This is a genomic window from Gymnodinialimonas mytili, assembly GCF_037544085.1.
GTDB classification, from domain to species: domain Bacteria; phylum Pseudomonadota; class Alphaproteobacteria; order Rhodobacterales; family Rhodobacteraceae; genus Gymnodinialimonas; species Gymnodinialimonas mytili.
In genome coordinates this window covers 1,386,515-1,498,529 of record NZ_JBBIFW010000001.1, presented here as the reverse complement: position 1 = coordinate 1,498,529, position 112,015 = coordinate 1,386,515, and the positions used below count along the sequence as shown (strand labels likewise).

At 60.3% G+C, this 112,015-nt stretch carries 117 protein-coding genes (2 of these 117 cut by a window edge); 63 read left to right on the top strand and 54 right to left on the bottom strand.

All coding sequences use genetic code 11. The features are described 5' to 3' along the window. From dapA to V8J82_RS07390, 9 genes are all read left to right on the top strand, one after another. A protein-coding gene (dapA, locus tag V8J82_RS07425; RefSeq protein WP_339973748.1) for a 4-hydroxy-tetrahydrodipicolinate synthase crosses the window boundary here: on the top strand, window positions 1-74 show its final stretch. It extends 799 nt beyond the left edge of the window; only the last 74 of its 873 coding nucleotides appear in the window; its start codon lies off the left edge, out of view; it ends in the stop codon at window positions 72-74. Window positions 75-116: 42 nt separating this feature from the next. Beyond that, window positions 117-593 (top strand): SsrA-binding protein SmpB, encoded by a 477-nt coding sequence (smpB, locus tag V8J82_RS07420; protein WP_339973746.1) that lies wholly within the window; start codon window positions 117-119, stop codon window positions 591-593. A 192-nt stretch (window positions 594-785) separates the two neighbouring features. Then, complete coding sequence (sseA, locus tag V8J82_RS07415) at window positions 786-1,649, top strand: 3-mercaptopyruvate sulfurtransferase (RefSeq protein ID WP_339973744.1); 864 nt, start codon at window positions 786-788, stop codon at window positions 1,647-1,649. Then, on the top strand, window positions 1,646-2,212 hold the full coding sequence (locus V8J82_RS07410; protein ID WP_339973742.1) for a GNAT family N-acetyltransferase: 567 nt from the start codon (window positions 1,646-1,648) through the stop codon (window positions 2,210-2,212). The genes sseA and V8J82_RS07410 overlap by 4 nt, the downstream gene beginning before the upstream one ends. A gap of 91 nt (window positions 2,213-2,303) precedes the next feature. After that, window positions 2,304-2,921 carry a queuosine precursor transporter gene (locus tag V8J82_RS07405; RefSeq protein WP_339973739.1) on the top strand — a complete coding sequence of 206 codons (618 nt, stop codon included), beginning with the start codon at window positions 2,304-2,306 and terminating at the stop codon, window positions 2,919-2,921. 298 nt (window positions 2,922-3,219) lie between these two features. After that, window positions 3,220-3,639, top strand: a complete 420-nt coding sequence (gene arfB, locus V8J82_RS07400) for an alternative ribosome rescue aminoacyl-tRNA hydrolase ArfB (RefSeq protein ID WP_339973737.1) — start codon at window positions 3,220-3,222, stop codon at window positions 3,637-3,639. Window positions 3,640-3,689: 50 nt separating this feature from the next. Then, the gene (locus V8J82_RS07395) at window positions 3,690-3,953 is read left to right on the top strand and encodes a type II toxin-antitoxin system ParD family antitoxin (protein ID WP_339973735.1); all 264 of its coding nucleotides are present in this window, start codon (window positions 3,690-3,692) and stop codon (window positions 3,951-3,953) included. Beyond that, window positions 3,923-4,210 (top strand): type II toxin-antitoxin system RelE/ParE family toxin, encoded by a 288-nt coding sequence (locus V8J82_RS23680; RefSeq protein ID WP_439650038.1) that lies wholly within the window; start codon window positions 3,923-3,925, stop codon window positions 4,208-4,210. Before V8J82_RS07395 ends, V8J82_RS23680 begins: the two co-directional genes overlap by 31 nt. 202 nt (window positions 4,211-4,412) lie before the next feature. After that, window positions 4,413-5,567, top strand: coding sequence for a Fic family protein (locus tag V8J82_RS07390; RefSeq protein ID WP_339973733.1), 1,155 nt, complete (start codon window positions 4,413-4,415; stop codon window positions 5,565-5,567). Window positions 5,568-5,569: 2 nt separating this feature from the next. Here the strand turns inward: V8J82_RS07390 and pncB are convergent, their stop codons facing one another. Next, window positions 5,570-6,862 carry a nicotinate phosphoribosyltransferase gene (gene pncB / locus V8J82_RS07385; RefSeq protein WP_339973731.1) on the bottom strand — a complete coding sequence of 431 codons (1,293 nt, stop codon included), beginning with the start codon at window positions 6,860-6,862 and terminating at the stop codon, window positions 5,570-5,572. Between the two features lie 254 nt (window positions 6,863-7,116). On the opposite strand from pncB, the gene V8J82_RS07380 reads away from it, so the two are divergent. Both V8J82_RS07380 and V8J82_RS07375 read left to right on the top strand, forming a co-directional pair. Next, on the top strand, window positions 7,117-7,305 hold the full coding sequence (locus V8J82_RS07380) for a hypothetical protein (protein ID WP_339973729.1): 189 nt from the start codon (window positions 7,117-7,119) through the stop codon (window positions 7,303-7,305). Window positions 7,306-7,461: 156 nt separating this feature from the next. Beyond that, window positions 7,462-9,072: an FAD-dependent oxidoreductase gene (locus V8J82_RS07375; RefSeq protein WP_339973727.1), complete on the top strand. Its 1,611-nt coding sequence runs from the start codon at window positions 7,462-7,464 to the stop codon at window positions 9,070-9,072. 8 nt (window positions 9,073-9,080) lie between these two features. Here V8J82_RS07375 and arsH read toward each other — a convergent pair whose 3' ends face one another. After that, complete coding sequence (gene arsH, locus V8J82_RS07370) at window positions 9,081-9,806, bottom strand: arsenical resistance protein ArsH (RefSeq protein WP_339974555.1); 726 nt, start codon at window positions 9,804-9,806, stop codon at window positions 9,081-9,083. Window positions 9,807-9,884: 78 nt separating this feature from the next. On the opposite strand from arsH, the gene V8J82_RS07365 reads away from it, so the two are divergent. Further along, a complete protein-coding gene (locus V8J82_RS07365; protein ID WP_339973725.1) occupies window positions 9,885-10,985 on the top strand; it encodes a THUMP domain-containing class I SAM-dependent RNA methyltransferase in 1,101 nt (366 codons plus the stop codon). Here the strand turns inward: V8J82_RS07365 and V8J82_RS07360 are convergent. The 4 genes from V8J82_RS07360 to pncA all read right to left on the bottom strand — a co-directional run bounded on the left by V8J82_RS07360 (window position 10,982) and on the right by pncA (window position 14,226). Continuing rightward, entirely contained in the window at window positions 10,982-11,554 is a 573-nt protein-coding gene (locus V8J82_RS07360) for a DUF2585 family protein (protein WP_339973723.1), read from the bottom strand. The two genes, V8J82_RS07365 and V8J82_RS07360, sit on opposite strands and share 4 nt — an antisense overlap. A gap of 84 nt (window positions 11,555-11,638) precedes the next feature. Further along, window positions 11,639-12,760, bottom strand: coding sequence for a serine/threonine protein kinase (locus tag V8J82_RS07355; protein ID WP_339973721.1), 1,122 nt, complete (start codon window positions 12,758-12,760; stop codon window positions 11,639-11,641). 69 nt (window positions 12,761-12,829) lie between these two features. Beyond that, a complete protein-coding gene (locus V8J82_RS07350; RefSeq protein WP_339973719.1) occupies window positions 12,830-13,636 on the bottom strand; it encodes a nucleotidyltransferase domain-containing protein in 807 nt (268 codons plus the stop codon). After that, a complete protein-coding gene (pncA, locus tag V8J82_RS07345; protein ID WP_339973717.1) occupies window positions 13,633-14,226 on the bottom strand; it encodes a bifunctional nicotinamidase/pyrazinamidase in 594 nt (197 codons plus the stop codon). Before pncA ends, V8J82_RS07350 begins: the two co-directional genes overlap by 4 nt. Before the next feature lie 88 nt (window positions 14,227-14,314). Between pncA and V8J82_RS07340 the strand changes: the two genes are divergently transcribed. The 3 genes from V8J82_RS07340 to trhO are packed head-to-tail and all read left to right on the top strand — an operon-like array spanning window position 14,315 to window position 15,879. Beyond that, entirely contained in the window at window positions 14,315-14,575 is a 261-nt protein-coding gene (locus tag V8J82_RS07340) for a hypothetical protein (RefSeq protein WP_339973715.1), read from the top strand. Beyond that, complete coding sequence (locus V8J82_RS07335; RefSeq protein ID WP_339973713.1) at window positions 14,572-14,943, top strand: hypothetical protein; 372 nt, start codon at window positions 14,572-14,574, stop codon at window positions 14,941-14,943. Before V8J82_RS07340 ends, V8J82_RS07335 begins: the two co-directional genes overlap by 4 nt. A 36-nt stretch (window positions 14,944-14,979) precedes the next feature. Continuing rightward, complete coding sequence (gene trhO / locus V8J82_RS07330) at window positions 14,980-15,879, top strand: oxygen-dependent tRNA uridine(34) hydroxylase TrhO (protein ID WP_339973710.1); 900 nt, start codon at window positions 14,980-14,982, stop codon at window positions 15,877-15,879. A 56-nt stretch (window positions 15,880-15,935) separates the two neighbouring features. Here trhO and V8J82_RS07325 read toward each other — a convergent pair whose 3' ends face one another. The 13 genes from V8J82_RS07325 to mutM form a co-directional block, all read right to left on the bottom strand. Then, window positions 15,936-17,153 carry an MFS transporter gene (locus V8J82_RS07325; protein WP_339973708.1) on the bottom strand — a complete coding sequence of 406 codons (1,218 nt, stop codon included), beginning with the start codon at window positions 17,151-17,153 and terminating at the stop codon, window positions 15,936-15,938. A 200-nt stretch (window positions 17,154-17,353) separates the two neighbouring features. Next, window positions 17,354-17,716, bottom strand: coding sequence for a hypothetical protein (locus V8J82_RS07320; RefSeq protein WP_339973706.1), 363 nt, complete (start codon window positions 17,714-17,716; stop codon window positions 17,354-17,356). Window positions 17,717-17,772: 56 nt separating this feature from the next. Beyond that, the gene (csgH, locus tag V8J82_RS07315) at window positions 17,773-18,174 is read right to left on the bottom strand and encodes a curli-like amyloid fiber formation chaperone CsgH (RefSeq protein ID WP_339973703.1); all 402 of its coding nucleotides are present in this window, start codon (window positions 18,172-18,174) and stop codon (window positions 17,773-17,775) included. Between the two features lie 99 nt (window positions 18,175-18,273). Continuing rightward, window positions 18,274-18,708 carry a hypothetical protein gene (locus V8J82_RS07310; RefSeq protein ID WP_339973701.1) on the bottom strand — a complete coding sequence of 145 codons (435 nt, stop codon included), beginning with the start codon at window positions 18,706-18,708 and terminating at the stop codon, window positions 18,274-18,276. A 426-nt stretch (window positions 18,709-19,134) separates the two neighbouring features. After that, complete coding sequence (locus V8J82_RS07305; RefSeq protein ID WP_339973698.1) at window positions 19,135-19,803, bottom strand: DUF2461 domain-containing protein; 669 nt, start codon at window positions 19,801-19,803, stop codon at window positions 19,135-19,137. A 160-nt stretch (window positions 19,804-19,963) separates the two neighbouring features. Beyond that, window positions 19,964-22,378 (bottom strand): DNA topoisomerase (ATP-hydrolyzing) subunit B, encoded by a 2,415-nt coding sequence (gyrB, locus tag V8J82_RS07300; protein WP_339973693.1) that lies wholly within the window; start codon window positions 22,376-22,378, stop codon window positions 19,964-19,966. A gap of 317 nt (window positions 22,379-22,695) precedes the next feature. Then, a complete protein-coding gene (locus V8J82_RS07295; protein ID WP_339973690.1) occupies window positions 22,696-22,863 on the bottom strand; it encodes a hypothetical protein in 168 nt (55 codons plus the stop codon). 70 nt (window positions 22,864-22,933) lie between these two features. After that, window positions 22,934-24,055 carry a DNA replication/repair protein RecF gene (gene recF, locus V8J82_RS07290; protein ID WP_339973688.1) on the bottom strand — a complete coding sequence of 374 codons (1,122 nt, stop codon included), beginning with the start codon at window positions 24,053-24,055 and terminating at the stop codon, window positions 22,934-22,936. A 54-nt stretch (window positions 24,056-24,109) separates the two neighbouring features. Next, entirely contained in the window at window positions 24,110-25,228 is a 1,119-nt protein-coding gene (gene dnaN, locus V8J82_RS07285; protein WP_339973685.1) for a DNA polymerase III subunit beta, read from the bottom strand. A 129-nt stretch (window positions 25,229-25,357) separates the two neighbouring features. Next, window positions 25,358-26,860, bottom strand: a complete 1,503-nt coding sequence (gene dnaA, locus V8J82_RS07280; RefSeq protein WP_339973683.1) for a chromosomal replication initiator protein DnaA — start codon at window positions 26,858-26,860, stop codon at window positions 25,358-25,360. Window positions 26,861-27,387: 527 nt separating this feature from the next. Further along, window positions 27,388-27,654, bottom strand: coding sequence for a 30S ribosomal protein S20 (gene rpsT / locus V8J82_RS07275; protein WP_339973680.1), 267 nt, complete (start codon window positions 27,652-27,654; stop codon window positions 27,388-27,390). Window positions 27,655-27,819: 165 nt separating this feature from the next. Then, the gene (locus tag V8J82_RS07270; RefSeq protein ID WP_339973678.1) at window positions 27,820-28,596 is read right to left on the bottom strand and encodes an enoyl-CoA hydratase; all 777 of its coding nucleotides are present in this window, start codon (window positions 28,594-28,596) and stop codon (window positions 27,820-27,822) included. Window positions 28,597-28,660: 64 nt separating this feature from the next. Further along, window positions 28,661-29,512 carry a bifunctional DNA-formamidopyrimidine glycosylase/DNA-(apurinic or apyrimidinic site) lyase gene (gene mutM, locus V8J82_RS07265; RefSeq protein ID WP_339973675.1) on the bottom strand — a complete coding sequence of 284 codons (852 nt, stop codon included), beginning with the start codon at window positions 29,510-29,512 and terminating at the stop codon, window positions 28,661-28,663. A gap of 89 nt (window positions 29,513-29,601) precedes the next feature. On the opposite strand from mutM, the gene ubiE reads away from it, so the two are divergent. After that, the gene (ubiE, locus tag V8J82_RS07260; RefSeq protein ID WP_339973672.1) at window positions 29,602-30,348 is read left to right on the top strand and encodes a bifunctional demethylmenaquinone methyltransferase/2-methoxy-6-polyprenyl-1,4-benzoquinol methylase UbiE; all 747 of its coding nucleotides are present in this window, start codon (window positions 29,602-29,604) and stop codon (window positions 30,346-30,348) included. Next, entirely contained in the window at window positions 30,349-31,878 is a 1,530-nt protein-coding gene (gene ubiB / locus V8J82_RS07255; RefSeq protein ID WP_339973670.1) for a 2-polyprenylphenol 6-hydroxylase, read from the top strand. Here the strand turns inward: ubiB and V8J82_RS07250 are convergent, their stop codons facing one another. Then, window positions 31,879-32,544: a flagellar hook capping FlgD N-terminal domain-containing protein gene (locus tag V8J82_RS07250; RefSeq protein WP_339973668.1), complete on the bottom strand. Its 666-nt coding sequence runs from the start codon at window positions 32,542-32,544 to the stop codon at window positions 31,879-31,881. A 9-nt stretch (window positions 32,545-32,553) separates the two neighbouring features. Next, window positions 32,554-34,230, bottom strand: a complete 1,677-nt coding sequence (locus tag V8J82_RS07245; RefSeq protein ID WP_339973666.1) for a flagellar hook-length control protein FliK — start codon at window positions 34,228-34,230, stop codon at window positions 32,554-32,556. 110 nt (window positions 34,231-34,340) lie between these two features. On the opposite strand from V8J82_RS07245, the gene V8J82_RS07240 reads away from it, so the two are divergent. The 6 genes from V8J82_RS07240 (at window position 34,341) to V8J82_RS07215 (ending at window position 39,093) form a co-directional block, all read left to right on the top strand. Continuing rightward, window positions 34,341-34,634, top strand: coding sequence for a rod-binding protein (locus V8J82_RS07240; RefSeq protein ID WP_339973664.1), 294 nt, complete (start codon window positions 34,341-34,343; stop codon window positions 34,632-34,634). Beyond that, window positions 34,631-34,975, top strand: coding sequence for a hypothetical protein (locus V8J82_RS07235; RefSeq protein ID WP_339973662.1), 345 nt, complete (start codon window positions 34,631-34,633; stop codon window positions 34,973-34,975). Before V8J82_RS07240 ends, V8J82_RS07235 begins: the two co-directional genes overlap by 4 nt. 218 nt (window positions 34,976-35,193) lie before the next feature. Further along, window positions 35,194-36,723 (top strand): flagellin family protein, encoded by a 1,530-nt coding sequence (locus tag V8J82_RS07230; RefSeq protein WP_439650048.1) that lies wholly within the window; start codon window positions 35,194-35,196, stop codon window positions 36,721-36,723. Window positions 36,724-36,845: 122 nt separating this feature from the next. Then, window positions 36,846-37,220, top strand: a complete 375-nt coding sequence (flaF, locus tag V8J82_RS07225) for a flagellar biosynthesis regulator FlaF (RefSeq protein WP_339973658.1) — start codon at window positions 36,846-36,848, stop codon at window positions 37,218-37,220. Then, window positions 37,217-37,621, top strand: a complete 405-nt coding sequence (gene flbT, locus V8J82_RS07220) for a flagellar biosynthesis repressor FlbT (protein WP_339973656.1) — start codon at window positions 37,217-37,219, stop codon at window positions 37,619-37,621. Before flaF ends, flbT begins: the two co-directional genes overlap by 4 nt. Further along, window positions 37,618-39,093 (top strand): DUF1217 domain-containing protein, encoded by a 1,476-nt coding sequence (locus V8J82_RS07215; protein ID WP_339973654.1) that lies wholly within the window; start codon window positions 37,618-37,620, stop codon window positions 39,091-39,093. Before flbT ends, V8J82_RS07215 begins: the two co-directional genes overlap by 4 nt. A gap of 39 nt (window positions 39,094-39,132) precedes the next feature. Here the strand turns inward: V8J82_RS07215 and V8J82_RS07210 are convergent, their stop codons facing one another. Continuing rightward, a complete protein-coding gene (locus V8J82_RS07210) occupies window positions 39,133-40,458 on the bottom strand; it encodes a FliI/YscN family ATPase (protein ID WP_339973651.1) in 1,326 nt (441 codons plus the stop codon). Window positions 40,459-40,556: 98 nt separating this feature from the next. Here V8J82_RS07210 and V8J82_RS07205 point away from each other — a divergent pair, with 98 nt between their 5' ends. From V8J82_RS07205 to V8J82_RS07165, 9 genes are read left to right on the top strand one after another with little or no spacing between them, the layout of a single operon-like run. Then, the gene (locus V8J82_RS07205; protein ID WP_339973649.1) at window positions 40,557-40,910 is read left to right on the top strand and encodes a FlgB family protein; all 354 of its coding nucleotides are present in this window, start codon (window positions 40,557-40,559) and stop codon (window positions 40,908-40,910) included. Between the two features lie 9 nt (window positions 40,911-40,919). After that, window positions 40,920-41,312: a flagellar basal body rod protein FlgC gene (flgC, locus tag V8J82_RS07200; protein ID WP_339973647.1), complete on the top strand. Its 393-nt coding sequence runs from the start codon at window positions 40,920-40,922 to the stop codon at window positions 41,310-41,312. A 26-nt stretch (window positions 41,313-41,338) separates the two neighbouring features. Continuing rightward, window positions 41,339-41,623: a flagellar hook-basal body complex protein FliE gene (gene fliE / locus V8J82_RS07195; RefSeq protein ID WP_339973645.1), complete on the top strand. Its 285-nt coding sequence runs from the start codon at window positions 41,339-41,341 to the stop codon at window positions 41,621-41,623. A gap of 4 nt (window positions 41,624-41,627) precedes the next feature. Further along, on the top strand, window positions 41,628-41,894 hold the full coding sequence (locus V8J82_RS07190; RefSeq protein ID WP_439650037.1) for a flagellar biosynthetic protein FliQ: 267 nt from the start codon (window positions 41,628-41,630) through the stop codon (window positions 41,892-41,894). Between the two features lie 3 nt (window positions 41,895-41,897). Further along, window positions 41,898-42,620 (top strand): flagellar hook-basal body complex protein, encoded by a 723-nt coding sequence (locus V8J82_RS07185; protein WP_339973643.1) that lies wholly within the window; start codon window positions 41,898-41,900, stop codon window positions 42,618-42,620. Window positions 42,621-42,639: 19 nt separating this feature from the next. Next, entirely contained in the window at window positions 42,640-43,425 is a 786-nt protein-coding gene (gene flgG / locus V8J82_RS07180) for a flagellar basal-body rod protein FlgG (protein ID WP_339973640.1), read from the top strand. Then, window positions 43,425-43,844, top strand: coding sequence for a flagellar basal body P-ring formation chaperone FlgA (gene flgA / locus V8J82_RS07175; RefSeq protein ID WP_339973638.1), 420 nt, complete (start codon window positions 43,425-43,427; stop codon window positions 43,842-43,844). The genes flgG and flgA overlap by 1 nt, the downstream gene beginning before the upstream one ends. Beyond that, on the top strand, window positions 43,841-44,572 hold the full coding sequence (flgH, locus tag V8J82_RS07170) for a flagellar basal body L-ring protein FlgH (protein WP_339973636.1): 732 nt from the start codon (window positions 43,841-43,843) through the stop codon (window positions 44,570-44,572). Before flgA ends, flgH begins: the two co-directional genes overlap by 4 nt. 23 nt (window positions 44,573-44,595) lie before the next feature. After that, the gene (locus tag V8J82_RS07165) at window positions 44,596-45,138 is read left to right on the top strand and encodes a flagellar basal body-associated FliL family protein (protein WP_339973634.1); all 543 of its coding nucleotides are present in this window, start codon (window positions 44,596-44,598) and stop codon (window positions 45,136-45,138) included. A 5-nt stretch (window positions 45,139-45,143) separates the two neighbouring features. Here the strand turns inward: V8J82_RS07165 and V8J82_RS07160 are convergent, their stop codons facing one another. From V8J82_RS07160 to V8J82_RS07120, 9 genes are read right to left on the bottom strand one after another with little or no spacing between them, the layout of a single operon-like run. Beyond that, complete coding sequence (locus V8J82_RS07160; protein WP_339973632.1) at window positions 45,144-45,527, bottom strand: hypothetical protein; 384 nt, start codon at window positions 45,525-45,527, stop codon at window positions 45,144-45,146. Further along, window positions 45,524-46,612 (bottom strand): flagellar type III secretion system protein FlhB, encoded by a 1,089-nt coding sequence (gene flhB / locus V8J82_RS07155; RefSeq protein WP_339973630.1) that lies wholly within the window; start codon window positions 46,610-46,612, stop codon window positions 45,524-45,526. Before flhB ends, V8J82_RS07160 begins: the two co-directional genes overlap by 4 nt. Beyond that, window positions 46,612-47,382 (bottom strand): flagellar biosynthetic protein FliR, encoded by a 771-nt coding sequence (locus tag V8J82_RS07150; RefSeq protein WP_339973628.1) that lies wholly within the window; start codon window positions 47,380-47,382, stop codon window positions 46,612-46,614. Before V8J82_RS07150 ends, flhB begins: the two co-directional genes overlap by 1 nt. Then, on the bottom strand, window positions 47,379-49,460 hold the full coding sequence (flhA, locus tag V8J82_RS07145; protein ID WP_339973626.1) for a flagellar biosynthesis protein FlhA: 2,082 nt from the start codon (window positions 49,458-49,460) through the stop codon (window positions 47,379-47,381). The genes V8J82_RS07150 and flhA overlap by 4 nt, the downstream gene beginning before the upstream one ends. A 49-nt stretch (window positions 49,461-49,509) precedes the next feature. Beyond that, window positions 49,510-51,702, bottom strand: coding sequence for a hypothetical protein (locus V8J82_RS07140; protein WP_339973624.1), 2,193 nt, complete (start codon window positions 51,700-51,702; stop codon window positions 49,510-49,512). A gap of 2 nt (window positions 51,703-51,704) precedes the next feature. After that, window positions 51,705-52,571: a flagellar motor stator protein MotA gene (gene motA / locus V8J82_RS07135; protein ID WP_339973621.1), complete on the bottom strand. Its 867-nt coding sequence runs from the start codon at window positions 52,569-52,571 to the stop codon at window positions 51,705-51,707. Between the two features lie 42 nt (window positions 52,572-52,613). Next, window positions 52,614-53,231 (bottom strand): MotE family protein, encoded by a 618-nt coding sequence (locus V8J82_RS07130; RefSeq protein WP_339973619.1) that lies wholly within the window; start codon window positions 53,229-53,231, stop codon window positions 52,614-52,616. 3 nt (window positions 53,232-53,234) lie between these two features. Continuing rightward, on the bottom strand, window positions 53,235-53,732 hold the full coding sequence (locus V8J82_RS07125) for a DUF6468 domain-containing protein (protein WP_339973617.1): 498 nt from the start codon (window positions 53,730-53,732) through the stop codon (window positions 53,235-53,237). After that, window positions 53,733-54,236: a flagellar basal body-associated FliL family protein gene (locus V8J82_RS07120; RefSeq protein WP_339974550.1), complete on the bottom strand. Its 504-nt coding sequence runs from the start codon at window positions 54,234-54,236 to the stop codon at window positions 53,733-53,735. It abuts the gene before it with no gap. Between the two features lie 117 nt (window positions 54,237-54,353). Between V8J82_RS07120 and fliF the strand changes: the two genes are divergently transcribed. Genes fliF through V8J82_RS07095 form a run of 5 tightly spaced genes read left to right on the top strand, consistent with a single transcriptional unit; the run spans window position 54,354 to window position 58,197 of the window. Then, window positions 54,354-56,063: a flagellar basal-body MS-ring/collar protein FliF gene (gene fliF / locus V8J82_RS07115; RefSeq protein WP_339973615.1), complete on the top strand. Its 1,710-nt coding sequence runs from the start codon at window positions 54,354-54,356 to the stop codon at window positions 56,061-56,063. Beyond that, entirely contained in the window at window positions 56,060-56,683 is a 624-nt protein-coding gene (locus tag V8J82_RS07110) for a hypothetical protein (RefSeq protein WP_339973613.1), read from the top strand. The genes fliF and V8J82_RS07110 overlap by 4 nt, the downstream gene beginning before the upstream one ends. An 11-nt stretch (window positions 56,684-56,694) precedes the next feature. Then, window positions 56,695-56,979 (top strand): FliM/FliN family flagellar motor switch protein, encoded by a 285-nt coding sequence (locus tag V8J82_RS07105; RefSeq protein ID WP_339973611.1) that lies wholly within the window; start codon window positions 56,695-56,697, stop codon window positions 56,977-56,979. Continuing rightward, window positions 56,966-57,694 carry a flagellar type III secretion system pore protein FliP gene (gene fliP, locus V8J82_RS07100; protein WP_339973609.1) on the top strand — a complete coding sequence of 243 codons (729 nt, stop codon included), beginning with the start codon at window positions 56,966-56,968 and terminating at the stop codon, window positions 57,692-57,694. The genes V8J82_RS07105 and fliP overlap by 14 nt, the downstream gene beginning before the upstream one ends. A 23-nt stretch (window positions 57,695-57,717) precedes the next feature. Further along, complete coding sequence (locus V8J82_RS07095; protein WP_339973607.1) at window positions 57,718-58,197, top strand: hypothetical protein; 480 nt, start codon at window positions 57,718-57,720, stop codon at window positions 58,195-58,197. 76 nt (window positions 58,198-58,273) lie between these two features. Here the strand turns inward: V8J82_RS07095 and V8J82_RS07090 are convergent, their stop codons facing one another. The 6 genes from V8J82_RS07090 to V8J82_RS07065 form a co-directional block, all read right to left on the bottom strand. Next, entirely contained in the window at window positions 58,274-59,380 is a 1,107-nt protein-coding gene (locus V8J82_RS07090) for a flagellar basal body P-ring protein FlgI (RefSeq protein ID WP_339973605.1), read from the bottom strand. Continuing rightward, entirely contained in the window at window positions 59,377-60,387 is a 1,011-nt protein-coding gene (locus V8J82_RS07085; protein WP_339973601.1) for a flagellin, read from the bottom strand. Before V8J82_RS07085 ends, V8J82_RS07090 begins: the two co-directional genes overlap by 4 nt. Further along, complete coding sequence (flgK, locus tag V8J82_RS07080) at window positions 60,384-61,847, bottom strand: flagellar hook-associated protein FlgK (protein WP_339973599.1); 1,464 nt, start codon at window positions 61,845-61,847, stop codon at window positions 60,384-60,386. The genes V8J82_RS07085 and flgK overlap by 4 nt, the downstream gene beginning before the upstream one ends. Before the next feature lie 35 nt (window positions 61,848-61,882). Further along, a complete protein-coding gene (locus V8J82_RS07075; protein ID WP_339973596.1) occupies window positions 61,883-63,238 on the bottom strand; it encodes a flagellar hook protein FlgE in 1,356 nt (451 codons plus the stop codon). A 105-nt stretch (window positions 63,239-63,343) separates the two neighbouring features. After that, the gene (locus V8J82_RS07070) at window positions 63,344-64,183 is read right to left on the bottom strand and encodes a flagellar motor protein MotB (RefSeq protein ID WP_339973593.1); all 840 of its coding nucleotides are present in this window, start codon (window positions 64,181-64,183) and stop codon (window positions 63,344-63,346) included. 74 nt (window positions 64,184-64,257) lie between these two features. Continuing rightward, complete coding sequence (locus V8J82_RS07065) at window positions 64,258-65,139, bottom strand: MurR/RpiR family transcriptional regulator (protein WP_339973590.1); 882 nt, start codon at window positions 65,137-65,139, stop codon at window positions 64,258-64,260. A 60-nt stretch (window positions 65,140-65,199) separates the two neighbouring features. Here V8J82_RS07065 and V8J82_RS07060 point away from each other — a divergent pair, with 60 nt between their 5' ends. From V8J82_RS07060 to V8J82_RS07015, 10 genes are all read left to right on the top strand, one after another. Further along, window positions 65,200-65,976: an N-formylglutamate amidohydrolase gene (locus V8J82_RS07060; RefSeq protein WP_339973588.1), complete on the top strand. Its 777-nt coding sequence runs from the start codon at window positions 65,200-65,202 to the stop codon at window positions 65,974-65,976. After that, complete coding sequence (locus V8J82_RS07055) at window positions 65,973-66,554, top strand: TRAP transporter small permease subunit (RefSeq protein WP_339973586.1); 582 nt, start codon at window positions 65,973-65,975, stop codon at window positions 66,552-66,554. The genes V8J82_RS07060 and V8J82_RS07055 overlap by 4 nt, the downstream gene beginning before the upstream one ends. Then, the gene (locus V8J82_RS07050) at window positions 66,551-67,870 is read left to right on the top strand and encodes a TRAP transporter large permease (RefSeq protein ID WP_339973584.1); all 1,320 of its coding nucleotides are present in this window, start codon (window positions 66,551-66,553) and stop codon (window positions 67,868-67,870) included. The genes V8J82_RS07055 and V8J82_RS07050 overlap by 4 nt, the downstream gene beginning before the upstream one ends. Window positions 67,871-67,922: 52 nt before the next feature. After that, window positions 67,923-68,957, top strand: a complete 1,035-nt coding sequence (locus V8J82_RS07045; RefSeq protein WP_339973581.1) for a TRAP transporter substrate-binding protein — start codon at window positions 67,923-67,925, stop codon at window positions 68,955-68,957. 69 nt (window positions 68,958-69,026) lie between these two features. Then, window positions 69,027-70,385, top strand: coding sequence for a glutamine synthetase family protein (locus V8J82_RS07040; RefSeq protein WP_339973578.1), 1,359 nt, complete (start codon window positions 69,027-69,029; stop codon window positions 70,383-70,385). Beyond that, window positions 70,382-71,761, top strand: a complete 1,380-nt coding sequence (locus tag V8J82_RS07035; protein WP_339973575.1) for an aldehyde dehydrogenase family protein — start codon at window positions 70,382-70,384, stop codon at window positions 71,759-71,761. Before V8J82_RS07040 ends, V8J82_RS07035 begins: the two co-directional genes overlap by 4 nt. Then, the gene (locus V8J82_RS07030) at window positions 71,758-72,903 is read left to right on the top strand and encodes an iron-containing alcohol dehydrogenase (protein ID WP_339973573.1); all 1,146 of its coding nucleotides are present in this window, start codon (window positions 71,758-71,760) and stop codon (window positions 72,901-72,903) included. The genes V8J82_RS07035 and V8J82_RS07030 overlap by 4 nt, the downstream gene beginning before the upstream one ends. 75 nt (window positions 72,904-72,978) lie before the next feature. After that, entirely contained in the window at window positions 72,979-73,587 is a 609-nt protein-coding gene (gene nthA, locus V8J82_RS07025) for a nitrile hydratase subunit alpha (RefSeq protein ID WP_339973571.1), read from the top strand. Further along, window positions 73,584-74,246, top strand: a complete 663-nt coding sequence (gene nthB, locus V8J82_RS07020) for a nitrile hydratase subunit beta (protein ID WP_339973569.1) — start codon at window positions 73,584-73,586, stop codon at window positions 74,244-74,246. Before nthA ends, nthB begins: the two co-directional genes overlap by 4 nt. Then, a complete protein-coding gene (locus V8J82_RS07015; protein WP_339973567.1) occupies window positions 74,246-74,539 on the top strand; it encodes a nitrile hydratase accessory protein in 294 nt (97 codons plus the stop codon). Before nthB ends, V8J82_RS07015 begins: the two co-directional genes overlap by 1 nt. On the opposite strand, the gene V8J82_RS07010 is transcribed toward V8J82_RS07015, so the two are convergent. Beyond that, window positions 74,529-75,422, bottom strand: coding sequence for a LysR family transcriptional regulator (locus V8J82_RS07010; protein WP_339973565.1), 894 nt, complete (start codon window positions 75,420-75,422; stop codon window positions 74,529-74,531). The two genes, V8J82_RS07015 and V8J82_RS07010, sit on opposite strands and share 11 nt — an antisense overlap. Window positions 75,423-75,567: 145 nt before the next feature. Between V8J82_RS07010 and urtA the strand changes: the two genes are divergently transcribed. The 5 genes from urtA to urtE all read left to right on the top strand — a co-directional run bounded on the left by urtA (window position 75,568) and on the right by urtE (window position 81,460). Continuing rightward, the gene (gene urtA, locus V8J82_RS07005) at window positions 75,568-76,818 is read left to right on the top strand and encodes an urea ABC transporter substrate-binding protein (RefSeq protein ID WP_339974548.1); all 1,251 of its coding nucleotides are present in this window, start codon (window positions 75,568-75,570) and stop codon (window positions 76,816-76,818) included. A 75-nt stretch (window positions 76,819-76,893) separates the two neighbouring features. Beyond that, on the top strand, window positions 76,894-78,855 hold the full coding sequence (urtB, locus tag V8J82_RS07000; RefSeq protein ID WP_339973563.1) for an urea ABC transporter permease subunit UrtB: 1,962 nt from the start codon (window positions 76,894-76,896) through the stop codon (window positions 78,853-78,855). A gap of 2 nt (window positions 78,856-78,857) precedes the next feature. Beyond that, a complete protein-coding gene (urtC, locus tag V8J82_RS06995) occupies window positions 78,858-80,024 on the top strand; it encodes an urea ABC transporter permease subunit UrtC (RefSeq protein WP_339973561.1) in 1,167 nt (388 codons plus the stop codon). Then, entirely contained in the window at window positions 80,021-80,761 is a 741-nt protein-coding gene (gene urtD, locus V8J82_RS06990; protein WP_339973559.1) for an urea ABC transporter ATP-binding protein UrtD, read from the top strand. Before urtC ends, urtD begins: the two co-directional genes overlap by 4 nt. Before the next feature lie 3 nt (window positions 80,762-80,764). Then, window positions 80,765-81,460: an urea ABC transporter ATP-binding subunit UrtE gene (gene urtE / locus V8J82_RS06985; protein ID WP_339973557.1), complete on the top strand. Its 696-nt coding sequence runs from the start codon at window positions 80,765-80,767 to the stop codon at window positions 81,458-81,460. A gap of 42 nt (window positions 81,461-81,502) precedes the next feature. On the opposite strand, the gene V8J82_RS06980 is transcribed toward urtE, so the two are convergent. The 4 genes from V8J82_RS06980 to V8J82_RS06965 form a co-directional block, all read right to left on the bottom strand. Beyond that, window positions 81,503-83,008, bottom strand: a complete 1,506-nt coding sequence (locus V8J82_RS06980) for an ABC transporter permease (protein WP_339973555.1) — start codon at window positions 83,006-83,008, stop codon at window positions 81,503-81,505. Window positions 83,009-83,012: 4 nt separating this feature from the next. After that, on the bottom strand, window positions 83,013-84,062 hold the full coding sequence (locus V8J82_RS06975; protein ID WP_339973552.1) for a quaternary amine ABC transporter ATP-binding protein: 1,050 nt from the start codon (window positions 84,060-84,062) through the stop codon (window positions 83,013-83,015). Window positions 84,063-84,138: 76 nt separating this feature from the next. Beyond that, entirely contained in the window at window positions 84,139-85,095 is a 957-nt protein-coding gene (locus V8J82_RS06970) for an ABC transporter substrate-binding protein (RefSeq protein WP_339973548.1), read from the bottom strand. 28 nt (window positions 85,096-85,123) lie between these two features. Further along, complete coding sequence (locus tag V8J82_RS06965; protein WP_339973546.1) at window positions 85,124-87,445, bottom strand: DUF1989 domain-containing protein; 2,322 nt, start codon at window positions 87,443-87,445, stop codon at window positions 85,124-85,126. A 103-nt stretch (window positions 87,446-87,548) separates the two neighbouring features. On the opposite strand from V8J82_RS06965, the gene V8J82_RS06960 reads away from it, so the two are divergent. Continuing rightward, window positions 87,549-88,559, top strand: a complete 1,011-nt coding sequence (locus V8J82_RS06960) for a LacI family DNA-binding transcriptional regulator (RefSeq protein WP_339973544.1) — start codon at window positions 87,549-87,551, stop codon at window positions 88,557-88,559. Between the two features lie 34 nt (window positions 88,560-88,593). Here the strand turns inward: V8J82_RS06960 and V8J82_RS06955 are convergent, their stop codons facing one another. The 3 genes from V8J82_RS06955 to V8J82_RS06945 are packed head-to-tail and all read right to left on the bottom strand — an operon-like array spanning window position 88,594 to window position 90,984. Beyond that, entirely contained in the window at window positions 88,594-89,646 is a 1,053-nt protein-coding gene (locus V8J82_RS06955) for a flavin monoamine oxidase family protein (protein ID WP_339973542.1), read from the bottom strand. 23 nt (window positions 89,647-89,669) lie between these two features. After that, entirely contained in the window at window positions 89,670-90,338 is a 669-nt protein-coding gene (locus tag V8J82_RS06950) for a cupin domain-containing protein (RefSeq protein ID WP_339973540.1), read from the bottom strand. A gap of 25 nt (window positions 90,339-90,363) precedes the next feature. Then, the gene (locus V8J82_RS06945) at window positions 90,364-90,984 is read right to left on the bottom strand and encodes a glutathione S-transferase family protein (protein WP_339973537.1); all 621 of its coding nucleotides are present in this window, start codon (window positions 90,982-90,984) and stop codon (window positions 90,364-90,366) included. Between the two features lie 167 nt (window positions 90,985-91,151). On the opposite strand from V8J82_RS06945, the gene V8J82_RS06940 reads away from it, so the two are divergent. The 6 genes from V8J82_RS06940 (at window position 91,152) to V8J82_RS06915 (ending at window position 99,474) form a co-directional block, all read left to right on the top strand. Continuing rightward, on the top strand, window positions 91,152-92,030 hold the full coding sequence (locus V8J82_RS06940) for a LysR family transcriptional regulator (RefSeq protein ID WP_339973535.1): 879 nt from the start codon (window positions 91,152-91,154) through the stop codon (window positions 92,028-92,030). A gap of 95 nt (window positions 92,031-92,125) precedes the next feature. Further along, window positions 92,126-92,947: a putative hydro-lyase gene (locus V8J82_RS06935; RefSeq protein WP_339973533.1), complete on the top strand. Its 822-nt coding sequence runs from the start codon at window positions 92,126-92,128 to the stop codon at window positions 92,945-92,947. A gap of 24 nt (window positions 92,948-92,971) precedes the next feature. Continuing rightward, entirely contained in the window at window positions 92,972-93,997 is a 1,026-nt protein-coding gene (locus V8J82_RS06930) for a TRAP transporter substrate-binding protein (protein WP_339973530.1), read from the top strand. Between the two features lie 28 nt (window positions 93,998-94,025). After that, entirely contained in the window at window positions 94,026-94,574 is a 549-nt protein-coding gene (locus V8J82_RS06925) for a TRAP transporter small permease subunit (protein ID WP_339973528.1), read from the top strand. Beyond that, window positions 94,571-95,854 (top strand): TRAP transporter large permease, encoded by a 1,284-nt coding sequence (locus V8J82_RS06920; protein WP_339973526.1) that lies wholly within the window; start codon window positions 94,571-94,573, stop codon window positions 95,852-95,854. Before V8J82_RS06925 ends, V8J82_RS06920 begins: the two co-directional genes overlap by 4 nt. Before the next feature lie 68 nt (window positions 95,855-95,922). Then, a complete protein-coding gene (locus V8J82_RS06915; protein WP_339974546.1) occupies window positions 95,923-99,474 on the top strand; it encodes a hydantoinase B/oxoprolinase family protein in 3,552 nt (1,183 codons plus the stop codon). On the opposite strand, the gene V8J82_RS06910 is transcribed toward V8J82_RS06915, so the two are convergent. The 7 genes from V8J82_RS06910 to hisD all read right to left on the bottom strand — a co-directional run bounded on the left by V8J82_RS06910 (window position 99,471) and on the right by hisD (window position 105,198). Then, window positions 99,471-100,586, bottom strand: a complete 1,116-nt coding sequence (locus tag V8J82_RS06910) for an alpha-hydroxy acid oxidase (RefSeq protein ID WP_339973524.1) — start codon at window positions 100,584-100,586, stop codon at window positions 99,471-99,473. The genes V8J82_RS06915 and V8J82_RS06910 overlap by 4 nt on opposite strands. Window positions 100,587-100,588: 2 nt before the next feature. Continuing rightward, a complete protein-coding gene (gene comE / locus V8J82_RS06905; protein WP_339973522.1) occupies window positions 100,589-101,143 on the bottom strand; it encodes a sulfopyruvate decarboxylase subunit beta in 555 nt (184 codons plus the stop codon). Beyond that, the gene (locus tag V8J82_RS06900; RefSeq protein ID WP_339973519.1) at window positions 101,140-101,646 is read right to left on the bottom strand and encodes a sulfopyruvate decarboxylase subunit alpha; all 507 of its coding nucleotides are present in this window, start codon (window positions 101,644-101,646) and stop codon (window positions 101,140-101,142) included. Before V8J82_RS06900 ends, comE begins: the two co-directional genes overlap by 4 nt. A gap of 64 nt (window positions 101,647-101,710) precedes the next feature. Next, window positions 101,711-102,124, bottom strand: coding sequence for a universal stress protein (locus V8J82_RS06895; RefSeq protein WP_339973516.1), 414 nt, complete (start codon window positions 102,122-102,124; stop codon window positions 101,711-101,713). Window positions 102,125-102,150: 26 nt separating this feature from the next. Continuing rightward, window positions 102,151-103,140 carry an alcohol dehydrogenase catalytic domain-containing protein gene (locus tag V8J82_RS06890; RefSeq protein WP_339973514.1) on the bottom strand — a complete coding sequence of 330 codons (990 nt, stop codon included), beginning with the start codon at window positions 103,138-103,140 and terminating at the stop codon, window positions 102,151-102,153. Further along, window positions 103,137-103,898 (bottom strand): SDR family NAD(P)-dependent oxidoreductase, encoded by a 762-nt coding sequence (locus V8J82_RS06885; protein ID WP_339973511.1) that lies wholly within the window; start codon window positions 103,896-103,898, stop codon window positions 103,137-103,139. Before V8J82_RS06885 ends, V8J82_RS06890 begins: the two co-directional genes overlap by 4 nt. Then, the gene (gene hisD / locus V8J82_RS06880; RefSeq protein WP_339973507.1) at window positions 103,891-105,198 is read right to left on the bottom strand and encodes a histidinol dehydrogenase; all 1,308 of its coding nucleotides are present in this window, start codon (window positions 105,196-105,198) and stop codon (window positions 103,891-103,893) included. Before hisD ends, V8J82_RS06885 begins: the two co-directional genes overlap by 8 nt. Before the next feature lie 253 nt (window positions 105,199-105,451). Here hisD and V8J82_RS06875 point away from each other — a divergent pair, with 253 nt between their 5' ends. Further along, a complete protein-coding gene (locus V8J82_RS06875; RefSeq protein ID WP_339973504.1) occupies window positions 105,452-106,480 on the top strand; it encodes a LacI family DNA-binding transcriptional regulator in 1,029 nt (342 codons plus the stop codon). 17 nt (window positions 106,481-106,497) lie between these two features. On the opposite strand, the gene V8J82_RS06870 is transcribed toward V8J82_RS06875, so the two are convergent. Both V8J82_RS06870 and V8J82_RS06865 read right to left on the bottom strand, forming a co-directional pair. Next, window positions 106,498-107,241 carry an alpha/beta fold hydrolase gene (locus tag V8J82_RS06870; protein WP_339973502.1) on the bottom strand — a complete coding sequence of 248 codons (744 nt, stop codon included), beginning with the start codon at window positions 107,239-107,241 and terminating at the stop codon, window positions 106,498-106,500. 255 nt (window positions 107,242-107,496) lie between these two features. Next, complete coding sequence (locus V8J82_RS06865) at window positions 107,497-108,405, bottom strand: LysR family transcriptional regulator (protein ID WP_339973500.1); 909 nt, start codon at window positions 108,403-108,405, stop codon at window positions 107,497-107,499. Window positions 108,406-108,492: 87 nt separating this feature from the next. On the opposite strand from V8J82_RS06865, the gene V8J82_RS06860 reads away from it, so the two are divergent. The 3 genes from V8J82_RS06860 to V8J82_RS06850 form a co-directional block, all read left to right on the top strand. Then, window positions 108,493-109,500, top strand: coding sequence for a TAXI family TRAP transporter solute-binding subunit (locus tag V8J82_RS06860; RefSeq protein WP_339973496.1), 1,008 nt, complete (start codon window positions 108,493-108,495; stop codon window positions 109,498-109,500). A gap of 75 nt (window positions 109,501-109,575) precedes the next feature. Further along, window positions 109,576-111,492, top strand: coding sequence for a TRAP transporter permease (locus V8J82_RS06855; RefSeq protein ID WP_339973494.1), 1,917 nt, complete (start codon window positions 109,576-109,578; stop codon window positions 111,490-111,492). Continuing rightward, window positions 111,489-112,015, top strand: the start of a protein-coding gene (locus V8J82_RS06850; protein ID WP_339973491.1) for a sulfatase family protein. The gene runs 1,042 nt beyond the window's last position; the window shows 527 of its 1,569 coding nt (coding positions 1-527); it begins with the start codon at window positions 111,489-111,491; the stop codon falls past the right edge of the window. The genes V8J82_RS06855 and V8J82_RS06850 overlap by 4 nt, the downstream gene beginning before the upstream one ends.

The window sequence follows — 112,015 nt, the reverse complement described above, 5'->3', positions numbered from 1 at the left end:
CGCTGACGACGGTAAGCGATGAGACGAAAGCGAAGATCGATGCCGCCTTGCGCCATGCCGGGTTGATCAACTGACGCTCTAGCTTTGGGGCGTGGGACATCCTATATCCACGCCCCATGGCCAAGAAACCTGACAACGAGAATTACAAAGTTATCGCCGAGAATCGGCGAGCCCGCTTCGATTATGCAATCGAGAGCGATCTTGAGGTTGGGATCATCCTGGAAGGCTCCGAGGTGAAGAGCCTGCGCGTGGGCCAGTCGAATATCGCCGAGAGCTATGCCGAAGTGAAAGACGGTGAGTTGTGGTTGGTGAACAGCTATATCGCGCCTTACCTTCAGGCGAAAACGTTCCAGCATCAGGAAAAGCGGCGGCGTAAGCTTCTGGCGTCAAAGCGCGAGTTGTCGCGGCTGTGGAATGCGACACAGAGGGAAGGCATGACGCTGGTTCCGATGGTGATGTATTTCAACCATAAGGGTCTGGTGAAGCTGAAGATCGGCGTGGCGAAGGGCAAGAAGCTCGCCGATAAGCGCGAGACCTCGGCGAAACGCGACTGGAACCGCCAGAAGCAGCGGTTGATGAAACAGAACGGCTGATCTCTGTCGCCAAAGGCGCGCTTGCAGCGCATTTCTGTACCTCGCCCCGCGCCTTTGGCGCGCTGGCTCAGGCGGGCGCTCCTGGCGGATGTTTTACGCAACTGGACCTGTTGTCGATTGTGGCCGCTCTTGCGTGGCACGGGTGAGGGGCGTAGGGCTAGGAGGCGCTAGGATTGTGGTAAGGGCTTGGATATGGCGGGTTATATAACAGGCGATGATCCCAAGACATTGGTCTCCACCGCATGGCTTGCCGCCCATTTGAATGACCCCGATCTGCGCGTGATCGATGCATCGTATTACCTGGCTGATATGGGGCGCGACGCCCGTGCGGAATATGTCGAAGGCCATATCCCAGGCGCGCGTTTTTTCGATATCGACGAGATCTCGGACGCGCGGTCATCCCTGCCGCATATGGTTGCCCCGGTGGAAAAGTTCATGTCGCGGATGCGGGCGATGGGCGTCGGCGATGGGCACCAGGTGGTTGTCTATGACGGGATGGGCTTGTTTTCCGCAGCGCGGGTTTGGTGGAATTTCCGCCTGATGGGTAAGACCGATGTGGCTGTGTTGGATGGTGGATTTCCGAAATGGACCGCCGAAGAGCATCCGATTGAAGATATGCCGCCCATCGTGCGCGACCGGCATATGACCGTGCAAAGGCAGGCGCATTTGGTCAAGGATGTCACGCAGGTGGCTCAGGCCTCGAAACTGGGCGATTGGCAGATCGTCGATGCACGTTCACCTTCCAGGTTCCGCGGAGAGGAGCCCGAAGCGCGGGCAGGATTGCGGGCCGGGCATATTCCCGGATCGAAGAACGTCCATTATGCGAGCTTGTTTGAGGCCGATGGAACGATGAAAGAGGGGGACGCTCTGCGCGCCGCTTTTGAAGCGGGTGGCGTGGATTTGGACAAGCGGATCATCACGACTTGCGGGTCCGGCGTGACGGCGGCGATCCTGATGCTGGGATTGGAGCGTTTGGGCATGCAGGATGTTTCGCTTTACGATGGGTCCTGGGCGGAATGGGGGCAATTCGACCAATTGAAGGTCGAAACCGGATGACGATTATCCCAGCGGGAACCGAGGTTCCTTATAAGATCACCTATCTTGAGATGGAGACGCGTCCCGATTGGGGGGCGCCGCAATTGTCGGGCGATATCCGGTTGGAGCGCGCGATTGATCCGCCGGTTTGGTATTTCCTATCGATGTACGACGCGGTCGGGCGCGACTATGAGTGGCAGGATCGCTTCCGGCAGGCCGATGAGGATCCGGAGGGCTTGCAGGCCTTTGTGCGGGATCCGGATGTGGTGATCTGGACGGCGATCCGTCATGGCTGGCCCGCGGGGTTCTTTGTTCTGGATTGGCGCGAAGCAGGACTATGCGATTTGGCGTATTTTGGTCTTGTTCCGCAGGCCGTCAGCTCCGGTTTGGGCCGCCCGTTATTGCAAACCGCGATCGCGACGGGCTGGGCGCGGGAAAGCGTGCAAAAGATGAGCGTGAACACCTGCACCTTGGATCATCCGCGTGCGCTGGCGCTCTATCAGAAGATGGGGTTTGAGCCGGTGCGGCGGGCAGAGCGGACCACGGTTTTGGTCCATGATCGCGATCCGTCGCGGGTAATTTAGGCGCTGGACAGGGCCATGAATCGGGCGTAAGTCGCGCGCCTGCCCGTGTTGGGCCAAGTCTCCGCTGACCTTGTAAAAACGGACCAAACCGATGACCCGTATTCTTCCTGGCGTTCTAGCCATGGCGACCGTTGTGGTTGCCTCGAACATCCTTGTGCAATTCCTGTTCGGCCAATGGCTGACTTGGGGAGCCTTTACCTATCCGCTGGCCTTTCTGGTGACCGATGTGATGAACCGCGTTTATGGGGTTCAGGCGGCGCGGCGGGTTGTTTTCATTGGCTTTTTGGTGGGCATTGCGTGCTCGCTGATCGGGACGCAGATTGTCGGAGAATTTGGGCCGCTGGTGACGCTTCGGATCGCGCTGGGCTCTGGCATCGCCTTCCTGACCGCGCAGCTGTTGGATGTCGCGATTTTTGATCGGCTACGGAATGGCGGGTGGTGGCAAGCCCCTGTAATTTCGAGCATAATTGGATCGAGCGTCGATACCGCCCTGTTCTTCTTCATCGCATTTTCGGGTACATTGGCGAGCGTTTTGCCGGGCGATGTGGCCTGGGCAAATGAGATCCTGCCGATCCTGGGCGCCGGGCCCGAGGCGCCGCTTTGGGTGTCGCTTGCGATTGCGGATTGGGGCGTGAAGCTTGCCCTCGCTTTAATCGCTTTGATCCCGTTCCGCCTGGTGACGCGCAGATTAATGCCAAGTGTTGCGTAAAAAAGTTTGACAGACACGAAATCTGTGTCACGATTACCTCAACAGCAACCAATCGAAAGGAGGTGATCCAGTGTCTAGAAAGGTATTGGAGACGTGTGACGGGACAACTTGGGAGGCGCGCCTCTAAGGCAATCCTTGGGGTGTTTCGCCCCTTCCCAAGGTGGATACGGTCCTAACCGCCCCACCTCCTGAACTTTCGAAAGGGTCGCCGCAAGGCGGCCCTTTTTCGTGCGAAACCACAGATATAGAACTGGTATATCTGGAGGATATCTCCGGTATATCTTTGCAAGTGAAAACAATGTTGCGGATCACGGATCAAATCAGCATCGAGGATTGGGAGATCACGGAGCAATTCGTGCGGTCTTCGGGGCCGGGCGGGCAGAACGTGAACAAGGTGTCGAGCGCCGTCGAATTGCGGTTCGAGGCGGAGCGGTCGCCCGGGCTGAGCGGTGCGGTCAAAGCACGGCTGCGACGGCTGGCCGGACGCCGCTGGACGAAAGACGGCGCGGTGGTGATCCAAGTCTCGGAAGAACGGAGCCAGGCGCGGAACCGAGAGATCGCGCGGGAGCGGCTGGCGGAGTTGATCCGGCGGGCGACGGTGGTGCCGAAGAAGCGCATCCGAACGCGGGTCTCGGCCAATCAGAAGCGGAAACGGGTCGAGGCGAAGAAACGACGCGGTGAGGTGAAGGCGTTGCGGGGCTCGGTCGGGGAGGAGTGACTTCGGAGCGAGTAGTACCAAATATTGGCACATATTCTCTGGAGACGATCATGGCCCGTAACACCTTTGTTTCTCTCGGCGATCACTTCACCAGCTTCATCGATGAGAAAGTGAAGGAAGGTCGCTATGGCTCGGCCAGTGACGTGATCCGGGCCGGATTGCGGTTGCTGGAAGACGAGGAAGCAAAACTTGAACGTTTGCGCGCCGAGATCGATAAAGGTGAGGCGAGCGGCGAGGGGCGCGAATTCAGTTGGGACGAGTTTGAAGAGCGCAAGTATCAGAAATGGCTGGCCAAGAAGCGTGCAGCCTCGTGAAAGCGGTCATTCTTCTCCCGGACGCGGAGGACGACCTGGATAGAATCTACGATTACACCGCCGAAAGCCGGGGATTGGCGCGGGCTGTGAAGTACAATCGCCAACTCAGATCGCGGATAAAGGGTCTAGCCTCCGGTCGGACCGCATCGCGAAAAGCGGATAGTATTAGGCCCGGACTGCGGCGGGCGCTGGCGGGGAGCCATGTGGTGTTCTTTCGTGGGAACGACGCGGCGATGATGGTGGTGCGGGGGATGTAACGGCGAATGGATGTGGGGGTGTAGGGTGTTTTGGTGGGCTTCAGCCAACCCTACGGTCGCTTGGCAAGTTGTATTTCGAGAAGATCCGAGCGCTATATTTAGTTCAAAGTCACTGACCTATGGTTCAATGACATGCATTGACATTGAACCTTTGTGCAGGAAAGGTTCAATATATCAAGATCGGTTGAACTAAGGTGACATCATGGATCAAGCTTTGTTTGGCGGCGAGAAAACGGGTGAACTTGTGCCCACTATCGAAGACATGCTTGCCTTCGTCCCAAACGATTTGCCACCAAAACTTGACCTTAACTGCCTCATTCAAGAGTTCGGAGAAGCTTCCGCCGCGCTTGGAGGGCTCAAAGAGATCAGTAGTACAATCACGAATCCGTACATGGTCATCAGACCACTTCAGAGGAATGAAGCGCTTCGTTCGTCAGCTATGGAGGGCACGTTTTCAACGGCAGACAACCTTGCGATTGTGGAGGCTTATGATTCTCCAACTGCAACCGAGGCTGATCGCGAAGTTCTAAACTACATAAGAGCAATCGATTTCGCCGAAGAACAAATACGAGAGCTTCCAATCTCGCATCGCGTGATCCGCGGGATGCACGCCGTCCTACTGAGAAATGCAGGAAAAACCAGAGGTTCGAACAAGAGACCTGGTGAATACAAGATCCATCAGAATTGGATTGGTGCTCTCAAAATCAAGAATGCCCGCTTCATCCCACCTCCTCCAAAAGAGGCTTCGGATTGTCTGGATAAACTCGAGTCGTTCATCAACCGAGGTGAAACCACTTATCCAGCACTGATCGAAGCCGGCCTTACACACTACCAATTCGAAACCATTCATCCGTTTGGGGATGGCAACGGACGTGTGGGGCGCATGCTTATAACGCTCCAGCTAATGACCAGCGGGTTGCTTGACAAACCTATCTTGTATGTCAGCCCCTTCATCGAAATTCACAAGGACGAGTACATCGACTCTATGTTTGAAGTTTCCACCAGTGGGAACTGGGAGCGATGGCTGCGCTTTTTTCTGCGCGCCGTGACCGAGTCGTGCAAACAGACCAGTGCAACCATTGTTCGCTTGAACGACCTGCAAAGCGACTTCCGTGCGCGCATCCAAAACAACACCAAGTCTGTCTCAGCGCTAACGATTTCTGACCACCTTTTTGAGAGACCGGTGATCTCGATCAGTGAGGCGGCAAAGGTCTCAGTAACGAGCTATCAGTCCGCAAAAAAGAACATCGAGCAACTTGTACGTTTAGGAATCCTTCGGGAAATAATTGGGTTCGAGAACCCCAAACTCTTCTGGGCCAAGGACGTAATTGATGTTTCTGACGGGGTGCAACGGTAGGTCTAAACCACCACCTCAACCCGTTCCTGCTCGCCAACCCCAAACACCCGCTTGTAGCGCTCGATCTCGTCCCCCGGGCCCATGGCCTTCTCGGGGTTGTCGCTCAGTTTGACGGTTGACTTGCCGTTTGCGGCGACGGCTTTGCAGACGAGGCTGAAGGGGGCGAGGGCGTCGTGGTCGGTGAGGCCTCGGAAATCGTTCGTTAGCAGGGTGCCCCAGCCGAAGCTCACCCGGACGCGGCCTGCGAATTGGGTGTGGAGCGTCTCGATCTTGTCGACGTCGAGGCCGTCGGAGAAGATGATCAGCTTCTCGGTCGGGTCCTCACCGCGGGCGTTCCACCAGGCGATGGCGCGCTCGGCGCCAGTGGCGGGGTCACCTGAATCGATGCGGATGCCGGTCCAACCCGCCAGCCAATCGGGCGCATTTTCGAGGAACCCGTCCGTGCCGTAGGTGTCGGGCAGGATGATGCGCAGATTGCCCTCATGCTCCTCATGCCAATCGGAGAGCACGTCATAGGGCGCGGCAGCCAGCGCGGCGTCATCCTCGGCCAGGGCGGCGTAGACCATGGGCAATTCGTGGGCATTCGTGCCGATGGCCTCAAGATCGCGGTTCTTGGCGATGAGGCAGTTGGAGGTGCCGGCAAAGCACTCCCCCAGCCCCTCGCGCATGGCCTGCACGGCCCAATCCTGCCAGAGGAAGGAATGCCGCCGCCGGGTGCCGAAATCGGCGATGCGTAGATCCGGGATGGCCTGGAGGCGTTCGATCTTTTCCCACAGCTTGGTCATGGCGCGGGCATAGAGCACCTGAAGCTCGAACTTGCCCATGGTGGCGAGGACGGCGCGGCCGCGAAGCTCCATGAGGACGGAGAGCGCGGGGATTTCCCACAGCATGACCTCGGGCCAGGACCCTTCGAAGGTCAGCTCGTACTGATCGCCGACGCGGTCGAGGTGGTAGGGGGGCAGTTGCAGGTTCTCGAACCAATCCATGAAGACGGGCGTGAACATCTGGCGCTTGCCGTAGAAGGTGTTGCCGCGCATCCAGGTGGATTCGCCGCGGGACAGGCGGAGGGTGCGGATATGGTCGAGCTGTTCGCGCAGCTCGCCTTCATCGATCAGGTCGGCCAGCGGGATGCGGGTGGTGCGGTTGATCAGGCTGAAGGTGACGCGGGTGTCGGGTTTGTTGCGGAACACCGATTGGCACATCAGCAGCTTGTAAAAATCGGTATCGATCAGGGACCGGACGATCGGGTCGATCTTCCATCGGTGGTTCCAGACGCGGGTGGCGATATCTACCATTTGCGGACTTCTTGTTGGACGTCGACCATGGGCTCTCTCTCCGGTTGTGGGAGGAGTTAGAGCAAGGGAGCGCGCCGGGGGCAAGATGGTTAGCGCGTGGGGCGGCGTTTCGATTTCAGCGCGTTTCCGCCGACCCCTGCGCGGCGGATCATTTCCGCGACGGATTGAGGGTGCTGCTGCGTGTTGAGCATAGTCTGCGCGAGAGGTGACGGACCCCCCCGAACCGGTGCGTCAGACACCACAGGAGGTTTGACATGACGACCCATACGTCCACCCTATTGCCTGCGGGCGCCCTGCTGATGCTGAGCCTGGTGCTGAGCGCCTGTAGCCCTACGGGATATGCCAGTGATGGATGCAGCCAACTGGAATTGGGTGCAGGCATGAGCGGGGCCGAATGCGGGGTGAGCACCACGTCCGAACTGGCCGCGATCCACATGGATTAGGGTGACCCGAGCGGTCTGACCAACGACACCCGGCCAGCCCCGGGATCATCATCTGATCCGGGGCTGGTCATCTCCGCGGCGGGACAGATGCGTGGGGCCTGCCCCTCGGGACACAATGCGCTAGGATATGGGCGGCCCTAACCCCGGAGACAGCCCATGGAACGCCTAGCTGCCAATCTGCGCGAGATGGTGCGCACCCCCCTGCATGACGCCCATGTGGCAGAGCTGCGCCGGATTGGATCGGTGCAGCACTTTGCGAAGGGTCAGATCATCGCCGAGGTCGGCGATCCGATGGACAACTTCATCTATATCCTTGAGGGCCAGGTGGAGGTGATCAATCCCTATACGCGCGAAGCCTATCTGCCGACATCGCTGGGTCCGACCCAATTCATGGGCGAGATCGCGTTTCTGAGCGGCGGGGCCTATTCGCTGCCGATGCGCGCAAAAGAGGATGTGACGGCGATTGTCGTGCCGCGGCGGGCGATGCTGGATGCGATGGCGCGTATCCCCGAGATGTCGGATATCGTCATCACGGTCTATGCAGCCCGCAGGCGGCGACAGATCGAGGATCGCGATAGCTCACTCACCTTGATCGGACTGGACCGCAGCCGAGAGATCCGGGCCGTGGCAGATTTCGCCTCGCGCAACAAAATCCCCTTCAAGATTATCGAGGATGGAAGCAGTGAGGCCGAACATGCGGCTGAGGTTTGCAGCATTCCCCTGCATGAGCCATCGGTGATTTTCGGCGAAAACCGCGTCGTCGAAGACCCCACGCCCGCCAAAGTCGCGCGGCTGTTGGGCATCGGCCTGGATCTGACCCGCGAAGAGATCTTCGATGTCCTGATCGTCGGCGGCGGCCCTGCGGGCGTTGCCGCGGCGGTTTATGCGGGGGCGGAGGGGCTATCTGCGTTGGTGGTGGAGGACACCGCAGTGGGTGGGCAGGCCGGAACGTCAAGCCGGATCGAGAATTACATGGGCTTTCCGACCGGGATTTCAGGCGCAGATCTGGTCTGGCGCGGAGAAGTTCAGGCAATGAAATTCGGCACCCGCTTCGCCATGCCGCGGCGGGTGACCGCCCTGGCCGACGAGGGTGGGCTGTTTCACGCCACGCTCGACAACGGGCAGGATATCCGCGCGCGGTCGGTGATTGTCGCGACCGGTGTGGAATATCGACGCCTGCCCTTGGGCGAATTGGAGCGGTTCGAGGGCAGCGGTGTCTATTACGCCGCCACCGAGATGGAGGCGCGCTATTGCGTTGGCACCGAGGTCATCGTGGTGGGCGGCGGAAACTCGGCCGGTCAGGCGGCGATGTATCTGTCGCGCACGGCGAAACATGTCCATGTGCTGGTCCGCGGGAGCAGCCTTGCCGCGTCGATGTCGGATTACCTGTCCTCGCGCTTGGAGACCAACCCCAATGTGACGGTCCATTACCGCGCCCAAATTGCCAAGCTGCGCGGGGATGAGATGCTTGCCCAGGTCGAGATCGACCGCGACGGCGCGCCTTGGATTTTGGACACGCCCGCCGCCTTTATCATGGTTGGCGCCGCGCCCAACACCGATTGGTTGAGCGACCATTGCGAATTGGATGAGCGCGGCTTTGTGGTGACCGGCGCGGATGCGACATCCCCGTTTGAGACATCGTGCCCCGGGATCTTCGCGGTGGGTGATGTGCGGGCGGGATCGGTGAAGCGCGTCGCCTCCGCCGTGGGTGAGGGGTCGGTGGTGATCTCAAAGGTGTGGGAGCATGTGAACGCGTCCGACGACTAGGTCTGCGGTTAACAGCAGGCGCTTTGCGCGCTGGGCGTGTTCACCCGTTTGCTCAGCGCGGCGTGGCTCTCGACGCGTTCGGAATACCGATCCAGCAGATAGGCCCGGTTGTCCCGCGTGAGGTGGGTGAATTTCACCAGCTCTTCCATCACATCGACAACGCGATTGTAGAGCGGTCCGGGCTTCATGCGGCCATCTTGGAACTTGTCCCATGCCATCGGCACCGAGCTTTGATTGGGGATGGTCACCAGGCGCATCCAGCGGCCCAAGATCCTGAGCTGGTTGACGGTGTTGAAGCTTTGGCTGCCCCCCGACACTTGTAGCACGGCCAGTGTCTTGCCCTGGGTCGGGCGCACGCCGCCCATGGAGAGCGGGATCCAATCGATCTGGCTTTTCATGATGCCGGTCATGGCGCCGTGGCGTTCGGGGCTGACCCAGACAAAGCCGTCGCACCACTCGGCTGCGTCGCGAAGCTCGGTCACTTTGGGGTGGCTGGCCTCGTCACCGTCAGGTTGCGGCAGGCCTTTGGGGTCGTAGATCCGCGTCTCGGCGCCGAACCGGGTCAGCAGGCGTTGGCATTCCAGCGCCAGGGCACGGGAATAGGAGACCTCTCGCAAGGATCCGTAGAGCAGCAGAAACCGCGGCGGCGGCGTGCTATGTCCGGGGAACAATTGCGCCGGATCGAGGTCGGGCAACAGATCGGGCTGCAAGGCGGGAAAGCTGTCATCATCCATGGGTTTGAGTGTTGCGGTCCACGCCGCTGAGTCGCAAGCCCCCTCGCGCCAGGTCCCGATCCGCGCTAGGGGGGCGGGATGAATGATCATGGTTTGTTTCTGGTGGCGGTGCCGGGCTTGGAGGCGCCCCTGGCCGATGAGGCGCGCGCGGCGGGGTTTGAGGATGTGCAGGCCGTGGCAGGCGGTGTGACCTGTCGCGGCGGCCTGGCCGAGGCGGCGCGGGCCAATCTGCAATTGCGCTGTGCTGTCCGTGTTCTGGCGCGCATCGCCGCGTTTCGCGTGATGCATCTGGCGCAATTGGACAAACGGTCCAAGAAGGTCGCCTGGCGCGATTGGCTGCGCGCGGATGTCCCGGTGCGGGTCGAGGCGGTGTGCCGCCGGTCGAAGATCTACGTCAACAAAGCCGCGGTGCAGCGGATTGCAGGCGGGATCGCGGCGGCGGGCATTCCGGTGGCGAAAGAGGCGGCGATCGTCGTGAAAGCGCGGATCGATGACGATTTGTGCACGATCAGCGTCGATACGACCGGTGCGGCGTTGCACCGGCGCGGGCACAAGGAGTTTGTCGGCAAGGCCCCGCTGCGGGAAACCATGGCGGCGGGGTTTCTGGCGCAGATGGGGTTCGACGGGACTCAGGCCGTGGTGGACCCGATGTGCGGGTCGGGCACAATCGTGCTGGAAGCCGCCGAGATTGCCATGGGCTTGTGGCCGGGGCGCACACGGTCCTTCGCGTTTGAGAAGATGGCCGGTGGGGATCGCCTCCGGCGGGGGTATTTGGAGCCAATGGAAGAGCGGGGCGTCAGCGGGCCGATCCGGTATTTCGGCTTCGATCGGAATGACGGTGCGATCCGTGGCGCGCGCGCCAATGCCGAGCGCGCGGGCGTGGCGGATCGAGTGCGGTTTGAGCGTCAGGCGGTGAGTGATCTGGTGCCGCCGGAGGGCGCGGCGCCCGGCATCATTCTGGTGAACCCGCCTTACGGGGGGCGGATCGGGGATCGGAAGCTGTTGTTTGGTTTATATGGCGCGCTGGGCGGTGTTTTGGGCGACCGGTTCGGTGGCTGGCGCATCGGGATCATCACCAGCGATGGCGGATTGGCGAAGGCAACGGGTCTGGATCTGACAGCGCTTGGGCCGGTGGATCATTCCGGCACGAAGGTGACTTTATGGCATGCGCCGCTTTAGGGGCCGTTTGGGTTTAACTCTTGCTGCCATTCGGCGATGGCATCGACGGGATAGATCAGCATCAAAGTGGTGAGTGCCAGGCTATCGCGGCCGATCAGGGCGGCGGTCAGCTCAAGGGCGGCGACCAGGCCGAGAGTGACCGGCACGCGCAGGTGCCAGGCCGCAAAGAAGCCGCCCATCATCCAGATATAATCGGCCACGGCGTTTAAGATCGAGTCGCCGGTATAGCCCTGGTTGACCGTGGTGGCGCGGAATTTGCCAAGGACCCAATCGGTGTGCTCGATCACCTCCCACCCAATGCCGGTGATGATGGCGATTGCGAAGAGCCATTTGAAATCGAGTTTCGGCAGCGCGACACGACCGATCAAGGCGATCAGCACGCCGTGGAGGATGTGGGATAGGGTGTACCAATCGGCGATATGCTGGGAATTTCCGCTGTCCCAGATCGATCCGACCCAGAGGCGTATGGTTCCGCAGGTGCAGATCCACGGCTGCCCCCAGACCCAAAGAACGGCTGCAATCAACGGCACGCCGGCCAGCGCGGCCATGTTCAATGTCGTGCGTGTCACCGCATATCCCCTTGGCAATGCCCCCGACCGCGAGTGGACCGGATGCGCCAGGCTTTTGTAAAGGTAGGGTTTTCCGTAGAGCGGTTAGGCCGATTGCACTGGGAAGTAATTTTCGCAGTCGCCCTCGCGGTAAACGTCGGCTGTACAGCAATGCAGGCCGCCGCCGAAGGCATAGGCGTCGCGGAGTTCAACGGGCAGAACCTCGAAGCCCAGTTTGTCGAGTTGTTCGGCTTGGAAGGTTTCGGAGGCCTCGACGCAGACGGTTTTGGGATCGAGCACCAGGACATTCATGCTGAGCCAGGTGGAGGAGTAGCACAGCGGCGGTGGCGCGTTATGGGCGGGCTGCGCGGCGTCGATGATCTCCCATCCGTTTTTCTCGAACATGCCGCGCTGATCCTCGGGCAGACGCCGCTGCGGGTTGTTGAGGATCAGACCGGGACGCAAAGGCGTGAAGGTCGCGTCGATATGAATTGGATAGGGATCACCGGGGAAATTCACGGTGTGCACGCGATGATCGGGGAAGTGGCGGCGCAGCCAGTCGATGCCTTTGAGGTTCGTGGTGAAGCCATGCTGCACAACGAGGTCACGGCCAAAGCGCAACACATCGGCGGCGTCGAACAGGGGCTCTTCCTCGGTTGTGACAAAGAACTTTTCAGCCGCCCATTCCAAGCGTTTTGCTTCGCCGATTTTGTCCGACAGATAATCGGGGTGGTAGTCTGCGTCGGTTAAGCGAGGCTTGGGTGCGGCCTCATGCCGGAAATTCGGATCTTCGTCCCAGTATCTTTGCAAAAGGGGCCGATAGTTCAGATATTCGAACCAGCGGCAGCGATAGGACATCGTCGCCTCAAGAATTTCTGAACCGACCGTCAGAAGCACATCGCGGGGCGGCATGCAGCCGAATTGGCTGTCGGTGTGGAAATCTGGCGTTGTGGCGGGGAGGCTATGATCGATCGGCGTGGGCCGGTCGACGCGGATGCCGCGCCGTTCCAAAAGCGCGGCGAACCCATCCAGCAATGCGTTGGCGCGGTCGATGCTGTCTTGCGGGCGACGGCCCCATTGGCCGCGCATATCGCTGTCTTCGGGAACCTTCGCCTCAAGCGCCGGTTCCTCGGGCGGAATATGCCCGTCATCGGCCCTGCCCACGATGACATGGCGCAGCGGATCCCATTCGTTCCACGAATTCACGATTGTTGGTGTGCTGGTCATGTATGTCCCCTCCTGCCCGGCATCGGGTCTAGGCGGGTGGACGCTGGGCGGCTAGGGGATTTGCGACATTTAAGGGCGCGGTGGCGGCGTCAGCGTGACATCAAGGGTCCGCTCAAGATTGGCCAAGGTGACCGTTTCGAACCGTGCGGGCCAGGGGACATTGTGGGTATCGGCCAAGGCGCGCGCGCGGGGCAGATAGGCGGCGGCATAAGCTGTGTGCGCGGCGATCACGTCGTCACGGGTCGGGATCAGCGGGGGCAGGCCTATCAACAGATCCTGCTGTTCTTGGCTAAGCAGGCGGTTGATCTGCAAAGCCCCGCCCCGAAGCGGGACATTGGTTTCCGCGATCAGAAGCTCGATCAGCAAGTTGCGCAGATGGCCGATACCAGTGACCCCATTGATGTATTCCTCGCGTCCTATCGCCAGTGGCAGCAGGGCGAGGATGCGTATGAACTCTTCAAATTGCCAGGCGAGGCGCTTGGGGTCGGGCGGGCCATGGGGGGTGTCGGGCCGAAGCGTTGTGGCGATATCATCATGGTCGAACAGCACCTTGATCCCGTCTTGGGCATAGCGGCCTAATTGGTCGGGCTTGAGAAACAACGCGTCGATGCGCAGATCAGGGACGATGATGGCGTTGATCAGAGTGGATGCGACTTGGCGGTCGCGCCATAGGATCAATTCCCCGAGCTTTGCCAAATGGCTCTTCCACAACGCGGCCAGGTCGTCGGTCAGACCCTCGGGCACAACCAGCACGAAATCTAGATTGCTATAGGCATCCGCAAGTCCGGTGCCATGGCTGCCGCCCAGAAACATCGCACGGATCTCAGGGGCGCTGCGCAGATTATCGGCCAGGGCATGGGCCGTTGACGGGATCATGAGAGCGTGACGCCAGCGTCAGCCATGCCGGATTGCGCCGAGGTCAGGGATCCGTCGAAGTCGATGGCGCGGCAAAGCTCTTGCCGGACGGTGACGGCAAAGCCGAGTTTCGCGGCGTCGACGGCGGAGAAGTTGACGCAGAAATCCGTGGCCAGGCCCACCATGGTCAGATCGGTGATGCCGCGCGTGCGCAGATAGCCGTCCAGTCCTGTCGGGGTCGTATGGTCATTCTCGAAAAACGCGGAATAGCTGTCGATGGCCGGGTTGTAGCCCTTGCGGATGATCAGATCGGCGCGATCCGTGGTCAGATCGGGGTGGAACTGCGCGCCGGTGGAGCCTTGGATGCAATGATCCGGCCACAGAACCTGCGGGCCATAGGGCATTTCCGTCAGGCTCATCGGCTCGGCATTGTGGCTGGACGCGAAAGAGGAATGCCCCGCCGGGTGCCAATCCTGGGTCAGGATCACCGCCTCGAAATCCGCCATCAAGGCATTGATGCCGGGGACGATCTGATCCCCGTCCGGCACGGCAAGCGCACCGCCGGGGCAGAAATCATTCTGGACGTCGATCACGATCAGCGCATGGGTCATGGCAAGCCTCCGGTGGATATCGGGCGCAGTTTAGGGCCGTGAGGCAGAGGCGCAATCTGTTGTCTTGTTGTCATGACACGAATCATGCATGATCGGTATCATGAAAAAGGTTGAACGCATGCAAACCGGTCTGCGCCTGGAAAAGCGTATGGTCAAAGTGCTGAAGGGCACGGCGGAGTATCTGGATATCTCCATGAGCGAATTGGTCGAATGCATGGCGCTGCATGCCTTTGACGGAAAGCCGGTCTTCGGTGAGGAAACGCGCGCCAAGGTCATGAGATTGCGCGAGGTCTATGGGCTGGAACTGACCTCAGCCGATGCCCATGGGCTGGAGGAGGAGTTCAAATGAATTACGACCACATGCTCGACACGATCTTGGAGGGGCAGGTGCCCTGCACGGGATTTGGCCATGCCGCACATTTGGGGGCGGCCCATGCGGCGTTGCGCCGATGGCCGTTTTTCGAGGCGGCGTTTCACCTGTCGGACGGGTTGCGCAAAACCGCTGCGGCCGCAGGCGCGCCCGAGAAATTCAACGCGACGGTGACACTGGCATTCCTGAGCCTGGTGGCGGAGCGCATGGGCGAGGAAAGCAGCGAGGAATTCGTAGCACGGCACGCCGATCTAACCTTTGAGACGCTGCTGCAGGCGGGTTATGATCGCGACCGTTTGACCGATCCAAAGGCGCGCGATATCGCGCCGCCGCGCCGCGCGATGTGATTGAAGCCGCTCGCCGAAGGGCGTATGCGACCGGCCATGTATGTTGTGGCCGCCCTCTATCATTTCACCCGGTTCGATGACCCTGATGCCTTGCGCGCGCCGCTGCGGCAGGTGGCTGAAGCGGGCGGCATAAAGGGCTCACTTCTATTGGCGCCCGAGGGGATCAACGGGACGATCGCGGGCAGCCGGGAGGGCATCGACGCGGTGCTGGCGGCGATCAAAGCGCTGCCGGGTTGCGCCGATCTGGACTGGAAGGAAAGCCGCGCGACCGAGGCGCCGTTCCGAAAGCTTCGCATCCGGTTGAAGAAAGAGATCGTGACGATGGGCAAGCCGGGGCTGGACCCGGCCTCGGTCGGGACCCATGTGGACCCCGCCGATTGGAATGCCCTGATCAGCGCGCCGGATGTTGCCGTCATCGACACGCGCAACGATTACGAGGTTGAGATCGGCACGTTTGAGGGCGCAATCGATCCTGCAACTGCCAGTTTCCGAGACTTTCCGGCCTGGTGGGACGCCAATAAGGATCGGTTCCACAACAAGCGCGTGGCGATGTTCTGCACTGGCGGTATTCGGTGCGAGAAATCCACGGCTTTCCTGAAAGAGCAGGGCGTGGAGGAGGTCTTTCACCTGAAAGGCGGCATCCTGAAATACCTGGAAGAGGTGCCCGAGGAAGAAAGCCTCTGGCGCGGCGGATGTTTTGTGTTCGATGAGCGGGTCGCCGTTGGGCACGGCTTGCGCGAAATGCCTTACGAGCTGTGCCGCGCCTGCCGTGATCCGCTGACCGAAGCGGACAAGGCGCATCCTGATTTTGAAGAAGGCGTGTCATGTCATCGCTGCATCGCCACCCATTCCGATGTTGACCGCGCGCGGTTTCGGGAACGACAACGCCAGATTCTGCTGGCAAAAGCGCGGGGCGAGGTGCATCTGGGCGGCTGACAGGCGCCTATCCCCGCCGCATCCGGTCGCCCGAATGATTGTCTATCCCAAGGGCCTCAACCTGCGGGTCGCCGCCGGGCCCGTGCGACCCCGCAGAGCAGCACAAGAATGGCTGCCGCGGCGACCCCACCCGCCAGATGCAGGACCGTCTGGAAATTGCTGAGCTGTGCGACCAACCCAACCGCCGGCCCCGCCAACAACCCGCTGATCATCAACGTGTTCCAGTAGATGGCGGTCGCCTGGGCGGGCCGATCTTGCGCGAAGCTTTGGATATAGCTGATCCCCAGGCTGGCGAAGAGGCCGTAATAGAGCCCTTCCAGCGCCGAACCGACGATCATCTCGGGCAGGGATTCCACCGAAGCCAGCACTTGAATGGCAAGCACGGCCAGACAGGTGCAGACCAGTAACGGTGCCCGCAATCCGAACCGCGCCATCAGAAACGGCGTCGAGAAAATCGCAAAGACCTCGACAAAGGTTTTCACCGAAAACGCGGCGCCGGGGGCGAAGTCGGGCAGGCCCACCTCTTGCACAAAAAACAATGGCAAGGCCGAGAAGGTGAGGCCATGGGCGATAGACAGGCAGAAGATGAACCCCGCGGCGAGCCAGAGGTCAAAAGGTGCGCCACCAAGGCTAACATGGGCTTTGGGTGGCGCTTTCGCGGTGATGTCGCGCGGTAGGCCCAGGCGCCAGGCGGACAGCCAGATCACCGCGAGGCACACCGCGAATTGGAACACACTCGCCGGGCCAAGCCAGCCCGCAATCGAAAAGCTGAGAGCGGGGCCGATCATCCAGGCCGTGGAGGTTGTGGCGCGCATCCAGGCGTTGAATTTGGCTCGCGCAATGCCGTTGCGCTCGGCCATATTGCCGCCGAGTGCGAACATCCCCGAAATTGCGGTTGCGCTCAGCCCGTAGCCAAGCACGCCAAAGCTGAACAGAACCGGCAAGCTGGGCGACAGCGCCATGGCCAGGCTGGCGATGGTGAAGCCCGTTGCCGCAATGCCGATCAACGGAAAGACGTGGGCGCCGCCATCGATCCGCCGCGCGAAGGTGCGGTTGAGGCCCACGGTGATCGAGACCGCGATCGCGGCATAGACGCTGAGCATCCAGGGCGGCTGCCCAAGGCCCTCGATCAGAAAAAACCCCATGAAGGGCACAATCGCCGAATTGCAAAGCGTTCCCGCAAACAGCAACAGCAAGAACGGCGCCAGGCGCGTGGGGGAGGCGGCGGACATGGAGGTGACCTTGGCAAATGCGTGCCTGGTCAACGCTGTCATGGGCCGCGGGGCTGTGCAACCGGTGAAACGAAAAAGCCCCCGACCGCAAGGGCCGAGGGAGTTGGGGGACACGTCGCAAGGACGAGGAGGGATTCGGAATGGAGGGTCCGGGCGCCCAACCCATCGGGGGAAACGGGGGCTAGGGTCGGTTGGACGCCCGGGGATCAGCCCCGTTGGGGGCCGAACTTGGGGGGCTGGGTTTACCAGCCGAAGACGAAGTTCAGGTCGGCGTCGCCATGGCCTTGGGCCAGATGCGCGTTGGTGTTGTTGCCGAACTGGAAGACACCGCCTGCCGCGTTGCCATTCTGGCTGAGCGACCCGTTATGGCCGTTGCCTTCCTGGTGGATCACGCCGACCGAGCCATTGGCGGCGTTGGTCAGCACCTCGACCGGATCGCCGCCATTGGCGATCTGATAAAGGACCAGGCCGCCGCGGATCAGGTCCGCTTCTTCCTGGTTGCCAGCCGAGACGCCGAAGCTGATCTGGCCATTGGCGGCGGCGGGAACGGTCGTGGCGGCAGTGGCGGCGACGAGCGTGGCGGCGATAAGAGCTTTCTTAAACATGGCAGTGTTTCCTTCAAAAATGGGTTGGTTGAAAAAGGGGTTGGGGTCGAAAAACGTTAAAGGTCGGTGGGGCAGTTAAATGTGGTGCCGTCGACGGTCAGGGTCAGCTCAGCCTCAAGGCCTGCGCCGGATCCGCTGGTGGTCATCTGTCCAAGCTGAACCGTTTGACCGGCGCTTAGGCTGAACGGGCCGCCCTGGTTCATACGGGTGCCGGGGCCTTCGATCCGCAGCTGGTAGATGCCCGAGACGGCCTCATGGGCTTGGACGATCCCTTCCAGCACCAGGCCACGGCCCGATGTGTCGGCCGACAAAACGCAGGCGACGGGGGCGGTTGCGGTTTGGGCGTGGATCAGACGATCCGTGCCATCCGTTTCGCCAGCGATGGCGGCGGCGCCCAGGACGGCGATGCCAAGGGCAGCGGCGCTGAGGGCGAGGCGGGTTTGGGTCAACTTGGTCATGGGCCTGTCCTTTCAAATTTCAGTTCAACGAATGGGATCCGGGGGCGGAGGAGGAGGGGAGGGGAAGGGAAGGGGCCCCGCCCCCGGATGGGTCCGGCCTTAGTTGGCCTGGATGATCACGGCGGTGTTGCCGCTGCCGACCGAGTTGATCTCGGCGCTCTGGCCGTTGCCAACCTGGATGATCGCACCGGAGTTGAAGTTACCGGCGGTGTTCACGGCGGCGTCGTTGCCAACGCCGAACTGGGCGATGCCGTTGGCGTTGCCGACACCGAACTGTGTGGTGCTGGCATTGTTGAAGGCGCCTTCCTGGCCGATGGCGGTCACGTTGCCGAAGCCGTCGGTGTAACCCGTGGCCTGGTTGCCCCAACCGGTCTGCGAAATGGCAGTGTTGTTGCAGGCACCCAACTGGGTGACACCAGCGCCGTTGCCCCAGCCAAGCTGGTTGGCGCTTGCGATGCCGCAGGCCGAAGCCGAGCCAGCAGCGGCGATCAAAGCGAAAGAAACGGCGGCGGTTTTGATGAATGCGAATTTCATGATGTGGTTCCTAATAAAATGAAGTTTTGGTTCAGGTGTGTGTTTCAGGTTCAGGTGGTGTGCAGCCCGTCTGGGGTGTGCCCCGTGAGCCGATGACCAAAACTTGGCCCCAAACGCCGGTGTCAGACAATTTCAGCGAAAAGAAAGGGTATAACCGGGCGAGGTTATCCAATGACATCGCGCTTAGCACTTGAAATATAACAAAAAAAATTAACCGAGCCCGCGCCGGGCGTATCGCTGAAAAGCGCACTGATAGCAGCCTGTCAGAGGTGTGTTATCCCAATGTTATCGGGTGTCCGCGCCGCAGGTAAGGTTTCCCTGTAGAGTTTGGGTTCTCCGTCGGATGGCGGGATTCGGCGTAAGGGATGCTTAAGGTAAGGCTAGCCTAACCTCTACCGGGCGATTCGAATCGCAGTTATATTTGCGTTAGCCGGGGAAGGTTTTGTTCAGAATCTGCCATGTCGGCATGAGGCCGGGCAGCATTGTATTCAGCGACTTCAACAGACCCGTGTCGTGCCACTCACTGGACAGGTCCGCGCGTAACGCGAAGGCCTTCCGCTTTAGCAAATCCGCATGTGGATGATCCGGATCATAGGGCTTCGGCACGCGCTTCAGCGGATCCGGCCCCCAATCGCTAAGGCTTGCGCCGACCGTATCTTGAGCGCTTTGCATCGCCTCTTGCAGGTCATCCCCACGTTTATCGACCATGGCGCGGAATGCGGTCAGACTGTCCTTCTCAAGATGCATCATCCCCATCCCAAGCATCAGGTAGTCGGGGGAGGCGCCGAAGAAGAACGCGGGCGTTGTGGATTGGCTGGGCTGCGACCACATGAGATGCAGATGCGCGTTATAGGGCGTCTTGTCCTTGGAGAACCGCACGTCGCGGTGGATGCGAAAGACCTTGGATTTGTGGGCTTTACCCGTGGCCTTCGCAAGGTCTTCGGCAAACAGGTCGGCCAACAACTCCGCAGGCTTCTTGATCTCGGAATTGTACATGGCCTTGTGGGCCTCGTAGAATTCCTTGGTGTTGTTGTCGCGCAATTGGGTGAAAAACCTGTTGGCGCGGACGATCATCTCGGCAAATCCGTCAGACATTCTCTATCGCTCTCCTGTTATGCGAGAGGATAGAGGCCGCACTCCGCCTGTCCAGCGCCTCAATCTGGGTCAAGCGCGCAGTTGCGTGAACCAGCGGAAACGGGCGGACACGGAAAACGCGCGTTTCCCGGCACGGATTTCACTCGAAATCCGTCCTCGCTCAGAAGTCCAGGTTTTCCACCGACAAAGCGTTCGCCTGGATAAACTCGCGGCGGGGTTCCACGACGTCGCCCATCAGCTTGGTGAAGATATCGTCGGCCTCGGCCAGATCGTCGATCTTGACCTGCAACAGGGTCCGCGCCTCGGGGTCGAGCGTGGTTTCCCAAAGCTGATCAGGATTCATCTCACCCAATCCCTTGTAGCGTTGCATCTGCTGGCCCTTGGCGCCCTCATCCAGGATCGCGTTCAGCAATTCGGTTGGACCGTGGATCAATTGCTCCCGATCCTTCCGCGCCAGGCGGGCCGGGTCGCGATACACACTCCGCGTCTCTTGACTGACTGCGCTGAGTTTGCGTGCCTCGCCGGAGCGCAGGACGGCGCCATCGAGGGTCCGGATCTCTTCCACACCGCGCAGCACACGTGACATACGAATCCCGTGATCCTGGGTGATCCGCCCCTGCCAGCCGCGTTCATACTCGACGGCCACCAGGTCAAGGCGCTGGGCGACTTCGTCTGCCACGCCTTGCAGATTCTGATCCGCGCGGCCTGGATCAAAGGCCCCGGCAATGGCGGCCTGTTCCACGATGTGGCGCGGGTAATGTGTGGGGAAGGCATCGAGGATGCGCTTGAAATTGCGGGCGCCGTCGACAACCCGGGCCAAATCCTGCCCGGCAATCTCTTCGCCCGAGGGCAGGCGCAGCGAGGCGCCATCGATCCCTTGGCTGATCAGATAATCCTCCAGCGCGGCCTGGTCTTTCAAATACACTTCGGACTTGCCGCGGCTGACCTTATAGAGCGGCGGTTGCGCGATATAGAGGTGCCCCTGTTCGATGATTTCAGGCATCTGCCGGAAGAAAAACGTCAGCAGAAGCGTACGAATATGGGCGCCGTCGACATCGGCATCGGTCATGATCACGATCTTATGGTAACGCAGCTTGTCGAGGTTGAACTCATCTCGCCCAATCCCGGTGCCAAGTGCGGTGATCAGCGTGCCGATTTCCTGACTGCTGAGCATCCGGTCAAACCGCGCGCGTTCCACATTCAGGATCTTCCCGCGCAGGGGTAGGACGGCTTGGTTGTGCCGCGACCGGCCCTGTTTGGCTGAGCCCCCGGCGCTATCGCCCTCCACGAGAAATAGTTCGGATTTGGACGGATCCTTTTCCTGACAATCGGCAAGCTTGCCGGGCAGCGAGGCGACATCCATCGCCGTCTTGCGTCGCGTCAACTCACGCGCCTTGCGCGCCGCTTCGCGGGCCAGTGCCGCCTCGATGATCTTACTGACGATCATCTTGGCTTCATTCGGGTGCTCTTCGAACCATTCGGCCAATTTCTCGTTTACCAAGCCTTCGACAGCGGGGCGCACTTCGGAGGACACGAGCTTGTCCTTGGTCTGAGAGCTGAATTTCGGATCGGGCACTTTCACCGACAGCACGCAGGTCAGCCCCTCGCGCGCGTCATCGCCGGTGAAATTCACCTTCTCTCGCTTCGCGATGCCGGAGCTTTGCGCGTAGAGGTTGATGGTGCGCGTCAGGGCGCCGCGGAACCCCGCCAGATGGGTGCCGCCATCGCGTTGCGGGATGTTGTTGGTGAAGGGCAGAACGTTTTCGTGGTAGCTGTCGTTCCACCACATGGCGACCTCGACCCCGATCTCGTCCTTCTCGCCGGCGATGAAGATTGGCGCGTCCATGGTCGAGGTTTTGGAGCGGTCGAGATAGCGCACAAACTCCCGCACGCCCCCTTTATAGAACAGATCGCTTTCCAACGCGTCGGCGGGGCGTTCATCGCGCAGGATGATGCGGACGCCAGAATTCAGAAAGGCCAGTTCGCGCAGGCGGTTTTCAAGCGTCTTGAAGCTGTATTCCAGGTTCGAGAAGGTCGTCGTGGCGGCCATGAACCGTACTTCGGTCCCCGTCTTGTCGGTATCGCCGACAACTTCCAGATGCTTGACGGTATCGCCATGCTCAAACCGGGCGATATGCTCTTTGCCATCGCGCCAGATCCGCAATTCAAGCCAGTCACTGAGCGCGTTCACTACCGAAACGCCTACGCCATGCAGACCGCCAGAGACCTTGTAGGAATTGCTGTCGAACTTTCCGCCCGCATGGAGCTGGGTCATGATCACCTCGGCCGCCGAGACGCCCTCTTCCTCATGGATGCCGACCGGAATACCGCGCCCGTTATCGCTGACGGAGACGCTGGAATCCGCATGGATCGTGACCGTCACGGCATCGGCGTGACCAGCCAGCGCCTCGTCGATGCCATTGTCGACAACCTCATAGACCATATGGTGCAGGCCCGACCCATCATCGGTGTCGCCGATATACATACCAGGGCGCTTGCGAACAGCTTCTAACCCTTTGAGAACCTTAATAGAATCGGCGCCGTAATCTTCAGGCTGCGGGGTTTGCTCGGACATATTAATTTCTTCCCGTTCTGTTGCCTATTGTATACGAAATGCGGGGGGCATTGTCACGCGACACCGCTATATTTCGTGGTGACGTTCTGGTCCGACGCGGCAGTGACCGACAGCGTGGACTGAGATGCTGAAATCGGAATTTGCGGATGTCATTCAGACCCTATCCGGCGCGATGGGAGAGATCGGTGTCAGCCCCTATTTGCCGATGATCGAAGATGGGCTGAACCCGCTCCGCTGTATGACGCGCGCCGCCGATCTATCTCTGGCTGGGTTCGGAGCCTATCTGATCCAAGGTCATCTGCATGTCGAAACAGCCATCAGTGGTGATTGTCGGTGGCACTCTGACTGTAACGGAACTGATGTTCACCGCCCGCAATGTGTCGGCTCATTTCGTGATCGGCGACATCGAATACGAGGTTGGCTACGCTTTGCGCCGCCAGCGCAGCGACGCGATCGCGCCCGATGATATCGCGCGTCCCAAACATCGTGAAGCGGCCAGCCTGGCCAGATTTGGATTAAGCGAGTATTGGCGACACATAATTTGGGCATCCGACTTTACTCCGAGGATGTCCCGCCGCTCAGATGATCGGTCACCGCGCTTTGGCCGTCTATTTCTGTCACTTCGAAATGCTGCGCTCTGTCGCCCAATTCAGCGAACAATTCAGGCCCCGTGCCCGTCATCCAGGCCTGCGCCTCCAATGAGCAGATCTCATCGAACAACGCGGCACGGCGATCGGCATCCAAATGCGCGGCGACTTCGTCCAGCAGGACCAATGGCGCGGTGCCGCTGTCCTGCTTCAGTGCACGGGCATTGGACAGGATCAACGAAATCAGCAGCGCCTTTTGTTCGCCGGTCGAGCATTGCTTTGCAGGCACTCCTTTGTCGCGGTAAATCGCACCCATATCGGCGCGATGCGGTCCGATCAATGTCCGCCCGGCAGCCAAATCGCGCGGCCGGTTGTCAGAGAAGGCCGCCGCGAAATCCTCTGACGAGACCAAGGGCACGTCTTCCGCAATAGATAGATCTGCTGCGGGAAAGGCGGTCGCCGCCCCGTCCTGCGCATGTGCGATGCGCGACAGCGCGTCTTGCCGCCCGGCCACGATGCGCTCTGCTGCCTGCGCCATCTGAGCCTCCAAGGCGCGATACCAGGCCGGGTCGCGGACATCATCCTTCAGCAGGCGGTTCCGCTCGCGCATGGCCTTTTCATAGGATAGCACCGCATCGGCATGATCCGGTAGAAAGCTGAGCGTGAGGCGGTCCAGAAACCGGCGGCGGCCCTCGGCACTTTCAATCCACAGTCGATCCTGGGACGGCACCAGCCAGATAATCCGCAAAATCCGCGCCAATGCGATCTGAGGGGCCGATTTGCCATTGATCTGAGTGGTTCGCGCTTGCCCGGGTTCGGCCGTCAGCGCAATTTCATGGCCCACATTCGGGCTGGCAATATCAGCCGAGACCTTCCATCCGATCGCTTCGGGACGCCGAATGATATCTTCCGCCATGGCTCGCCTCAGGCCCCGCCCCGGCGATAGCAGCGATACGGCTTCGATCAGGTTCGTCTTACCCGCACCGTTTGGTCCAAATAGCGCAACAGGCCGCCCATCCAGCACCAGGTGCGCCCGCCTGTGCGAGCGAAAATGCGACAAGGCCAGCGACTCGACAAACGCCCGGCTCATCGCGTGTGCTTTTCATCTTGGCCAAAAACTCCCGCCGGAGGCATCCGAGATTTGTCACACACGCATCGGCATGACGACGTAGATCGCGCTTTCATCATTGCCCTCACGCATCAGCGTGGGCTCCGCGGGAGAGGAGAACATGAAAACCGCGTTTTCGCGGTCCACTTGGCTGGCGATCTCAAGTAAATATTTGGCGTTGAAGCCAATTTCCAGCTTCTCGTCCCCATAGGCGACGGCCAGTTCCTCTTCGGCGGCGCCCGCATCGGGTGCGTTCACCGAGAGGATCAGGCGATCTTCGTCCAGGGCCATCTTCACGGCGCGGGAACGTTCGGAGCTGACCGTAGCCACGCGATCGACCGCCTTAGCGAAATCGCCCGCATCCACCTCCATCCGCCGCGTATTGCCTGCAGGGATGACGCGCATGTAGTCGGGGAATGTGCCGTCGATCACCTTTGAGGTCAGTGTGATCTCGGGTGTGGCAAAGCGGATCTTCGTCTCAGAAACGGACACCGCGATCTGGGCGTCGTCATCGTCCAGAAGCTTACGCAATTCGCCCACCGTTTTGCGCGGGACGATGACGCCTGGCATGCCTTCGGCGCCCTCGGGCAGGCCCGCATCGATCCGGGCCAGGCGGTGGCCATCGGTGGCGACCGCGCGCAGAGCGCGGCCGTTGTCGCCATCGGCCACGTGGAAATAGACGCCATTCAAGTAATAACGGGTTTCTTCGGTCGAGATCGCGAATTTCGACTTGTCGAACAACCTACGCAGATCGGGCGCCGTGGCGCTGAAATTCGCAGCATATTCAGTGGAGGCCATCACGGGGAAATCCTCTCGCGGCAGGGTCGCGAGTTGGAAGGTCGAGCGACCGGCTTCGACCGTCAAACGGCCAGCGGTGCTGTCTTCGGTCAGATTGACCAGGGCGCCATCGGGCAATTTCCGCACGATTTCGTGGAAGGTGACCGCCGATACGGTGGTCGCACCGGAGCGCTCCACTTGGGCAGGCGCCTTGTCGACCACTTCGATATCCAGATCTGTCGCCCGGAAGCTGACAGTGTCGCCCTCGGCTTCGATCAGCACATTGGCCAGGATCGGAATGGTGTTGCGCCGTTCCACAACAGATTGTGCTTGAGAGACAGCGCGCAGAAGGGTAGCGCGTTCGATGGAGAGTTTCATGCCCGGGCTCCGACGGATCTTGGGGCCGCGAGATTACCCGGACCCCAGATATGCACAAGTGATTTTCACCGAGGTAACGCCCGCGCGGACACCGGGGTCAAGGCCCAAGCGTCGTCGCGGGCCATTTGGTCAGGCTTCGAGCGTCCGGCGCAACAGCTCTGCGTCTTCGGCGATCTGGCTGTCGATCTGCATCAACTCTTCGATCTTCCGCACGCCATAGAGGATCGTGGTGTGATCGCGTCCGCCGAACTTTTTACCGATCTCAGGCAAGGACCGGGTTGTCAGCCGCTTGCAGAGATACATCGCCATCTGCCGGGGCCGCGCGATCGCACGCTGCCGGTTCTGGCTGATGATGTCGACTTGGCGGATCTTATAGTATTCGCAGGTCTTTTTGATGATTTCGTCCATCGTGACCTTGCGGTCCGAGGCGCGCAGAATGTCGGCCAGGTTGTCGCGCGCAAATTCTTCGTTCACTTCGCGCCGCACCAGATCGCCGGTCGCGTAGAGCCGGTTCAGTGCCCCCTCAAGCTCTCGGACATTCGACGCGATTTTGCGCGCCAGGAATTCCAGAACGCCATCGGCAAAAACCACATGCGGGTATTTCTGCCGCAATAGGTCGGCCTTGTGCTGCAACACGCTCAGACGCAATTCGTAATCGGTCGGATGAATGTCGACGACCAGTCCGCTTTGCAGACGCGAGGCGATGCGGCTGTCGAGCTCTTCCATATCCACGGGCGCGCGGTCGCCGGAAATGACGATCTGCTTGCCCATCTCGACCAGCGCGTTGAACGTGTGAAAGAACTCCTGCTGGGTGGAGGATTTCCCGGCGATGAACTGCACGTCGTCGACCATCAGGATATCGACGGAGCGAAACGTCTCTTTGAAGTTGAACGTGTCCTGCTCGCGCAGCGCCCGGACGAAGCGGTGCATAAATTGCTCGGCGGACAGATACAGGATCTTTGCATCCGGGAAGCGCGCCATCAGATCCCAGGCAATCGCATGCATGAGGTGCGTCTTACCCAGGCCGACACCACCGTAAAGGAATAGCGGGTTAAACGTCGCGTCCAGAGTTTCGGCCACGCGGCGGGCGGCAGCATGGGCCAACTCGTTAGGTTTTCCGACGACGAAGTTACCAAACGTGAAATTGCTGTTGAGCTTTGCGCCCGGCATCTCTGTGGCGGAAGCGCGGGCCGCCGAACTGGGCTGCATCGTGGGTGAGGGGTCCGGCGCGCGCATGGGGGCCGGCGTGGAAGCGGCCATTGCAGGCTGTGGGGCAGCTACGCTGGCAGGCTCGGGCATGTGAGAGGCGGTTGCCGTGGTTTCCAATTCGCGTGCAGGCTCCGGCGCAGAGGCTGGCACCGCTTTTGGTGTATTTGCCGCGTCACTTGTCCTTGGCGCGACCGCAAAATCAACGCGGTCTGCGGATACGCCGTGGGCCGTCAGGTGACGCAGGATCAGGTCGCCGAAATTGTTGGAAACCCAAGACCCGATGAACGAGGTGGGGACGTGAAAGTGAACGGTTCGGTCGGTCAGTTGATCAAAGCTGATCGGATCGATCCACGCCGAGAAATTGTTCTTGCCCACAACCTTGAGCAATTCCTCACGTACCTGGCCCCACGTTTCATTCGTCATCCTAATCTTCCCGTCCTTTTTTCAGCCGGCCGTTTCGCGCCGGTTCATACCTTTTTCTGCCGCGCAACATCAGTCATGCCGACCGCCATGCACAAAACTTCCAAGGCACACCGATCTATTCGGCGCACTTGGTTAATTTCCTGCTAAGACTGAACCCTTTGGGGAAAGCGGAACGCTTACCTGAAATGGCGTTCTAGGCTTTTTCGCCGAGTTTACCACTCCAATGCCCCACAAAGGATCACTCGGCTTTAGTGCCGATGTCTCCAACGAGCTTGTCCCCCGTCGGCCCAAACTGATCCCAAGCGTCTGGCTTGGCGCCCCCATCCGCCCCCCGGCGTCTGACTTGCGAAAATCAACCTAGTGGGAGTCGCGCAGGGGCCGCAAGATTTCTTAATGCTTGACTCAACTCCAATTTGATCCGGAATCACCTGAGCCCCGATAGGGCCTTGAGACGGTTAAATTTTTCGACATAAAAAAAGGCGCTCCGATGACGAAGCGCCTTCAAAACAAGGGTCAGTTGACGGCGATTACGTGCCCATCGCTTTCACCCGGGACGCCAGGCGAGACATTTTGCGAGCGGCAGTGTTCTTATGCAACACACCTTTGGTGACGCCGCGCATCAGTTCAGGCTGGGCCTCTTTCAGGGCAGCGGCCGCTGCACTCTGATCGCCCGAAGTGATCGCCTCTTCAACCTTGCGAAGATGGGTGCGGATGCGCGAGCGGCGGGCTTTGTTAACGGCAAAACGACGCTCGTTTTGGCGGGCGCGTTTCTTGGCTTGGGGCGAATTTGCCATATCGATGGATCCTTCATCGGAACGAATTGTAAAACTGGTCGCGCACAGAACGTTCCGACCCCGGGTTCACTACCGGGCGAATCTGGCCAGAGCGGGCCGCACACGCATGTCTGAGGCGCCAGATAGGGGATTTCGATCACGAAGAAAACCCCTTTGGCGCGGATTCTACTTGTCGCGAAATTGCGGTTCGCGCTTTTCGACGAAGGCGGTCATGCCCTCGGTCTGGTCCTCGGTAGCGAACAGCGAATGGAACAACCGACGTTCAAACAGCAAGCCCTCCTGCAACGTGGTCTCATAGCTGCGATCAACCGCTTCTTTCACCGCCATGGTGGCGATAGCCGATTTCTCGGCAATCTTTGCGGCGGCGCCCATCGCCTCGTCCATCAGCTTTTTCGCAGGGACCACGCGGCTGACAAGGCCCGACCGCTCAGCTTCTTCGGCGGCCATGAAGCGCCCCGTCAGATGCATATCCATGCTTTTGGACTTGCCGACCAGCTTGGTCAGACGCTGCGTGCCACCGATCCCGGCGATCACGCCGAGGTTGATCTCGGGCTGGCCAAATTTTGCATTGTCGGCGGCAATGATGAAATCGCACATCATCGCCAGCTCACATCCCCCGCCCAAGGCGTAGCCCGCAACCGCAGCGATGATTGGCTTGCGCACCTTCTGGATCGCCGCGACCTCGTCGGTAAACAAATCCTCGAAGATCACGTCCACGTAGGATTTTTCGGCCATCTCTGTGATGTCTGCGCCGGCGGCAAAGGCTTTCTCCGACCCGGTGATGACGATGCAGCGCACCTTGTCATTGCTTTGCGCCGCGCCCAGGGCCTTACCCAGTTCAGCCAGCAATTGCGCATTCAATGCGTTCATTGCGTCGGGGCGGTTCAGTTTGATGAGGCAAATATGGTCTTCAACGTCGACGATCAGGGTTTCATAGGCCATGCGGCGTGCTCATACGCTGTTGAAACGAGCCTTAAGCCGTAGCACCGGACTGTCGGGTTTCAAGCTACCTTTGACAGGTCGGACAGTAAAAACTCGATCGCCCCGATTGGACCTTGCGTCTGATTTTATCAGTACAATCGGGGGTTTGACAGGTTTCTCCTTCGCGGCCGTAGACCCGAAATGTGTGTTGAAAATATCCCAGTTCACCATTTGCTTGCCGGTGATCCCGCAGGCTGGAGCCACCTGCCTGGATCGCATCGGTCAGAACATCGCGAATAATCGGCACAAGGCGGGCGACTCGCGCCGTCCCGATCCGACCCGCATGGCGCAGCGGCGAGATACCCGCGCGGTAGAGCGCCTCGCAGACATAGATATTGCCCAAACCCGCCACCACGCGCTGATCAAGCAGGACTGATTTGACCGGGCTTCGCTTGCCTTTGAACGCCGCAATCAGATGGCTTTCGTTGAACGCATTTCCCAACGGTTCTGGCCCCAGATCCTTCAGCAGCCAATGGGTCGATTGCTGCGTGGTGTCCATCAAATCCATGGCGCCAAAACGGCGGGCATCGTTGAAGGTGATCCGCGCGCCGGCTTCGGTATCCAACACCACATGATCATGCTTCGCGGGCGCGGGATGGGTGTGATGGAATTGCCCCAACGGATCGCCCGAAATCAGCATCCGCCCCGACATGCCCAGATGGATCAACAAGGTCTCGCCGGTATCCAAATCTGCAAGGATGTATTTTGACCGTCGCCGCAGGCCGGTCACGGTCGCGCCGGTCAAACGATCTGCCATGCGGTCGGGAAACGGCCAGCGCAGGTCGGGCCGGTTAACGGACGCCTTTGCGATGCGCGCGCCCTCTAACGCGGGAAGAAGCCCGCGGCGCACTGTCTCAACCTCTGGAAGTTCCGGCAAAACGATCTTTCCTCGTGATGTGGCCGGTGCGTTGCAGCGCCCCGGCAGGCCCCTATAAGAGGGGGCAGATCGGTGAAAGGACAAGACCCATGGCGGACGAGCGCACCACGCATTTCGGCTATCAAGAGGTGGCTGAGGATCAGAAGGCGGGGATGGTCCATGGAGTCTTCACCAACGTCGCGTCCAAATATGATGTCATGAATGACGTGATGAGCGTCGGGATCCACCGAATCTGGAAAGACGCGATGATGGATTGGCTGGCGCCACGCGATGGGCAAAAGTTGCTGGATGTTGCGGGCGGCACGGGTGATATCGCCTTTCGGTTCTTGAAACGCGCGCCGGGCGCCTCTGCCCATGTGCTGGATATGACGGAAAGCATGCTGGTGGAGGGTCGCAAACGCGCCGAGGCCGAGGCGCTGGCCGACAAACTGGATTGGGTGGCGGGGGATGCCATGGCGCTGCCGTTTCCCGACAACACGTTCGACACCTATACGATCAGCTTCGGCATTCGAAATGTCACGCGCATCCCAGACGCCCTGACAGAGGCGTATCGTGTGCTGCGCCCCGGTGGGCGCTTGATGGTGCTGGAATTCTCGCAATTGCCGAATGACGGGATGCAGCGGCTTTACGATCTGTATTCGTTCAATGTGATCCCGCGGATGGGGCAGGTGATTGCCGGAGATCGCGACAGCTACCAATATCTTGTCGAGTCGATCCGCAAGTTTCCCGATCAGGAAACTTTTGCCGGGATGATCCGGGCCGCCGGATTTGATCAGGTGAAGTACCGCAACCTGTCGATGGGGATTGCGGCCTTGCATTCGGGATGGAAGCTGTAAGTGCGCGGTCCCCATAACATTTGGCGGCTGATCCGGACCGGCGCCACATTTGAACGCACCGGCGCCATGGGCGCTGTACTTGAGGCGATGGATGCGCCCGCCCCGATCCGCGCGGCGGCGCGCGTTCTGGGCTGGCCTTTCAAATTGCTCGGGCTGCGTGGCGACCCATCCATGCCACCTGTCCCACGCGCGCTGACGGCGCTCGGCCCGGCCTACATCAAGTTTGGGCAGATCCTGTCGACCCGACCCGACGTAGTTGGCCCAGATATGGCGATGGAATTGCGTGTGCTGCAAGACAAGTTGCCGCCCTTTCCGCTGGAAGAGGCGCGCCGCGTCGTCGCTGCCGAGATGGAGCGACCGCTTGAGGAGGTTTTTAGTGCCTTCTCGGAACCCGTTGCTGCAGCCTCCATCGCGCAGGTGCACCGCGCGACTTTGATCGAAACGGGCCGTGACGTTGCCGTGAAGCTGCTGCGCCCCGGGATCGATCGCGCCTTTCGCAAGGATGTGGACGCATTTCACTTGATGGCAACGTTGATCGAAACGCTGTCACCGTCCTCTCGTCGCCTGCGCCCCCGGGATGTGATCACCCATTTCGAAGGGGTGGTGCTGCAAGAGCTGGATTTGCGCATTGAAGCCTCGGCAGCCGGTGAGTTCGCCGCGAACACAGCCAATGATGATGGATTTGTCGTGCCCGCCGTGGAATGGGGCATGTCGACCCGCCGTATGATGGTTCTAGGCTGGGCCGATGGGGCATCTTTCGGCGATGTCGCAGCCATTGACGCGGCCGGACATGACCGCCGCAAACTAGGGGCGACTGTCTTGCAGATGTTCCTGCGGCACGCGCTGCGCGATGGCTATTTTCACGCCGATATGCACCAGGGCAATCTGAAGGTCGCGCCCAACGGGGATATCGTCGCCTTGGATTTCGGGATCATGGGCCGGATCGATGAATATACGCGCCGGGTCTATGCCGAGATCCTGATGGGGTTCATCCGCAAGGATTATCGCCGCGTGGCGGAAGTGCATTTCGAAGCTGGCTATGTACCACCCGATCGCGATGTCGGTGAATTTGCGCAAGCCTTGCGGTCGGTAGGCGAGCCGATTTTCGGGATGGAAGCGAGCCGCATTTCCATGGGCCGGTTGCTCGCGTTTTTGTTCGAAGTCACTGAGCGGTTTGGGATGGAAACCCGGACCGAGTTGATCCTGCTGCAGCGAACCATGGTGGTGGTTGAGGGTGTCGGACGCTCCCTTGACCCGGATCTGAACATCTGGGCCGAGGCGCGGCCGGTTGTTGAAGAATATATCGCGCGCAATATCGGCCCACAGGCCGTTGCGCGGGATCTGTTTCGAACCGCGATTGTGCTGTCCCGCTTTGGGCCGCGCCTGCCGCAATTGGCGGAAGCGGCTTTGATCGCCCAAGCCAACCCTGAGAAACCACCGAGTTCAGCGCGATGGCCGGAGAGATTTGCCCTAGCGGGAGGCGGCCTTGCGGTGGGATTGGTGCTCGCTGCGATCTACGCGGCGCTCTGATCAGCCGGGCTGGCGGATCGATTGAACGTTTTCGGCGGGGATGCTGATCCCGTTTGCCATGGTCAGCCAGACCTCACCTGACAGGGTCTGAGCCTCGGTGATTTCGGCAAACACGAACGCGGATCGCTCTTCCAGAATGTCCTCACCCTGCCAGCTTTGCGCTGACAACGAATAGGTTCCGTCCGACAGAGCACGCCCATCATTGTCCAGCCCTTCCCATTGGAAGGGCTCATCGCCCAGTACGATTGGTGTGTTTGCAACAACGTTCCCATTCAGATCCCGCACAATCAGTTCCATTCGATCGGCACCCGCCGCGGGCGAAACCTGCAACGTTGTCGGCTGTCCGGTGAAGTTCACAGGCATATCTGCCCGCGCCTCAAGCCCGATCCAACCCGATAACTGGCCCATATTCATAGCCGTGAACCCAGCTTGCAGTTCCTTTAGCAGATCGTTCGTCAGAACCTGTTGCTCGACCCCCGAAAAGGTCGCCAATTGCGATACGAACTCGGTAGAATCCGCAGGGTTCAACGGATCCTGATTGCGCATTTGGGTCGTCAGCAATTGCAAAAAGGTATCGAAGTCAGACGAGATGGATGACGCAGTGGTCTGTGTGCTGGAAGCGGCGGCAGCAGCCTGGCTTGGGCCGACGGCGGGCTGAATATCCATAGGGTTCTCCTACAATCTAAGATCAAGTCCGCCATTCGCGGATAATGTGACGATGGCGGATGTGTCAGGCGCGATGTCTGTCTCCGCGTTCATATGGCCTGGCGTGTCGGGGTGGCCCCCCGGCGAAGCGTTCTGCCCGCTGCCATCCTGCGAGATGCGCACCGATGGTGCATCGAGCCCGGCTTCAGCAAATTCCTGGGACAGCAGATCCAGGTGGCGCCGCATCAGGTCGGCGGTGTCTGGGCGGTCGGCGTGAATTGTCAGGGTCATAACGCCCGCTATCTCTGCGACCTGCATGCGGACACGGCCCAATTCTGGAGGGTCGAGCGCCAATTCTAATGGGGCACCTCTCTCACGCGAGGAATCGGTCAGAGCCGCAGCGATCTGATGTGCGATAACGGATGCCATCGGGGAAGCAATTGTCGCAGGCATGGTCTGGCCAGACGCAACCGGGGCAACGGAAGCCGTCGACATCTGTGTCATGGCCAAGGTTTCCATTCCCATATCTGCGATCATGTTTGGTATGATGCCGGGTTCAACTCCGGTCGTTGCACTTATTGCAGAAAACAAGGGTGTCGTTTGCAACGCAGGATAAGTGGGCGGGCCCATCATCCAGCCACCTGTCCGGAATGGCGCGGCCTCGACGCGCAATGCGACCGTATCCCTCGAGCCGCCCTCAAAATCTTTGATTAATGTGGCCATGTCCGCCTCAAGCACGGATGATGGAGAGATTGGTTGAGGGCCTAAAGTCACCTGCGCGGTCGGAATCATGGTTTGGCCTTGTACGCCGCCCTCGATCTGTCGCGCGGTTGTCGAAGTCATCATGGGCGTCTGTTCAGGTTGCCCCGATGGAGCAGCGTGTGTGATCCGCACCTGAAGCGGATCGCCATCTGCCTCGGTAACAGGGGTGACTGTGCCCGTCGGCACCGGCGCGTCACCGGGCCTTGGGACTTGAGATTGTTCAGATGTACCGATTGTCGGCGGCGTCGCCGATTGCTGGCGTTCAACCGCAACAACCTGCGCCGCGGGCAGTTTGCCCGCATCCACCGCCACCTTGTCACCGTCCGATGTATTGCCCGAGCCCGACGTGTCGATCACTGGCGCAGATTGCAAAGGCTCTTCGGTGCCTGCGTCCGGTAGGGCTATGCTTTCGGTGGTCGGTCGACCTGGCTGTTGTGCGACACGCACGGAGGCTTTGCCGCTGATCGATATCGCCAGATCGTTTGCGCGTGGCTTCTCGTCCGCGATGCCCGCTGCGCTTCGCTGCTGTGTGGGACTCGATATCGCTGGGGCATCTGTCACTATCGGTCTATCGCCCTGTTCAGATATGCTGCGGGAGTGTTGCGGGCTTGTATCGGCGATGGCGATTGCGTCCGGCACGCCTGTTGATCCGACACCGATGTCGAAACTCGTCGCATCGACATCCGTTTCGGGCGTTGCCATGTCCAGATCTGATCCATTCGCGACGCTGGTATCCGGGGTCTCCGGGTCGGACGCATCGCCATGTGCTGCCATGGCGTCCGACCCTGCACTATCTTGTGCGCCATCGCCGCTCGATGCGGCTTCGGCGGCGTTGAAAAAGCGGCCAAATTCAGACCCGTCGGGATCCGACATGGACCCGGCGCGATTTGCGCGCTGGGCCGCTGCTGGCCCACTTTGCCCGATGGTTCGTAACAGGTCATCCATTCTGGCGCCCCTTGTCATGCGTTGCGCTCAGTTAACCCATAAGCCCCTTACGAATTCTTTACGGGCATCTGCGAATGTCAGGCGATATCCGTCAAATGTGAGAGAATTCCATGACGATGACATTGCCGATTTCGGCCCCGCAGGTCTCGGCACCTGCCGACACTGATCCCCATGCGCGACTGCGCCAAGTTGCGACCGAGCTTGAAGCAACCTTTCTGGCCGAAATGCTGAAACATGCAGGTTTTGGCGAGGCCCGCGAAAGCTTTGGTGGCGGCATTGGTGAGGATCAAATCGCCTCAATGATGCGCACTCAACATGCACAAGCCATTGCACGCAGCGGTGGCCTCGGCTTGGCCGATTCGATTTTTCAATCTCTTTTAGCCCGTGAGGAGGCGAACCAATGATGGGACTTAGAAAAGCGCCCGCGACAGAATTGCACGGCTTGCTGGACGATCAGCGCGCCGCCCTCTTGGCTGGCGATTTGACCAGTCTTGAACATATGGCCCCGAGCTTGGAAGCGACATTGTTGCGCGTGGCAAATCACGGCGCATCGCGGGACGAGGCAGAAGCGCTCCGGGCGAAGGCGGCCCGAAATGCAGAGCTCATTCAAGCGGCGCAATCGGGTGTTGCCCAAGTGAGGTCCAAGTTGTCAGAGGTCCGAGATACCGCGTTGACGACTTACGATGCGTCGGGGCGCAGTTCGTCTGATCTATCCGCTGCATCACGCACAATTGGTATGAAATAGCGATAGATTTAGATCAAATCGCCTGTAGTTCTGGTTGGCCTGTTAGGACCATGTTCACCCTTTGATCCCAGAACTGAGTTTGCATCTCAACGATGGCGTGCCGTCAAACACAACACGGCACATGCGTCAGAAAGACGTTTCCATTCCGCGGCTTCAGGCCGTGGTCCAGATCGGCGTGAAAAGACCACGCCATGAAAACGCAAAGAGAAAGGGACATCATGTCCAGCATTCTGACGAATAACAGCGCCATGGTTGCGCTGCAGACCCTGAAATCTGTGAATTCCAGCCTGCAAGACACGCAGTCGCAGATTTCGACCGGTAAAAAGGTCGAATCCGCCAGCGATAACTCGGCAGTTTGGGCAATTTCGAAGGTCATGGAATCTGACGTCAAAGGCTTCCAGGGTATTCAGGAAAGCCTGAGCTTGGGTGAGTCGACTGTCGCCGTGGCCTTGAACGCGTCTGAGACCGTCACCGACCTGCTGAACGATATCAAAGGTCGCATCGTTTCGGCTCAGGAAGACAATGTTGACCGCGAAAAGATTCAAGCAGACATCGACGCCCTGCGCGACCAGATTGGCGCGGTTGTGGGCGCGGCGCAATTCAACGGGCTGAACCTCGTTCAAGGCACCGAGGATGTGAATGTTCTCTCCTCTCTTGATCGGAGCAACAATGGTGATGTCACCGCAGAGAACATCACCGTCAATCGTCAGGATCTGACCACGCAAGAGGGCTCGCTCGGCACTGGTACTACTACCAACCTGTCGGCGAACATTACGGCTTCGTCGGCAACCATTTCCAGCGCTGCGGTGCGCAATGATGGCGCTGCTGTGCCAACTGCCGCTGACATCGGTTTGACGGGTGACTTCTCTGCTGACTCGCTTGCCTTCAACATTGGCGGGACTTCGATCACTTTTGCTGCTGGTGAGCTTTCGGCGACGGCAGCTGATGCGGCACAGTCGATTGCTGATGCCATTAATGCGGCTCAGATCGAGGGTATCTCCGTCAACAACAACGCTGGCACTCTTGAGTTTGCTTCTACCCGGGACTTTGAGCAGACCACTATTAGCGTGACCCAAGGTGGCGCCTCTGCTGGTACCCTGAGCGCTACGTCGGTTGATCTCGATCAGCGTGCCGAGTCCTTCACCCTCGCTGCGACAAATGTGAACGAGGGCGACGGCTACCAGATCTCTCTCTCTGGCGGTGTGGTTGCGACCTATGTCGCTTCCGGTGGTGAGACTATGGAAGATGTCGCAAAGGGCTTGAAAGCTGCCATTGATGCCGATGGGGATGCCGATATCCGGACCCTGGTGAACCAGAACAGCAGTGGCGAATGGGTCCTGAACATCGCGACCAGCGGCAGCACGAATGAGACGGCCACGATCGTTGCAAATGCGAACGATGGTGATGGTGACGCCGTAGTCACTGGCGGCCTGGCGGGCCTGGACGGCATTGATGTGAGCACCAGCGAGGGCGCAGACAAAGCCCTCGAGAACATCGAAACGCTGATCCAGAACTCGATTGATGCTGCCGCATCCTTTGGTTCCGTGCAGGGCCGGATTGAGACGCAGTCCGAGTTCATCGGTGCCCTGGTCGACTCCTTTAAGTCGGGTATTGGTTCTCTGGTCGATGCTGACCTCGAAGAAACCTCGGCGCGCTTGCAGGCCCTTCAGGTGCAGCAGCAGCTCGCAACCCAGTCGCTGTCGATCGCGAACCAGGCGCCGCAGAACATCTTGGCGCTCTTCCGATAAGCCTATCAGCAGCCGGGGCATGATCCTCTTGCCCCGGCTCATTCGACATTTTTTGACCGCTCTTCCGATCAGACCCACCAAAATCGAAGAGTGCGTCCGCGCAAAGCTCAAGGAGCACACCCGTGATTTCCACCTCGCTTGCCCAGTCCGCCTATAATGCCGCAGCAACACCTGTGCGGACGGACCGGGGTACAGAATATGCAGCATTTCAAAAAGTCACTGCGCTGTTGAACAAAGCGCGTCGCCCCGAAGCGTCGATGGTCGAACGCGCTGAGGCGTTGGATAAAAATCGCAAGCTTTGGGCCATCATAGCCGGAGATATTGCTGGAGCAGACAATAAGCTGCCGCAATCGTTGAGGGCACAATTATTCTATTTGGCCGAATTCTCACTTTTGCAGTCGAGCAAAGCTCTGAAGGAGGCCGACGCTCTGGACTCGCTTGTTGATGTCAACACCGCGGTCATGCGCGGGCTCAGCGGACAAGGAGCTACGACATGAGTGGACTTGTTTTGAAACTTGGCCCGAAGGAACGCGTTTTGGTGAACGGGGCCGTCATCGAAAACGGTGATCGACGGACGCGGATCTCCATTGTCACGCCTGATGCGAAGATCCTGCGCCTGCGCGACGCCATTCATCCCGAGGAGGCGAACACTCCGGTGCGTCGTGTCTGCTATATCGCACAGCTCGTGCTGTCAGGTGATGCAGAGTTCGACGAGGCGAAAAGCCAGTTACTCCGTGGTATGGAACAGTTGAGTCAGGTTTTCACCGATGCCGACAGTCGTTCATTGCTCGCCAAAGCGACCGATCATCTTGTCGAGGGACAAGTCTATCAATCTTTGAAAGCACTACGCGGTTTGCTCGCGCGCGAGGAACGGCTGATTGCAGCCGGACGGGCATGACATTTCAACCTGTTCTGCCGCTATCTGGATATGCCGGATGGCAATACCTGCAATCGACGCTTGAGTCACAACAGGAGCGGTTTTCACAATCCGCGGGTCAAGCCGCAGATCGGCAGTACTTCAAAGAGAACATCGGGTCGGTGTCCTCGGCCGAGGAGTTGGTTGGTGATTTTCGCCTTATGCGCGTGGCACTCGGCGCCTATGGTCTTCAAGATGATCTCCCGAACCGGGCATTTATCGAGCAGGTTCTAAGCCAGGGGACGGATGACCGCACCGATCTAGCCAACCGTTTGGCGAACAAGAGTTATCAGCAACTTTCCGACGCGTTCGGTTTTGGATCAGCCAAAGAGATCGCTGATCCATCTCTCTCCAGTAATGTCGATCTCGTACTCAACGACGAGCAATACTTTCGCAGAAATATCGACTCCGTCCAAACCGTTGATGACTTGCTATCCGATACGCGTCTGCTTCGAATGGCGCTGGGATCATATGGTCTGCTCGAAGATCTTCCTGACAAGACCTTTCTGAAAGACCTGTTCGATCAGGGCACGAGCGCGCCATCTGCGCTCGCCAATCAATTGGAAAACCCCGCCTACAAAGAGTTGGTCAATGCATTCGGCTTTAGCTCAGATCAGGGCGTTCGCACCGCTGAACCCGGTTTTGCGTCAGGTGTTCTCGGTGGGCTCGATCGGATCGGATTTGCGGCAGAGCTTGAGGCGGCTGAAAACAGCTTTCGGTTGTCACTTGATGCAGCGCAGGGTTTGGCTGGCATCGCTCTGTCGGGGGAAAACGATACCGCGCAGTGGGTCAATGTCGTGACGGATCCGGCCTTGCGCGACGTCTTTGCGTCTGCGTTCGGCATTTCGCGTTCCTTTGATCGCATGAGCTTGGACCAACAGCTTGCTGCTTTGCGCGACGGCGCGGAGGCCGCGTTCGGGTCTCCGGATTTGGCTCAGTTTTCAGATACGAGTCGGATTGATGATCTGATGGATCTTTACGCTGATGCGGTTGGGTTTGACGGTGATATTCTTCCACCTTGGCAAACCACAAGCTTTGCCGATGAAATACTAACTAGATTTGATCGACAGCAGTTTGAGATCGCCGTGGGTGAGCAAGATCAAGACATGCGCTTGGCGTTGAATTTGACGCGAGAGCTACCAGCAATTGCAGCAAGCCCAAGTGATACGACCGGTTGGTTGACAATTCTGGGAAACCCGCCTTTGCGCACTGTTTTTGAAACGGCTTTTGCGCTACCAGCAGCCGTCGGCAGCCTGGATCTCGATCAACAATTGGTTGAATTCCGTGAGGCCTCTCAACGCGTATTAGGGAGTTCAGACATCGGTCAATTTAGCGACCCTGGAAATATTGATGTCCTGATCCGATCCTTCACGGCCAATTCGCTTTTGCAGCAAGGACCGTCTGCAACAACCCGTGGCGCCGCAGCAATTACCTTGCTTCAGAACTTGGCATAACCACACCGCAACGGGCTCAGGTTTTCAGGGTGCTTTGGCTTACACCGCTGCCGGGCCTAGGATTTTCGAAAGATTTTCGAAGCTCTTCTGAATTGACGTACCGGCAGAGGCGCCAACGAATGAGTCGAGGTCTGCCCACACCTTTACCGCACCGTCAGTCAGAGGATCCGATCCCGGTGAATACAATCCGGCTTGCAGCATCATCTCCGCTCGATCATACGCACCCAGCAGCGAACGCGCTTGGCCAATCAATACATTTTCGTCCTCGGTTGCAGCTTTTGGCAGCGACCGACTGACAGATCGTAACACGTCAATAGCCGGATAGCGGCCCCGTTCCGCAATTTCGCGCGACAAGACGACATGTCCATCCAACACCCCGCGCATGACGTCGGCGACAGGGCCTTCCATGTCGGAGCCGGCGACAAGCACGGACAAGACCGCAGTGATATCTCCCTGCTTTGCCGCGCCTGGCCCCGCACGTTCGGCGAGCGACATTACCGTCTGCGCCATGGATGCTGGAAAGCCATTGGGACCGAACGGTTCCCCAGCGGCGGCGGCAACGTCGCGATGGGCTTCTGCGAACCGTGTGATGGAATCGGCCAAAACCAAGACCTGTTTGCCTTGGTCCCGAAAGAACTCGGCGATTGCCATCATCGCATATGCGGCGCGGGCACGGGTCAGCGCAGGTCTGTCGGACGTTGCCGCGACGACAACGGCGCGTTTCAAGCCCTCCGGGCCCAGGGTTTCGGCTACGAAATCGCGTACTTCGCGTCCGCGTTCCCCGATCAGGCCGATGACGACAACATCTGCCGACATTCCGCTGGCCAACGATGCGGTGAGGTGGGATTTGCCGACGCCCGATCCGGCGAACAAGCCCAGTCGCTGACCGCGAACAATCGGTAAAAGCGTGTCAAAGATGGCCATACCTGTCTGCAGCCGTGCGCCAAGCCCGCGCCGCTCTGCGGGAGCTGGCGGTTTGGCAAGTAAGGGATAGGATATCGGCCCCGGAAACAATGCACGGCCATCGATCGCCTCACCATTGGGATCGACAACGCGACCTAACCAACTGTTATCTGGATATATTTCTGCCGGGCCCAAATGGGTGACATCCATCCCCAACCGCAAACCGTCTGATGCACCCTCGGGCATGACGCGTGCGCAGCCAGCCTCTATCGCCAAGATTTCACCGGTTATCGTATCCCCAATGCGAACGCGATCGCCCAGAGCCGCAACACGATCCAATCCGGTCACCGAAATGAAGTCGCGCCCCAGTGCACTGACCTGCCCAACGGTACGCGCGGGTTTGATTGTCCGCAGCTGTGCACGAAGCTGATCGAATATGTCGGTCGAGCGTGTGTCAGTCATCGTTCCATCCATGTTGGGCGCGAAACTCGGCGCTTCGATTACTGAATGTAAAGGAATCACCCTTAAGCCTTCGTGTAGCCGAGATGGGAGAAGCCCTGATGTTCGATAGGCTCGACATATTTCAACTTGCAGGCGGGCTTGCCCGTCATTCCGCGGCCCGTCAGGCCGTTGTGACGCAGAATATAGCCAATGCGGATACCCCTGGGTATCGAGCACGGGATATTGCAAATTTTGACGAGACCTGGCGTGCGATGACCGCGGAAAACCGTATGGGTCAAGGCGAGATGCCGTTTCGCACCTTGGATGCGCGCACGCCGGCCTCGCCGAATGGCAACACCGTCTCTCTCGAATTTGAAATGTTGCGCGGGATCGAAGCTCAGCGTGCCCATAATCGCGCTCTGCGCATCTATGGCTCTGCCATGACGATCCTGCGCACCAGTATCGGCCGATAGGAGGCTGCGATGACGGATTTTTCCAATGCTCTTTCTGTGGCGGCAAGCGGCATGCGGGCCCAGGCACAGCGACTGACCCACGTATCCGAGAACATCGCGAATGCGGATACGCCGGGCTACCAGCGCAAAGTGACTAGCTTTGAGGTTGAACGCGGCATGGACGCGCCCGAAGGGTCCGTGCGGCCAGGGCCGGTGCGCCTGGACCGGAGCGAGCTTCCACTCATCTACGAACCCGGCCATCCCATGGCCGACGAAACCGGTCATTTCGAAGGGTCGAATGTCGATCTTGTCATCGAATTGGCCGACGCCCGTGAGGCGCAACGCAGCTACGAGGCGAACCTGCGGATCTTTGATCAGATCCGACAAATGTCGTCATCGTTGAACGATCTCTTACGCAGATAACACGTCACTTCTGAGGAGAATCCCGGATGGATATTCGCCAAACACTCGCGGCGCACAGCTATGCGCCGTCCCCCTTGACGCAGCAACCTCAGCCAGCCGATGGCGGTGATATCTTCACCCAGGCCGTCAGTGGGTTCGCAGACACCTTGGCCCAGGGTGAAGCGCAGGCGCGCGCGGCTATGACCACGGGTGCGGATCCGCATTCACTGGTCACCGCGTTGGCTCAGACCGAATTGGCGGTGGAAACAGCCGTTACCATTCGGGACCGTGTGGTCGAAGCCTATCAGGAAATCCTGCGGATGCCGGTCTGACCTGATGGAAGAGATGGTTTTCTTCGACACGTTGCGGCAGGGGCTTTGGATTTCCGTTGTGATTTCAACGCCAATCCTGACCGCGGCGCTGGTCTCGGGTATTGCCGTGGGTCTCTTTCAGGCCCTGACAAGCGTGCAAGAGATGACGCTGACATTCGTGCCGAAACTGGCGGCCATCGTTGTAGTGTTCTGGGCGTCCATGGGGTTCATGACGCAATCCCTGACCTCCTATTTCACCGACACATTGATCCCAATTATCAGCGGGATATGAGCTATGGATAATCCTGGATACACCGCTCTGACACGGTTGTCGGGGTTGATGCGCGAAATGGCTGTCGTGGCCAACAACATCGCCAATTCCTCAACCACGGGTTTTCGGACCGAAGGTTTGGTTTTTGCCGAGCACGTGTCACGCATCGGTGGGGACGCGCCGAGCCTCAGCATGGGGGTCGCAGCGGGCCGGTCCATTTCGCTGCAGCAGGGCGGTTTGGATCAAACCGGCGGGGTCTTCGATTTCGCCATCGAGGGAGAAGGATTTTTCCTGATTGAAACGCCCGGCGGTCAAGCCCTGACCCGGGCCGGGAACTTCATTCGAAACGACGCGGGCGAGCTTGTGACACCTGATGGCGACATGCTGCTTGATGCGGGCGGCGCTCCGGTTTTTGTGCCGCCAGCCGCGGGATCGATCTCACTGGCGCAGGACGGAACACTGTCGGCGGACGGTCAGCCCATCACGGTCATTGGACTTTATCAACCCGCTGATCCGCTTGAATTGTCGCGCCAATCCGGTGTCGCGTTCACTGCAGAAAGCGGCTTCGTGCCCGCCGAAAACGGACGAGTGCTGCAAGGATTTCTTGAACAATCAAATGTCGATCCCGTGGCTCAGATTGCGCGGATGATCGAAGTCCAACGCGCCTATGAGCTTGGCCAAAGCTTTGTCGAAACCGAAGACGGTCGGATGCGGGATTTCCTGCGCACGGTCGGGCAGCGCAGTTGATCCAGAAAGGATATAGAGCATGAGAGCCCTTGATATCGCCGCCACCGGCATGAGCGCGCAACAGATGCGCGTCGAAGTGATCTCGAACAACATCGCGAACATGTCTACCACGGGTTACAGCCCGAGGCGCGCCGACTTTGCAGATCTGCACTATCAGCAGATCACACGCGCCGGTGCAATCAGCGCATCTGATGGCTCGGTTGTACCCGCCGGTGTTCAACTCGGGCTCGGAGTCCGGCCCTCCGCCGTGACCGTCAACTGGAGCCAGGGCACCGTCGCTGCCACCGGCGGTGAGCTTGACCTGGCGATCGAAGGCCGCGGCTACTTTGAGGTGACCCTGCCTTCTGGAGACACGGCCTATACCCGCGACGGCGCCCTTCAGCGCACCGGGGATGGTCTGATCGTGACGGCGGACGGATTTGAGTTGAACCCGGGCATCACCATTCCCGAGGATGCGCGCGCCATTCAGATCAACGCCGACGGAGAGGTCTACGCCGCCTTCGCCGGAGAGGTCGATGTGCAGCTATTGGGGCAGATCAATCTCGTCGGATTCTCCAATGACAGCGGGCTGGAAGCGATTGGCTCCAACCTGTTTCTTGAAACCGCGGCCTCTGGCGCCCCCGTTGCGGCCGACCCCGGAACTGATGGGATCGGGACCCTGCGTCAGGGATTTGTCGAACAAAGCTCGGTCGATGCGGTGCGAGAAATCTCGGAACTGATCGAGGCGCAGCGCGGCTATGAAATGAATGCCAAGGTTGTCACCGCCGCTGATCAGATGCTCGGCGCGACAACGCAGATCCGCTGATGCGCTGGATTATCCTGATCCTCGCTATGGCGGCGCCCGCGGGCGCAGATACCGTGATCGCGGCTGGCACGATCCGTGGCGCCACGCTTATCGGTCCGTCCGACGTGTCTTTGAGCGACGCCGACACGCCCGGCGCCCTGACAGATATGGCTGATGCGATTGGCATGGAGGCCGCCATCAATCTCTATCCCGGGCGCCCGATCCGCCCCGGCGATTTGCGCGCACCCGCAATCGTCGAACGCAACGAGATCGTGTCGCTCCGCTACAACCATGGCGGGCTTTTGGTCATGACAGAGGGGCGCGCCTTGGATCGCGCCGCCGCAGGCGAGGCCCTGCGTGTTCTGAACCTTGGCTCCCGTCAAACCGTTACCGCCACGGCAACCTCGCCGGGCCTTGTCACCGTTGGACCCAATCGATGATCCGAACCGTTATCCTCCTCGCGCTTTGCGCGATGTCCCTGTCGGCCTGCGCACGGTTAAGCCAAGTGGGTCAGACCCCAGAGCTCACTTCGCCAACCACGGGCAACGAAGTTTTCGCGATGAATGTGATCCCGCTGCCTGATGCAAGTGACGTGCCGGATCGCGCCGTGGGCGCATCACTTTGGACCTCGGGCCGCGCCTCGTTGCTGGGTGATCGCCGTGCCAGTCGCCGCGGCGACATTCTGACGGTTGTCATTGAAATCGATGACAGCGCAGAATTTCAGAACTCCTCTGAGCGTGAGCGTAGCGGTTCGGAAGAGCTCAGTATTCCGAACCTGTTCGGATTGCCCCAGCGGATCAATGAACGGCTCACCGAAGGAGCGACACTGGATGATGCGGTGGATTTCGACTCCACCAGCAGATCTGCTGGCGAAGGCTCCGTTCGCCGCAATGAGGAACTGACGTTGCGGGTGGCGGCCACCATCACCGAGGTGCTTCAAAACGGCGTCGTCCGGATCGAAGGCAGCCAAGAGGTGCGTGTCAATAACGAGATACGAGAGCTTCTGGTCTCAGGCTATGTGCGGCCCGAGGACATCTCTCGCCAAAACGAGGTGGCCTATGACCGAATTGCCGCCGCCCGTATTTCATATGGTGGCCGTGGTTTGATCACCGATGTCCAGCGCCCGCGCTACGGACAAGAAATCGCCGATACGATCCTGCCCTTCTAACCTGAACTTCGGAGTCGATAGTGATGCGTCTGTTATTGCCGATCATATTACTGATTGTGGGTGTCGGTGCGGGTGTCGGTGCCGGTCTCATACTCGGCGAAAGCGCTGAGGAGGCCACGGCTGATCCGCAAGAACAGCTGGCCGCCGATGATACATATGAAACGGGTGAGAGCGACGAGTATGAAAACGCCGATGAAGAGGCGCCGGAAACGCTCCCCCGCGTCGAAGCTGCCAACGAAAACACCGAATATGTTCGCCTGAACAACCAGTTCGTGGTGCCCATTGTGCGTGAAGGTTCCGTCCGATCGCTGGTGGTGATGGGTATCACGATCGAAACCCAGGCAGGTCAAAGCTCGATTGTTTTTACGCAGGAACCCAGGCTGCGCGATACATTCCTGCGGGTGATGTTTGCACACGCCAATACCGGTGGTTTCGATGGGATTTTTACCGAGGCCGCCGCTATGGCGCCCTTGCGTGAAGGATTGTTGGAAGCAGCCGAAGGCATCCTGGGCCGAGCTGTCGTCTATGATGTGTTGATCACGGATCTCACGCGCCAAGACGCCTAGTCGCGTCAATCGCCACGTAAGCGACGCCGCAGGGCGTCGCGTTTTTCTTCCACGTCCCGTCGCTTTGATAGCTCGCTTAGAACTTGGCGGCGGCCTACGGCTTGCGCCGCCGCATGGCGTGCCTTTTCCCACTCCGCGCGCGCTGCGGCTAATTGGGTCAGAGCCTGGGCTTGCGTTTCGCGCAAGCGATCCGCCTGGCGCAGCATTGTGGCGGCAACAGATGGATCGCTTGCTGACTTGATCAAAGCTTCCCTGTGGGCGGCGATCTCTGCGATGCGTGTTTCGATCTTGCGGACCTTGGCCGCCGCACGCGTCACTGGACCCAGGGCTTGATCGGCCAGGACATTGGCAACCTTCCGTAGGTCGGATAACCGGCGATCTGTTGTCATCTGTGGCGCCCTCGCGCTTTTATCCGGATCAGGTCTGCAAAACGAATGGCCGCCGCGACGGCTTTGTATTGATCAGGCAGGATCGGCTCGCCCAGATTGACCGTGGCATGCATGGCCCGCGCCGTGGGTGGGTCGGAGTAAATCGGAACACCATTCTCGGCTGCGGCTTCACGGATTTGGCGCGCAACTTCGTCCACACCTTTGGCAATGCAAACCGGTACGCCACCGCTGCCTCGATCCCATTTCAGCGCAACCGCGTAATGTGTCGGATTCACAACCACGACGTCCGCGCTCGGTACATCAGACAACATCTGGTTCATGGCAATGGCCTGTCCACGGCTCCGGCGTTCTTGCTTGAGGTAGGGATCGCCTTCGGAAGCTTTGCTTTCGTCCATCAATTCCTGTCGGCTCATGCGGTTGCGTTGCAGCAGCTGGCCCCATTCCCAAAGCCATTCCACGCCTCCCATGATCCCCATCAGCCCTGCCACCATGATCAAGAAATCAAGAGAGACGCGGCCCAGAAGCTCAAGGATCTGACCGGGCGTCGCGTATAGCGAGGCGAGGATGGTCTCCGCGCGCGCCCAGAGGTACAGGCCCAGAAAGATCGATACGAGCCCCAGCTTTGCGGCCGATTTTGCGAACTGGAACAAACCCTGGGGGCCAAACTTTTGCTTCGCGTTCTCAATTGGTGAGATCCGGCTCAGCTTCGGAGCAAGTTTAGATGGTGTGAACAAAAGGCCGCGTTGCGCGATCAGCGCCACCAGCAGCAAAGCGGCAGGGACCAGTGCAAGGACCGCGCTCGCCAGCAGCGATCCCCCCAACAAGCCGACAGCTGGCCCATCCCCTCCGGGGCCCAGCATAAGCGGCGCTAGGGTGTCGGCGCGCCCAAGGGTGAAATGGGTCAATTGTCCAAGGTTCTCCGCCACCCAAGGCGCCAGAAGAAAGCCCGCCAGCAGAAACCCGGCATACACAATTGCGGTGTTCAGATCGGCGGATCGAACGATCTCACCTTTCTTGCGCGCCTCTTCCAGCTTCTTCGGCGTAGCGTCATGTGGCTTATCGGCCGGGCTCTGTTCCTCGTCCATCAGCGCACCCCCAATGGGGAGATCAGGGCGGCCTGAAAGGCGTCAAGCCAAACCGGAAGCATGAATGGAATGCAGATCAACAACAGAACCAGACCGCCGAGCGTGATCGCCGGAGCACCGACAAAGGCCACCATCAGCTGCGGCATGGCCTTGTTGATGACGCCGAGCGCGACATTGTAAAGCAGCGATGCAATCATGAAGGGTGCGGCCAGCGACATAGCCAAGGCAAAGCTTTGGGCCACCTGCTCCACACCCCACCCGCCAAGGTCGTGCGGGCCAGGCAGTTGGCCAAAGGGTAGCAATGTGTAAGATCTGAGGAACGTCGCCACCAAGTGAACATGCAAGCCGGAGATGACGGCCAATGTCACGCCAGCCAGCATCAGAATGGCCCCCATCGCGGGAAGCGGATCAGGTGTTGCACCGCCCAACAATTGGCTCAGCGAAGTGGATTGTGCGGCAATCGTTCCTGCGACTTGTAGGGCATGGACCAGAAATCGCAGCGCAAAGCCGATGATCAATCCGGATATCGTTTCAGAGAAGAAAGCCTGGATCGCTGGTAGCGTCCCGCTCGTACCCAATTCGGGGATTAAGGCCGGCGTTAGGAAAACGGTGAAAGCCAGCGCTGCGCCCAAACGAACGCGAACCGGGATCATTTGATCACCCAACCCAGGCAAGACCAAAAAGCAAGCGCCGACACGGAGAAACACGCCGACAGCCGCAAACAGATAGATCTGTGAAAGGTCAAGGACTTGGATCAAGACGTCCGTCATGGGGCGGCCAACCCCACAAGCGCGGGTTTCGCCTCTAATCCAATTTCCTCGAATGACAAAACTGGGTTAGGGATACCGCGCGCCGACAAAACCGTACGAAGGAACCTGCGCCGCAAGGCGGATGTGACAATGGCGGGATATGTGCCGCTTTCGCTGGCTTTGGCCACTTTCTCGTTTACCGATCGCGCCAGCGAGTTGAACTCATCTGGCGGCAGGGCGATTTCGGGCAGCCCGCCCTCTCCGCCGATCTGGTAGCGCAGGAAGACGTCTTCCCATTCCCCGGCCAATTGGATCAGAGGCAGCGTGCCGTCCGAACGCTTCATCTCTGCAATCAACTGAAAGCCAAGCCGTTGCCGCACATGCTCGCAAATCATTTCGGCTTGGTTTGACGAGCCTCGCGCCTCGGAAATCGCCTCGAGGATCAGCGGTAGGTTCCGGATCGAGACCTGTTCTGATAGAAGAAGACGCAAAATGGTGTGTAACAAATCCAACGGCACTTTGTCGGGAACCATCTCATCCAGAAGGCGCCGGTTCTCTTCGCTTCTGGCGCCATCTGTCAGGGTGACGAAAGCATCAAGCTGGCGCTGAAGTGTTTTGAAGGTCAGCAATCGCGATAGATTCTGCTTCAAAACCTCTAAAAGATGCGTGGCGAGCACCTCCGAGGGTGTCACGACCGTCATGCCAGCAAGCCCTGCGCGCTCCCGGTCCGAGGGCGAGATCCAACGCGCCGGAGCGCCATAAACGGGCTCCGAGGTCTCTTCGCCATCCGGCAGATCAATGGCGCCTTCCTGCGTGAGCATGAGAACCAAGCCCGGTTTCAGCCGCGCGCTGGCATGTTCCACACCGAGCAGGCGGATCGAATATGTTCCTGGCGGCAGATCACCACGATCCGTCAGCCGCATTTCGGGCAGGATCACCCCGAATGTGCGCGCGATATGCTCACGCATATTGCGGATGCGCGCGTCCAGCCCCGTTGCCGGGTCCAGGGCCAACGCAACCAGATCGGGTGAGAACTCGATATGGATGTCATCCAGATCGAGCAGATCGCCCGTGGTTTCTTTTGTCGGCTCCGAGGTCTCTGTGGGTTCCGGCAATGCCGCCGCGTCTTTCTCGGTTTCAAGCGCTCGGCTTCTGAACCAGGCGGCGGTTCCAAGCGCGACCGCGCCCAGCATGAACGGCAAAAACGGCAGGCCCGGGACCATCGCAAAGATGCCCATCAACACACCAACAGTCGCCAGCGCGGACGGGTGCTTGCCCAACTGCGACAACAACGCGGTATCTGTGGCCCCAGTTGCGCCCCCCCGCGCCAGTAAAAGGGCCGAGGCGATCGCGATGATGACGGCCGGGATCTGGCTTACCAATCCATCTCCGATCGTCAGGATCGAATAGGTCTCAAAGGCTTGCCCCAGCGGCATTTGGTGGATTGTGGTGCCGATGATCAGGCCCACCACCAAGTTCAACAACGTGATCAGAAGGCCTGCGATCGCGTCGCCCTTTACAAATTTTGACGCCCCGTCGAGCGAGCCGAAAAACGTGGTTTCCGCTTGTTCCCGTTCGCGCCGCTCTTTCGCTTCGGTGTGATCAATCGCGCCAGCGGCCATGTCGCTGTCGATGGCAAGCTGCTTGCCTGGCATACCGTCCAGTGCAAAGCGCGCGCCAACTTCTGCCATCCGCGCGGCACCTTTGTTGATCACCATGAAGTTCACGATCAGCAGGACGCAAAAGATGACGAGCCCCATCACGACCGACCCGCCGATCACAAACATCGCAAAGCCTTCGATCACACCGCCTGCCGCGTCCGTGCCCGTGTGGCCTTGCCCGATGATCAGCTTTGTCGAGGATACATTGAGGGACAGGCGCAACATCAGCGATGCCAAAAGGATCGTGGGAAAGGCCGAGAAATCGAGCGGTCTTTCGATAAAGAGCGTGACCGTGAAGATCAGGATGGCCAACCCGAACGACGCAGCCAATCCGAGATCCAGGATGAAGGATGGCACCGGCAGGATCATCATGATGATCACTGCCATCAGCGCGAGTGCAAACAGGATCGTTGGTTGAAAAAGCGTGCTCGCTTTCATGTATCGTCCCCCCTACCGATTCTGGCCGGTGGTTTTGTGTTTGAGTGGGTCATTCCGTGGGTGCGGGTTGATCCAGGATTGCGTTTATCGCCGCGCGAAGGTCGCGGCTTTCAGATACCGAGCTGTTCAGGCCGGTCAGATCTACGGGCTCTGCGATATCTGGGAGCCCAACCGGATCCGTCAGGCGCAGCATGTAGTTCGCAATGTCGGCATGGACGCCCCGCCCCGTCTCCGCCAATTCGGACCAGTTCCGTTCTCGCCAGGCTTGCTGCGCAGGATTTGGCACCTCCGACGGCTCACTCTCCGTCAAGGGGAGGATCAGAGGCTGTCTTGTATCGCGCAGAATATCAGCCGCGACAAAAAGGTCGGCCTCTCGCAGCACTGCAATCGCATTAAGCTGTGCGCGCCGTGCCTCTGATCCGACGGGCTGCCATTCGTTGCCGTAGCGGTAGGCGAGGATCACCAATGCAGCAATATCACCGACGGAAACGCGCTCTGCGATTAGATCGGTAAGCGCTTCATTGCGCGCTTCAGCGCCGTGGTTCGCGCTTGTGAGCATTTCGAGCGCGCGATCGATCTGACCAATTGCGGCATATCCGATCAAAGCCTCGCGCCACAATTCGTCTGAGGCACGTCCGGGGCCAGTTTCACGCAACAAGGCCTCTGCCGCGACCAATCGATCTGGTGATGGCAAAGTCCCGTTCATCCGATCGAACAACAATGCTCGCGCCATAACCGTTACCGGGTCTCCGCCATCGTCTCTCACGGCTTCCTCCAGGGCTATTCGCGTTTCATCCGGCGATCGGTCGGGGGCGATATCGATATCGATGTCGAGAATCCGCAGAACCGCCGCATCAAGGCGTCCACCACGATGCAATGCCTCACGCACATTGCGGGTTGCCGAAACCTCATCGTCGCTATGAAAACGCCGTGCGAGGGACGGTCCAATATGGTCGCGCAGCGAGGGGGGCAGCGCATGGAAGCCCCGCTGGACGGCATCAACCTCTTCTGGCAACAAATCTGGCTCCACCGCGTTGGCGAGGTACCGCCAGAGCAGTTCTCCGTCAGAACAATCCGATGGAACGGTTACGCTTGGAAAACCCGTGCGCTCAGCACCGTCCAGGAGCGCTGCCACGTAGCGAAGGTCGAGCGGCGCTTCGGGAATTTGATCCAACCAGAATATCGCTTCGGCGCCGAAACCGTAATAGATGTAGTGACGCGCGAGATCTTCGGCGATTGAAAGAACAAGATTGTCTCGCTCGTCGTAAAGCCCGTCCCTTAACTCGCCAAGATCCTGTTCAAATCCGGCTCCGGTGGCCCAGTCGCGTATGTTGAAGGTCGCACCGGTACATGATCCGGGCACCGCCCTCGTGGGCCGTGAAAGCTCAATATTCAGGCCGGCATCCAAGGCGCTTTCCGCACGGATCGGCAAAGGTCCTGTCGGAAACAGATCCGGCGTATCAGGGATGTTCTCCGCCATGTCCTCCGCGCCCGGTTCCTCAGGATTTGGCGCAAATTCAGGGATCTCAGTTGGCAAGGGCTCGGCGACCGGGTCGGCCACGGTAAGTGGCTGGTCGAGTGCGGCATCCAGCAAACCGGACGCCGCCGCACGCGCCAGCTGTTCCGCCATGATCTCTGCGGCTTCGGCAATGCGCGGATTGGGTATGTCTTGCCGAGGCAGATCCGCTGCTGTCGCGGTTTCAAGCGGCGCTGGCTCTTCTGCAACCGGCTGATCTGGGATCTGACCGGGATCGGACATTGCGATCTCTGGGTCAAAGCCTTGCACGGCACGTCCGGGCAGGAGCTGCGCAAGGTTTGGCAGTGCCGAAGCTGCCGCCGCGCGTTCTGCCGCGCGTGCCTCTTCGAGTTCGGCAGCCGGTGCATCGGGCTCCGGGTCGGCGATGTCGACAACCAAGAAACGCGTGTCATACCGAAAGGCGGTCACGGTGCAATTGCAGGCCAAAGATAGCGAAAGCCCATCCTCTGTCGTGACATCCGCGAGCCGGTTACGTTGAATTAAATTGAATATTTGCGACGTATCAAAACCGTCGACAGACGGCATCAATTCCAGCGCCCACTCAGTGTCGTCAATGCGCTGCAACGACCAATCGCGATTTCCACCGATCGGCAAGACCAGCCGGGTGAACCCGGCGTGATCCCCCGATTGTATTGGAATCGTCTGGGCCAAACCTGGCCCGCCCAGACATATCCCGATCGCGATGCCCAACGTGAGTGCGCGCATGGCTACGCCACTTGTTTGAGGTCGCGCAGCGCCTCTTCCAGATCGTTGAAGCCCGGCCGCACATGATGGGGGGCGTTTTGCCGACCGACCTCGATACAAATGTTCGTTGCATGGTTGTGCAGATTGGCGATGAGCACTTCGCGGATCATCAAGTAAAACTGATGATCTTCTTCGATGACACCCTGCATCTTTGATGCGAACGGCCCCACGAACCCATAGGCCAAGAACACGCCCAGAAAGGTGCCGACAAGCGCGCCGCCGATCAATCCGCCGAGCACTTCAGGTGGTTGGTCAATCGAAGCCATTGTCTTGATCACACCCAGAACGGCCGCAACGATCCCCAGCGCTGGCAAACCATCCGCCATTGTTTGTGTCGCGTGGCTTGCATGCATCGCGTGATGCAGATTGTGTTCAAGCCGTTTGTCGAGCACCTCTTCGACTTGATGCGGGTCATTGTAGTTCATGGCTGCTGAGCGCATCGTATCGCAGATCAGTTCGACCGCTTCGTGATCGGCGAGTATTTTGGGATAGCGCCCAAAGATATCCGACCCTTCGGGGTTCTCGATATGTTCTTCCACTGCGACTGCGTTTTGCCGCTGTAATCGTATTAGTTCGAAAAGCAGGCAAAGAAGGTCGCGATAATCCTCATCCTTCCATTGCGGGCCTTTAAAGACCTTCCCCAGGCCCTTTAGTGTACCTTTGATCGTGCCTTTATCGTTTGAAATCAGAAAGGCGCCGATCGCAGCACCGCAGATCATCATCATCTCAAAAGGCAATGCCTTGATGATGATCCCGAATTTTCCGCCGGCGAGCTTATAGCCCCCGAAGACCATTCCTAGGACGACAACAATTCCAACAATTCCAAGCATAGCGGGTTCTCCTGCGGTGCTCTCATCAGTGATGCTAAAAATTTAAGATTCGGTATCCGCGTCACTCGGTTCGGACGGTTCTTCGATTGTCGGTGCCGTAGCATTGCGCGTGGCGATGACGATCGACACGGCATAGGCATCCTCCGGCTCCATTTCCGACATGATCGCCGCGCTGGCCTCAGGGCTCATGCGCGATAGAAACCCGGCGGCGAAGCTGGGCGCCATCTGTGCAAACAAAGCGGCGGCTTCTTCGGGCGGCATCGTCACATAGACATCCGTTAACCGCGCCAAGTCGTTTTCGGCGGCTTGATCAGAAATCTGGATCAGCCCTTCAAGCCGTGTTTCGGCCGCCTCCAGCTCGGCCAGCTGTGCCTCAACCAAGGCTTGCGCCGCTTGCACGGCCCGTTCGCGATTATCCAACTCGGTCTCACGCGCGGCCAAACGATCACGCAGGGCGGTGACTTCGTCGAGGGCTGCGCGGATTGGCGCCGTAGGCCCTACGACTGACCCCATCGGCGCCGGGTCGGAGGCCTCCGCCGCTGGCACAAAGTCGAAATCCATGTTGCCGACGCGCAAGACGACGGATACCGCGAACAATGCGCCCAGCAGCGCCAGTAATCCGCCACGCCGCCAGCGTTTTGGGGTCGTTGAAAGTGCCATCTTCTACCCCGATTGACCGGCACGCCGACGGAACAAGGGTTGAACCTTGTCATCGGATGGCTCTGGCTGACGTTCCGCGCGCCTTGATCCAAAAACCGGCTCAGCCGTATCGGTGTCGTCTTCCGATCGGGGCGGCTCTTGCTCGGCCATTTCCTCGATCTCAGATGGCTCGGGATCGTCAGTGCTTTGGACAGTGATCGCTTCTTCCGCAAAGTCATGGCAGGCGGCGATCATCATCTCCAGCTCGGACGAGATCTCGCGGGCCTGATGTACAAGGTCGTGGAGCTGTTGACCGGCGCCATCCGACCCTGCCTTGGCTTCTTTGAGGGCCGCTTTCATCTCGTCGACCTGGCTCGACATTACCGCGATGGCGCTGCCCAACCCTTTGTCAAAACTGGTTAATCGCGACAATCGCCGAGAAAGGATCATGCAGTAGACCATAGCGCCGAGGCTGGCGAAGATCACAATGGCATCGGCGCCATAGGTCATCAAAATGTTCATTCAGTTCACCACGAATTGCGTTACGAGAAGATCACGAACCCGGCCTGTGCCCGTGACGACCTGGATGCGCCGCAGCATCTGTGCGCGCAGCCGGGCCAGGCTGGTGGGTTCGCTTAACTCTGCGATGGAGATCACGCGGAGATAGGAGTTCAAAACATCCAAAACCCGCGGCGACAGCTCGGTCACCTCTTCCATGTATTCCGGGCGCACCTCCAATGCGGCGGTAAAGATCAAATTGCGATTCGATCCTTCGGCGCCAAGGGTGATGACCAGGGTTTCCAGTTCGACAAAAGCGACATCGACGGAGCTGCCGCTGGCTTCATATGCGTCATATTCAGCCGTGTCTTCAGGCGCCTCTGCGGCAGGCGCGGCGGCCAAAGGGCCAGAGGTCACGGCCCAGAATCCGCCCCCACCGCCTGCCGCGGCCAGAATTACTCCGAGAACAAGCGGCACGAGTAGGCCCTTCTTCTTGGGCGCCTCTTCAAGCTCTGCGTTTTCGTCCATGTCGCTCACGATCTAGTTCCGTTCTTCATCGTTTTAGCGCCAAGGCACTAACCGATTGTTAAGCCTGAGCGGTCTAAGACCGAGGCAACGGACCAGAATGGAACGAAAGGTGACGCGGTGAATACGCTGCTCGAAACGTGGAACGGGATGGATGGCCGCCGACGCGGCATGCTCATCGGGGGGATTGCGGCCTTGGCCGTAGTTCTGATGATCCTGACAAGGATTGCATCGCAACCCTCATACGCACTTCTCTATAGTGGGCTGGATGCCGCCGCCGCCGGTGAGGTGGTTGAGGCGATATCGGCGCGCGGGATCGCCCACCGTGTCGAAGGGGATACGATCCTTGTCGATGCGGCCGAACGCGACGCGCTGAGGATGGCACTTGCTGGTGAAGGGCTGCCGGCCAATGGCCCCCAGGGCTATGAATTGTTGGACAATCTGTCTGGTTTCGGCACCACCTCGCAGATGTTCGATGCCGCTTATTGGCGGGCCAAAGAAGGTGAGCTTGCGCGGACCGTCCTGGCCTCACCCGCTATCCGTGCTGCGCGGGTGCATATCGCCAATCCGTCTTCCGACCCTTTTCAGCCCATGCAGGATGTTACTGCCTCCGTTGCCATTCGGCCCGCAGCAGGCGGTCTCGCGCCCGGTCACGCGCAAGCGCTCCGCTATCTTGTAGCGTCGTCTGTGCCTGGTCTTAGCCCCGACAACGTCGCCGTTATTGACGCCGATTCGGGGCAAGTCCTGGGCGCGCGTGAGCAGATGACACCGGCGGCGGATGCCGCCAGCCGGTCTGATCAACTGCGCCAAAACATCGAACGCCTTCTGGCGGCGCGGGTTGGTCCTGGCAATGCGGTGGTTCAAGTCGCGGTTGAGCTTGAGACTGCCCGTGAAACGATCCTCGAACGCGTGATCGATCCAAGCAGCCGGGTGGTTATCGAAACCGAAAGCGAAGAAATGGACAATGCGTCCCAGGATGCTGCGGGCGCTGGCGTTACCGTGGCGTCCAATCTGCCCGACGGAGACGCTGCTGCCGGTGAGGGATCGTCTGCAACCACAACCGAGACGCGCGAACGCATCAGCTACGACATGTCCGAGCTTCAGCGCGAAGTAGAGCGTGAACCGGGCGACGTGCGTCGGATCACCGTAGCCGTTTTGGTGAACGGAGTCGAAACCGTCGGCGCCAATGGGCAAGTCACGACCGAGCCGCGCTCTGATGCGGAAATGGAGGCGTTAACGGATCTCGTGCGCTCTGCCGTTGGCTACGATGCCGAGCGCGGGGATCTGGTCACGCTTCAATCCATGGCGTTCGACGAATCGGCGATCACCGGTCTGGCGGAACCCGGCGCCTTGGATCGCCTGAACTTGGATGTGGGCCAGATCATCCAGACCGTGGTCCTTGCCGCTGTCGCACTGGCAATCGCTTTTGGCCTGTTGCGTCCTTTGCTGGCAGCAAATGCGGCCAACGGCACAAGCGCCCTCGCGGCCCCGTCGGCGGCGCCCGGGCTGCCATCTCCGTCTGGCGGTGGAGTCGAAAACGGTATGCTGGAAATGGGCACTGCCACTGATTTTCCGTCGACAGGTGACGAGCCTGCACAGCTTCCCGATCTTGGCACCGCCACGGGAGGCGCTGCAGGATCGCAGATTGGATCTGCCTTTGACGACGCGCTCCCGATGATGATGTCGGGCGCGATGTCCAACGAGGATGCCCAATCCTTACAAGATATGGACCCGGTTGATCGCCTGCGTCGACTGATTGAAGAACGTGAAGATGAAACCGTCCAAATCCTGCGGAGCTGGATGGATGATGATGAGGAGGCAGCGCGTTGACCCGCACGCTCTCCTTACCGGATTTTGCCCAAGCTGGGCAGAACATGACGGCGTTGACCCAACCGGTTCAAACGCCACATTCGGGGGCCACCGAAGAAGATACGCTTGCCGCCTTTGATCGCGGCTACAAAAGCGGTTGGGACGATTGTGCCGTTGCCGAAGAGCAAGAACGTGGTGCCGTCGGTGCAGATCTGGCGCGAACGGTTGCAGATGCGACATTGACCTATGAAGCCGCCCGCCGGGACGTTTTGATCGCGCTCGGCCCGCTCTTCGAACAGATCGTCTCGACATTGTTGCCGTCAATGGCTGCCGAGGCCGTCGCGCCCGCCGTCATTGCCGAGATGACCGCTCTGGCCGAGGGGCAGACGGACAGCCAGGTCGAAGTGCGGGCCGCTCCATCGATTTGCGCAAAGCTTCAGCGCATCATCGAAAAACAGGCAATGGCAGATCTGGTGATCCGACCCGAACCCGCCTTTGCCGAAGGGCAGGTTTCGCTGCGCCTGGGTCAGGAGCGGCGCGATATCGACATGGCCGATACCGTGGACCGGATCTCGCAAGCCATCTCACTCTTTCACGATCAACTCTCAGACGCCTCAGGCGCCCAGAATGATCTTAACTAAGGAATTGTCACATGTCTGATGCAGCCGTTGCATCGGGGCGCGCCGCAGCGTTCCAGAATGTACCGATCGAAATCCGAGTCTGCGTTGGCAAGGCTCGGCCCCGCCTCGCCGATATGCTGGCGATGGATCCCGAAACTGTCATCCCGTTGGATAGTCGGATCGAGGACAAGGTGACCCTTTGGGTCGGAGACAAATTAATCGCTGAAGGTGAACTGGTTGAGCTTGAAGGCGAACAGGCGGGGCAATTGGCTGTGCGGGTCACTGATCTTCCGGACCGGGGCGATGCAGCGGAGTAGCTGCCTTGCTTTCGCGGCGATCTTTGGCGCCCTGCTTCTGACGCCGTCTTTCGCGGCAGCGCAGGAAATCTCGGTCGACCTTGGCGATGGCGGAAGCCTCACCGCGCGATCTTTGCAGTTGATCGCGTTGATCACGGTGCTGAGTTTGGCGCCCGGCCTCGCGGTCATGGTGACTTGCTTTCCATTCGTGGTCACCGTGTTGTCCATTTTGCGGCAAGCGATCGGCCTCCAACAATCGCCGCCCAACATGCTGATCGTGAGCTTGGCATTGTTTCTGACCTATTTCGTCATGGCGCCCGTTTTTGAAGAGGCCTACCTCACCGGCATTGTGCCGTTGCTGGATGGGGATCTGACTGTCGAGACGGCGATGCCGGTCATATATGAACCGTTCAGGGGCTTTATGATGAACCGGGTGGACCAATCCACTCTTGTCAGCCTGGCAGAGCTGCGACCGAACACCAATGCGGCCGATCCTGACGCATCTGTTTTGATCCCTGCCTTTATGCTCAGCGAGGTCGAGCGCGCCTTTCAGATTGGGTTTCTGATCTTCCTGCCGTTTCTTGTGATTGATCTGGTTGTCGCTGCGATCCTCATGTCGATGGGCATGATGATGGTGCCACCGGCCATCGTATCGCTGCCCTTCAAATTGGCCTTCTTTGTCGTCGCTGATGGTTGGGCGCTGATCACCGGCGCCTTGGTGCGCAGTTACTTCTAGTTCACCCCGAAAAGGAGAATCCCTTGTCAACTGACCCTGATCCCAATTCAGAGCCAAATCGGCCGCGTGGCCGGGCTGAAAAGCTGAGCCTGTTGACCGCTATGTTAGGCCCGGATGCGATGGAGAGGATTCGCAAACGACAGCCGGATCTTGCAGGTGCAATTGCCGACAATGCCGACGCCGTGGACCCTGACCGGGCCGCTTGGCATCGCAACAAGCTGCTCGAGCGTCTTCGTGCCCATGCCGATCTCAAGAAGCAGCCTGCACAGCAATTGCGCAATGGTACTCAATCACATATGAAGACCCCCGAGACTAGTGAGGCTTTGCGCGCCGAGGCGCTGGACAAACGGATTTCGGGCTTGGCGTCGCAATCGCCGCTACAGAATGAGCATCCGGCTGTGATTGCACGGGTTCTAAGTGGGATGTCCCGACTCGAACGGGTTGAAACGCTTAAGACGCTGCCTGGCCCGATGGCGCGGTCGATCATCCGACGTCTTCGGTAGATTTGGATTCGCAATAGCTAAAAAGGCCGCTCAACACGCTGAGCGGCCTTTTTCATTTGATCAAAGCTGAACCATCTTACCGAACAATCAGCTCAGCATGCAGTGCACCAGCAGCCTCGATGCTGGACAAGATATCGATCATGTCACGCGGCGAAACACCCAGTGCGTTTAACGCACCGACAACCTCAGATAGTGATGTCCCGCCGGACACCTCCGCCAATTGCGTGCCTGGTTCTTCTATCAGATCTGCGTCGGTGCGAGGCAACACCACGGTTTCGCCCTCCGCAAATGGATTTGGCTGCACAGCAACCGGCCGTTCCTCGATACGAAGCGTCAGGTTTCCCTGTGCTACGGCGACCCTGCTGATCCGAACATCCTCACCCATCACAATTGTGCCTGAGCGCTGATCCACAACCACCCTGGCGCGCGTTTCGGGCTCTACCAGGATGTTTTCTACCAGAGTGATGGCGTGGGCCGGCGACGCGGTTCGTGTCCGATCAATGTCGAGCAGCACAGTGCCAGCGTCGAGCATCGCGGCGACGCTTCGACCGAATTCGCGATTGATCGCAGTTTCTATGCGGGCGGCAGTGGTAAAATCTGGCGTGCGGAGCGCCAAGCGCACCTGATCCATCTGCCTGAAGTCAAAGTCCACTTCGCGTTCAACCCGAGCGCCCGTTGGAATAACGCCTGCTGTGGGAACCCCGGTTACGACTTCAGCACCATCGCCAGCCGCGACAGCACCACCCGCAATCACAGCACCTTGCGCCACGGCGTAGATCTCACCATCGGCAGCGGTCAACGGTGTCATGACCAGCGTTCCACCCAAAAGACTGTCAGAATCGCCAATCGCAGAGACTGTTACGTCGATCTGCCCACCCTGTCGTGCGAAGGGCGGCAAGGTCGCGGTCACAATCACTGCAGCTACATTTTGCGGTCGGAATTGCTCTCCGGTGACGTTGACGCCAAGCCGTTCGAGTATGTTTACCATAATTTCTTCGGTAAAAGGTGCATTCCGAAGGCCATCGCCTGTTCCATTCAGACCAACGACCAATCCATAGCCGACAAGATCGTTGCCGCGGACACCATCGAATTCGACCAGATCTTTGATCCGGATAGGTGTCGCCAGCGCAGCGGTTGCTGCGACGGAAATGAGCGCAACAACAAAGGTGAAAATTCTGATCACCGAAGAAACTCCGTTAAGCTAAGGCGCGAAACGCGCGCGGTCACGATGTAGAGGCTCTCCAGACGATTGGATGTGGCCTCCAACTCGGTGGCAGTATCATACGGGTCGGCTTCGACGATCCGATTGTATTGCAATTGAAGGCTGGTGCGCGCCGCTTCTGCGGCTACGCGCGCCTCTTCTATACGTGCTTCTTCGGTGCCGAGACGCGCCCTCAACGACACGATATTGGTTTCTGCTTCCAGCAAGCCATTTGCCGCTGACGTCGCCAAGGCGCGTTGCTCGGCTTCTGGCAATGGTACGACCTGTTCTTCTGCCAATGCCGCAAGTGCAAGACCCGCCAAGGTCTGACGAATGGCAGGCTCCAGCGCAGACACACCCGTCTCGGCAGTCTTGCCTTCACCGACGAGAACGGAGGGTACGGGACCGTCGCCGCCCTGCCATGCGATCGTTTCGTAGCCGCCTCCGGCATCCTCGAACCACGCCGTTACATCGGCGGTGATCGTCGCGGCATCGGTGGCACCGGCGACCAATGTCCGTAGTTCGGTCATGATTGTCTCGCTTGAGATCAGCGCATTCTGGTCGGGACGGTCGGCAGAAAAGATACTCCGCCCGGCAAGGCGTGTGTTTAGCGAGTTCACCGCGGCGTCGAAGCGTCCACTGGCATCGGCCAGTTGGGTCTGAATATCAGACAGGCTTCCGCCGCTGGCCAGCGAAAGAAGACGGGGAGCAAAGCCGTCGATCTCATTTGAAAGCCGTTCCAACCCAGCTTGACGAGTCTCAGCTGCCGTGGCGGCCTCAGCGATCGAGTTTCGGAATGTCTGGTTCAGTCGAAGATTGCGCGTGACATCGGACAATGTGGAAAAATCGCCACGGAGAGCCTGACTTACATCCGCCACTTTACCAGAAGACAACTCGCTGGTGAGCCGAGACAGATCCGCTTTCAGTTGCGAACTATCGCGACGCAGATTCTGCAATTGGGCGAGATCGCTAAAGGTACTCAAAGTCATGCCGCAATCCTCAACAATTCAGTCATCATTTCGTCTGCGACTGTGATGACCCGGGCATTTGCGGCAAACATCTGTTCGATCTTAAGAAGGCGTTGTAGCTCATCATCAGTATCAACGCCCTGGGCGAGTTCACTGGTTTCAAGAGCGGAAAACCTGGCAGAGGCTGAGGTTAGTCCGGTTTCTGCATTGGCGCGTTGAAAGCCGGTGATCGAGAGGTTCTCCGTTAAAATCCCGGTCATCGTGCGGGAGCCGATGGAAAAGGCAGCAGATGTGGTGGTTTGGGCAACCGATAACGTATCGACCATGGCTGATAGTAGGGCAGAATTCCCGCTTGGGCCTTCTGCCGTTGCGCCAAACCCATCGCGCAGGCGCCAGACATCGCCCCCGAGACTTTCGTCCACCAACGCATTCACGGATAGTCTAGCGGCTAGCCCGATTTCGTTGGCAGCGGAAACCTGCGATGGCCCATCTGTGAACAAACCGGGATTACCGGGCGCAATTGTCGTGTCGAGACCAGCTCGGTCAAAACGTTCCGCCAAGTCCATTGCGATTGCGTCGAGACGGCCTTGAGCCTCCGGGGCCCAGGTGTCGCGGAGATCGAACATGGCTTGAAGGCCGCCGCCGGCAAAGGTTGGCGATGCGCCGCCCATCCGAAGATCGCGCCCATTGATCGAAATGCCGGATAGATCGCCATCGCTGTAATCCTGAAACGGGTCCATGGCGTTCGACGGCGTGAATTCCAATGTCGCCGCGCGCGAGCTAAGAAGCATCACCCCTTCTTCGCTGAACAGGCGCAATGCACCTGTTTCTTCGCGGCGGGCCTGTATCGGAATGAAGGGCGCGATCTGATCGACAAGGCGTGTTTGCGCGTCCAAAAGTGATGCCATATCGCCAGACGATGCTTGGGCTGACAGAATGTCGACGTTGAGATCTTCCAGGCTTTTCAGCGCACCATTGATCATATCCACAGTTCGACCAATCGCAGCATCGGCGTTTAGACGCTCGTCTTGGACAGCGTTCGACACATTGTTCAGATTGGTCGCGACAGATTTTGCCTGCGCGACGGCGTTGCTCAACAGTGAATTGTTCCAAGGTGCATTGGTTGCGCTGACCAGGCTTGCCTCGAATTCCGCAAATCGCGCTGACAGGCTGCCCGCGCTGTCCGGCGTTCCGATCAGTTGCTCTAGTCGCAACATGAAATCGGCCTCGCTTTGCTGCGCCGCCATATTGGCCTCGGCAACGCGGCGTTGACCGGTGATGACAGGATCCGTCTGCCGGACCACACCATTGACGCGGACCCCGGCACCGTCATTGCCGATCATCCGGGTCGAAAGGTCGAGCCGTCTTGTGCTGTAGCCGTCGGTGGTTGCATTGGCGATGTTCGATGAAACGACATCGGCTGCGCGCGACGCGGCCGTCAGGCCCGAAAGCGCACTCGACAAAGTTGAACTGATGCTCATGGGGACCTCTCACGCCGTCCGATCATCCGCTGCAATCAGCGGATGATGTTGGTGGTTTCCTGCAACATCTCATCCACGGTCTGGATGATCTTTGCGTTAGATGAATAAGCGCGTTGCGTCTGGATCAATTGGGTCAGCTCCGCGGCCACATCGGTGGCGGATTCCTCGAGCGCGAATGAGACAATGTCACCCGTCGGACCGTCGCCCGCATCCCATAGGAAGAACGTGCCGCTTTCGGCCGAGGTCGAGTACAGTTGGTTGTCATTCGCGATCAGACCGTTCGGATTGGGCAGATCGATCAACGGGATCTGGTACACGGTTCGGGTAATGCCGACATCGAAATTCGCGGAGACAAACCCGTTTGCGTCGACCTCAACGGAGACAAGATTGCCTACCGGCGAGCCGTCCTTTGAGATCGCGGTCGGTGCAAAGTTGTCCGACAATTGCGAGAGCCCCGATCCACGCTGTCCCGGTTCGCCGATATCGATCGTGATCTGGCCGGTACCATCCCCGACGCTGACCGTAAACTCGCCGGTCGCCGGGTTGTATGTTCCGCCGGGATTGCCTGCTGCATCCGTAACGGTGGCGATGGTGCCGCCGGTTGCGGAGCTGGAGCTGAAGGTCACGATGTACTCGCCAATGACATTGTTGCCAGCGGGTACATTCGGCGTGGCGCTGTCCTCCAATCGCATGGTCCATTGGTTGGACGCCGTGCTAGAGGGCGGAGTCAGCGTTGCTGGATCCGCGGGTTCGAAGTAAAATTCGACCGATTGCGATGTGCCGAGATTATCGAAATACTCGACCGACAGCAGGCGTTCTTCATAATTGGCCAAGCCCGGCGCCGTGTCGGTTGCCGGAAGGTTCACGCCAAGACTGATGCTGGTGGTCGGTTCAGATGTGAACTGGTTTACGTTCACGCGGACCGGTTCCAGGCCCGCGCCGGTATCGCGTGGAAAGCTAGGGATTGTACCGTCGGCATTTGCAGGCCATCCCATCAGGGTCACGCCGGTCGGCGTGCGTAGAAACCCGTCGGCATCGGTCCGAAACGACCCGGTTGTCGCCAAAAACAGCGGCAAATCACCGTCGAGCGCGTTTACCGCCGCCCCGGTTGTAACCGGAAGAAATCCGCGCCCGCGCACGGCCAAATCCGTTGGATTATTGGTCGTTGCAAGGGCGCCCGGCTGGTCGATCATGCGCTGAGTGGTGACCCGTACGCCGCCGGCAGAGTAAATTCCGCTGCCAGATTCGATGACCATCGAGGCGAAATCCGCGACCGCGCGCTTGTAGCCGTTTGTACCGGAATTTGCGATGTTGTCGGCGATGGTTGCCAGTCGGCTGGCATTCACGGACAAGCCAGCGACACCTGCGTTGAGGGAGGATGAAATTGTCATACTATGCGCCTTTCTGATGCATATCGATTTCCGTCACATTGCGAGCATTGGACTTAACGCCGGGCTAACAAATAAAATTCTCAGCGCTTTTCTGAGGTGGGCGCGTCAATACGCGTTGCGGAGCAGGATGATTTCGACCCGGTCATTCCGAGGCGAAATCAATGGCTCAACCACCGGTTCGCGATCTGCATGGCCGGTCACCCGCACAATTCGCCTTGTGTTCAAGCCACCAAATTCCAGCAGGCCCCGAACGCTCTGAGCGCGCGCGGTCGTGCGGTCCCACGGGCCGCTGGTGGTGCGCACCAAAGGTTCAGCGGCGACATGGGCTTCGACGGCAACGCGGTTGGACACGGTCGAAAACAGATCCGCCATCGTTGACATCAACTCCGCCATCCAAGGCTGTGGATCTTGTGTCACCGGATCGAAAATCGGCGCCCCGACCCGTGAAAACACCTCGATCACCAAGCCTTCGTCGGTCAGGCGCGTTGCGATATGTGGCTGCGCCAGATCGCTCAGCAATGCATCGCCGCCACTACCGGTCAGGGATCCTTCGATTTCGGCGAGCGCGGCATCTTCCGCGATCCGTTCCGCGCGATGGTCGGTGCCCTGCATTCCCATCGCCTGTCGCCCCTCGGTCGGTCGGTCGCTGGTCGCACCGGTCCCTTCCTGCGCGACGACATTTTCAGAAAACGGTGTCTCGCCGCCAAACGCACCATCCCCGCCCCCGGAAACCCGCGCAATCGGCACGCTGGGGCTAAAGTAATCCGCCAGGCCCTTTTGCTGGTTCTCGGTTGTGGCATTCAGCAGCCACATCAGCATGAAGAATGCCATCATGGCGGTCACGAAATCCGCATACGCGACCTTCCAGGCGCCACCATGGTGACCGCCCCCGCCGCTGACTTTCTTGCGCTTGATTATGATCGGACGAACGTCGTTCTCCGCCATCGGATCGCTCCTACTGTTCGACAGCAGGGCTACGCGATCAACGTGAAAGAAGGTTTAACCCGCGGCGCGCCAGATCACTTTCCGCGAAAAATACGCGACTCGCCGATCATGTTTTCCAGCGCCGAGATCCGATCATCGCTGGAGCTGCGCGATTGAATGGCCGCCACGAACGCTTCCAACAGAAAGTTCATCGCCAGGGTTGAATCCCAGCTCGATGGCGCCTCAACCATGCTGCGAAAACAATGGGTTGCGTGTTTTTCAATCGGCGATCCCCATTGGTCGGTAAACAAAACGATATTCGCGCCCTGGGCGACAACCAAGCTTGCCAGGCGTTCAAGCTCTTTCTCATAGCGGCGGATGTCAAACACGATCAGCGTGGCGTTTTCATTCATATCCAGCAGCGATTGCGGCCAGACACTGGGCGAGGAATCGAGCAGGGCGACGCCGGGGCGGATGATCTGGAGGTGGTTGAAAAAGTAATGCGCATTCGACCGCGTGATCCGCCCGCCCAAGACATGCAAACTGCGTGTCTGATCCGACAAAAGATCGGCAACTCGGTCAAATTCTTCCGGGTCCAACCGTTCAATCGTGGCGTTGATGTTGCGCGAGGCGGCCTGGGCAAAGCGGCTGACGATATGGTCGCTGTGATCGGTGGCGCTGGGTGGGTCCAGCTTGGCCAATGGCTCTTTCATTCGCGCGGCGATTTCCTCACGGATCGAGGTCTGAAAATCAGGAAATCCCGAGAATCCCAGCTTGCGAGCCAGACGGATGATCGTCGGCGTCGACACTTCGGCCCGCTCTGCCAGCTTGGTGATCGACTGCAAGCCCGCCACCAGCGAATCGTCCATCAGCAACGCGGTCAGCCGCCGTTCTGCACTGGTCAGTTGGGCCTGTTTTTCCTTGATCAAATCGCGGACCAAGATTGCGGGTTCGGAACGTGCTGAAATTTTATTCATCGAGTATGTGAGTGTAGAAACCTCTACAGAAACTCCCTTGACAGACTCGCCGAGCTTGTAGTGATCATTACACGCATGGGGGCTCTTGAACAACATCTTGACGATTGGCCATGGCCTGCGGCCAGCAGATACAGCACTGAAACGGTGCAGGATGTCCTGTTGGTGTGCGAGCATGCTTCGGCCTTCATTCCGCCTGTCCTAAACGACCTGAACCTCAGCGAGGCCGCGCGATATTCCCATGCCGCCTGGGATATCGGGGCGCATGATCTGGCGACCGCACTGGCCGACCAGATGTCTGCGCCGCTGATCCTCGGGGCGATCTCGCGGCTGGTCTACGATTGCAACCGCCCACCTGAGGCCGCCGACAGCATTCCCGCCCAAAGCGAGGTCTTTGCGGTGCCGGGCAATGCCGATCTGACATCTTCCGGCCGGGCGGCGCGGGCGAGACGTATTCACGATCCGTTCCACGCAACCGTCGCCAAGGCGCTTCAAACCGGCCAGCCAACCACCTGCCTCGTCACGATCCATTCCTTCACGCCGATCTATCACGGCCAGATGCGCGACTTAGACATCGGCTATATCTTCGAAGGCGACGACCGTCTTGCCACTGCCGTTCTGGCGCAAACGCTTCGCCGTGGCGCCCACAAAGCCGCCCTGAACGAACCCTATTGCGGCGCCGATGGGGTGACTCACACCCTCAAACTACACGCCCAGGACCGCCCCCATGTGATGATTGAGGTCCGCAATGATCTGATCGACACGCCCGCGAAAGCCGCCCGCATCGCCAAAGACCTGGCAGCGGATCTGCAGGCCGCGCGGGCGGAGATCACGGGATGAACCTTCTGCGCGCCTATATCCGCGCCATCGATGCGCTTAACCGGGGCATCGGGCGGATTGCGATGTGGGGGATCTTCGTGATGATGGCGATCCTGCTGTGGTCGTCGATCTCGAAAACCTTTTTCAATCCAACGCTCTGGACGCTGGAAATGGCGCAGTTTGCGATGGTCGCCTATTACATCATCGGTGGGCCCTACGCGCTGCAAATGGGCAGCCATGTGCGGATGGATCTGTTCTACGGCAATTGGTCACCGCGCCGGAAAGCGGCCATCGACGCGCTGACGGTCTTCTTCCTGATCTTCTATCTGGGCATCATGCTCTATGGCGGGCTGGGCTCGACCTCGTACTCCCTGGGCTATTGGGGCACCGAACCGCTCAGCTTCTTTGCCGGGCTGCTGACCGGCAGCGAAGAGATTAGCCGCCTTGAACGCTCCCCCTCGGCCTGGCGCCCCTATCTCTGGCCCGTGAAGACGATCATGGTCATCGGTTTCACGCTGATGCTTCTTCAGGCGCTGTCGGAATTGTTCAAAGACATCGCCCGCCTGCGCGGGGTCGAACTGGCGGAGCCCCAGACATGAGCCAGGAATACATCGCGCTCTTCATGTTTGCCGCCATGATGCTTCTGCTCTTCACCGGGCAGCGCGTCTTTGGCGCGATTGGCGCGGTTGCGGCCATCGCAGTGCTGGCCCTCTACGGCACCGGCGGTCAGGAGATCCCCTTCTCCGCCGCCATGAAACTGATGAGCTGGTATCCCCTTCTGACGCTGCCGATGTTCATTTTCATGGGCTATATCCTGTCCGAAAGTCGCCTGGCGGATGATCTTTACCGGATGTTCCATGTCTGGTTTGGGCCGGTAAATGGCGGGCTGGCCATTGGCACAATTGCCCTGATGGTCCTGATTTCGGCGATGAACGGGCTCAGCGTCGCGGGCATGGCCATTGGCGCCACGATTGCCTTGCCAGAGCTTTTGCGCCGCAATTACGACAAACGCATGGTGACGGGGGTCGTGCAGGCGGGATCTTCGCTTGGCATCCTTGTGCCGCCTTCGGTGGTGCTGGTGCTTTATGCGATGATCGCGCGGCAACCGGTGGGGCAATTATGGCTGGCGGGTGTGTTGCCGGGCCTGATGATGGCCGCGATGTTCATCTTATATATCTGGTTGCGCTGCCGCCTTCAGCCCAATCTCGGACCTGCCCTGAAAGATGCGGGCGACGTGCCGCGCGCCGAGAAAATGCGCCTGCTTCTCGCGGGCCTCCTGCCGCTTTTGATCTTCGCGGCCATGATGGTGCCCTTCGTGAATGGCTGGACTTCGCTGGTGGAAAGCTCCGCCATCGGCGCGTTGACGGCGCTGGTCGCGGCGGCCCTGAAACGCCGCCTGACCTGGCAGGTCTTTGAATCCTCGGTCCGCCAGACACTTGGCGTATCCTGCATGTTCATGTGGATCATCCTGGCGGCCCTCGGCTTCGGCGCCGTCTTCGATGGGCTGGGGGCCGTGGATGCTATCGACGGTCTGTTCACCGACCAGCTTGGGCTCAGCCCCTGGACGATCCTGATCCTGATGCAACTCAGCTTCATCGTGATGGGCACATTTCTGGACGATACCGCGATGTTGGTCATCGTCGCGCCGCTTTACGTGCCCTTGGTCGATGCGTTGGGCTTCGATCTGATCTGGTACGGCGTGCTTTACACGATCACCACACAGATCGCCTATATGACGCCGCCCTTCGGCTATAACCTGTTCCTGATGCGCGCGATGGCCCCGCCAGAGATCACCCTGCGCGACATCTATGTCTCGATCATCCCCTTTGTGGGCGTGATGATCGTGGCCCTCGCCCTGATCATGAGCTTCCCGGAAATCGCGCTGTGGCTGCCGGGATATGTCTATGGAAATTAACCGCAAGAAGCCCGGCAAGCGGGCCGACCCTTATCCACTTGGAGGATTACACATGACCACAAGACGTAAGTTTTTACAGACCACCGTTGCCGGGGCCGCCGCCGCGCCCTTGGCCGCGCCTGCTTTGGCGCAAGGCACCATCACTTGGCGGATGCAGACCTATGCCGGCCCCGCGTTGGCCGAACATGTGATCGACCCGGCGATTGAGATGTTCAACAAGATCGCAGGCGACCGGATGCAGATTGAGCTCTTCTATGCCGATCAGCTTGTGCCCACATCCGAGCTGTTCCGCGCTATGCAGCGCGGCACCATCGACGCCGTGCAATCAGATGACGATTCCATGGCCTCGCCCACGGAAGTGACGGTTTTCGGGGGCTATTTCCCGTTCGCCTCGCGCTATTCCCTCGATGTGCCGGTGCTGTTCAACCAATACGGGCTGAATGAGATCTGGGATGAGGAATATTCTGCGGTCGGTGTGAAGCACATCTCCGCCGGGTCCTGGGATCCGTGCCATTTCGCCACCGTCGACCCGATCCGAAGCCTGGCGGATCTGCAGGGCAAGCGGGTCTTCACCTTCCCCACGGCGGGCCGGTTCCTCAGCCAGTTCGGCGTCGTGCCGGTAACCCTGCCTTGGGAGGATATCGAAGTCGCGGTGCAAACCGGTGAGCTTGACGGCATCGCCTGGTCTGGCATCACCGAGGATTACACCGTCGGTTGGGCGGATGTGACCAATTACTTCCTGACCAACAACATCTCGGGCGCTTGGGCGGGTTCGTTCTTCGCCAATATGGATCGCTGGAACGAATTGCCTGAAGATCTGCAAACGCTGTTCCGCGTCTGCTGCGATCAATCCCATTACTACCGCCAATGGTGGTACTGGGGCGGCGAGGCCAGCTTACGCGTCCATGGCGACAAGCTGGAATTGACCTCGATCCCCGATGAGGAATGGGCCCAAGTCGAAACCGCAGCCCAAGAGTTCTGGGAAGAGATCGCCGCGGAAAGCGAAACCAAGGCCCGCGTGGTCGAGATCCTGCGCCAATACAATGCCGATATGGAACTCGCCGGGCGGCCCTATCGCTACACCTGATCTCGCGACATCACGGTCGGCCCGGTTCGCGCCGGGCCGCCACTACTATCAAAAGGATTGATAAAGCAAATGAACTATCAATCAGATCGATGGAAAGCCGATATCGCGTCGGGCGCGCTGGATACGGTTTTGGTTTGCATGGTCGATATGCAGGGGCGGTTGATGGGCAAACGGTTCCATGCCGAAGCGTTCCTCGACATCGCCGAGGACGAGACCCATTGCTGCAACTATCTGCTGGCCACCGATCTCGCCATGGCCACGCCGGATGGATACAAAGCGTCTTCCTGGGAACAGGGGTACGGCGATTATGTCATGCGCCCGGATCTGTCGACGATGCGGCCCGTGCCGTGGCTGGAGGGGACCGCAATGGTGCTCTGCGATGTGCTGGATCACCACACGCACGCGCCGGTTCCCCATGCCCCGCGCGAGGTTCTGAAGCGCCAGATTGCGCGGGCCGAAGCGATGGGATTGAGCCCCATCATGGCCACCGAGCTAGAGTTTTTCCTGTTCCACGGCACCCATGATCAGATTGCCGACAATGGCTTCCGCGACATGCGCCCGATCAGCCATTACAACGAAGACTACCATATCTTCCAAACCTCAAAGGAAGAGCCCGTCATGCGCCCGATCCGCAACCATCTGCGCGCGATGGGCGTGCCGGTGGAGGGCACGAAAGGCGAGGCCGAAGCGGGGCAGGAAGAGTTGAATATCCGCTACGCCGATGCGCTGGCTTGTGCGGATCACCACACCTTGGCCAAACACGCCGTCAAGGAAATCGCGCATCAGCAGGGGTTTGCGGCGACCTTCCTGCCCAAGCTCAGCGCCGACAGCGTCGGATCTGCGGCCCATATCCACCAATCGCTGTTCAAGGACGGGGCAAACGCCTTCCACGACCCGGCCCGTCCGCTGGGAAAATCCGCGCTGATGGACAGCTACATGGCGGGTTTGCTGAAATATGCGGGCGACACGACCTATTTCCTTGCCCCCTACATCAACAGCTACAAGCGCTTCGCCAAGGGCACCTTTGCGCCCACGCGCATCGTCTGGTCGGTCGACAACCGCACGGCCGCGTTTCGGCTGGTCGGCGAGGCGACCCGCGGCGTGCGCGTCGAATGTCGCATCCCAGGCTCGGACATGAACCCGTATCTGGGCCTTGCTGCGATGCTCGCTGCCGGGCTTGCGGGGATATACGAAAACCTCAGCCTCGATGCGCCGTTTGCGGGCGACGCTTACGCTGATGGGGACACCGCGCATATTCCCGGCACCTTAAGTGAGGCCCGCAGCGCGCTGATTGACTCGGCGATGTTGCGCAAGGCCATGGGCAGCGCCGTGATCGACCATTATGCGCGCGCCGCTGAATGGGAGATCGAGGAATTCGACCGCGCCGTGACCGATTACGAAATTGCGCGGGGGTTCGAGAAGGCATGACCACGCTGAGATGTATCTCGCCCATTGACGGATCGGTGTTTGCGGAACGGCAGGCGCTGTCGCTCGATGCCGCGCGCGCGGAGATCGCCCGCCTAAAAACCGCGCAATCCGCCTGGGCCGCGCGGCCCTTGCAGGAACGGATCGATCTAGTCATGGCGGGTGTTGCCGCCGTGGGGGCGATGAATGACGAGATCGTGCCGGAACTGGCCCACATGATGGGCCGCCCGGTGCGTTACCGCGGCGAGTTCGGCGGGTTCGAGGAGCGCGTCAGCCATATGGCCGCCATCGCCGAAGAGGCCTTGGCCGATATCGCCGTGGGCGAGGACGACACGTTCAAACGCTATATCAAACGCATTCCCCATGGGGTCGTCTTTGTCGTGGCGCCCTGGAACTACCCCTATATGACCGCGATCAACACGGTCGCTCCGGCGTTGATCGCGGGAAACACGGTTGTTCTGAAACACGCCACGCAGACGCTTTTGGTGGGCGAGCGCATGGCCCAGGCATTCCACAGCGTGGGTGTGCCCGAAGACGTCTTTGCGAACGTTTTTCTTGATCACGACACGACGTCTGCCCTGATCGCAGACAATGCCTTCGACTCCATCAATTTCACCGGCTCCGTCGGCGGCGGGCAGGCGATGGAGCGGGCGGCTGCGGGCACCTTTACGGGCCTCGGGCTGGAATTGGGCGGTAAGGATCCGGGCTATGTGATGGAGGATGCCGATCTCGACGCTGCGGTCGATACGCTGATCGACGGGGCGATGTTCAATTCCGGCCAGTGCTGCTGCGGGATCGAGCGGATCTATGTCCATGAAAGCCTGTTCGATGCCTTTGTCGAAAAGGCCGTGGCCATCGTGAAGGGTTACAAGCTGGGCAACCCGCTGGAGGCCGACACGACGCTGGGGCCGATGGCCCATAAGCGCTTCGCTGAGGAGGTCCGCGCGCAGATTGCCGAGGCGGTTGCCGATGGCGCCACGGCGCATATCGACACCTTTGTCGAGGATGACGGCGGCGCGTATCTGAGCCCGCAGATCCTGACCAATGTCACCCACGACATGCGCGTGATGCGTGACGAAAGCTTCGGCCCGGTTGTCGGCATCATGCCGGTCAAGGACGATAACGAGGCCATTGCGCTGATGAATGACAGCGCATTCGGCCTGACCGCAAGCCTTTGGACCCGCGATGTGGATCGCGCCGCACGGGTCGGCGACCGGATCGAGACTGGAACCGTGTTTATGAACCGCGCCGACTACCTCGATCCAGGCCTCTGCTGGACCGGCTGCAAGAATACCGGGCGTGGTGGGGGATTGTCGGTCATCGGCTACCACAATCTCACACGGCCCAAATCCTACCATCTGAAGAAAGTCACGACATGAGCCTGACTGGAAACTGGTCTTACCCCACGGCGATCAAATTCGGCGCAGGGCGCATCGCGGAATTGCCGGAGGCCTGCGCACAGGCCGGGATCACGCGGCCTTTTCTGGTGACCGATAAGGGCCTGGCCGATCTGCCGATCACCGTGCAGGCGCTGGATATTTTGGAGGGCGCGGGGCTTGGCCGGGCGCTGTTTGCTGAGGTCGATCCGAACCCGAATGAGATCAATCTGGCCGCCGGTGTGGCCGCTTACAAGGCGGGCGGGCATGACGGTGTGGTGGCCTTTGGCGGCGGGTCGGGCCTCGATCTGGGCAAGATGGTCGCCTTCATGGCCGAGCAGACGCGTCCGGTCTGGGATTTCGAGGATATCGGCGATTGGTGGACCCGTGCGGATGCTGAGGCCATCGCGCCGATTGTGGCGGTGCCGACAACCGCCGGCACAGGCTCTGAGGTCGGCCGCGCCAGCGTGATCACCGACAGCGTCAGCCATGTGAAGAAGATCATTTTTCATCCCAAGGTGCTGCCTGCGGTTGTGATCTGCGACCCGGACCTGACGGTCGGGATGCCGAAATTCATCACCGCCGGAACCGGCCTTGATGCTTTCGCCCATTGCGTGGAGGCGTTTTCCAGCCCGCATTACCACCCGATGAGCCAGGGGATTGCGCTGGAAGGGATGCGGCTGGTCATCGAGAATCTGCCGCGCGCCTATGCAGACGGCACAGATCTGGAGGCGCGCGCCAATATGATGAGCGCGGCGGCGATGGGGGCTACGGCCTTTCAGAAGGGCCTTGGCGCGATCCATGCCATGAGCCATCCGATCGGGGCGGTGTTCAACACCCATCATGGCACGACCAATGCGGTTTGTATGCCCGCGGTGCTGGACTTGAACGCACCAGCGATCCGCGACCGGTTCGACCGCGCCGCGGGCTATCTGGGGATCGCGGGCGGCTATGACGGCTTCCGCACCTTTGTGCAGGATTTCAATGATCACTTCGAGATCCCACAGGGTCTGTCCGGTTTGGGCGTCACCGAGGATCGGCTGGAGGATCTTGTGGCGATGGCGTTGGAGGATCCGTCCTGCGGGGGCAATCCGGTGACGCTGACATCTGAGAACATGATGGGCCTGTTCCGCGCGGCAATGTGAAATCGTATCCTCGAATTAGCGCTCGCGCCGCGTGGTGGCTTGGGGCAGGCTGGGCCCGTCCCCGAGGAGAGCGCCATGCCCCATGACGACCACGATCATTCCCACATGAGCGAGACCGAGGCGCGGGTGCGGGCCTTGGAAAGCCTGCTGGCCGAAAAGGGCTATATCAATCCTGCCGCTGTCGATGAGATTGTCGAAACCTATGAGACCAAGATCGGCCCGCGTAACGGGGCCCATGTCGTCGCGAAATCGTGGTGCGAGCCAGATTTTGCGGATTGGCTCAAGCGCGATGCGACGGCAGCCATCCATTCGCTGGGATATGCGTCGCGCCAGGGCGAACATATGGTGGCGGTCTTCAACGATGCCGAAACGCATCATCTGGTCGTCTGCACTTTGTGTTCCTGCTATCCCTGGTCGGTATTGGGCTTGCCGCCGGTTTGGTACAAATCACCGCCCTTCCGGTCGCGTGCTGTCATCGATCCGCGCGGTGTTTTGGCGGATTTCGGGCTGATCTTGCCGGAGGGCAAGCGGATCGAGGTGCACGATTCCACGGCAGAGGTGCGGTATATCGTGATCCCCGAGCGCCCCGACGGCACAGACGGGATGGACGAGGCTGCGCTGGCCGATCTTGTCAGCCGTGACGCGATGATCGGCACCGGGCTGGTCAAGGCGCCACAGGCATGAGCGGCGGTGCGGATCTGGGCGGGATGGGCGGTTTTGGTCCCATCATTTCCGAAGAGAACGAGCCGAATTTCCATGCGCCGTGGGAAGCGCGCGTATTGGGTATGATCGTGGCGCTGGGCGCCAGCGGGCAATGGAACCTCGATCAAAGCCGATCCGCGCGGGAAAGCCTGCCCCCGGGCGACTATCTGACGTTCTCCTACTATAAGATCTGGCTGGAGGCGGCGATTGACCTGATGCAATCGCGCGGGATGATCACCAAAGATGAGCTGTCCGATGGCAAGTCGCGTATCGCGCCTATACCGATTGCACGGGTCCTAAGCGCGGCGGATGTGCCCGCCGCCTTGGCCAAGGGCGGGCCGGTGGATCGCCCGACCGAGACCGAACCGGCCTTTGCCGTGGGCCAACGGGTCCATACGATCAACGATTTCCCTGAGACTCATACCCGCCTGCCACGCTATGCGCGCGATAAGACCGGCATCGTCACTGCGATCCATGGCTTCCATGTCTACCCCGACAGCAATGCGCGCGGCGACGGCGAAGATCCGAAATGGCTGTACCAAGTGCGGTTTGAGGCGACGGATCTTTGGGGCAATCGTGCCAGTAGCGGGGATGGCGTGACGCTTGATCTTTGGGAGCCCTATCTGCGGCTTGAGTCCTGATGGAGCCCGGCAAGGACGCCCCGGTTTTCGAAGAGCCCTGGCAGGCCCAGGCCTTTGCCATGGTCGTTGATCTGCATGCAAAGGGCGCGTTCACGTGGACCGAATGGGCTGAGGCGTTGTCGGCACAGGTGCATTCCGGGATCGACCGCGACTATTACCACCATTGGCTTGCCGCCCTTGAGCAGATCGTCGCGGCCAAGGGGCTGACGGCGTCGCAGGATCTGGATCAGCGGCGGCAGGAATGGCTAGACGCTGCGGCGCGCACGCCCCATGGGGATCCGATCATCTTATAGATGCGGCGCGCGGCTGCGCGAACGCGTCTAGGGCCCGGCCCAGATAGACCATGAATTGATCGACCGCGCGGGGCCGATATCCGCCATGACGCGCAACCAGCGTGATCTGCACATCGGGCAGCCGCAAGGCGGCGATATCCACGGACCGGATCAGATTGGCGGGTCGGGGCACCTGATCGGACAGCGAAAACGCCAAATCCCCCTGCCGCAATGTCATGGGCATTCCGGGCATGATGGCCACCGCACCGGGCTGCACGCCGGTGCGGCGCAACATCACGTCGAGCGATTGCCGCAAGCCCGATCCTGGCCCTGGCACCACCACGCAATGGTCGGCCAGATCCGCCAGCGACAGGGCGCCGCCTGCTTTGGGATGATCTGCGGCCACCCATCCGGTGATCGCGGCGCGCCCTGACATCAGCACATCGGTTTCATCATCGGTGGCAGGCAAGGTCACTAGGGCCAGATCAACCTGCCGCGCCATCAGGGGCGCAATCCCCTCATCCGCAGTGATCTGCAGCGCGACGCCGGGATGCGCATCGCGGAACGTATCCACCACGCCGCTGGCAAAACCGGGCCAAAGATCACCTGACACTGACAGGCGCAACGTGCCCGCGCGTCCGCCTTTCATCTCAGAGACCAATCCCTGAAAGTCGTCAAATTGGGCAAGGTGCTCAATTATTGGGCGCAAGAGCAGTTCGCCCGGAACCGATAAGCGCACACCACCGGCGACGCGTTCGAAGATTTCCGTGCCCAATTCGGCCTCGAACGACTGGATCGACCGGTTCAGCGCCGATGGTGAAATTGCCAATGTTTCCGCGGCTTTGCGGATCGATCCCGCCTCAACAATCGCTTGGATTGATCGATATACGCGTAGGTGCCGCATGGTGTGCTTGTATACCACGGTGCAAAAATTGCACCAGCCCAAGGTGGATTATGCGGCAGACAACACCAGCGTAATCCAGAACACCCTTCTGCACCTGTGAAAACAACAGTCTGACGATGGGGACATATTTATGAAAAAGCTGCTGATGTCTGCGGCCCTGACCGCGATATGTGCGACGGGAGCCCAAGCCGAAATCCGCGTGGGGGTTTTGCATTCGCTGTCCGGGACGATGGCGATCTCGGAAACTACTTTGCGGGACGTGATGTTGATGCTGATCGAACAGCAAAACGCCAATGGCGGTCTGCTGGGCGAAGAAATCGTGCCGGTGGTCGTGGATCCGGCCTCGGATTGGCCATTGTTCGCAGAGCGTGCGCGCGAATTGCTGACCGTGCATGAGGTGGATGTGATCTTCGGCGCCTGGACATCGGTCAGCCGGAAATCGGTGTTGCCGGTGATCGAAGAGCTGAACGGTCTGATGTTCTACCCCGTCCAATATGAGGGCGAGGAAAGCTCGCGCAACGTGTTCTACACCGGTGCCGCACCGAACCAGCAGGCGATCCCGGCGGTGGATTACTTCCTGGAAGAGCTGGGCGTTGAGACTTTTGCGCTGCTGGGCACCGATTATGTCTATCCGCGCACGACGAACCGCATTCTTGAGCAATATTTGCTGGATGCGGGCATTCCGCAGGAAAACATCTTCGTCAACTACACGCCGTTCGGCCATTCCGATTGGTCGTCCATCGTGTCCGATGTCACCGCTTTGGGTGAGGGCGGCCAACAGGTCGGCGTGATCTCCACCATCAATGGCGACGCGAATGTTGGTTTCTATAGCGAGCTGGCCGCGCAGGGCGTCACCGCCGACGAGATCCCGGTTGTGGCCTTCTCGGTGGGCGAGGAAGAGCTTGCCGGTCTGGATACCGGGCCGCTGGTCGGTCACCTGGCCGCCTGGAACTATTTCCAATCTGCGGATACGCCCGAAAACGAAGCGTTCATCAGCTCTTGGCACGAATTCATCGGCGATGAGAACCGTCCGACGAACGATCCGATGGAGGCCCATTATATCGGCTTCAACATGTGGGTTCAGGCCGTCGAGGCCGCGGGCACGACAGATGTCGATGCGGTGCGTGAGGCGATGTACGGCCTGGAAGTGCCGAACCTGACCGGTGGCACCGCGGTGATGCTGCCCAACCACCACCTCGCCAAGCCGGTTCTGATCGGTGAGATCGAGGCCGATGGCCAGTTCACCATCATCAGCCAGACCGACCCGGTGCCGGGCGATGCCTGGACTGACTTCTTGCCGGAATCGGCGGTTCTGACCAGCGACTGGCCCGGTCTGGAATGCGGTATGTACAATACCGAGACCGAGACCTGTGTTCAGATCCAGTCGAACTACTGATCTGAGATGTGTATGCGGATGCGGGCGCGTTTCGATGGGCCCGCATCCCACTTTGACGACCCGACAGGCATCCCCATGAAATCCGTATTTTTCGCCGCCCTCCTGGCTTTGGCAGGGCTGTTGAGTCCTGCGATGGCTCAGTCTGACGGCGACCCGTTGCAACAGGTTCTCAATGAGAACCGCGAGTTGATTGTCGATGCGTCGCGCCGTACGGTTCAGGGCGCGCTCGACGCGTTATTGGCCAGTGAGTTGCCAGAAGTGCCTGCCTTCTTGCAGCTTTGGCAGGCGCGAGAGATCTATGTGCGCGACAGCGATGGGCTGTTTGTGACGGTGGAAGATGAAGATGCCGATCCGCTGACCCTGATCGATCTGACAACGGGCGAGGCATTGGGCACGGCCACATCGCGTGAGGTCACGCATCTGCGCCCTAATCGGGGCGTTCAGAACGTGATCGGCGCATCGCTGGTTCTATTCCAGTTGAATGCCGAGGATCCCGCGGTGCGGGCCGGGGCCCTGGCCGCGATTGCGCGCACGCCCGATGAAAGCCATTTGCCGCTGATCCGCGAACGCATCGAGGTGGAAGACGACCCGGATCTGCGTGACCAGCTTGAGGCGTTGCTGGTGCGGCTGACCGTCGCCTTTGCCGAGGATGACGAGACGCGGGTCGCGGCCATCGAAAGCCTTGCAGGCTCAATCTCGGTCGAGGCACGGGGCATTCTGAACCCGCTGCTGGCGACGACCCGCGCAGTGGCGATGGAGTTGCCCGAAGACCGCAATATCGCCCGCGTGCTGACCCCAGGCTCGGATGAGCTGCCCACGGATGAGGCCTACGGGCTGTTGGTGAGTGAAAACCTGGCGCCGCCGCGGGTCACGCGGGCCGGCATCCGCGATGCGCTGATCGCAAATATCGACGATGGGTTTGTGGCTGGCGTGCCGGTGCACACGCTCGATAGCGACGAGGCGCGGCTGGCGGCCTATATGACCCTGGCCGAAGCTGGGACGGTGCCGCCGCCAGTGACGGATGAACAGGCGCAGGTGATCCTGAACAGCCATGTCTTCTTCGAAACCTATCGCGAGCCTTCGGGCGCCGTGACCTCTGCCGCCGTTCAGACCTTGGACGGGATCAACCGGACGGTCGGTGTCTATGAGACGGTGGATCTGACGCTGGACGGTCTCTCGCTGGCTTCGATCTACTTTCTCGCGGCGATTGGGCTGGCGATCACCTTCGGCGTCATGGGCGTGATCAACATGGCCCATGGGGAATTCATCATGATGGGCGCTTATACCGGTTATGTCGTGCAGACGCTGGTGCCGGACTACACCCTATCGATTGCTATCGCCCTGCCGCTGGCCTTCGCGATCACGTTTGGGGCGGGTGTGGCGATGGAGCGTTCGGTGATCCGGTTCCTCTATAAACGCCCGCTTGAGACCCTGCTGGCGACATTCGGGATCTCCATCGCGTTGCAACAGATCGTGCGGCAGGTCTTTGGCGCCCAGGCGCGGCCTTTCACGGCGCCCGACTGGCTGGCCGGGTCACTGGATTTCAACGATGTCGTGTCGATCAGCTATATCCGCGTGGCGATCTTCGGGCTGGGTGTGATCTTTTTCATCCTGCTGTGGCTGATCCTGAACAAGACGCGGCTGGGGCTTGAGGTGCGCGCGGTTACGCAGAACCCGGCCATGGCGGCTTCGATGGGCATCAATCCCGACCGCATCAATATGCTGACCTTTGGCCTGGGCTCGGGCATTGCGGGGATCGCTGGCGTGGCGATTGGGTTGTTCGCTCAGGTCACGCCGGAACTGGGCACCAACTACATCGTGCAAAGCTTCATGACTGTCGTGGTCGGCGGTGTCGGCAACATCTTCGGAACGCTGGCGGGCGCGGGCATGATCGGGTTTTTCCAGAAGGGGGTGGAGTGGTTGAACCCCTCCAACACCCTGGCGGCGCAGACCTATATGATCCTGTTTGTGATCCTGTTCATCCAATTCCGGCCTAAGGGTATCATCGCCCTCAAAGGCCGCGCGGCGGGGGATTGAGCATGGAACGGTCCTTCTTCGCCCGAAACCCCTCGGTCCTGATCTTCATCGGGTGCCTGGCGCTGTTCACCCTGCTGGTGACAGTGATGTCAGAGGCGTTCGGCACCGGCGCCATCTCGACCTCTTTGACCAAGACGCTGGGCATGACCCTGTGCCTCTGCCTGATCGCCCTGGCGATGGATCTGGTCTGGGGTTATTGCGGCATCCTCAGCCTGGGGCATTTCGCGTTCTTCGCCTTGGGCGGCTACATGATCGGCATGTGGCTGATGTATGCGCGCACGGCCGATGTGGTGATTGCCGCCCAGGCCAATGCTGCGCTGCCGCCGACACCAAGCGAGTTGAACGACGCGATTGCGGTGCAGATCTTTGGCGTGGTCGGCGGCGACAGTTTTCCCTGGATGTGGGCCTTTGCCGACAGCCTGTTTGCACAATTGGCGCTGGTGGTGCTTGTGCCCGGCCTGCTGGCGTTGGTCTTCGGCTGGCTCGCCTTCCGCAGCCGCGTCACCGGCGTTTACCTGTCGATCCTGACCCAGGCCATGACGCTGGCCCTGTCGCTCTACCTGTTCCAGAACGACACCGGCCTGCGCGGCAATAACGGCCTGTCGGGCCTGCAAAATCTGCCGGGCGTGGCGGCGCCGCAATCGGTCACCTCGGTCTGGTTTCTCTGGGCCTCGGCGGCGGCGCTGGCTTTGGGCTATCTGTTCTGTGCCTGGATCATGTCGGGCAAGTTCGGCAACGTTGTCCGCGGGATCCGTGATGACGAGCCGCGCGTGCGGTTCCTGGGCTATTCGGTGGAGGGCTATAAGCTGTTCGTCTTCACCGTCAGCGCGGTGATCGCGGCGATTGCCGGGGCGCTCTATTATCCGCAGGCGGGCATCATCAACCCCGATGAATTGGCGCCGATTGCGTCGATCTACCTTGCGGTCTGGGTGGCGATTGGCGGGCGCGGGCGGCTCTATGGCGCTGTCATCGGCGCGGCCGTGGTGTCGTTGTTGTCGACCTGGTTCACCGGCGGGCGGGCACCCGATGTCAATCTGGGCTTCTACACGATCCAATGGGTCGATTGGTGGACGGTGCTTCTGGGCATCGGCTTTGTCCTGGTCACTTTGTTCGCGCCGAAGGGTCTGGGCGGGCTGGTCGATTACATCGTGCGAAAGGATGCGCGATGAGCACGCTTCTGGAGCTGAGCGGTGTATCGGTCACCTTTGACGGGTTCCGCGCCATCAACAACCTGTCCTTCCAGATCGGCGAGCCCGAACTGCGCGCGGTCATCGGCCCGAACGGCGCGGGCAAGACCACGTTCATGGATATCGTCACCGGCAAGACCCGGCCCGATGAGGGGCGGATGATCTGGGGTGATCGCTCGGTCTCGTTGCTGAACATGTCCGAGGCGCAGATCGCGCGGGCCGGGATCGGGCGCAAGTTTCAGCGCCCCACCGTGTTCGAAGATCAAAGCGTGTTCGACAATCTGCTGGTGTCCCTGAAAAAGGATCGTGGGCCCTTGGCCGTGCTGTTCTACAAACCCAGCGCCCCGGATCGCGACCGGGTGGAGGAGTTGGCCGAGGAAATTGGCTTGGCGGACCACCTGACCACCCAGGCGGGCATCCTCAGCCACGGACAGAAGCAATGGTTGGAGATCGGGATGCTTCTGGCGCAGGAGCCGCGCCTTTTGCTGGTGGACGAGCCTGCGGCGGGGATGTCGGGCCCGGAGCGGGACCACACGACCGAGTTGCTGCGCGAAGCGGCGCAGACCCGCGCAGTCGTGGTCGTCGAACATGACATGGATTTTGTCCGCAAGCTCGACTGCAAGGTAACGGTCCTGCATGAGGGCGCGGTTCTGGCCGAGGGGAGCCTGGACCATGTGACTGCGAACCAGCAGGTCATCGACGTGTATCTGGGGCGCTAGGCGATGCTGAAGACCGAAGACCTGACGCTGCATTATTCCGGCAGCCAGATCCTGAACGGGATTACGATGGGCGCCGAGACGGGTCACGTGACCTGTGTGATGGGCACCAACGGGGTTGGCAAAACCAGCCTGCTCAAGGCGATCTCGGGCACGCATCCGCGCTCGGGCGGTCGTGTCGTGCTGAATGGGGAGGATCTGCCGCATTTGCCGTCGCATCAATTGGCACGCCGTGGCGTGGGGTATGTTCCCCAGGGTCGGATGATCTTTCCGCTTCTGACTGTGCGTGAGAACCTGGAAACCGGCCTGTCTTGTCTGCCGCGCGCCGAGCGTGTTGTTCCCGAGGCGATCTATGATTTGTTCCCGGTCCTGCGTGAGATGGAGAACCGCCGCGGCGGCGATCTTTCGGGCGGGCAGCAACAGCAACTCGCTATCGGTCGGGCGCTGGTCTTGCAGCCGAAACTATTGCTGCTCGATGAGCCGACCGAAGGTATTCAACCTAACATCATCCAGCAGATTGGCCGGGTGATCGCGCATCTGCGGGAGGAGGGCAAAATGGCGATTGTGCTGGTCGAGCAATATCTCGACTTCGCCTACGAGGCCGCCGATCACTTCTATGTCCTTGATCGAGGCAGCGTGGCCATGGATCGCCCGAAAGCGGATCTGTCGAAAGAGGATCTGGCGGCCAGCTTTTCGGTGTGACGGGCGCCTTGACCCAGGGCCCGTCACATTGATGTCGTTACTTTAACCGCGACCGGCGACGATCCGATCCAGGATCAACGCGCAGAACAGGATCGCGAGACCTGCCAGCAGGCCCTGGCCCGCCGCCGCGAATTGCAGCGCCTCCAGCACGTCTTCGCCCAGGCCCTGGGCGCCGATCAGTGAGGCAACCACAACCATGGCCAGCGACAGAAGGATCGTCTGGTTGACCCCCGCCATGATGGTTTTGGCGGCCAGCGGCAGTTCCACCCGCCACAGCAGGTATCGGGGTGTCGCCCCAAAGGCGAGCGCGGCTTCGCGGATCGTCTCGGGCACCTGTTGCAGGCCCAGAACCGTGAAGCGGATCACCGGGGGCGAGCCGAAGATCATGGTCGCCACAACGCCCGCGGGCTTGCCCGAACCGATGAAGGCCACCACGGGGATCAGATAGACGAAGCTGGGCATGGATTGCATGAAATCCAGGATCGGGCGGACGATGGCGAACGCCCTAGGTCGCCGCGCGCAATAGATGCCGAAGGGGATGCCGAGCGTGATCGAGATCAGCGCCGCCGCGCCCAACAGCGCCACGGTGGTCATTGCCTTTTCCCAGAAATCCAGCAGGCCCAGATAGGCCAACGCCACGCCGGTAAAGATCGCCACGCGTGGCCCAGCGCTGAGGAAGGCGAGCATGATGATCACGAAGGCCACGACGGGCCAGGGCGTGTCGACCAGCACGACCTCGATCGCATCCAGCAGATTGCGCATCCCCGCCGTGATCGTATCGAACACGCCGCGCCCCGAGGTGCGGAGCCAGTCAAAGCCGTCCTGGATCCAGTCGCCCACGGCCAGGCGCCAGTTCCCGTCGGTCGGGAATTCCGCCAGCGTGGCGAAGGCGGTCGGTTGCGCGAATTGGATGGAGGACAGGATTACCGAGGCCACGAACAAGATAGCCGCGACGATGGCACGCTGCATCGACCAGCCATTGGCCACCGAACGGTCGGATCGCCAGCGCGCGAATTGTTGCTCCAGGGTCCAGTTCGACAGGGCTGCGATCCCGAATTTAATGATCGCCAAGGCCAGAAGGCCGCCACCGATGAACCACAGGCCCGTTGCATCGGCTGCACTTGCGGCCTCTTGCGCTGCGACCAAGGCGCCTTCAAGCGATTCCGCCGCGCGGGTCAGGTTATCCACCGCGGCCTGATTGCCCGCATTCTGGGCGGCCTCGATCTGTTGATAGCGCAGGTCGAGCGTGGCCTGAATACTGTCGGCACGGTTGCGCTCCGCCGCGCCCAGATCTCCGAACAGGCCCATCCCGATCTGGATGTAGGCCGCCGTTTCAAGGATAAGAACCCCCAGGAACCAGTTCCAGAGGCCCCGCGCCCCGAACCAGACCGGCCCCAGCAATGCCGCCGCCCAGTTCAGGGTGAACTTGTAGCCCGGCGCCTTCAGCATCGTGCCGAAGACACGCCGATAATAGGCTTCGTTCTGGCCGACAAAATCGTCGATCAGCGGTTCGAGGCGGGTGATGTCGTTGGCGTTGTGCTCACTCATGTCCTTACCCCTGATTTTCTTTGATTGCGCGGATCAGACCGGACCGGTTGATGACGCCCACGGTCTTGTTGTCCGCCACCACCTTCACGATGCCTGAGCCGTTCATACACAGATCCATCAGCGCGCTCAGATCCATATCGGGCGCGGCTTCTTTCGCGTCTTTTGGCAAATCGCCGTTCTGGGCCTTGAACTGGTCCAGCGGTGTCATCACGGAATGGGCGAAGACCATGTTGAGCTTCGAGATACCCGCTACGAAATCGCTGACATAATCGTCGGCGGGGTTGAGAATAATCTCTTCCGGTGTGCCGATCTGCACGATGCGCCCATCCTTCATGATGGCGATGCGATTGCCGATGCGGATCGCCTCGTCGAGGTCATGGGTGATGAACATGGTGGTCTTTTTCAGTTCTTTTGACAGCGCCATGAACTGATCCTGCAACTGTTTGCGGATCAGCGGGTCAAGCGCCGAGAACGGCTCGTCCATCAGCAGGATCTTCGGATCCGAGGCGATGGCCCGGGCCAGGCCCACACGTTGCTGCATCCCGCCCGACAATTCATGGGCGTATTTGTCTTCCCAGCCGGTCAACTCGACCAGTTCGAGGACCCGATCAGCTTCGGCCCACCGCCGCGCTTTCCCGGCGCCTCGGATTTCAAGGGGCATCGCGACGTTGTCACGGACGGTGCGGTGCGGCATCAGTCCGAAGTTCTGGAACACCATCGCCACCTTATGATTGCGCAGATGACGCAGCCGCTCGGCATTCAGACCCATCACATCTTCGCCGTCGATCAGGATCTGACCCGCAGTGGGTTCCAGCAATCGGTTCACATGGCGTACGAGGGTGGATTTGCCCGAGCCCGACAGGCCCATGATGCAAAACAGCTCCCCCTCTTCGATCTGGAAGGTGGCATCGGCCACCCCGACGACACATCCAAATTTGCTGAGAACCTCGGCTTTTCCCAGACCGTCGGCATGGATGGCCGCCAGCGCCTCCTGCGCGCGGTCGCCAAAGACCTTCCAGACGCCCTTCGCGTCGATTGCGATTTCCTTAGACAATGTGCCGCCCCCGTGCCGAAATAGATTAAGACCCCGCCGGATAGCGTCCGCCGGGGCCGTTCGCGTCAGAAACGGGTCAGTTCAGGCCCAGCCAGCCGTCGATCATGGCGCCGTTGGCTTCGATCCACGCGGCGACAGCCACGTCGATTTCCTCGCCCTGTTCAACGACCTGGAATGTCAGGGCCGACAATTCGCCCGCATCCATATCGATATTCTCAAGGAAGGAAGCCGCCGCCGGGTTGCGATCATAGAGCGAGTTCGAGAAGGCCACGCGCACGGTCTTCACCTCATCCCCGGTCATGATCGAGCTTTCCTCGAACCAGTTCGCGGATTGATCGGCAGGCACCATGGTGTAAAGCGCGGCGTCGTATTCCGGTTCTTCGATCATCGTCACGTCATACAGCGCGTGAACGTAGTGCGGCTGATAGCAATAGAAGACCGCGCCTTCCTGGTTCTCGATCAAATCACGCAGGCGGCTGTAGAAAACCGTCTCATCTTCGGTGGTCGGTGTCAGGAAGGTTTCGATGCCGTAATCGCGCACCTTGACCCGATGCACATTGGTCGAGGCCCAGCCGGATGCACCGACCCAGATCTCGCCCATGCCATCGCCGTCGCTGTCGAAGAGGCTTTGGGCGTCGGGGGTGGCAAGGTCAAACACGGTGCGGATATTGTGCTCTTCGGCCATATAGGTCGGCACACAGAAGCCTGAGCGCCCCTCATAAGAGCCTTCGGAGAGCGTCACGTTCTCACCGTATTGGTCCACAAAGCTTTGCTGGTTGGGCAGCCACACATCGGGATGCACGTCGATATCGCCGCGCCCGCCATCCATGGCCGCGAAGATCACCGCATTGGCACCGGGGGCATAGCCGACCTCGCCACCCAGGCGGGTTTCGATCACCTGGCCGATCAGGTTTGCCATGATCCGGGCGCCGGGCCAGGACGGTTCGCCGACCATGACGGTGTCTTGGGCAACTGCGCCGCCTGCCGACATCGCCATGCCAAGGGCCACGGCGCTGAGGGTGAGATTTTTCATTGGATTGTCCTCCTGTTGGAATGTTGTGTCACGCCCGCGCTCTGGCTCGGCTCGGGTCGATGAAGGGAATGTCTGTCACAGTGGCGGTCAGGCGTTTCATACGCCCGTCCAACTGGCCGATTTCGAGTGTTGTGCCGGGTTCGGCATGTTCAATCGATAGCCTTGCCATGGCAATGGCCCGCTCCAAGCTGGGGGAGCGTGTTGCGGATGTCACGACGCCCACTTGCCGCTCACCCGCATAGACATGGGCGCCATGGGCCGGAACGTCGTCTTGATCCAACAACAGACCTTTCAAGGCACGTCGGGGTGCGGCGGCATTTCGTTCCAACGCCGCACGTCCGACAAATTCGGGTTTCTTGAGGTCGACGGCAAAACCGAGACCGGCCTCATAAGCATCCACACCCGCGGTAAACTCGGCGCCCGCGGCAGCCAGCCCCGCCTCGATACGGATTGTCTCCAGCGCGGCTCCGCCCATGGGCTTCAGGCCAAATTCCTGCCCGGCCTCCATCACCGCTTCCCAAAGCTTCGGCGCGTCTGCGACTGAGCAGAACAGCTCATACCCCAACTCGCCCGTATAGCCCGAGCGGGACAGCATGAAGGGCAGACCTTCGCGGTCGCCGATCCGCGCGGTTGTGACGCCGAACCATTTCAACTCGTCCAATGTCGGGACATGGGGTTGCGTGAACACAATCTTGCGTAGGATCTCACGCGATTTGGGCCCCTGCAGCGCGAGGTTCGGCAGCACGTCGCCATGGGCATTGATGCGGACCTGATAGCCGTGTTCGTCAGCCAGATCCGACAGATGCCGCGCACTTTCTTCAGAGCCGCAGCACCACCGGAACAATTGCGGTCCCAGGCGGAACAGCGTGCCGTCATCGATCACCTCACCCTGCATGTCGCAAAGCAGCGTATAGGTGCCGCGCCATTGTGCCAGCTTTGCCACATTGCGGGTCATCGCCAATTGCAGCAGGCGCTCGGCATCGGGGCCGATAATGTCGAATTTGCGCAGCGCGCTCATATCTTGCAGCGTCGCTGTATCCCGGCAGGCCCAATATTCGGCCAATGTGCCGACGCTGGAATATGAGGTCGGCACCCACAGATTGCGCGCCGGCGCAAAATCCCGCGTCAGCTTGCTGGTGGCGGGATGAAACGCAGTTTCCTGGCTTAGGGTCATCGGCGCAGTCTCCTTTTCGCGATGGGCGATTGCGCGTCGGATAGGAGTGTCGGGTCGATAGATCCGAACGTGAACATCGGTGGGGTTCCAGCCATTGATAGGGTCGATATCGTCGGGGCAGGCGGTGCTGACACAGACAAGCGGTTCAATCGCGTGCAGCGCCACATAGTCACCGGGCCGGGACCAGCTTTCCTCGGTCAGGATGTGCTGGTTATGGGCCTCGACCCAGGTGTTCCAAAAGAAGTTGATCGCGGGCCAGGCGCCCCTCCGCGGCACGCCGTAAGGGGCCATGCTGTCAGAAATATTGTCGGAACAATTCACATGGCCGGGAAAGCCACGTTCCTCATAACTGCGCGCGGTGCAGGCCAGCCCGTATGTGTCATGCCGCCCGCAAGTATCCTGCACCACATTCAGCAGTGGGCGCATCTCGGCATCGTAGAATTTGTCGAACAGGCCGGGGCCGGGAAAGGCGCGCCGCACCATGCTGCGGGTTGCGGTGTTGTCGATCATCTCGACGCGGCTTTGCTCAAGCCCTGTAGCGTGGAACGCCATGAAGTCCGAGCATTGCTGCCCTTCGACATCGATGATCTGCACAACCTCGCCCGGGTTCAACTCATAGGCTTGCGCGGTGCCGCGGGCGATTGTGAATTCATCGCGGACCTGACCCAGCGGGGGCGGCAGAATGATGTTGCCCGTCATCGCGCGGGTGACCGACAGTGTCACCTCACCCGGCGCGACGCCGTCGATCAGGGCTGACGGTTCGGCAATGGACAAGATCCACACAGAACAATTGTGCGTCGCTCGCAGGATCAACAGGTCTTCGTCGGTCCCGAGCGGGGCGCAACCGGGGCGGTCTGTGTCAGGCAAACCATGGGCTGACATCCAGCCCAGCAATTCGGCTTTGTCAAAACCCGTCTCGGGGAAGGGTGCGGAGCCGCTCAGGCCAATCGATGGCAGGGCATCCCGGCCCGCCATGTCAAAGGCGATCACGCGAAGAGAATGCGCGTCCGACATCCCGTTCAACGAGATCAGATCACCTTCGGCCAGATCGAACAAACGGGCCTGGCGCGCATTCAGGGTGACAGTTTGGCCGGGTCCCGGGGCGGATAATCCGGGGAAGCTACGCCCAAGCAGTCTTGGGCCCCTGTTATCGATTGCGTGGACCAATGCGTTCATGACGCGACGTCTCGTGTTTGTAACCGGTTACAAACAGCTACTTCCGGTTTATTTGCGAGTCAACGCACAGAACATTAAACTTTCATCTTGAGAGGAGCCTTGCGTGAACGTCATCCGGAAATCGAAACGCGCGACCCTGCGCGATGTGGCGCGCCATGCGCAGGTTTCGGTGGCAACGGTCAGCCGTGTTTTGAACAAATCCGAGCTGGTCTCGACCGACACGCGCAACCGCGTCAATCAAGCCATCGACGTGCTGGAATTTGTACCGAGCGCCGCGGCCCGGAGCCTGAGTTCTGGCCGCTCGCGCGCCATTGGTGCGCTTGTGCCAACGTTGGATCATGCGATTTTTGCCCGTTATCTCGACACGTTAGAGGATCAGTTGTCGGGTCACGGCTATGCCTTGATTGTGGCGGTGACCGGTGGGGTCGCCGAGGTTGAAGAACGTAAGGTGCATAATTTGCTCGATATGGGAATCGAGGGGCTCATCGTCTCTGGTAAGCGCCACACCAAAGGTTTCGCGGCCTGTGTCGAACGCTTTGCCGTACCGACGCTGATCACCTCTTACTACGACCCCGATGCGCAATACCCCACGATCGGCTACGACAATTCCGCGATTGCCCAGGCGGCATTGGCGCATCTGAAATCGCTGGGCCATCACTCGATCGCCGTTGTGCATGGCCCCACCGACGTGAATGATCGAATCGCTGCGCGGATCGCGGCCATCGAAGAAGCCGCCGGGGAAGCGCAGGTGCGCTTCGTCCCGGTTTCGATGCGAGTGGAGGGCGGCGCCGATGCGGTGGCGCGGATGGTGGAGCAGGGCCCCTTGCCCTCGGCCATCCTGTGCCTGTCGGATGTGCAGGCCCTTGGCGCCTTGTTCGAACTTCAGCGGCGCAACATCACCGTACCCGACGAAGTGTCGCTGATGGGCTTCGACGATTTGGAATGGTCGGCCGTCAGTTTTCCGGGGATCACCAGCATCCAACTGCCCGCTGCCGAGATGGGCAGCGTCGCCAGCGATGCCATTGTAGATTGGTTAAGGACCGGGAACCGCGCAACGCCCAAGCGGCTGGAGGCGCATATCGTTGAACGCGGCTCGACGCGCGCGCTTGGTTAAAATCATATGGGGCGATCTGGGCAGCGTGGATGGTTTAACGGTCGATTGACGTCAAAGCGCCCTCTGCCGCCTCAAGCGCGCCTTCCAGGTATCCGCCGAAATCTGGCGCAACTTCTGTGCCACCAAAAATGAGGCGCCCATTCCAAAGTCCGTCCAATTCCGGGGGAAGTTCATAGGTGGGATGTGCGCGGAGCGGTTGCAGATCCAGATCGGTCGAAGTGAAGGCGTCAAATGCCCAATCCTTTAGAGCAATCTTCTGAGGTTGGGTTGCTTCCGGGCCGAATATCCGCGCCAATTGCCCGGCGATCGCGTCGCGCAGACCCGGCTTATCCTGGCGGCTCTGCGGTGGCAGGCCAAGGAAGCCGAACAGCGCATATGGCTCGCCCCGTGCCGGTGAGGCATCATGGATTTCTGCCAGGGGGCCACGTTGGCTTATCGCATCCCCCGACAGGCCCTGCTCGCGCCAGAATGGTCGATCATACAGAGCAACGGCCTTGGCCTGACCTGCCATCCAGGTTGCGACGCCGCGCATCTTTTCCAGCACTTCCGTCGGAAGGGAAGGAACAAGGCAAAGCTCCGCGGCCAAACGCGGCGGCAGCGCCAAAACCACACGCTTGGCCTTATGTGCCTGGCCGTCTGGGCCGATTGCGGTAACCCCATCGGGGATCCGTTCCAAGCCACGGATCGGATGCGCCAGCTGAATGCGATCCGGCGGCAGCTGCCCGGCAAGCGCCGCGATCAACGCGCCCATCCCGCCGTCCAAACGATACGAGCCCTGCATCGACGCAAAGCCGCGTCCGCGCTGGATCTGCCCATGGGGGTCTTCAAACAGCACAGCGCCTTGCCAATGCTGGTCGAACGCCAAAAGGCCCAACCGGTCGATCATGTCGGCGATGCGCGGTTGACCCGGCCAGAACCAGGCCGGGCCCATATCGAATTGCCCATCGCCATGGCGTTCGGTCAAAATTCGGCCGCCCAGCCGATCTCTCGCCTCCAGCAGTCGAAAATCGGCGCCGCGCTCGGCGAGCCGAACCGCCAAAGACAAGCCAGCCAAACCGCCGCCGATGATCAGAATATCCGTCTGCATATTGGGACGCGATCTGTTGCGAATTAGGCGGCCGGCGGTTTGGCGAAAGGCAGATGGCCCGTTTTCATCCAAACGCGGGCGCCGTGTGCACCGGCGACGACGCTCAGCCGTTCCCCCTCGGGCAAGCGGATCCAACTGTGCCGCGCCAATAAATCGCCGCCCATTTTCAACGTTCCGTCGATGACCAACAACTCAATGCCGCCGGGGGCCTCTGAGGTCAGCGCTGCACCGGCATTCAAGTGGCTATAGGTAACACGTTCCCTTGTATCCTCGTGCAACAAAGCCGTGGCCACGCCATCTATCGGGGCCGCCAATTCATCGGCCATGGTTTTGCGGAACTGCGTTCGATCGTCCATGTCGAACTGCCAGAGCTTCACAAAAATCGTGCAGCCTTGGTCAGAGCCGGGCGTGTGGGAGGATGTTGGAGGATTGCGCACATAGGTGCCTGCGGGAAAATCACCATGCTCGTCCTGAAACACACCGTCCAGCACGATGAATTCCTCACCCCCGGTATGGGTATGGGCCGAAAAGTGGCTGCCAGGCGCGTATCGCACGATGCTGGTGGCGCGCGCCACTTCGCCGCCGATCCGATCCAACATGCGTCGGTCGACCCCTTTCATCGGAGAGGGCTGCCAGTCCAATTGATCCGCATGAACGAGGACGCGGGATGAGAAGTCTGAATTCAATTCCATGGGTCTGGTCCTTTCGAAGGGGATCTCAGGCAGCCACCGACGGGCGTGCCGCAACTTTGGCACGCCAGGCCAGCAGATGGGTCAGGTTTTCGGGGATGTCCACTTTGGAGAGATCCGCAAAGGCGAGGCCCGCAAAGGCCGTGATGTCGGCAATAGAGAAATCCTCACCCGCCAGATAGGCATGATCGGCCAGAACCGAGTTCAGATATGCCATTGTGTCCCGGGCGACGATCTTTTGCTTGTGACCCCAAACGGCGCATTGATCGCGTTCCAGATCCGGGCCAAGACCGGGCGTGGCATGGTGGAAATACGCGCCCACGGCGTTGAGCAAGCCGTTTTCGGCGCGCAGGTTCATCATGGCGATCTTGCCACGGTCCTCAGGTGTCTTGCCGGTCAGGGATGGCCCGTCAAATGCCGCGTCCAGATATTCGGTGATCGCATTGCATTGCGAAATATAGCTGCCGTCGTCCAATTCCAAGCAGGGCACAACGGCGTCGGGGTTCTTGGCCTTGAACGCATCGGAGCGATGTTCGCCGCCCATGACATCGACATGGATAAACTCGACTTGGTCGGTCACACTCTTTTCGGCCAGTGCGATGCGAACCCGCACCGGGTTGGGAAAGCCGTCGACATCATAGATTTTCATGGGGTGCCTTTCTGAAGAGATTCGAAAACTATAAAACCTACCTATCAATAGGTAGGTAAACCGACAATCTACTTTCTTGAGGCATGGGGCCGTTTCACAGAGACGTGAAGCCCAAGGCTCAGCTAAGGAGTGATTGTGCGTGCAGCCGATACCGGCGATGGGTGGATATGACGTTCGAACAGCTTCGTACCTTTTTGTGGGTCGCTCGCCTGGGTGGGTTCAGGAAGGCGTCCGAACGCCTGCATCTGTCGCAACCGGCCGTGTCCACGCGCATCGCAAACCTGGAGGCTGAGCTACAGGCCAAGCTATTCGAACGCGGGCCCGGGGACTTGATCCTGACAAAGAAGGGTCAGCAGCTTCTCAGTTATGCCGAGCAAATGCTGTTCGTCGAGGAAGAGATCAAGCAGCGCGTTGGCAACCCGTCCGAGACCGAGGGCCTGTTTCGCATCGGCGCGTCCGAGACGATTGCGCAGGCCTGGCTTCCCGCTTTCATCCAAGCGTTCAGCACTGAATTTCCAAGGGTGAATGTGGACCTGACCGTCGATATTTCGGGGAATTTGCGCAGTGGCGTGTTGGACCGGCGCTTGGATCTGGTGTTTCTGATGGGGCCGGTATCCGAGTTCAGTGTGAAGAATGTCGCTCTGCCGCGGTTTGACCTGCATTGGTACAAGGCTGCCCATCTGCACGATGTCGAATTGCCGGATATCCCGATCATCTCCTATTCCAGCCAGACCCGCCCCTACCGAGAGCTGACGTCGGAACTGGCACGACGCTATGGGCCGAAATCGCGGGTGTTTTCCTCGGCGTCACTGTCGGCAAGCCTGAAGATGATCGCTGCGGGAATCGCGGTGGGGCCCTATCCGCGCGTTCTTGCCGCGCCGCATCTGGCCGCGCATGAAGTAGTGGAATTCGATCCGGGCTTTGTGCCGTCCCCGCTGGAATTCACCGCCTCCTACCTGGCGGAACCGCGCAGCTTTCTTGTTGAAAGATCAGCAGAAATCTCACGGTCGGTGGCCGAGGATTGGCACCGTGAACATCCCACCTAGTGATCCATAATTCTGATCACATGTTATAGAAAATGATAATTTGATTTAATTGAGCTGCCTGTGGAACTCTATCCGCGATGGAACGCGGGGGTCGTATGTCCGATAACATGGCGGAACCAAGCCTGACTGAGTGCAGCGCGGTAGAGATCCGCGCCGAGATCCGGGCCGGGCGGTACACGGCCCACACGGCGGGCCTGGCGCCGGGGAAGCTGCAATGCAACCTGGCGATTTTGCCGGAACGCTATGCCTTGGATTTCCTGCGGTTTTGCCAGCGCAATCCTAAGCCTTGCCCCGTGGTTGGCGTCAGCGAGACAGGCGATCCGATGCTGGCGACGCTCGGCGCCGATATCGACATTCGCAAAGACGTGCCGCGTTACCGGGTGTTTCGCGATGGGGTTCTGGCCGCTGAGGTAACCGACATCTCCGACCTTTGGGCCGATGATCTGGTGACGGTTGCGCTGGGCTGTTCCTTTACCTTTGAAAACGCCCTGATCCGCAATGGCATTCCCTTGCGCCATATCGAGCAGGGGCGGAACGTGTCGATGTACCGGTCTGCCATCCCGCTGATCCCGGCAGGGCCGTTTCGGGGGCAAATGGTTGTGACCATGCGTCCGATCCCAGCGGAGCGTGTTGATGACGCGCATCGGATCAGCGCGCGGTATCCGCAAGCCCACGGCGCACCGATTGCCACAGGCGATCCCCGCGCGCTGGGCATCCAATCGTTCGACCTGCCCGATTACGGCGATCCGGTTGAGGTCCGGGACGGTGAAGTGCCCGTCTATTGGGCCTGCGGCGTCACCCCGCAAAATGTCCTGTTAGAGGCGAAGCTGCCACTCTGCATCACCCATTCGCCCGGCCATATGCTGATTGCCGACGTCGCCGAAGACGCCGAAACGCCCATTTTTTCTCAATCATAAAAGACCCAACACGGAGGATATCCCATGAAGAACACCCTTGCCTTACTGGCCGCCACAACCGCCCTTGTCGGCGCCGCCCAGGCCGAAGATCTGTCGGTTGTCGGCAGTTGGTCGAGCTTGCCTTTGCACAACAGCTATGAAGCGCCGTTCTGGATGGAAACCCTGCCCGGCGCGGGTGATTTCAACGTCGAATTGACGACCCACAATCAGATGGGTCTGGGCCTGTCCGAGATCTACCCGCTGCTGGGCCAGGGCGTCTATGACGTGGCGATGACCGTCGCGGACTACGCGGTTGGCGATGCGCCAGAGCTTGAAGGGCTCGACGTGCCGCTGATCGCGCTGACCGCCGATGAGGCGCGCGCGATGGTCGACGCGGCTCGGCCCATGGTCGAAGATATCTTCCGCGACCGGTTCAATGCCGAGGTTCTGGCCATCGCGCCTTATCCGCCGCAAGTCGTATTCTGCAATGCCGAGATCACCAGCCTCGATGATCTGCAGGGTCTTCAGGTCCGCGCCTCGGGCCGGATGACCGCGATTTTCCTGGAGGCGCTGGGGGCCGAGGGCGTGAATGTCAGCTTCTCCGAAGTGCCCGGTGCTTTGCAAAACGGCGTGGTTGATTGCGCGGTGACAGGGGCAGGTTCTGGCTACTCCGCCGGCTGGTGGGAGGTGTCGACCCATCTTCTGCCGATCCCATTGGGCGGTTGGGACAGCGTTGTGACAGCGATGAACCTGGACCGCTGGAACAGCATGTCGCCCGAGGCGCAGGCTTTGCTTGAGGCCGAGATCGCCAGCGGCTTTGAAGACCCCGCCTGGGCCAGCGCGCAGGATGCCCTGGTCAATGACATCGCTTGCCTGACCGGCAATGGCGACTGCCCTGCAGGTGAGGCGCGCGACATGACATTGGTTGAGGTCTCGGACGCCGATTTCGACCGTGCGCGCGAGATCCTGATCGGTGAAGTTCTGCCCGATTGGGCCGAGCGCGCGGGCGGCGATTGGGCCGAGCGGTGGAACGCCTCGGTCGGCGAAGTTGTCGGCGTGACCATCGAGTAACCTCGCCCAAGCCAAAGGACGCAAAGACATGGAATTGCTTCTGATCGACCGATTGCGGCGCCTGAATCGTGCGATCGCACTTCTGGTGGGGCTGGGCCTTCTGGGCATGGCCGCCTTCGTCGTGATCGATATCGGTTTGCGGCAGGTCCATGCGTCCTTTGGCGGCTCTGAAGAGCTTGCGGGATATGCGATGGCCTTGGTCAGTTCCTGGGGCATGGCCTATACGCTGTTGGAGTTGGGGCATATCCGCATCGATCTGCTGCGGTCCCGCTGCGGCAGCCTGGCCCGCGCGTTTTTCGACGTGTTTTCAATGGCTGTGATGTCCGGCGTGGTGCTGACGATCGCGATCAAATGCTGGCCGGTGGTCGAGCGCGCGATCACCAATGGCAGCCGCGCCAACACGCCACTGGCCACGCCTTTGGCCTGGGTGCAGGTGCCGTGGTTCGCCGGTTGGGTCTGGTTCGCGCTGATGTCCTGCATCGTGACGCTTGCTGCGCTGAGCCTGATCCTGAGGGGCCGCGCGGCCGAGACCGAGCCCGTCATCGGGGCATTCGCAGAACAGGATGGCCTGCAATGATCACCTATGTCTCCGCCGGTCTCCTCGCCCTTCTGGCGCTGTCGATCCCGGTGGGCATCGTTCTATTCCTTCTGGGCTTTGGGGTAGATCAATTCTATAGCAATTTCCCACTGACCCGCGGCTTGGGAAATATGGTCTGGTCGTCGTCGAACTCGGCGACGCTGATCGCGATCCCGTTTTTCGTGCTGCTCGGCGAGATTCTGGTGCGCTCGGGCGTCGCCACGCGCACCTATGCCGCGCTGGACCGGTGGGTGAGCTGGCTGCCGGGCGGTCTGGTCCATGCCAATGTCGCGACGGCGACGATGTTTTCGGCCACGTCGGGCTCGTCCGTGGCGACGGCAGCGACGGTCGCAACGGTCGCCATGCCGCAAGCGGAAAAGCTGGGCTATGACCCAAAACTGTTCTCAGGTGCCATCGCGGCGGGCGGCACGCTGGGCATCATGATCCCGCCCTCGATCAACCTGATCGTCTACGGGTTCCTGACCCAATCCAGCATTCCACAATTGTTCCTGGCGGGCCTGATCCCTGGCCTGGCCCTGGCGCTTGCCTTCCTGATCATCACCGCGATCATCTGCCTGATCCGCCCCGAGTTAGGCGGCCAACGCCGGTTCTTTCCCTTCGCACAGATGGCCCGCGCGCTGATCGACCTGGTGCCGATCCTGATCCTGTTCGGGTTGATCGTCGGCTCGATCTATCGCGGCTGGGCCACCCCGACCGAGGCGGCGGCGGTGGGCGTGGCGGGCGCCTTGGCCATCGCGCTGGCCTTTGGCGGCGTCAATTGGACCATGCTACGGGACAGCCTGCTGGGCACGATCAAGATCACCTCGATGATCATGCTGATCGTCATCGGCGCCTCGTTCCTGAACTTCACGCTGGCCTCCGCGGGCTTGGGACAGGCATTGACCACGTTCATGGACAGCTTGGGCCTGTCGCCGCTGGGCTTCATCTTCGTGGTCGTCCTTCTCTACATCGTGCTGGGCTTCTTCATCGAAACCCTGTCGCTGATGGTGGTGACGATCCCGATCATCGTGCCGATGGTGATCGAACAGGGATATGATGTGATCTGGTTTGGCATCCTGATGATCGTCCTGATCGAGATGGCGCTGATCACGCCACCCGTTGGCCTGAACCTGTATGTGGTGCAGGGCGCGCGCAAATCCGGCAGCTTGAACGAGGTGATGTTGGGCGCCTTGCCCTATTGCTTGGTCATGCTGGCGATGGCCTTCGCGCTGATTGCCTTACCCGATATCGCGCTATTCCTGCCAAGCGCCCTGGAATAGGCGCTTCTCGCTTTCGTTGACCGCAAATCCTGCGACCCGATGGGCCGCACATGATGGAGAACACTCTGATGTGGCAATTTTGGATCGACCGTGGGGGCACCTTTACCGACATCGTCGCAAAGGATCCGCAGGGCGCGCTGCACACCCATAAGCTGCTATCGGAAAACCCCGAAGCCTATCGCGACGCCGCGATCCACGGGATCCGCACGCTGCTGGATCTGCCCGAGGGCGCCCCAATGCCCGAGCGTGCCATCGAGGCGGTGAAGATGGGCACGACCGTGGCCACCAATGCCCTGCTGGAGCGCAAGGGCGAGGCGACGGTTTTGATGATCACCCAAGGGCTCGGCGATCTGCTGCGGATCGGCTATCAGAACCGGCCACGCCTGTTCGATCTGAAGATCGAGTTGCCAGAATTGCTATACGGATCGGTGATCGAAGCCACCGAACGTCTGGATGCCGAGGGCAATGTCGTCACGAAGCTGGATGTCGAGGCGGCGCGGGCGGCCTTGCAGAGCGCCTATGCCGAGGGCTATCGCTCGATCGCGATTGCGCTGATGCATTCCTATCGTTTTCCCGACCATGAACAGGCGCTCGGGGATCTCGCGCGGAAAGTCGGCTTCACACAAATCTCGCTGAGCCATGAGGCCTCGCCCTTGATCAAGCTGGTGGGGCGGGGGGATACGGCGGTGGTCGATGCCTATCTGTCGCCGATCCTGCGCCGCTATGTCGATCAGGTCGCCGGGGCCTTGGGCACAGAGACAAGGCTGATGTTCATGCAATCCAATGGCGGGCTGACCGATGCGCGCCTGTTCCAGGGGCGCGACGCGATCCTATCGGGGCCCGCCGGTGGCGTCGTGGGCATGGTGCGCACCGCCGAGGCGCTGGGCCATGACAAGCTGATCGGGTTCGATATGGGCGGCACCTCCACCGATGTATGCCACTATGCGGGCGATTACGAACGCTCATTCGAGACCGAGGTCGCGGGCGTGCGGATGCGGGCGCCGATGATGTCGATTCACACGGTTGCGGCGGGCGGCGGCTCGATCCTGTCCTACCGCGATGGGCGGATGCAGGTCGGCCCGGAAAGCGCGGGCGCCAATCCCGGCCCCGCCGCCTATCGCCGGGGCGGCCCGCTGACGGTGACCGATTGCAACGTGCTGCTGGGCAAGCTGCAACCGGCGCAATTCCCGTCGGTCTTCGGGCCGTATGGGGATCAACCCTTGGATGCCGATATCGTCCGCGAGAAATTCGACGCCCTGGCCGCCGAGATCGGCGGTGACCGGTCCGTGGAAGAGATCGCTGAAGGGTTCCTGCGCATCGCCGTCGAGAACATGGCCAACGCGATCAAGAAGATCAGTGTGCAGCGCGGCTATGACGTGACGAAATATACGATGAATTGCTTTGGGGGCGCGGGGGGGCAGCACGCCTGTCTGGTCGCCGATGCCCTGGGGATGGAGCGGATTTTCATTCATCCCTTCGCGGGCGTTCTATCGGCTTTCGGCATGGGGCTTGCCGATGTGCGCGCGATGAAGGAACGCCAGGTTGGTCTGTCCATTGACGCTGATGCCACGGCGGCGGTCGCCGAATTGGCAGAGTCCGCACGGTCCGAGGTGATTGGCCAAGGCCTGCCCGAAGACGCGGTGAATGTCATCACAACGGCGCATATTCGGCCGCGCGGTGCGCAGCAATCGCTTGAGGTGCCCTTTGGCCCCCCGGATCAGATGCGTGCTGATTTCATGGAGGCGCACCGGGCGCGGTTCGGGTTCGATCCCGATATCTCAGATCTGCTGTTGGATGTCTTGGTGGCTGAGGCTGTCGGCTTGACCGGCGAGCGTGTCACGCTGCCTGATGTTGAGGCTGGGGATCGCGATGACCTGTCCGTGCGGCTTTATACCGACGGCGATTGGCGCGACGTGCCGCTGGTGGACCGTGCGCGGCTGGGCCTGGGCCAAAGCGTGGACGGTCCCGCGATCTTGACGGAGCCCACCGGCACCAATGTGATCGAGGCCGGGTGGCGCGCGACCTCGGCTGAGGGCGGCAACCTGATCCTGGAACGCGTCGTGCCCCTGGAGCGGGCCGAGGCCATCGGTACCGCCGTCGATCCGGTGATGCTGGAGGTCTTCAACAACCTATTCATGTCCATCGCCGAACAGATGGGTGCGACGCTCGCCAACACCGCCTATTCGGTGAACATCAAAGAGCGGCTCGATTTCTCCTGCGCGATCTTTGACCGGAACGGGGATCTGGTGGCCAACGCGCCCCATGTGCCGGTGCATCTGGGCTCGATGTCGGAAAGTGTCCGCACGGTTCTGAGGCTCAACCGCGGCAAGATCCGACCGGGCGACGTGTTCATGATGAACAACCCCTTCAATGGCGGGACGCATCTGCCGGATGTCACGGTGATCACGCCCGTCTTTGAGGGGAATGAGATCGTCTACACCGTCGCCTCGCGCGGGCACCATGCCGATATCGGCGGCAAGACGCCCGGCTCCGCCCCGCCCGATAGCCGGGTGATCAGTGATGAAGGGGTCGTCATCGACAATTTCTGCATTGTGCAGGAAGGCCGCCTGCGGGAGGCAGAGACACGGGATCTGCTGGCCTCGGGTCAGTATCCGTGCCGCAATATCGATGACAACATGGCCGATCTCGCCGCGCAGATCGCCGCCAATGCCACCGGCGTGGCTGAGTTGCAGAAGATCACACGGCAATTCGGGCTCGACTCGATCCACGCCTATATGGGCCATGTGCAGGACAATGCCGAGGAAAGCGTGCGGCGCGTGCTGGATGTGCTGAAGGATAGCGATTTCACCTATCCGCTGGACGATGGCGCGCAGATCAAGGTTGCGATCCGTGTCGACCACGATGCGCGTGAAGCCGTGCTTGATTTCACCGGCACGTCGCCACAATCGGATCTGAACTACAACGCGCCGATGGCGATCTGCCGGGCCGTGGTGCTTTATGTGTTCCGTACGCTTGTGGGCAGCGACATCCCGATGAACGAGGGCTGCCTGAAACCGCTGAAGCTGATCGCGCCGGAGGGGTCGATGATCAACCCCAACGCGCCCGCCGCGGTGATTTCCGGCAATACCGAGGTCAGCCAGGCCATTGCCGACACGCTTTACGGCGCCCTGGGCGTCATCGCGGGCAGTCAGGGTACGATGAACAACTTCGTCTATGGCAATGATCGGGTGCAGAATTACGAGACGATCTGCGGCGGCACCGGCGCGGGCGAGGGGTTCAATGGATGTTCGGCGGTGCATTCGCACATGACCAATACGCGGATGACCGACCCCGAAGTGCTGGAAACGCGGTTTCCCGTGCGGGTCGACGAGTTCTCGATCCGGCCCGGCTCCGGCGGGGCCGGGCGTTGGATGGGCGGCGATGGCATCACACGGCGGCTGCGCTTTCACGAGCCGATGACAGTCACCGTCCTGACCTCTCACCGCAAGGTTCCGCCCCACGGGGCCGCCGGAGGAATGCCAGGCGCCGTGGGCGAAAACGCGGTGGAGCGGGCCGATGGCACGCGGGAGGCGCTGTTGGGCAACGATCAGGCGGATCTCGCGCCCGGCGATGTGTTTGTGATGCACACGCCAGGCGGCGGCGGCTACGGCAGCCTCTAGCGCTGGATGCAGTCGGCGATATCGGGCGCAGTCAGGGACCGCATCCCGATCTGTGCCAATGTGATGCTGGTCTCGGATTTCAGGACGGACCAGAGCTCTGCCAACCCGTCCTCGCCCCCCGCGGCGATGGCGAATTGCAGGATGCGGCCCAGAAAGACGAATTCCGCGCCCTGGGCGAAGGCTTTGACGACGTCTTCGCCCGACCGCACACCGGAGTCGAAGAAAAGCGGCATGTCGGGCCCGACGCTCTCGCGGATCTGCGGAAGCACGGAGATCGGCGCGGGGGCGCTTTCCAATTGCCGCGCGCCATGGCTGGAGACCTGGATCGCATCCACGCCCGCCTGTTTCAACGCCGCCGCGTCCTCGATATCCAAGACCCCTTTGACCACCAGTTTGCCCGGCCACATATCCCGCAAGCGGCGTAGCGTGTCCCAATCGGCCTTGGCACGGCTCGCCTCTCGGTCGAACGCGAAGCCGGGCATCTGGAAATTTGCCATATCGGGCTTGCCTGCAAACAACGTCGACAGCGACCAGCGCGGGTGCAGCGCGAAATCGATGAATTGCCTGGGGCCTATGCGGAACGGCATCTTGAACCCGTGCCGCAATTCGCGCGGGCGGCGGCCAACCTCGGGCACATCGACGGTCAACACGATGGTCTGGTATCCCGCCGCCTTTGCGCGCTCGACCAGCTTGAAGGTGCCCGATCCATCGCCGGTGAAGTACAGCTGAAACCAGGCATGACCATCGGCGGCCTCGATCAGCGGCTCCATGGCGGTCGAGGCGACGGTGGAGACGCCAAGCGGCACCTTCTCGCGTGCGGCCAAACGTGCCAGCATCAGATCGGCGCCCGGTGCCGAGAGGTTGCACATGCCCATCGGGCTGATGCCGAACGGCGCCTTCGTCCGGGCGCCGGACAGATCGACGGACAGATCCCGCGTGCTGACATCGCGCAGGATGCGGGGCCGTAGGGTCAGATCATCGAACGCGGCGCGATTGCGATCCGCGCCGTGTTCCTGGCCAGCGGCCCCGTCGATATAGTCGAGCACCATCCAAGGCAGACGCCGCCGCGCCAGACGGCGCGCCTCCGCGCTTGAATGCAGACCGACGGCCATTCCTAGCTGGCCACGGCTTTCATGAAGCGATCCCGGATCACAACGGGATCCATGGTGATGACGGGCATCTTGGCGTTGCCGCTGTCGCATTTGACGACCATGATGGTCATCTTGCCGCCATCCAGCGCCTTCTTAAGCTCGGCGCCCGTATCGACATCCTGGCACTCCACCACGTTTTCGCAGCCGCACGCCTCGGCCACCTTGGCCAGCGAGGTCTTCTTGCCGGTATAGGTCGGCTGATCCCCGGTGGACCCGTAAGAGCCATTGTCGATGATCATCAGGATGAAGTTGTTGGCGACATTGTTCGCGATGGTCGGCAGCGTGCCCATATTGGTCAGGATCGAGCCGTCACCGTCGATCACCACCACCGGCTTGGGTTGCGCGAGCGCCAGACCCAGACCGATCGAGCTTGCCAAGCCCATCGTACCCAGCATGTAAAAATTGGTCGGCTGGTCGTCGATGGCGTGCAATTCCTGGCTGGGAATGCCGATGTTACAGACCACCAATTGATCACGCAGGATCGGGGCGATGTCTTTCAGGATTTCAGAACGGATCATTGGTCGCCATAGCCTCCCCAGAAGGACGCATCGGTCAGGATCGCCACGGGTTTGTTGCACATGAAGGTGTATTTCAGGATCTCGTCCAGCTCATCCGCATCGCTTTCCGTGTGGAAGTGATAGGTGGGGATCAGCAGCTGGTTCAGCAGTGCTTTGGTATGCACCGCCATTTCGACCTGGCAGGCTACCGGTTCGCGCAATTCGCCGCGATACGAGATCAGCATCGGCAGCGGCATCCGGTAGAATTGCGTCAGTGTCACCAGCGTGTTGATCGTCACGCCGATGGCGGTGTTTTGCATGATGATGGCCGGACGCTTGCCGCCCATCCACGCCCCGGCGCAAAGGCCCATCCCCTCATCCTCTTTGTTGGAGGGGATGTGGTAGATGTCGGGCCGGGCTTCGACCTCATCGATCACACCGGCCAGCTGCTTGCAGGGCACGGTCGTGATGAACGACACGTCGTTGGCGACGAAATCGTCAACGATCTTGGCTGAAATGCTCACTTTGATGGGTGCTCCTTGTTGGTCGCGCGGCGGGTGGCCGCGGACAGGGTGTGAGTGAAAGCCGTCAGACGGAATCGCGCAGCACGTGGACGGCGCAATGGGCGTGGCGGACAACGCGGGCCGCCGTCGATCCAAGCAGGAAATCGGCAAGGTCAGGTTTGTGCGAGCCGAGGATGATGCAATCGGCGTTCTGAGCGCTGGCGAAATCGATGATCGAGCGCCCGCCATGGCCCTTGATCGCGACGCCTTCGGTGTTGGCGATGCCCGCGACCCGTTCCGCGATCCGTTCCTGTGCCGCCTCGAAGGCCGCGTCGGAGACCGACTTGTCGATGAACGCGTTGACCGTGCCTTGCGGGTCTTCGAACACGTGGAGCGCGGTGATCTTGCCGCCCTCGCTCAGCAGTTTTTGCGCGACCTGCATCGCATGGGGGCCGAACCCGTGGTCCAATGCCATCGCAACGACGATGTGGTTATACATGTGGTGTCCTCCGTTTCGGGCCCGTGTCAGGCACCCTGCGGGTTTAGAATGATCTTCGGCGCGGCGATGCGGCCTGCGCGGATATCGGCAAAGGCGGCGGCCCCATCGGCGAGAGCGCGCGCCTCTGTCCAATCGAGCGGGCCGAGGGCGCCATCGAACATCGCCTGGGCGGTGTCCCTGAAATCCTGCGCGGTATAGGTGTAGGTGCCGATGAAGCTGACTTCCTGCAGGGTCATGCGCCGGATGTCGAGGCCGCCCATATCCTCGCCCAGGCCGACATGGGCGATGACGCCGCCGGGGCTGACGATGGCGGAGGCGGTGGCGCGCGTGGCCGCATAGCCGACCGCATCGATGACAAGTGGCACCTGCCGGGTCTCGTCCGCAGAGGGCCTTGCATCCTCGCCGCAATGATCCGTCAGAAACGCGCGGCGCAGCGCGTTTGGTTCGATGAGAGTGATCTGCGCGATGCCCATCGCCCGCAGTGCAAGCGCGGCGGCCAGGCCAATGGCACCGCCGCCGATCACGCAGGCGCGGCGATCCATATCCGGGTGCAGCGCCTCGACCGCCAGCCGCGCGGCGTGCCAACTGACGGCCAGAGGCTCGGCCAACGCAGCTTTCGTCAGGGGCACATCTTCGGGCACCGTCACCAAATTCGCATCGGGCATCGCCACATATTGCGCGAACGCCCCCTCGCGCGGCGGCATCGAGATGATTTGGCGATCTGGGCAAAGGTTGTCGCGCCCCGATGCGCAGGCGGGGCAGTGCCCGCAGGTGACCAGTGGATTGATTGTGATGCGGTCGCCGTCGCGCGCTCCGCCCTCGATCACGCCCGCCGCTTCGTGGCCGAGGATCAGGGGCGCGGGGCGGCGCGCATCGTGGCCCAGATAGGCGTGCATATCCGACCCGCAGATGCCAACCGCCTCGACACGGATCAGATGCTCGCCGTCGCGCGGCACTGGCCGGTCTACGTCCCGAAAGACGAGGGTTTCGATGCCATCATAGACCAGGGCCTTCATTTCGCGGTGAACCCCCCGTCGACCATTAGCACCTGGCCGGTCACATAGGCCGACGCGTCCGAGCAGAGGAACAGAAGCGGGCCGTCGATATCCTCAAGCGCGCCATTGCGGCCGATGCAGGTTTGCGCGGCATTGCGTGCGGCGCGGTCTGGATCTGCGAAAACGGGGCCGGTCAATTCAGTCGGGAAAAATCCCGGGCCAATCGCATTGGCATTAATTCCGTGAGTGGACCATGCTTCAGCCATAGCCCGTGTCAATTGACCGACACCCGCCTTCGACGCCCCGTAGGCGATCCCGCCCGGAAAGGCGCGGGTCGTCTGCAATGAGGCGAAATTCACAATGCGGCCCCAGCGCTGCGCCTTCATCGCGGGCACAAAGGCTTGCGAAAGAAAGAACGGGACCGACAGGTTCAGCGCCAATGTGATGTCCCAGCCTTCCGGGGTGACATCATCGGCAGCTTCGCGGGTATTGATCCCCGCCGCGTGGACCAGAATATCGGGGGAGCCGAAGGGACGCGCGATATCCTGCGCGATGGCGGGAAGATCCGCTTTGTCCGATAGATCGGCGGCGATGACAGCGGCAGAGTCCCCGATCTCATCTGCCAATGCCGTCAACGCATCCGCCCGCCGTGCAACACCGACAACGCGCGCACCTGCCCCGGCCAGCGCTATGGCAGCACGCTGCCCAAGGCCCGAACTGGCGCCCGTTACACAGGCGATGCGACCGGTCAGATCAAAAAGGCCGGTGCCGTCAGGCATCGGCGCTCAGATCGAAATTCTCACCCGGGAAGTACTTGGCCAAGCGCACATCGGCGGACCGGGCATGTCCCTCCATCCCTTCAAGGCGCGAGATCCGCGCGGTGGCGAGCGCCACATCCTTGGCGCCTTCGCGCGTGGCCTGCTGCCATGTGACGATCTTCATGTATTTATGGACCGACAGACCACCCGTATAGGACGCCGCGCCGGAGGTCGGCAGGACGTGGTTCGTGCCGCTGGCCTTGTCGCCATAGGCCACGGTCGTCTCTTCACCCAAAAACAGCGATCCATAGCAGCTGAGCCGGTTTTTCCACCAATCCAGATCTTCGGCCTGCACCGTCAGATGCTCGGGCGCATATTCATCGGAGCAGGCGGCCATATCCTCGCGGTTTCTGCACACGATCACCTCGGCAAAGTCGCGCCAGGCGGCGGTGGCATTCTCACGGTTGACCTCGGGTAGATCGTCGATCAGGGCCGGAACCCGCGCCATGACCTCTTCGGCGAGCGCTTCGTCGTCGGTCACGAGCCAGACGGGCGAGTTGTACCCATGCTCTGCCTGGCTGACGAGATCGGTCGCCACGACATGCGGGTCGGCGGTTTCATCGGCGAGGATCAGGCTGTCGGTCGGGCCAGCGATCATGTCGATCCCGACACGGCCAAAGAGATGCCGCTTAGCTTCGGCCACGAATTGGTTTCCAGGGCCAACCAGAATTTTTGCCTTGGGCAGGCCGAACAGACCAAACGTCATCGCGGCCACACCCTGAACGCCGCCCATCGCCATGATCGTATCGGCGCCGCAGATATGCGCCGCGTAGATGATCGCGGGCGCGACGCCGACGCCGGGGCGTGGCGGCGACGTTGCGATGATGTGTTTACAGCCGGCAACTTTCGCGGTGGTTACCGTCATGATGGCGCTGGCGATATGGCTGTATCGCCCGCCAGGCACGTAGCAGCCCGCCACATCGACCGGGATCGCCTTTTGCCCCGCGACCAGGCCCGGCACGACCTCAAGCTCAACATCGCGCATCGTGGCTTTCTGCGCCTCGGCAAAGCGACGCACATTGTCATGGGCAAACTGAATGTCGGCCTTCAGCTTATCAGGGACCAGGGCTGCTGCCGCCTCGATCTCTTCCGCGGTCAGGATGATATTGCCATCATATTTGTCGAACTTCGCAGCATATTCGCGGGCCTTCTCGTCACCGCCCGCTTCGATGTCCGACAGGATCTGGCGAACCGTCGCCTGCACTTCGGTGGCGTCCGATTTCGAGGTCAGCGGAGCCTTCTTCAGGTACGTTCTGGTCATGGAGCGGCAGTCCTATCGGTAGAGTTTTCGAAGGCAAAGATCCTGCGCGAACCCGCGCAGAGTGGCGCGACATCGGCAGTTGTCCCCCACCTGCCAAGTCGCGGCCACCCTCTCGCGACGCGAATCTGATGGAGTCATGTAAAGGCTTACAAGCAATCAATGCAAGCGCTTACATTTTTGTCGATTTGCTTAAACTAAGATGTCTGTTTTCGAAATATGATATAGGAAGCAGTGGCATCACACGGGACCCGGAATGAAAGACAATCGAACCGCGCCAACGCTGCAAGACGTCGCTGACCTGGCCAATGTGTCGACGGCGACGGTGTCGCGATGTCTGAATTTCCCGGATCAGGTCACCGACAAAACCCGTAGCAGGGTCATGTCTGCTGTCGATCGGTTGGGCTACACACCGAATTTCGGCGCCCGCGCGATGGCGGCACAGCGCACCAGGACCATAGGTGCGATTATTCCGACGATGGACAACGCTGTCTTTGCGCGCGGTATCCAGGCCTTTCAAGAAGAGCTCGATGCGGATGGCTACACCCTGTTGATCGCCAGTTCCTCCTATCGACAGGACTTGGAGGAGCGGCAGATCAAATCCCTGATCGCCCGCGGTGCCGATGCCCTGCTGCTGATCGGATATGAGAGGGATCCGGCGATCTACAGGTTCATCGAGTCGCGCAACATCCCGACCCTTGTGACTTGGGCGTTTGACCGAACCCAAGCGCAGGCCTCCATCGGTTTCGACAACCGTCTGGCGATGCGCAGTTTGGCGCGGGAGGTCATGCGTCTGGGCCATCGACGCATCGCGCTGATCACAATCGACGGCAGCACCAATGATCGCGTGGCCAGGCGTATGCAGGGGGTGCATGAGGCATTGCGCGAGGTTGGGTTGCACGAAAAGAGCCTCGTGGTGCACCAAACCCGCTACGGCATTGAAACAGGCGCGGAAGGTTTTGCGCAGGTGATGCAGGCCAACCCGCGCCCGACGGTGGTGATCTGCGTCAACGATGTGCTTGCCGTTGGGGCTGTCAGAAAAGCACGAGAGATGGGTTTGAGCATTCCGGATGACGTTTCAATCGTTGGCTTCGATGACATCGAATTGGCGCAGGTCACCCATCCTGAACTGACAACCGTACATGTCCCTCACCGTGAAATGGGCCGCCGCGCTGCGCGGGCCTTGATCGACAATCTGGAACATGGCGTGCCAATCACGGCGCAGGAACTGAGTGTTGATCTGCGCATTCGCCAATCGCTCGGGCCATGGCGTATGCAACCCTGACCGCGAGTCGGCGTCGCTTATGGCTGCAAGTCTCTGAGGAATTCATCAATTGTGCGGCGCAATTGCAGCGGATTGTCGGTGTGCAGCATATGCCCACCCGGAAGCATTACCAGATTTGCATTCGGGATCCGATCAGCGAACAGCGCCGCCCCGTGATGGGCGGCGGTCTGTTTGTCGCCGACAATCACCAGGGTGGGCACCTTGATATCGGACAGATGCCGACGTCCGTCGTACTGACCCGACGCATCCAAGGCGGCCCCGATATGCGCGCGATCCATTTGTGCCATTCTGCGCCGCACTTCATCCCGCGTGGTTTGGCTTTGACCAAGGCCTGACAGCCAGGCGAACCATTTGGGCGGGATCGACTTGAACAGACCCGTTGCGATGGCCGCGGATATGCGACCGGATATTCGGTCGCGCACCGTGGGCACGGCTTCGATTAGGATCAATGCCGCGACATCCTTGCCAAGTCGCGCCGCCAGTTCCAGCGCGACCATGCCGCCCAGTGAATGCCCGATCAGAACAGCGCCCGGCGGGATCGTGTCGGCAATGGCATCCGCATAGGTCTCGACGCGCGCTGGCTGCACCAAAGGCGCATCGCCATGGCCAGGTAGATCAGGGGCCGTGGCTTTGGGCAGATCGCCAATCATTGCGTCCCAAGTGGCGCCAGCCAAACCAGCGCCATGCAGCCAAACGCTACGGCACTGCTCCAGCGCGCTTTTGGGTGTCTCGGGAATTGCGCCTGGCTCGGAAGATGACATGACGAAGGCATCCTGTGTTCTGGGGTGGTCTTGCCGCTTTCCAATCGCATAGACCATCGCAGATGTGGTCCCTTTGACCTGCCTCAACTTCGCACCGGAACGGCGGTCGCCGATAGGGTCAGAGAGGCCGACTGATCGGGCGCAGTCTGTGGTCGGTCCGTGGCGGGATGCGCCTCCAGACAGAGATTGATATGCCGCTCTTTCAAACCGATTGTTTCACAGCACCAACCCTTGCGCCCGTGTCCCGGTCACATGTCAGCCAAGCTGCTGCCCGAGGATCTGCGCGAGTTTTTGCGTGAACTTCACCTCGATCTGGTCGGCGGCACGACCTCGGCGGCGAATGACCCCCAAGGGGCGGCGGAACTGCGTATGATCGAAGGACAGAAACACCAAGCGATCTTCCAGATATGGCGCCGTGGTCGCGCGTGGCATCGTGGTGATCAGATCGGTATCCGCCACAATTTCTAGCACGGACCGGATCGAATCCGTTTCACAGACGATGTGGACTTGAGTGACGCCCGAGGCGCGCATCGCGGCTTCGGTTTGTTGGCGCAGCAGGCTGCCTCGGGAATGGGCGAGCCAGACCTGCGCCTCAAGATCCGAAGGCATGATCGTCTCGCGGCGTGTCAGCGGGTGTTCCGTTCGGCACAACACGCCAACGCGGTCGTCGATCAGCTGTTGAAAATCCAAGCCTTCGGCTGGGTCTGCCAGGCTTTGGGGGCCCAATACGACATCAACCTGACCTTTTTCAAGCATCGTTCGCAATTCGTGGACCAAACCGGTGCGCAACTCGACGCTGCAATCGGGATTGGCCTTCATGAATGCGGCGAGCGCGCCGGTCAGGAAACGGCCAGCAACGATGGGCGGTGCGCCGATCCGCAACTCGCCGATGGAGCCTTGGGCCGTTTGGTCGGCGACGATGGCGGCTTGTTCTTCGGCGAGGCGAATGGCTTGCCCATTGCGCGCAAGACGCAGGGCCAGGGCGTTGGGCAGTGACCGCCGCCCCTCCCGGCGAAATAGCGGGGCGCCCAGACGATGTTCCAGCGTTCGCATATTCCGGCTCAGCGCCGGTTGTGTCAGTCCAAGACGATCAGCGGCGCTTTGAAACGATCCGACTTCAACCACCACGGAAAGCTGGGCCAAGTGTCGTGGATCAAGTTTCATATCAAAACCTTATGTATCGTGCAAAATCTTTAATTATTCGCAATCAATATCGATTGCTAGTCTGGGCGGCAAACAGGGAGGATTATCGTGAAAATCATCAGAAAACCCATGGGCGCGGTCTGTCTGGCCGCCGCGCTTTTGACAGCGCCGGTCGCGGCGGAAGCACAGATCTATAGCGGTGAGACCGCCGGGGTGGGCGATCCCGTCCACACCATGTTCGTCGCTTTCGCCAACCAGGCCGCCGGTGGCGGCGTGAATATCCAGGTCAATGCCGGGCAAACCCTAACGCGCTCGATGCTGAGTGGCGCGCGGGGGGAGGTCGACTTTTTCTCATCCGTTCCGTCACTGGTGGGTTTCATGGCCAATGGGCAGCGCATGTATGAAACTGTCGAGGATGCCAGTGAAGTCGCGGGCAATCTGCGGTCCATCCTCGGATTTCAGGCCGGTGCCTACCACCCGGTAACCCTGTCAGGATCCGGCATCGAAAGCTGGGATGGCATTGCCGGCCAGACGGTGTTCACCGGTCCGCCGGCCGGATCGGCCTCGGCCACTTCCGAGGCGTTGATCCGCATCATCACCGGCTTCGAGCCTGGCGAAGACTATGAGGCCGTGCGCCTGAGTTGGGGAGAGGGCTATTCCGCACTGGCAGATGGACAGATCGACATGATGGTGCGACCCGCCGAGGTCGGGTCGGCCAATATCGAACGGTTTGGCCTGTCGGGGGAGTTCCGGGTCCTGTCGATCCCCGACGACATGGTCGAAAACGAAGAGATGCAGGCCCTGTTCGGGCGCCCGGGCCGTGGCATGATGCAGTTTCCGGGCGATGTCTACCAAGGCCAATTGACCGAAGGCACCATCACGGCGTTGGGCTTCTTCCAGTTCATCGGCACCCATGCCGGGGTCGATGAAGAGGTGGTCTATCAGGCCACGCGCGCCTTTTGGGAAGGGTTGGACGATGTCCACGCGACGGCCTTGTTCCTGCAAGAGGTCACGCCGGAAACCGCGTTTACCGCTGTAAACGTTCCGCTGCATCCGGGGGCCTTGCGCTATTATGAAGAGGCCGGGTTCGACATTCCTGACGAATTGCGCCCCTGATCCCGACGCAGCGCGCGCCCCTGATCCGCTGTGATCGAGGGCGCCTCCCCCCTCTTGAACCCGAAAGCATCTGCTATGACGGCTTCTTCCCTTGAGACCAGCCGCGTCGACGTGATTTTCGCCGCCTTGTCCGGCGTGGCTTGCGTCGCACTTGGTGTGATGGCGCTTTACAGTTCGGGCGTTGATCTGATCGACCCAAAGCTGCACCGGGCCGGAGGGTTTGCGCTGGCCTTGATCGTCGCGGTTGCGGCGTCGCGTCGAAAGCTGGCGGCGGCAGGCGGCGGTGTTGCTGCCTTGGCACCCCTGCGGGTGGGGATCGATGGGGCGCTGATCGTCGCCGGTCTTTGGGCCATCTGGTCGTTCTATTCGGTTCAATCCCTTATGGAAGTGTCGCTTTACGATGTGCGGCAGGCCGATGCCTGGCCCGCCTTGGCGGGATTGATCGTGTTCCTAGAGCTGTGCCGCCGTCTTTGGGGGTGGGGGCTGTTCGCGGTTGGGGCGCTGGGCGCGCTTTACCTGCTGTTCGGCCAGGGTTTGCCAGGTATCCTGGAACATACCGGCTTTGATCTTGTCGATGTGTCAGAGGCGCTTTGGTACAACACCAACAAAGGTGTCTTTGGATCGATCACCAACATCGTGCTTGTCACGGTCTTTGTGTTCATCCTGTTCGGCGTCTTGCTGGAGGGCACCGGGGCGGGCGATACCCTGCTGAAATTCGCCTTCCTGGCCACGCGCCGGACCCGCGGCGGCCCGGCCCATGCCGCGATCCTGTCCTCATCCCTGTTTGGCACCATGTCGGGCTCGACCGTCGCGAACATCGTTGGCACCGGTACATTCACCATCCCGATGATCAAGAAGCGCGGCTTCTCGCCCACTTTTGCAGCGGGAATTGAGGCGACGGCCTCGTCCGGGGGGCAAATCATGCCGCCGATCATGGGGGCGGCTGCGCTGGTCATGGCCGATCTAACCGGAGCGGGCTACCTCAACATCATCATTGCCGCTCTGTTGCCCGCGTTGTTCTACTATTTCAGCTTGTTCGCCGCCGTCACGGTCGAAGCGCGGCGTCAGGGGATCGAGATCCAACCACTGGCGGTGGACGACAGGATCACCCGGCTCGACATGATCAACTCGATCCTGTTTGTTGGTCCGATTGTCACGGTCATCACGTCCCTGCTGCTGGGCTATTCGACGTCGGCTGCGGGCTTTTACGCCGTTATTGTCCTACTGGCTTTGTCCGTCATCAACCCCGAGGTGCGCCGTGATCCGATGCGGGTCTGGCGCTCGTTTCTGAAGGGCGCGGAATCTGGCGCAACGCTTCTGATTGCGATCGCGGCGATCGGTATTCTTGTCGGGTCGCTCGACAGCACCGGACTTGGCCTGAAGCTTGCGAGTGTGATCGCAGAGATCCGCGGTGAAAGCCTGTTCTCGGCCCTGTTCGTGGCCATGATCGGTGCGTTGATCTTGGGGATGGGCATGCCGACACTGCCCGCTTATCTGATCATCATTCTGGTCATGGGTCCTGCCATCCAAGCGCTTGGGGTGTCGATGCTGACGGCGCATATGTTCGTCTTTTACTACGGTGTTGCATCGTCTCTGACCCCGCCGGTGGCCATTGCCGCCTATGCCGCAGCGCCGATTGCGGGATCCAATCCGCTGATGACAGCGTTCATGTCGTTCCGGTTGGGCATGGCGAAGTTCATCATCCCGTTCATTTTCGCCTTTTACCCCACAATCCTGATCATCGAGGAATTCAGCCTGTTGCCATTCCTCTGGATCGTGGTGCGCACGTGCTTCTGCATCTGGCTGTTTTCGTCGGCTCTCTCCGCCTTCGACCTGCGAAAGCTGACCATGCCAGAGGTCATCGCACGCTTCATTGTGGCATTCGCGATGCTGGCGATCAGTCCGATGATCCATCTGCCTGCCGTTCTGATCGGCATCGCGCTGATCGTCGTCGGCTTGCGCGGTCGGTCAACCCAGGGAGATGTGGCATGACCCAGCGCCCCAATTTCCTGTTCATCATCACGGATCAACATCGTGCCGACCATTTGGGATGCTACGGCAATCGGACGGTTCAAACCCCTAATATCGACGCGCTCGCGGCGCAAGGGACGCGATGGGACCGGTTTTACGTGGCCAATCCCATCTGCATGCCGAACCGCGCCTCGATCATGACCGGGCGCATGTGCTCGGCCCATGGCGCGCGGCACAACGGCATCCCCTTGTCGAAGGATCACACCACGTTTGTGGAGTTGTTGAAGGATGCAGGCTACCGGACGGCGTTGATCGGCAAATCCCATCTGCAAAGCTTCACGGGTCTTCCTGCAACGAATACATTCGAGGCCGAAGCTGGCAGGCGTGCGCCGTCGCCGCATCTCAGGGACGCCCATAAAAGAAACCGCCATGGTGCCGAATATGACCTAGAGCTCGCGCCGGATTGGGAGCAGCCGCTTGCGGATCGACTGGATGGCGCGTTCTACGGTTTCGAACATGTCGAGGTGGTTGCCGATCACGGAGA

Coding starts and splice junctions, on each gene's coding strand:
- smpB (WP_339973746.1), top strand. CDS start 117: ATGGCCAAGAAACCTGACAACGAGAATTACAAAGTTATCGCCGAGAAT.
- sseA (WP_339973744.1), top strand. CDS start 786: ATGGCGGGTTATATAACAGGCGATGATCCCAAGACATTGGTCTCCACC.
- V8J82_RS07410 (WP_339973742.1), top strand. CDS start 1,646: ATGACGATTATCCCAGCGGGAACCGAGGTTCCTTATAAGATCACCTAT.
- V8J82_RS07405 (WP_339973739.1), top strand. CDS start 2,304: ATGACCCGTATTCTTCCTGGCGTTCTAGCCATGGCGACCGTTGTGGTT.
- arfB (WP_339973737.1), top strand. CDS start 3,220: ATGTTGCGGATCACGGATCAAATCAGCATCGAGGATTGGGAGATCACG.
- V8J82_RS07395 (WP_339973735.1), top strand. CDS start 3,690: ATGGCCCGTAACACCTTTGTTTCTCTCGGCGATCACTTCACCAGCTTC.
- V8J82_RS23680 (WP_439650038.1), top strand. CDS start 3,923: ATGGCTGGCCAAGAAGCGTGCAGCCTCGTGAAAGCGGTCATTCTTCTC.
- V8J82_RS07390 (WP_339973733.1), top strand. CDS start 4,413: ATGGATCAAGCTTTGTTTGGCGGCGAGAAAACGGGTGAACTTGTGCCC.
- pncB (WP_339973731.1), bottom strand. CDS start 6,862: ATGGTAGATATCGCCACCCGCGTCTGGAACCACCGATGGAAGATCGAC.
- V8J82_RS07380 (WP_339973729.1), top strand. CDS start 7,117: ATGACGACCCATACGTCCACCCTATTGCCTGCGGGCGCCCTGCTGATG.
- V8J82_RS07375 (WP_339973727.1), top strand. CDS start 7,462: ATGGAACGCCTAGCTGCCAATCTGCGCGAGATGGTGCGCACCCCCCTG.
- arsH (WP_339974555.1), bottom strand. CDS start 9,806: ATGGATGATGACAGCTTTCCCGCCTTGCAGCCCGATCTGTTGCCCGAC.
- V8J82_RS07365 (WP_339973725.1), top strand. CDS start 9,885: ATGAATGATCATGGTTTGTTTCTGGTGGCGGTGCCGGGCTTGGAGGCG.
- V8J82_RS07355 (WP_339973721.1), bottom strand. CDS start 12,760: ATGACCAGCACACCAACAATCGTGAATTCGTGGAACGAATGGGATCCG.
- V8J82_RS07350 (WP_339973719.1), bottom strand. CDS start 13,636: ATGATCCCGTCAACGGCCCATGCCCTGGCCGATAATCTGCGCAGCGCC.
- pncA (WP_339973717.1), bottom strand. CDS start 14,226: ATGACCCATGCGCTGATCGTGATCGACGTCCAGAATGATTTCTGCCCC.
- V8J82_RS07340 (WP_339973715.1), top strand. CDS start 14,315: ATGATCGGTATCATGAAAAAGGTTGAACGCATGCAAACCGGTCTGCGC.
- V8J82_RS07335 (WP_339973713.1), top strand. CDS start 14,572: ATGAATTACGACCACATGCTCGACACGATCTTGGAGGGGCAGGTGCCC.
- trhO (WP_339973710.1), top strand. CDS start 14,980: ATGTATGTTGTGGCCGCCCTCTATCATTTCACCCGGTTCGATGACCCT.
- V8J82_RS07325 (WP_339973708.1), bottom strand. CDS start 17,153: ATGACAGCGTTGACCAGGCACGCATTTGCCAAGGTCACCTCCATGTCC.
- V8J82_RS07320 (WP_339973706.1), bottom strand. CDS start 17,716: ATGTTTAAGAAAGCTCTTATCGCCGCCACGCTCGTCGCCGCCACTGCC.
- csgH (WP_339973703.1), bottom strand. CDS start 18,174: ATGACCAAGTTGACCCAAACCCGCCTCGCCCTCAGCGCCGCTGCCCTT.
- V8J82_RS07310 (WP_339973701.1), bottom strand. CDS start 18,708: ATGAAATTCGCATTCATCAAAACCGCCGCCGTTTCTTTCGCTTTGATC.
- V8J82_RS07305 (WP_339973698.1), bottom strand. CDS start 19,803: ATGTCTGACGGATTTGCCGAGATGATCGTCCGCGCCAACAGGTTTTTC.
- gyrB (WP_339973693.1), bottom strand. CDS start 22,378: ATGTCCGAGCAAACCCCGCAGCCTGAAGATTACGGCGCCGATTCTATT.
- V8J82_RS07295 (WP_339973690.1), bottom strand. CDS start 22,863: ATGTTTGGGACGCGCGATATCATCGGGCGCGATCGCGTCGCTGCGCTG.
- recF (WP_339973688.1), bottom strand. CDS start 24,055: ATGAGCCGGGCGTTTGTCGAGTCGCTGGCCTTGTCGCATTTTCGCTCG.
- dnaN (WP_339973685.1), bottom strand. CDS start 25,228: ATGAAACTCTCCATCGAACGCGCTACCCTTCTGCGCGCTGTCTCTCAA.
- dnaA (WP_339973683.1), bottom strand. CDS start 26,860: ATGACGAATGAAACGTGGGGCCAGGTACGTGAGGAATTGCTCAAGGTT.
- rpsT (WP_339973680.1), bottom strand. CDS start 27,654: ATGGCAAATTCGCCCCAAGCCAAGAAACGCGCCCGCCAAAACGAGCGT.
- V8J82_RS07270 (WP_339973678.1), bottom strand. CDS start 28,596: ATGGCCTATGAAACCCTGATCGTCGACGTTGAAGACCATATTTGCCTC.
- ubiE (WP_339973672.1), top strand. CDS start 29,602: ATGGCGGACGAGCGCACCACGCATTTCGGCTATCAAGAGGTGGCTGAG.
- V8J82_RS07250 (WP_339973668.1), bottom strand. CDS start 32,544: ATGGATATTCAGCCCGCCGTCGGCCCAAGCCAGGCTGCTGCCGCCGCT.
- V8J82_RS07245 (WP_339973666.1), bottom strand. CDS start 34,230: ATGGATGACCTGTTACGAACCATCGGGCAAAGTGGGCCAGCAGCGGCC.
- V8J82_RS07240 (WP_339973664.1), top strand. CDS start 34,341: ATGACGATGACATTGCCGATTTCGGCCCCGCAGGTCTCGGCACCTGCC.
- V8J82_RS07235 (WP_339973662.1), top strand. CDS start 34,631: ATGATGGGACTTAGAAAAGCGCCCGCGACAGAATTGCACGGCTTGCTG.
- V8J82_RS07230 (WP_439650048.1), top strand. CDS start 35,194: ATGTCCAGCATTCTGACGAATAACAGCGCCATGGTTGCGCTGCAGACC.
- flbT (WP_339973656.1), top strand. CDS start 37,217: ATGAGTGGACTTGTTTTGAAACTTGGCCCGAAGGAACGCGTTTTGGTG.
- V8J82_RS07215 (WP_339973654.1), top strand. CDS start 37,618: ATGACATTTCAACCTGTTCTGCCGCTATCTGGATATGCCGGATGGCAA.
- V8J82_RS07210 (WP_339973651.1), bottom strand. CDS start 40,458: ATGACTGACACACGCTCGACCGACATATTCGATCAGCTTCGTGCACAG.
- V8J82_RS07205 (WP_339973649.1), top strand. CDS start 40,557: ATGTTCGATAGGCTCGACATATTTCAACTTGCAGGCGGGCTTGCCCGT.
- flgC (WP_339973647.1), top strand. CDS start 40,920: ATGACGGATTTTTCCAATGCTCTTTCTGTGGCGGCAAGCGGCATGCGG.
- fliE (WP_339973645.1), top strand. CDS start 41,339: ATGGATATTCGCCAAACACTCGCGGCGCACAGCTATGCGCCGTCCCCC.
- V8J82_RS07190 (WP_439650037.1), top strand. CDS start 41,628: ATGGAAGAGATGGTTTTCTTCGACACGTTGCGGCAGGGGCTTTGGATT.
- V8J82_RS07185 (WP_339973643.1), top strand. CDS start 41,898: ATGGATAATCCTGGATACACCGCTCTGACACGGTTGTCGGGGTTGATG.
- flgG (WP_339973640.1), top strand. CDS start 42,640: ATGAGAGCCCTTGATATCGCCGCCACCGGCATGAGCGCGCAACAGATG.
- flgA (WP_339973638.1), top strand. CDS start 43,425: ATGCGCTGGATTATCCTGATCCTCGCTATGGCGGCGCCCGCGGGCGCA.
- flgH (WP_339973636.1), top strand. CDS start 43,841: ATGATCCGAACCGTTATCCTCCTCGCGCTTTGCGCGATGTCCCTGTCG.
- V8J82_RS07165 (WP_339973634.1), top strand. CDS start 44,596: ATGCGTCTGTTATTGCCGATCATATTACTGATTGTGGGTGTCGGTGCG.
- V8J82_RS07160 (WP_339973632.1), bottom strand. CDS start 45,527: ATGACAACAGATCGCCGGTTATCCGACCTACGGAAGGTTGCCAATGTC.
- flhB (WP_339973630.1), bottom strand. CDS start 46,612: ATGGACGAGGAACAGAGCCCGGCCGATAAGCCACATGACGCTACGCCG.
- V8J82_RS07150 (WP_339973628.1), bottom strand. CDS start 47,382: ATGACGGACGTCTTGATCCAAGTCCTTGACCTTTCACAGATCTATCTG.
- flhA (WP_339973626.1), bottom strand. CDS start 49,460: ATGAAAGCGAGCACGCTTTTTCAACCAACGATCCTGTTTGCACTCGCG.
- V8J82_RS07140 (WP_339973624.1), bottom strand. CDS start 51,702: ATGCGCGCACTCACGTTGGGCATCGCGATCGGGATATGTCTGGGCGGG.
- motA (WP_339973621.1), bottom strand. CDS start 52,571: ATGCTTGGAATTGTTGGAATTGTTGTCGTCCTAGGAATGGTCTTCGGG.
- V8J82_RS07130 (WP_339973619.1), bottom strand. CDS start 53,231: ATGGCACTTTCAACGACCCCAAAACGCTGGCGGCGTGGCGGATTACTG.
- V8J82_RS07125 (WP_339973617.1), bottom strand. CDS start 53,732: ATGAACATTTTGATGACCTATGGCGCCGATGCCATTGTGATCTTCGCC.
- V8J82_RS07120 (WP_339974550.1), bottom strand. CDS start 54,236: ATGGACGAAAACGCAGAGCTTGAAGAGGCGCCCAAGAAGAAGGGCCTA.
- V8J82_RS07105 (WP_339973611.1), top strand. CDS start 56,695: ATGTCTGATGCAGCCGTTGCATCGGGGCGCGCCGCAGCGTTCCAGAAT.
- fliP (WP_339973609.1), top strand. CDS start 56,966: ATGCAGCGGAGTAGCTGCCTTGCTTTCGCGGCGATCTTTGGCGCCCTG.
- V8J82_RS07085 (WP_339973601.1), bottom strand. CDS start 60,387: ATGACTTTGAGTACCTTTAGCGATCTCGCCCAATTGCAGAATCTGCGT.
- flgK (WP_339973599.1), bottom strand. CDS start 61,847: ATGAGCATCAGTTCAACTTTGTCGAGTGCGCTTTCGGGCCTGACGGCC.
- V8J82_RS07075 (WP_339973596.1), bottom strand. CDS start 63,238: ATGACAATTTCATCCTCCCTCAACGCAGGTGTCGCTGGCTTGTCCGTG.
- V8J82_RS07070 (WP_339973593.1), bottom strand. CDS start 64,183: ATGGCGGAGAACGACGTTCGTCCGATCATAATCAAGCGCAAGAAAGTC.
- V8J82_RS07065 (WP_339973590.1), bottom strand. CDS start 65,139: ATGAATAAAATTTCAGCACGTTCCGAACCCGCAATCTTGGTCCGCGAT.
- V8J82_RS07055 (WP_339973586.1), top strand. CDS start 65,973: ATGAACCTTCTGCGCGCCTATATCCGCGCCATCGATGCGCTTAACCGG.
- V8J82_RS07050 (WP_339973584.1), top strand. CDS start 66,551: ATGAGCCAGGAATACATCGCGCTCTTCATGTTTGCCGCCATGATGCTT.
- V8J82_RS07045 (WP_339973581.1), top strand. CDS start 67,923: ATGACCACAAGACGTAAGTTTTTACAGACCACCGTTGCCGGGGCCGCC.
- V8J82_RS07040 (WP_339973578.1), top strand. CDS start 69,027: ATGAACTATCAATCAGATCGATGGAAAGCCGATATCGCGTCGGGCGCG.
- V8J82_RS07035 (WP_339973575.1), top strand. CDS start 70,382: ATGACCACGCTGAGATGTATCTCGCCCATTGACGGATCGGTGTTTGCG.
- V8J82_RS07030 (WP_339973573.1), top strand. CDS start 71,758: ATGAGCCTGACTGGAAACTGGTCTTACCCCACGGCGATCAAATTCGGC.
- nthA (WP_339973571.1), top strand. CDS start 72,979: ATGCCCCATGACGACCACGATCATTCCCACATGAGCGAGACCGAGGCG.
- nthB (WP_339973569.1), top strand. CDS start 73,584: ATGAGCGGCGGTGCGGATCTGGGCGGGATGGGCGGTTTTGGTCCCATC.
- V8J82_RS07015 (WP_339973567.1), top strand. CDS start 74,246: ATGGAGCCCGGCAAGGACGCCCCGGTTTTCGAAGAGCCCTGGCAGGCC.
- V8J82_RS07010 (WP_339973565.1), bottom strand. CDS start 75,422: ATGCGGCACCTACGCGTATATCGATCAATCCAAGCGATTGTTGAGGCG.
- urtA (WP_339974548.1), top strand. CDS start 75,568: ATGTCTGCGGCCCTGACCGCGATATGTGCGACGGGAGCCCAAGCCGAA.
- urtB (WP_339973563.1), top strand. CDS start 76,894: ATGAAATCCGTATTTTTCGCCGCCCTCCTGGCTTTGGCAGGGCTGTTG.
- urtC (WP_339973561.1), top strand. CDS start 78,858: ATGGAACGGTCCTTCTTCGCCCGAAACCCCTCGGTCCTGATCTTCATC.
- urtD (WP_339973559.1), top strand. CDS start 80,021: ATGAGCACGCTTCTGGAGCTGAGCGGTGTATCGGTCACCTTTGACGGG.
- urtE (WP_339973557.1), top strand. CDS start 80,765: ATGCTGAAGACCGAAGACCTGACGCTGCATTATTCCGGCAGCCAGATC.
- V8J82_RS06980 (WP_339973555.1), bottom strand. CDS start 83,008: ATGAGTGAGCACAACGCCAACGACATCACCCGCCTCGAACCGCTGATC.
- V8J82_RS06970 (WP_339973548.1), bottom strand. CDS start 85,095: ATGAAAAATCTCACCCTCAGCGCCGTGGCCCTTGGCATGGCGATGTCG.
- V8J82_RS06965 (WP_339973546.1), bottom strand. CDS start 87,445: ATGAACGCATTGGTCCACGCAATCGATAACAGGGGCCCAAGACTGCTT.
- V8J82_RS06955 (WP_339973542.1), bottom strand. CDS start 89,646: ATGCAGACGGATATTCTGATCATCGGCGGCGGTTTGGCTGGCTTGTCT.
- V8J82_RS06950 (WP_339973540.1), bottom strand. CDS start 90,338: ATGGAATTGAATTCAGACTTCTCATCCCGCGTCCTCGTTCATGCGGAT.
- V8J82_RS06945 (WP_339973537.1), bottom strand. CDS start 90,984: ATGAAAATCTATGATGTCGACGGCTTTCCCAACCCGGTGCGGGTTCGC.
- V8J82_RS06940 (WP_339973535.1), top strand. CDS start 91,152: ATGACGTTCGAACAGCTTCGTACCTTTTTGTGGGTCGCTCGCCTGGGT.
- V8J82_RS06935 (WP_339973533.1), top strand. CDS start 92,126: ATGTCCGATAACATGGCGGAACCAAGCCTGACTGAGTGCAGCGCGGTA.
- V8J82_RS06930 (WP_339973530.1), top strand. CDS start 92,972: ATGAAGAACACCCTTGCCTTACTGGCCGCCACAACCGCCCTTGTCGGC.
- V8J82_RS06925 (WP_339973528.1), top strand. CDS start 94,026: ATGGAATTGCTTCTGATCGACCGATTGCGGCGCCTGAATCGTGCGATC.
- V8J82_RS06920 (WP_339973526.1), top strand. CDS start 94,571: ATGATCACCTATGTCTCCGCCGGTCTCCTCGCCCTTCTGGCGCTGTCG.
- V8J82_RS06915 (WP_339974546.1), top strand. CDS start 95,923: ATGTGGCAATTTTGGATCGACCGTGGGGGCACCTTTACCGACATCGTC.
- V8J82_RS06910 (WP_339973524.1), bottom strand. CDS start 100,586: ATGGCCGTCGGTCTGCATTCAAGCGCGGAGGCGCGCCGTCTGGCGCGG.
- comE (WP_339973522.1), bottom strand. CDS start 101,143: ATGATCCGTTCTGAAATCCTGAAAGACATCGCCCCGATCCTGCGTGAT.
- V8J82_RS06895 (WP_339973516.1), bottom strand. CDS start 102,124: ATGTATAACCACATCGTCGTTGCGATGGCATTGGACCACGGGTTCGGC.
- V8J82_RS06890 (WP_339973514.1), bottom strand. CDS start 103,140: ATGAAGGCCCTGGTCTATGATGGCATCGAAACCCTCGTCTTTCGGGAC.
- V8J82_RS06885 (WP_339973511.1), bottom strand. CDS start 103,898: ATGCCTGACGGCACCGGCCTTTTTGATCTGACCGGTCGCATCGCCTGT.
- hisD (WP_339973507.1), bottom strand. CDS start 105,198: ATGACCAGAACGTACCTGAAGAAGGCTCCGCTGACCTCGAAATCGGAC.
- V8J82_RS06875 (WP_339973504.1), top strand. CDS start 105,452: ATGAAAGACAATCGAACCGCGCCAACGCTGCAAGACGTCGCTGACCTG.
- V8J82_RS06870 (WP_339973502.1), bottom strand. CDS start 107,241: ATGTCATCTTCCGAGCCAGGCGCAATTCCCGAGACACCCAAAAGCGCG.
- V8J82_RS06865 (WP_339973500.1), bottom strand. CDS start 108,405: ATGAAACTTGATCCACGACACTTGGCCCAGCTTTCCGTGGTGGTTGAA.
- V8J82_RS06855 (WP_339973494.1), top strand. CDS start 109,576: ATGACGGCTTCTTCCCTTGAGACCAGCCGCGTCGACGTGATTTTCGCC.